This is a genomic window from Agrobacterium sp. MA01, from assembly GCF_009650195.1.
GTDB lineage: Bacteria > Pseudomonadota > Alphaproteobacteria > Rhizobiales > Rhizobiaceae > Allorhizobium.
Genome location: NZ_CP045854.1, coordinates 4,450,887 through 4,561,701, shown reverse-complemented (window position 1 = coordinate 4,561,701; position 110,815 = coordinate 4,450,887). Strand labels below are relative to the sequence as shown.

General features: G+C 62.1%; 121 protein-coding genes, 1 tRNA gene and 4 pseudogenes (2 of these 126 only partly in view). 71 read left to right on the top strand and 55 right to left on the bottom strand.

Annotation, left to right across the window (positions count from 1 at the left end; all coding sequences use genetic code 11):
* From dnaN to GH983_RS24185, 6 genes are all read left to right on the top strand, one after another.
* Positions 1-749: the 3' portion of a DNA polymerase III subunit beta gene (gene dnaN, locus GH983_RS21825; protein WP_054151229.1), read on the top strand. The gene continues 370 nt to the left of window position 1, outside the view; 749 of the gene's 1,119 nt are visible here — the last part of the coding sequence; the start codon falls outside the window, past its left edge; its stop codon occupies positions 747-749.
* Positions 750-873: 124 nt separating this feature from the next.
* On the top strand, positions 874-1,467 hold the full coding sequence (gene pmtA, locus GH983_RS21820; RefSeq protein ID WP_054151230.1) for a phospholipid N-methyltransferase PmtA: 594 nt from the start codon (positions 874-876) through the stop codon (positions 1,465-1,467).
* 116 nt (positions 1,468-1,583) lie between these two features.
* On the top strand, positions 1,584-2,288 hold the full coding sequence (gene pyrF, locus GH983_RS21815; RefSeq protein ID WP_153763495.1) for an orotidine-5'-phosphate decarboxylase: 705 nt from the start codon (positions 1,584-1,586) through the stop codon (positions 2,286-2,288).
* Between the two features lie 26 nt (positions 2,289-2,314).
* Positions 2,315-2,602 (top strand): DUF1330 domain-containing protein, encoded by a 288-nt coding sequence (locus tag GH983_RS21810; protein ID WP_069042489.1) that lies wholly within the window; start codon positions 2,315-2,317, stop codon positions 2,600-2,602.
* A gap of 138 nt (positions 2,603-2,740) precedes the next feature.
* Positions 2,741-3,721, top strand: a complete 981-nt coding sequence (locus GH983_RS21805; RefSeq protein WP_153763494.1) for a complex I NDUFA9 subunit family protein — start codon at positions 2,741-2,743, stop codon at positions 3,719-3,721.
* Between the two features lie 205 nt (positions 3,722-3,926).
* Positions 3,927-4,085 carry a hypothetical protein gene (locus tag GH983_RS24185; RefSeq protein ID WP_171901570.1) on the top strand — a complete coding sequence of 53 codons (159 nt, stop codon included), beginning with the start codon at positions 3,927-3,929 and terminating at the stop codon, positions 4,083-4,085.
* Positions 4,086-4,149: 64 nt separating this feature from the next.
* Here GH983_RS24185 and GH983_RS21800 read toward each other — a convergent pair whose 3' ends face one another.
* Positions 4,150-4,956: an undecaprenyl-diphosphate phosphatase gene (locus GH983_RS21800; protein ID WP_153763493.1), complete on the bottom strand. Its 807-nt coding sequence runs from the start codon at positions 4,954-4,956 to the stop codon at positions 4,150-4,152.
* Positions 4,957-5,097: 141 nt separating this feature from the next.
* On the opposite strand from GH983_RS21800, the gene GH983_RS21795 reads away from it, so the two are divergent.
* The 13 genes from GH983_RS21795 (at position 5,098) to guaA (ending at position 18,417) form a co-directional block, all read left to right on the top strand.
* Positions 5,098-5,790: a glutathione S-transferase family protein gene (locus GH983_RS21795; protein ID WP_054151235.1), complete on the top strand. Its 693-nt coding sequence runs from the start codon at positions 5,098-5,100 to the stop codon at positions 5,788-5,790.
* 11 nt (positions 5,791-5,801) lie between these two features.
* Positions 5,802-6,956: a tRNA epoxyqueuosine(34) reductase QueG gene (queG, locus tag GH983_RS21790; protein ID WP_153763492.1), complete on the top strand. Its 1,155-nt coding sequence runs from the start codon at positions 5,802-5,804 to the stop codon at positions 6,954-6,956.
* A 3-nt stretch (positions 6,957-6,959) separates the two neighbouring features.
* Positions 6,960-7,841: an SDR family oxidoreductase gene (locus GH983_RS21785; RefSeq protein ID WP_153763491.1), complete on the top strand. Its 882-nt coding sequence runs from the start codon at positions 6,960-6,962 to the stop codon at positions 7,839-7,841.
* A gap of 370 nt (positions 7,842-8,211) precedes the next feature.
* Complete coding sequence (locus GH983_RS21780) at positions 8,212-8,574, top strand: septal ring lytic transglycosylase RlpA family protein (RefSeq protein WP_171901571.1); 363 nt, start codon at positions 8,212-8,214, stop codon at positions 8,572-8,574.
* 104 nt (positions 8,575-8,678) lie between these two features.
* Positions 8,679-9,971, top strand: coding sequence for an RsmB/NOP family class I SAM-dependent RNA methyltransferase (locus GH983_RS21775; protein ID WP_153763666.1), 1,293 nt, complete (start codon positions 8,679-8,681; stop codon positions 9,969-9,971).
* A 124-nt stretch (positions 9,972-10,095) separates the two neighbouring features.
* Positions 10,096-11,376: an imelysin family protein gene (locus GH983_RS21770; protein WP_153763490.1), complete on the top strand. Its 1,281-nt coding sequence runs from the start codon at positions 10,096-10,098 to the stop codon at positions 11,374-11,376.
* A 48-nt stretch (positions 11,377-11,424) separates the two neighbouring features.
* Positions 11,425-12,951 (top strand): di-heme oxidoredictase family protein, encoded by a 1,527-nt coding sequence (locus GH983_RS21765; RefSeq protein ID WP_153763489.1) that lies wholly within the window; start codon positions 11,425-11,427, stop codon positions 12,949-12,951.
* The gene (locus tag GH983_RS21760) at positions 12,951-14,057 is read left to right on the top strand and encodes an imelysin family protein (RefSeq protein ID WP_153763488.1); all 1,107 of its coding nucleotides are present in this window, start codon (positions 12,951-12,953) and stop codon (positions 14,055-14,057) included. Before GH983_RS21765 ends, GH983_RS21760 begins: the two co-directional genes overlap by 1 nt.
* A 1-nt stretch (position 14,058) precedes the next feature.
* On the top strand, positions 14,059-15,135 hold the full coding sequence (locus tag GH983_RS21755) for a DUF1513 domain-containing protein (protein ID WP_153763487.1): 1,077 nt from the start codon (positions 14,059-14,061) through the stop codon (positions 15,133-15,135).
* Between the two features lie 39 nt (positions 15,136-15,174).
* Positions 15,175-15,627 (top strand): TspO/MBR family protein, encoded by a 453-nt coding sequence (locus tag GH983_RS21750; RefSeq protein ID WP_371418503.1) that lies wholly within the window; start codon positions 15,175-15,177, stop codon positions 15,625-15,627.
* A 66-nt stretch (positions 15,628-15,693) separates the two neighbouring features.
* Positions 15,694-16,143 (top strand): PaaI family thioesterase, encoded by a 450-nt coding sequence (locus GH983_RS21745; RefSeq protein ID WP_153763485.1) that lies wholly within the window; start codon positions 15,694-15,696, stop codon positions 16,141-16,143.
* Positions 16,140-16,778 (top strand): 5'-methylthioadenosine/S-adenosylhomocysteine nucleosidase, encoded by a 639-nt coding sequence (locus GH983_RS21740; protein ID WP_153763484.1) that lies wholly within the window; start codon positions 16,140-16,142, stop codon positions 16,776-16,778. Before GH983_RS21745 ends, GH983_RS21740 begins: the two co-directional genes overlap by 4 nt.
* A 76-nt stretch (positions 16,779-16,854) precedes the next feature.
* A complete protein-coding gene (gene guaA / locus GH983_RS21735; protein ID WP_153763483.1) occupies positions 16,855-18,417 on the top strand; it encodes a glutamine-hydrolyzing GMP synthase in 1,563 nt (520 codons plus the stop codon).
* 84 nt (positions 18,418-18,501) lie between these two features.
* On the opposite strand, the gene GH983_RS21730 is transcribed toward guaA, so the two are convergent.
* Positions 18,502-18,927, bottom strand: a complete 426-nt coding sequence (locus GH983_RS21730; protein WP_153763482.1) for a hypothetical protein — start codon at positions 18,925-18,927, stop codon at positions 18,502-18,504.
* On the bottom strand, positions 18,920-19,756 hold the full coding sequence (locus tag GH983_RS21725; protein ID WP_153763481.1) for an SDR family NAD(P)-dependent oxidoreductase: 837 nt from the start codon (positions 19,754-19,756) through the stop codon (positions 18,920-18,922). Before GH983_RS21725 ends, GH983_RS21730 begins: the two co-directional genes overlap by 8 nt.
* A gap of 75 nt (positions 19,757-19,831) precedes the next feature.
* On the opposite strand from GH983_RS21725, the gene GH983_RS21720 reads away from it, so the two are divergent.
* From GH983_RS21720 to GH983_RS21705, 4 genes are all read left to right on the top strand, one after another.
* Entirely contained in the window at positions 19,832-20,446 is a 615-nt protein-coding gene (locus tag GH983_RS21720) for a TetR/AcrR family transcriptional regulator (RefSeq protein WP_082347823.1), read from the top strand.
* 133 nt (positions 20,447-20,579) lie between these two features.
* Complete coding sequence (locus GH983_RS21715; protein WP_054151249.1) at positions 20,580-20,927, top strand: ArsC family reductase; 348 nt, start codon at positions 20,580-20,582, stop codon at positions 20,925-20,927.
* A 4-nt stretch (positions 20,928-20,931) separates the two neighbouring features.
* Positions 20,932-21,405 carry a Cys-tRNA(Pro) deacylase gene (gene ybaK / locus GH983_RS21710; RefSeq protein ID WP_054151250.1) on the top strand — a complete coding sequence of 158 codons (474 nt, stop codon included), beginning with the start codon at positions 20,932-20,934 and terminating at the stop codon, positions 21,403-21,405.
* Between the two features lie 72 nt (positions 21,406-21,477).
* Positions 21,478-22,728 (top strand): aminopeptidase, encoded by a 1,251-nt coding sequence (locus GH983_RS21705; RefSeq protein WP_153763480.1) that lies wholly within the window; start codon positions 21,478-21,480, stop codon positions 22,726-22,728.
* Positions 22,729-22,738: 10 nt separating this feature from the next.
* On the opposite strand, the gene GH983_RS21700 is transcribed toward GH983_RS21705, so the two are convergent.
* The 8 genes from GH983_RS21700 to GH983_RS21665 form a co-directional block, all read right to left on the bottom strand.
* Positions 22,739-23,857, bottom strand: a complete 1,119-nt coding sequence (locus tag GH983_RS21700) for an endonuclease/exonuclease/phosphatase family protein (RefSeq protein WP_153763479.1) — start codon at positions 23,855-23,857, stop codon at positions 22,739-22,741.
* Between the two features lie 107 nt (positions 23,858-23,964).
* Positions 23,965-24,318, bottom strand: coding sequence for a hypothetical protein (locus GH983_RS21695; RefSeq protein ID WP_150127464.1), 354 nt, complete (start codon positions 24,316-24,318; stop codon positions 23,965-23,967).
* Between the two features lie 193 nt (positions 24,319-24,511).
* Positions 24,512-24,892 carry a DUF6481 family protein gene (locus GH983_RS21690; RefSeq protein WP_153763478.1) on the bottom strand — a complete coding sequence of 127 codons (381 nt, stop codon included), beginning with the start codon at positions 24,890-24,892 and terminating at the stop codon, positions 24,512-24,514.
* Between the two features lie 27 nt (positions 24,893-24,919).
* The gene (locus GH983_RS21685) at positions 24,920-25,141 is read right to left on the bottom strand and encodes a hypothetical protein (protein WP_054151255.1); all 222 of its coding nucleotides are present in this window, start codon (positions 25,139-25,141) and stop codon (positions 24,920-24,922) included.
* A gap of 134 nt (positions 25,142-25,275) precedes the next feature.
* Positions 25,276-25,485: a cold-shock protein gene (locus GH983_RS21680; RefSeq protein ID WP_006725042.1), complete on the bottom strand. Its 210-nt coding sequence runs from the start codon at positions 25,483-25,485 to the stop codon at positions 25,276-25,278.
* Positions 25,486-25,726: 241 nt separating this feature from the next.
* Positions 25,727-26,326 carry an NAD(P)H-dependent oxidoreductase gene (locus tag GH983_RS21675; protein WP_153763477.1) on the bottom strand — a complete coding sequence of 200 codons (600 nt, stop codon included), beginning with the start codon at positions 26,324-26,326 and terminating at the stop codon, positions 25,727-25,729.
* On the bottom strand, positions 26,326-27,936 hold the full coding sequence (gene xseA, locus GH983_RS21670; protein WP_153763476.1) for an exodeoxyribonuclease VII large subunit: 1,611 nt from the start codon (positions 27,934-27,936) through the stop codon (positions 26,326-26,328). Before xseA ends, GH983_RS21675 begins: the two co-directional genes overlap by 1 nt.
* A gap of 66 nt (positions 27,937-28,002) precedes the next feature.
* Positions 28,003-29,835, bottom strand: a complete 1,833-nt coding sequence (locus GH983_RS21665; RefSeq protein ID WP_153763475.1) for a hypothetical protein — start codon at positions 29,833-29,835, stop codon at positions 28,003-28,005.
* A 171-nt stretch (positions 29,836-30,006) separates the two neighbouring features.
* Here GH983_RS21665 and GH983_RS21660 point away from each other — a divergent pair, with 171 nt between their 5' ends.
* From GH983_RS21660 to GH983_RS21645, 4 genes are read left to right on the top strand one after another with little or no spacing between them, the layout of a single operon-like run.
* Positions 30,007-30,999: a glycosyltransferase gene (locus GH983_RS21660; protein WP_153763474.1), complete on the top strand. Its 993-nt coding sequence runs from the start codon at positions 30,007-30,009 to the stop codon at positions 30,997-30,999.
* Positions 30,996-31,694 carry a class I SAM-dependent methyltransferase gene (locus GH983_RS21655; protein ID WP_153763473.1) on the top strand — a complete coding sequence of 233 codons (699 nt, stop codon included), beginning with the start codon at positions 30,996-30,998 and terminating at the stop codon, positions 31,692-31,694. Before GH983_RS21660 ends, GH983_RS21655 begins: the two co-directional genes overlap by 4 nt.
* Before the next feature lie 5 nt (positions 31,695-31,699).
* A complete protein-coding gene (locus GH983_RS21650; protein WP_153763472.1) occupies positions 31,700-32,065 on the top strand; it encodes a transporter in 366 nt (121 codons plus the stop codon).
* A 25-nt stretch (positions 32,066-32,090) separates the two neighbouring features.
* On the top strand, positions 32,091-32,435 hold the full coding sequence (locus GH983_RS21645; protein WP_153763471.1) for a hypothetical protein: 345 nt from the start codon (positions 32,091-32,093) through the stop codon (positions 32,433-32,435).
* A 38-nt stretch (positions 32,436-32,473) separates the two neighbouring features.
* On the opposite strand, the gene GH983_RS21640 is transcribed toward GH983_RS21645, so the two are convergent.
* Positions 32,474-33,460 (bottom strand): Gfo/Idh/MocA family protein, encoded by a 987-nt coding sequence (locus tag GH983_RS21640; protein ID WP_153763470.1) that lies wholly within the window; start codon positions 33,458-33,460, stop codon positions 32,474-32,476.
* A gap of 192 nt (positions 33,461-33,652) precedes the next feature.
* Between GH983_RS21640 and GH983_RS21635 the strand changes: the two genes are divergently transcribed.
* The 4 genes from GH983_RS21635 (at position 33,653) to GH983_RS21620 (ending at position 37,330) form a co-directional block, all read left to right on the top strand.
* Entirely contained in the window at positions 33,653-34,213 is a 561-nt protein-coding gene (locus tag GH983_RS21635) for a cysteine hydrolase family protein (protein WP_153763469.1), read from the top strand.
* Positions 34,214-34,224: 11 nt separating this feature from the next.
* Positions 34,225-35,193 (top strand): GlxA family transcriptional regulator, encoded by a 969-nt coding sequence (locus GH983_RS21630; protein ID WP_153763468.1) that lies wholly within the window; start codon positions 34,225-34,227, stop codon positions 35,191-35,193.
* A 188-nt stretch (positions 35,194-35,381) separates the two neighbouring features.
* The gene (locus tag GH983_RS21625; RefSeq protein WP_153763467.1) at positions 35,382-36,332 is read left to right on the top strand and encodes an aldo/keto reductase; all 951 of its coding nucleotides are present in this window, start codon (positions 35,382-35,384) and stop codon (positions 36,330-36,332) included.
* Positions 36,333-36,334: 2 nt separating this feature from the next.
* Complete coding sequence (locus tag GH983_RS21620; RefSeq protein WP_153763466.1) at positions 36,335-37,330, top strand: aldo/keto reductase; 996 nt, start codon at positions 36,335-36,337, stop codon at positions 37,328-37,330.
* 9 nt (positions 37,331-37,339) lie between these two features.
* Here GH983_RS21620 and GH983_RS21615 read toward each other — a convergent pair whose 3' ends face one another.
* Positions 37,340-38,200: a DMT family transporter gene (locus tag GH983_RS21615; RefSeq protein ID WP_153763465.1), complete on the bottom strand. Its 861-nt coding sequence runs from the start codon at positions 38,198-38,200 to the stop codon at positions 37,340-37,342.
* Positions 38,201-38,307: 107 nt separating this feature from the next.
* On the opposite strand from GH983_RS21615, the gene GH983_RS21610 reads away from it, so the two are divergent.
* The 3 genes and pseudogenes from GH983_RS21610 to GH983_RS21600 all read left to right on the top strand — a co-directional run.
* Positions 38,308-39,729, top strand: a complete 1,422-nt coding sequence (locus tag GH983_RS21610; protein WP_246727459.1) for a PLP-dependent aminotransferase family protein — start codon at positions 38,308-38,310, stop codon at positions 39,727-39,729.
* Positions 39,720-40,704 (top strand): annotated as a pseudogene (locus tag GH983_RS21605) (FecCD family ABC transporter permease). The gene GH983_RS21610 and the pseudogene GH983_RS21605 overlap by 10 nt, the downstream one beginning before the upstream one ends.
* Positions 40,701-41,234 (top strand): annotated as a pseudogene (locus GH983_RS21600) (ABC transporter ATP-binding protein); the annotation flags it as partial. The pseudogenes GH983_RS21605 and GH983_RS21600, both read left to right, overlap by 4 nt.
* Positions 41,235-41,392: 158 nt before the next feature.
* On the opposite strand, the gene GH983_RS21595 reads toward GH983_RS21600, so the two are convergent.
* Entirely contained in the window at positions 41,393-42,136 is a 744-nt protein-coding gene (locus tag GH983_RS21595; protein WP_153763664.1) for a helix-turn-helix domain-containing protein, read from the bottom strand.
* A 281-nt stretch (positions 42,137-42,417) separates the two neighbouring features.
* Here GH983_RS21595 and GH983_RS21590 point away from each other — a divergent pair, with 281 nt between their 5' ends.
* The 3 genes from GH983_RS21590 (at position 42,418) to GH983_RS24180 (ending at position 44,794) form a co-directional block, all read left to right on the top strand.
* Positions 42,418-43,332, top strand: coding sequence for a DMT family transporter (locus tag GH983_RS21590; protein WP_153763464.1), 915 nt, complete (start codon positions 42,418-42,420; stop codon positions 43,330-43,332).
* A gap of 140 nt (positions 43,333-43,472) precedes the next feature.
* On the top strand, positions 43,473-44,495 hold the full coding sequence (gene rsgA, locus GH983_RS21585) for a ribosome small subunit-dependent GTPase A (RefSeq protein WP_153763463.1): 1,023 nt from the start codon (positions 43,473-43,475) through the stop codon (positions 44,493-44,495).
* 152 nt (positions 44,496-44,647) lie between these two features.
* A complete protein-coding gene (locus tag GH983_RS24180) occupies positions 44,648-44,794 on the top strand; it encodes a hypothetical protein (protein ID WP_166600004.1) in 147 nt (48 codons plus the stop codon).
* A 138-nt stretch (positions 44,795-44,932) separates the two neighbouring features.
* On the opposite strand, the gene pheT is transcribed toward GH983_RS24180, so the two are convergent.
* The 12 genes from pheT to infC form a co-directional block, all read right to left on the bottom strand.
* Entirely contained in the window at positions 44,933-47,356 is a 2,424-nt protein-coding gene (gene pheT / locus GH983_RS21580; RefSeq protein WP_153763462.1) for a phenylalanine--tRNA ligase subunit beta, read from the bottom strand.
* 80 nt (positions 47,357-47,436) lie between these two features.
* A complete protein-coding gene (locus GH983_RS21575) occupies positions 47,437-47,715 on the bottom strand; it encodes a DUF2442 domain-containing protein (protein ID WP_054151418.1) in 279 nt (92 codons plus the stop codon).
* Complete coding sequence (locus GH983_RS21570) at positions 47,699-47,932, bottom strand: DUF4160 domain-containing protein (protein ID WP_054151417.1); 234 nt, start codon at positions 47,930-47,932, stop codon at positions 47,699-47,701. Before GH983_RS21570 ends, GH983_RS21575 begins: the two co-directional genes overlap by 17 nt.
* Before the next feature lie 46 nt (positions 47,933-47,978).
* Positions 47,979-48,269, bottom strand: a complete 291-nt coding sequence (locus tag GH983_RS21565) for a DUF2442 domain-containing protein (protein WP_054151437.1) — start codon at positions 48,267-48,269, stop codon at positions 47,979-47,981.
* Positions 48,270-48,364: 95 nt separating this feature from the next.
* A complete protein-coding gene (gene pheS / locus GH983_RS21560) occupies positions 48,365-49,450 on the bottom strand; it encodes a phenylalanine--tRNA ligase subunit alpha (protein WP_153763461.1) in 1,086 nt (361 codons plus the stop codon).
* A 126-nt stretch (positions 49,451-49,576) separates the two neighbouring features.
* Entirely contained in the window at positions 49,577-49,981 is a 405-nt protein-coding gene (rplT, locus tag GH983_RS21555; protein WP_006725066.1) for a 50S ribosomal protein L20, read from the bottom strand.
* 37 nt (positions 49,982-50,018) lie between these two features.
* Positions 50,019-50,222 (bottom strand): 50S ribosomal protein L35, encoded by a 204-nt coding sequence (rpmI, locus tag GH983_RS21550; RefSeq protein ID WP_054151415.1) that lies wholly within the window; start codon positions 50,220-50,222, stop codon positions 50,019-50,021.
* Positions 50,223-50,376: 154 nt separating this feature from the next.
* Entirely contained in the window at positions 50,377-51,699 is a 1,323-nt protein-coding gene (locus GH983_RS21545) for a HAMP domain-containing sensor histidine kinase (RefSeq protein WP_153763460.1), read from the bottom strand.
* Complete coding sequence (locus tag GH983_RS21540) at positions 51,696-52,361, bottom strand: response regulator transcription factor (RefSeq protein ID WP_054151413.1); 666 nt, start codon at positions 52,359-52,361, stop codon at positions 51,696-51,698. Before GH983_RS21540 ends, GH983_RS21545 begins: the two co-directional genes overlap by 4 nt.
* Before the next feature lie 3 nt (positions 52,362-52,364).
* Positions 52,365-52,850: a PepSY domain-containing protein gene (locus GH983_RS21535; protein ID WP_153763459.1), complete on the bottom strand. Its 486-nt coding sequence runs from the start codon at positions 52,848-52,850 to the stop codon at positions 52,365-52,367.
* Between the two features lie 147 nt (positions 52,851-52,997).
* Positions 52,998-53,585, bottom strand: a complete 588-nt coding sequence (locus GH983_RS21530) for a hypothetical protein (protein ID WP_246727458.1) — start codon at positions 53,583-53,585, stop codon at positions 52,998-53,000.
* Between the two features lie 175 nt (positions 53,586-53,760).
* The gene (infC, locus tag GH983_RS21525) at positions 53,761-54,297 is read right to left on the bottom strand and encodes a translation initiation factor IF-3 (RefSeq protein ID WP_236759370.1); all 537 of its coding nucleotides are present in this window, start codon (positions 54,295-54,297) and stop codon (positions 53,761-53,763) included.
* A 177-nt stretch (positions 54,298-54,474) separates the two neighbouring features.
* On the opposite strand from infC, the gene GH983_RS21520 reads away from it, so the two are divergent.
* Positions 54,475-55,269 carry a carboxylesterase gene (locus GH983_RS21520; protein WP_153763457.1) on the top strand — a complete coding sequence of 265 codons (795 nt, stop codon included), beginning with the start codon at positions 54,475-54,477 and terminating at the stop codon, positions 55,267-55,269.
* Positions 55,270-55,443: 174 nt separating this feature from the next.
* Positions 55,444-56,061 carry a transglutaminase-like cysteine peptidase gene (locus GH983_RS21515; protein WP_054151436.1) on the top strand — a complete coding sequence of 206 codons (618 nt, stop codon included), beginning with the start codon at positions 55,444-55,446 and terminating at the stop codon, positions 56,059-56,061.
* A 6-nt stretch (positions 56,062-56,067) separates the two neighbouring features.
* On the opposite strand, the gene GH983_RS21510 is transcribed toward GH983_RS21515, so the two are convergent.
* Positions 56,068-57,249: an MFS transporter gene (locus GH983_RS21510; protein ID WP_153763456.1), complete on the bottom strand. Its 1,182-nt coding sequence runs from the start codon at positions 57,247-57,249 to the stop codon at positions 56,068-56,070.
* Between the two features lie 138 nt (positions 57,250-57,387).
* Between GH983_RS21510 and GH983_RS21505 the strand changes: the two genes are divergently transcribed.
* Positions 57,388-57,996 (top strand): RNA polymerase sigma factor, encoded by a 609-nt coding sequence (locus GH983_RS21505; protein WP_194842766.1) that lies wholly within the window; start codon positions 57,388-57,390, stop codon positions 57,994-57,996.
* A 31-nt stretch (positions 57,997-58,027) separates the two neighbouring features.
* On the top strand, positions 58,028-58,426 hold the full coding sequence (locus GH983_RS21500) for a VOC family protein (protein ID WP_153763454.1): 399 nt from the start codon (positions 58,028-58,030) through the stop codon (positions 58,424-58,426).
* 28 nt (positions 58,427-58,454) lie between these two features.
* Here the strand turns inward: GH983_RS21500 and mbfA are convergent, their stop codons facing one another.
* The gene (gene mbfA, locus GH983_RS21495) at positions 58,455-59,438 is read right to left on the bottom strand and encodes an iron exporter MbfA (protein ID WP_153763453.1); all 984 of its coding nucleotides are present in this window, start codon (positions 59,436-59,438) and stop codon (positions 58,455-58,457) included.
* 129 nt (positions 59,439-59,567) lie between these two features.
* Between mbfA and GH983_RS21490 the strand changes: the two genes are divergently transcribed.
* The 3 genes from GH983_RS21490 to GH983_RS21480 all read left to right on the top strand — a co-directional run bounded on the left by GH983_RS21490 (position 59,568) and on the right by GH983_RS21480 (position 63,110).
* A complete protein-coding gene (locus tag GH983_RS21490) occupies positions 59,568-60,038 on the top strand; it encodes a group III truncated hemoglobin (protein ID WP_153763663.1) in 471 nt (156 codons plus the stop codon).
* Between the two features lie 157 nt (positions 60,039-60,195).
* Complete coding sequence (locus GH983_RS21485) at positions 60,196-61,293, top strand: TRAP transporter substrate-binding protein (RefSeq protein WP_054151405.1); 1,098 nt, start codon at positions 60,196-60,198, stop codon at positions 61,291-61,293.
* Between the two features lie 191 nt (positions 61,294-61,484).
* Positions 61,485-63,110 carry an alpha/beta-hydrolase family protein gene (locus GH983_RS21480; RefSeq protein ID WP_246727456.1) on the top strand — a complete coding sequence of 542 codons (1,626 nt, stop codon included), beginning with the start codon at positions 61,485-61,487 and terminating at the stop codon, positions 63,108-63,110.
* A 7-nt stretch (positions 63,111-63,117) separates the two neighbouring features.
* Here the strand turns inward: GH983_RS21480 and GH983_RS21475 are convergent, their stop codons facing one another.
* The 4 genes from GH983_RS21475 to GH983_RS21460 all read right to left on the bottom strand — a co-directional run bounded on the left by GH983_RS21475 (position 63,118) and on the right by GH983_RS21460 (position 65,908).
* On the bottom strand, positions 63,118-64,146 hold the full coding sequence (locus GH983_RS21475) for a histone deacetylase family protein (protein ID WP_153763452.1): 1,029 nt from the start codon (positions 64,144-64,146) through the stop codon (positions 63,118-63,120).
* A gap of 138 nt (positions 64,147-64,284) precedes the next feature.
* A complete protein-coding gene (locus GH983_RS21470; protein ID WP_069042528.1) occupies positions 64,285-64,653 on the bottom strand; it encodes a hypothetical protein in 369 nt (122 codons plus the stop codon).
* 120 nt (positions 64,654-64,773) lie between these two features.
* Positions 64,774-65,298 carry a GNAT family N-acetyltransferase gene (locus GH983_RS21465; RefSeq protein ID WP_153763451.1) on the bottom strand — a complete coding sequence of 175 codons (525 nt, stop codon included), beginning with the start codon at positions 65,296-65,298 and terminating at the stop codon, positions 64,774-64,776.
* Between the two features lie 34 nt (positions 65,299-65,332).
* Positions 65,333-65,908: an XRE family transcriptional regulator gene (locus GH983_RS21460; RefSeq protein WP_054151401.1), complete on the bottom strand. Its 576-nt coding sequence runs from the start codon at positions 65,906-65,908 to the stop codon at positions 65,333-65,335.
* Positions 65,909-66,028: 120 nt separating this feature from the next.
* On the opposite strand from GH983_RS21460, the gene GH983_RS21455 reads away from it, so the two are divergent.
* The 4 genes from GH983_RS21455 (at position 66,029) to GH983_RS21440 (ending at position 69,727) form a co-directional block, all read left to right on the top strand.
* Positions 66,029-66,595, top strand: a complete 567-nt coding sequence (locus GH983_RS21455; protein WP_153763450.1) for an XRE family transcriptional regulator — start codon at positions 66,029-66,031, stop codon at positions 66,593-66,595.
* An 82-nt stretch (positions 66,596-66,677) separates the two neighbouring features.
* Complete coding sequence (locus tag GH983_RS21450; RefSeq protein WP_153763449.1) at positions 66,678-67,880, top strand: glycine C-acetyltransferase; 1,203 nt, start codon at positions 66,678-66,680, stop codon at positions 67,878-67,880.
* A gap of 2 nt (positions 67,881-67,882) precedes the next feature.
* Positions 67,883-68,908, top strand: a complete 1,026-nt coding sequence (tdh, locus tag GH983_RS21445) for an L-threonine 3-dehydrogenase (RefSeq protein ID WP_153763448.1) — start codon at positions 67,883-67,885, stop codon at positions 68,906-68,908.
* A gap of 90 nt (positions 68,909-68,998) precedes the next feature.
* Positions 68,999-69,727 carry an MOSC domain-containing protein gene (locus GH983_RS21440; RefSeq protein ID WP_054151398.1) on the top strand — a complete coding sequence of 243 codons (729 nt, stop codon included), beginning with the start codon at positions 68,999-69,001 and terminating at the stop codon, positions 69,725-69,727.
* Here GH983_RS21440 and GH983_RS21435 read toward each other — a convergent pair.
* Positions 69,712-71,403: an FAD/NAD(P)-binding protein gene (locus tag GH983_RS21435; protein WP_153763447.1), complete on the bottom strand. Its 1,692-nt coding sequence runs from the start codon at positions 71,401-71,403 to the stop codon at positions 69,712-69,714. The two genes, GH983_RS21440 and GH983_RS21435, sit on opposite strands and share 16 nt — an antisense overlap.
* 165 nt (positions 71,404-71,568) lie before the next feature.
* On the opposite strand from GH983_RS21435, the gene GH983_RS21430 reads away from it, so the two are divergent.
* Positions 71,569-71,799 carry a DUF2171 domain-containing protein gene (locus GH983_RS21430; RefSeq protein ID WP_069042536.1) on the top strand — a complete coding sequence of 77 codons (231 nt, stop codon included), beginning with the start codon at positions 71,569-71,571 and terminating at the stop codon, positions 71,797-71,799.
* Positions 71,800-71,870: 71 nt separating this feature from the next.
* On the opposite strand, the gene GH983_RS21425 is transcribed toward GH983_RS21430, so the two are convergent.
* Positions 71,871-72,272 carry a ketosteroid isomerase-related protein gene (locus tag GH983_RS21425; protein ID WP_069042537.1) on the bottom strand — a complete coding sequence of 134 codons (402 nt, stop codon included), beginning with the start codon at positions 72,270-72,272 and terminating at the stop codon, positions 71,871-71,873.
* A gap of 81 nt (positions 72,273-72,353) precedes the next feature.
* Here GH983_RS21425 and GH983_RS21420 point away from each other — a divergent pair, with 81 nt between their 5' ends.
* From GH983_RS21420 to lepA, 3 genes are all read left to right on the top strand, one after another.
* The gene (locus tag GH983_RS21420; RefSeq protein WP_153763446.1) at positions 72,354-72,947 is read left to right on the top strand and encodes a GNAT family N-acetyltransferase; all 594 of its coding nucleotides are present in this window, start codon (positions 72,354-72,356) and stop codon (positions 72,945-72,947) included.
* A complete protein-coding gene (locus GH983_RS21415) occupies positions 72,944-73,819 on the top strand; it encodes a carbon-nitrogen hydrolase family protein (protein ID WP_153763445.1) in 876 nt (291 codons plus the stop codon). The genes GH983_RS21420 and GH983_RS21415 overlap by 4 nt, the downstream gene beginning before the upstream one ends.
* Before the next feature lie 75 nt (positions 73,820-73,894).
* Entirely contained in the window at positions 73,895-75,715 is a 1,821-nt protein-coding gene (gene lepA / locus GH983_RS21410) for a translation elongation factor 4 (protein WP_069042540.1), read from the top strand.
* A 49-nt stretch (positions 75,716-75,764) separates the two neighbouring features.
* Here the strand turns inward: lepA and GH983_RS21405 are convergent, their stop codons facing one another.
* Positions 75,765-76,577: an NAD(P)H-binding protein gene (locus GH983_RS21405; RefSeq protein WP_153763444.1), complete on the bottom strand. Its 813-nt coding sequence runs from the start codon at positions 76,575-76,577 to the stop codon at positions 75,765-75,767.
* Between the two features lie 71 nt (positions 76,578-76,648).
* Between GH983_RS21405 and GH983_RS21400 the strand changes: the two genes are divergently transcribed.
* The 4 genes from GH983_RS21400 (at position 76,649) to GH983_RS24580 (ending at position 78,059) form a co-directional block, all read left to right on the top strand.
* Positions 76,649-77,050, top strand: coding sequence for a helix-turn-helix domain-containing protein (locus tag GH983_RS21400; RefSeq protein ID WP_069042542.1), 402 nt, complete (start codon positions 76,649-76,651; stop codon positions 77,048-77,050).
* Between the two features lie 33 nt (positions 77,051-77,083).
* Positions 77,084-77,320: a type II toxin-antitoxin system CcdA family antitoxin gene (locus GH983_RS21395; RefSeq protein WP_069042543.1), complete on the top strand. Its 237-nt coding sequence runs from the start codon at positions 77,084-77,086 to the stop codon at positions 77,318-77,320.
* Entirely contained in the window at positions 77,317-77,616 is a 300-nt protein-coding gene (locus GH983_RS21390) for a CcdB family protein (RefSeq protein ID WP_153763443.1), read from the top strand. The genes GH983_RS21395 and GH983_RS21390 overlap by 4 nt, the downstream gene beginning before the upstream one ends.
* A 77-nt stretch (positions 77,617-77,693) precedes the next feature.
* Positions 77,694-78,059, top strand: a complete 366-nt coding sequence (locus GH983_RS24580; RefSeq protein WP_153763442.1) for a YegP family protein — start codon at positions 77,694-77,696, stop codon at positions 78,057-78,059.
* Positions 78,060-79,467: 1,408 nt separating this feature from the next.
* On the opposite strand, the gene GH983_RS21380 is transcribed toward GH983_RS24580, so the two are convergent.
* The 5 genes and pseudogenes from GH983_RS21380 to GH983_RS21360 all read right to left on the bottom strand — a co-directional run bounded on the left by GH983_RS21380 (position 79,468) and on the right by GH983_RS21360 (position 84,449).
* Entirely contained in the window at positions 79,468-81,105 is a 1,638-nt protein-coding gene (locus tag GH983_RS21380) for a CRTAC1 family protein (RefSeq protein WP_153763441.1), read from the bottom strand.
* Complete coding sequence (locus GH983_RS21375) at positions 81,102-82,316, bottom strand: vanadium-dependent haloperoxidase (RefSeq protein WP_246727455.1); 1,215 nt, start codon at positions 82,314-82,316, stop codon at positions 81,102-81,104. The genes GH983_RS21380 and GH983_RS21375 overlap by 4 nt, the downstream gene beginning before the upstream one ends.
* A 197-nt stretch (positions 82,317-82,513) precedes the next feature.
* The gene (locus GH983_RS21370) at positions 82,514-83,104 is read right to left on the bottom strand and encodes a hypothetical protein (protein WP_246727453.1); all 591 of its coding nucleotides are present in this window, start codon (positions 83,102-83,104) and stop codon (positions 82,514-82,516) included.
* Between the two features lie 105 nt (positions 83,105-83,209).
* A pseudogene (locus tag GH983_RS21365) lies at positions 83,210-83,912 on the bottom strand (type 1 glutamine amidotransferase).
* 96 nt (positions 83,913-84,008) lie between these two features.
* Entirely contained in the window at positions 84,009-84,449 is a 441-nt protein-coding gene (locus GH983_RS21360; protein ID WP_153763440.1) for a DoxX family protein, read from the bottom strand.
* A 124-nt stretch (positions 84,450-84,573) separates the two neighbouring features.
* Here GH983_RS21360 and GH983_RS21355 point away from each other — a divergent pair.
* Positions 84,574-84,875: pseudogene (locus tag GH983_RS21355) on the top strand (SelT/SelW/SelH family protein).
* Positions 84,876-84,922: 47 nt separating this feature from the next.
* Here GH983_RS21355 and GH983_RS21350 read toward each other — a convergent pair.
* Positions 84,923-85,387, bottom strand: a complete 465-nt coding sequence (locus GH983_RS21350; RefSeq protein WP_153763439.1) for a BA14K family protein — start codon at positions 85,385-85,387, stop codon at positions 84,923-84,925.
* Positions 85,388-85,630: 243 nt separating this feature from the next.
* On the opposite strand from GH983_RS21350, the gene GH983_RS21345 reads away from it, so the two are divergent.
* Together GH983_RS21345 and GH983_RS21340 are read left to right on the top strand one after the other, a co-directional pair.
* A tRNA-Leu gene (locus GH983_RS21345) sits at positions 85,631-85,717 on the top strand.
* A gap of 689 nt (positions 85,718-86,406) precedes the next feature.
* Entirely contained in the window at positions 86,407-87,255 is an 849-nt protein-coding gene (locus GH983_RS21340; RefSeq protein WP_153763438.1) for a tyrosine-type recombinase/integrase, read from the top strand.
* A gap of 759 nt (positions 87,256-88,014) precedes the next feature.
* On the opposite strand, the gene GH983_RS21335 is transcribed toward GH983_RS21340, so the two are convergent.
* Entirely contained in the window at positions 88,015-88,401 is a 387-nt protein-coding gene (locus GH983_RS21335; protein WP_153763437.1) for a hypothetical protein, read from the bottom strand.
* Between the two features lie 1,494 nt (positions 88,402-89,895).
* Here GH983_RS21335 and GH983_RS21330 point away from each other — a divergent pair.
* From GH983_RS21330 to GH983_RS21315, 4 genes are all read left to right on the top strand, one after another.
* A complete protein-coding gene (locus tag GH983_RS21330) occupies positions 89,896-90,372 on the top strand; it encodes a hypothetical protein (RefSeq protein WP_194842765.1) in 477 nt (158 codons plus the stop codon).
* Entirely contained in the window at positions 90,369-90,854 is a 486-nt protein-coding gene (locus GH983_RS21325; RefSeq protein ID WP_153763436.1) for a hypothetical protein, read from the top strand. The genes GH983_RS21330 and GH983_RS21325 overlap by 4 nt, the downstream gene beginning before the upstream one ends.
* Complete coding sequence (locus GH983_RS21320; RefSeq protein ID WP_153763435.1) at positions 90,847-91,308, top strand: hypothetical protein; 462 nt, start codon at positions 90,847-90,849, stop codon at positions 91,306-91,308. The genes GH983_RS21325 and GH983_RS21320 overlap by 8 nt, the downstream gene beginning before the upstream one ends.
* A gap of 531 nt (positions 91,309-91,839) precedes the next feature.
* Positions 91,840-92,325, top strand: coding sequence for a hypothetical protein (locus GH983_RS21315; RefSeq protein ID WP_153763434.1), 486 nt, complete (start codon positions 91,840-91,842; stop codon positions 92,323-92,325).
* Positions 92,326-92,355: 30 nt separating this feature from the next.
* On the opposite strand, the gene GH983_RS21310 is transcribed toward GH983_RS21315, so the two are convergent.
* The 3 genes from GH983_RS21310 to GH983_RS21300 all read right to left on the bottom strand — a co-directional run bounded on the left by GH983_RS21310 (position 92,356) and on the right by GH983_RS21300 (position 93,703).
* Entirely contained in the window at positions 92,356-92,976 is a 621-nt protein-coding gene (locus tag GH983_RS21310; RefSeq protein ID WP_153763433.1) for a hypothetical protein, read from the bottom strand.
* Between the two features lie 168 nt (positions 92,977-93,144).
* Complete coding sequence (locus GH983_RS21305; RefSeq protein ID WP_153763432.1) at positions 93,145-93,408, bottom strand: hypothetical protein; 264 nt, start codon at positions 93,406-93,408, stop codon at positions 93,145-93,147.
* Positions 93,395-93,703, bottom strand: a complete 309-nt coding sequence (locus GH983_RS21300; protein WP_153763431.1) for a hypothetical protein — start codon at positions 93,701-93,703, stop codon at positions 93,395-93,397. Before GH983_RS21300 ends, GH983_RS21305 begins: the two co-directional genes overlap by 14 nt.
* Positions 93,704-94,128: 425 nt before the next feature.
* On the opposite strand from GH983_RS21300, the gene GH983_RS21295 reads away from it, so the two are divergent.
* From GH983_RS21295 to GH983_RS21285, 4 genes are all read left to right on the top strand, one after another.
* Positions 94,129-94,482, top strand: coding sequence for a hypothetical protein (locus GH983_RS21295; protein WP_153763430.1), 354 nt, complete (start codon positions 94,129-94,131; stop codon positions 94,480-94,482).
* Between the two features lie 437 nt (positions 94,483-94,919).
* Positions 94,920-95,555, top strand: a complete 636-nt coding sequence (locus tag GH983_RS21290; protein WP_153763429.1) for a recombinase family protein — start codon at positions 94,920-94,922, stop codon at positions 95,553-95,555.
* A gap of 113 nt (positions 95,556-95,668) precedes the next feature.
* Positions 95,669-95,791: a hypothetical protein gene (locus GH983_RS24490; RefSeq protein ID WP_256367275.1), complete on the top strand. Its 123-nt coding sequence runs from the start codon at positions 95,669-95,671 to the stop codon at positions 95,789-95,791.
* Between the two features lie 333 nt (positions 95,792-96,124).
* A complete protein-coding gene (locus GH983_RS21285) occupies positions 96,125-96,346 on the top strand; it encodes a hypothetical protein (RefSeq protein ID WP_069042551.1) in 222 nt (73 codons plus the stop codon).
* Between the two features lie 69 nt (positions 96,347-96,415).
* Here the strand turns inward: GH983_RS21285 and GH983_RS21280 are convergent, their stop codons facing one another.
* The 5 genes from GH983_RS21280 to GH983_RS21260 all read right to left on the bottom strand — a co-directional run bounded on the left by GH983_RS21280 (position 96,416) and on the right by GH983_RS21260 (position 100,989).
* On the bottom strand, positions 96,416-97,642 hold the full coding sequence (locus GH983_RS21280; protein WP_153763428.1) for a TadE/TadG family type IV pilus assembly protein: 1,227 nt from the start codon (positions 97,640-97,642) through the stop codon (positions 96,416-96,418).
* Between the two features lie 193 nt (positions 97,643-97,835).
* Positions 97,836-98,216, bottom strand: a complete 381-nt coding sequence (locus tag GH983_RS21275; RefSeq protein WP_153763427.1) for a hypothetical protein — start codon at positions 98,214-98,216, stop codon at positions 97,836-97,838.
* A gap of 71 nt (positions 98,217-98,287) precedes the next feature.
* Entirely contained in the window at positions 98,288-99,142 is an 855-nt protein-coding gene (locus GH983_RS21270) for an NlpC/P60 family protein (protein WP_153763426.1), read from the bottom strand.
* Between the two features lie 13 nt (positions 99,143-99,155).
* A complete protein-coding gene (locus GH983_RS21265; protein WP_054149477.1) occupies positions 99,156-99,503 on the bottom strand; it encodes a MarR family transcriptional regulator in 348 nt (115 codons plus the stop codon).
* Positions 99,504-99,597: 94 nt separating this feature from the next.
* Entirely contained in the window at positions 99,598-100,989 is a 1,392-nt protein-coding gene (locus tag GH983_RS21260; protein ID WP_153763425.1) for a M17 family metallopeptidase, read from the bottom strand.
* 195 nt (positions 100,990-101,184) lie between these two features.
* Between GH983_RS21260 and GH983_RS21255 the strand changes: the two genes are divergently transcribed.
* Entirely contained in the window at positions 101,185-101,958 is a 774-nt protein-coding gene (locus GH983_RS21255; RefSeq protein ID WP_236759373.1) for a tetratricopeptide repeat protein, read from the top strand.
* Between the two features lie 4 nt (positions 101,959-101,962).
* On the opposite strand, the gene GH983_RS21250 is transcribed toward GH983_RS21255, so the two are convergent.
* Together GH983_RS21250 and GH983_RS21245 are read right to left on the bottom strand one after the other, a co-directional pair.
* On the bottom strand, positions 101,963-102,550 hold the full coding sequence (locus GH983_RS21250; protein WP_054149475.1) for a YigZ family protein: 588 nt from the start codon (positions 102,548-102,550) through the stop codon (positions 101,963-101,965).
* 11 nt (positions 102,551-102,561) lie between these two features.
* Positions 102,562-102,954: a hypothetical protein gene (locus GH983_RS21245; protein ID WP_069042557.1), complete on the bottom strand. Its 393-nt coding sequence runs from the start codon at positions 102,952-102,954 to the stop codon at positions 102,562-102,564.
* A gap of 254 nt (positions 102,955-103,208) precedes the next feature.
* Between GH983_RS21245 and GH983_RS21240 the strand changes: the two genes are divergently transcribed.
* Entirely contained in the window at positions 103,209-106,280 is a 3,072-nt protein-coding gene (locus GH983_RS21240; RefSeq protein ID WP_069042558.1) for a DNA translocase FtsK, read from the top strand.
* A 161-nt stretch (positions 106,281-106,441) separates the two neighbouring features.
* Positions 106,442-106,951 carry a ferritin-like domain-containing protein gene (locus tag GH983_RS21235; protein WP_153763424.1) on the top strand — a complete coding sequence of 170 codons (510 nt, stop codon included), beginning with the start codon at positions 106,442-106,444 and terminating at the stop codon, positions 106,949-106,951.
* 85 nt (positions 106,952-107,036) lie between these two features.
* Here GH983_RS21235 and GH983_RS21230 read toward each other — a convergent pair whose 3' ends face one another.
* The gene (locus GH983_RS21230; protein ID WP_153763423.1) at positions 107,037-107,492 is read right to left on the bottom strand and encodes a hypothetical protein; all 456 of its coding nucleotides are present in this window, start codon (positions 107,490-107,492) and stop codon (positions 107,037-107,039) included.
* A gap of 130 nt (positions 107,493-107,622) precedes the next feature.
* Between GH983_RS21230 and GH983_RS21225 the strand changes: the two genes are divergently transcribed.
* The gene (locus GH983_RS21225; protein ID WP_054149521.1) at positions 107,623-108,615 is read left to right on the top strand and encodes a YihY/virulence factor BrkB family protein; all 993 of its coding nucleotides are present in this window, start codon (positions 107,623-107,625) and stop codon (positions 108,613-108,615) included.
* Between the two features lie 80 nt (positions 108,616-108,695).
* On the opposite strand, the gene ngg is transcribed toward GH983_RS21225, so the two are convergent.
* Both ngg and GH983_RS21215 read right to left on the bottom strand, forming a co-directional pair.
* Entirely contained in the window at positions 108,696-110,501 is a 1,806-nt protein-coding gene (ngg, locus tag GH983_RS21220) for an N-acetylglutaminylglutamine synthetase (RefSeq protein WP_153763422.1), read from the bottom strand.
* 1 nt (position 110,502) lies between these two features.
* Positions 110,503-110,815, bottom strand: the final stretch of a protein-coding gene (locus tag GH983_RS21215; RefSeq protein ID WP_153763421.1) for an N-acetylglutaminylglutamine amidotransferase. The gene runs 1,463 nt beyond the window's last position; the window shows 313 of its 1,776 coding nt (coding positions 1,464-1,776); its start codon lies off the right edge, out of view; it ends in the stop codon at positions 110,503-110,505.

Sequence of the window (110,815 nt, the reverse complement as noted above, 5' to 3'; positions counted from 1 at the left end):
CCTTCACCCATTCCTTCAAGATGAAGGCATCCGATTTCAAGATGTTGATCGATCGCACCCAGTTTGCGATCTCGACGGAAGAGACCCGTTACTACCTGAACGGCATCTTCCTGCACACGATCGAGGCGGGCGGAGCTTTGAAGCTGCGCGCCGTTGCAACCGACGGCCATCGCCTGGCGCGGGCCGATGTCGACGCACCCTCGGGCTCGGAAGGCATGCCCGGCATCATCATTCCGCGCAAGACGGTCGGCGAACTCCAGAAGCTGATCGACAATCCGGAGCTGATCATCGGCATCGAGATCTCCGATTCCAAGATCCGCCTCTCAATCGGCTCGGTCGTTCTGACGTCCAAGCTGATCGACGGCACCTTCCCGGACTATCAGCGCGTTATCCCGCAGGCGAACGACAAGGAAATGCGCGTCGATTGCCAGACCTTCGCGCGTGCCGTCGACCGCGTCTCGACGATCTCGTCCGAGCGTGGCCGCGCCGTGAAGCTGGCGCTGGCCGATGGTCAGCTGATGCTGACGGTCAACAACCCGGATTCGGGAAGTGCGACGGAAGAAGTCGCCGTCGGCTATGAAAGCGACGCGATGGAGATCGGCTTCAACGCCAAATATCTCCTCGACATTACCGCCCAGCTTTCCGGCGACGACGCGATCTTCCTGCTCGCAGATGCCGGCTCTCCGACGCTCATTCGTGATACGGCCGGCGCCGACGCGCTGTACGTCCTGATGCCGATGCGCGTGTAACGCGCCCCGTCTCTGGCTGGCCGATGGCTCGCCAGCGTCATTCTCTCTTGCAATTGCGACAAAACGACCCAAAATTGTCGCAATGCGCTCGAACAATCGAGCAGCAACAATAAGAGGGACGACCATGGCTATCCGATTGAAGGAACGGTTCGAGAAAAAATTCGACGAGGAAATCCGTTTCTTCAAAGGCATGATGCAGGGTCCCAAGACAGTCGGCGCGATCGTGCCGACGTCTTCGGTGACGGCAAAGCGCATGGCGAGCGTCATCGATGTGAAGTCGGGCCTTCCGGTCCTCGAGCTCGGCCCCGGCACGGGCGTGATCACCAAGCAGATCCTGGCGCGTGGAGTGCCGCCCGAGAAGATCGTTTCGGTCGAGTATTCCGAGGATTTCTATCGCCGCCTGGTCGAGGACTATGCCGGCGTCAACTTCATCCACGGCGACGCCTTCAACCTCGAAAACACCCTGGGTCGTTTTTCGGACCAGATCTTCGATTGCGTCATCTGCGCCGTGCCTATGCTGAGCTTCCCGATGGAAGCCCGTATCCAACTGCTCGAAGACCTGCTGTCCCGCATCCCCGAAGGGCGCCCCGTGGTGCAGATCACCTACGGCCCGGTGTCGCCTGTTATCGCCAAGCCCGATCGCTATCACATTCAGCATTTCGACTTCGTCGTGCGCAATATCCCGCCCGCCCAGCTCTGGATCTACCGCAAGGCCTGATCGGCCAGTTTTGCGGAGAACGGGGGATCGTCGATCCCCCTGCCCTTGTCATGCTTGCGATTTGACGCGCGGCATGCGAGTGGACGGGGCATGGAGATCTGGCAGGAGTCTTTGTCTTGAGCGCACGTCATCGTCTCATCGTCGGACTGGATGTTCCGACTGTCCAGGAAGCGGAGCGCGTCGTCTCGACACTCGGCGACAGCATCTCCTTCTACAAGATCGGCTATCAGCTCGCCTTTGCCGGTGGATTGGAATTTGCCCGCGATCTCGCGAAAGAAGGCAAGCAGGTCTTCCTCGACATGAAGCTGCTGGACATCGACAACACGGTGGCGTCTGCGGTCGAGAACATCGCGCGCATGGGCATGACCATGCTGACCCTGCATGCCTATCCGAAGGCCATGGCGGCAGCCGTCAAGGCGGCCGAGGGATCCGGTCTTTGCCTGCTCGGCGTGACGGTGCTGACCTCCATGGACGAACAGGACCTGACGGATGCCGGCTACGAATACGATCCGCATACGCTCGTGCTGAAACGCGCCGAACAGGCCCGCATCGCCGGCATGGGCGGGATCGTCTGCTCGGCAGAAGAGGCGTCGGCCGTGCGTGGAATCGTCGGACCGAAACTGGCGATCGTCACCCCCGGCATTCGCCCGGCAGGCGCCGACAAGGGCGACCAGAAGCGCGTCATGACGCCGTCTGACGCGATTGCAGCTGGATCGAGCCACCTCGTCGTCGCTCGACCGATTGTCAAGGCAGAGGATCCGAAGGCGGCAGCGCTTGCGATCCTCGCCGAGATGGACGAGGCGCTGCTCAAGCAGCATTAAGCACAGCCGATATGGGAGGAGAGACCATGGCCAAGGGATACTGGATCGCACGCGTCGATATCCGCGATGCGGAGCGCTACAAGGATTATGTCGCCGCCGCGAAGCCGGCCTTCGAGACATATGGCGCCAAATTCCTCGCAAGAGGTGGTGCCTATACCCTGGTTGAGGGCGATGGGCGGGCGCGCAACGTGGTGATCGAGTTCCCCACCTATCAGGCCGCCGTCGATTGCTACAACTCGCCGGAGTACCAGATCGCCGCCAAGATCCGCCAGGAAGTGGCGGACGGGGAAATCGTGGTTGTCGAGGGCATCTGAGCCCGCCCTGCCCCTGTGTCTCAATGTCCGGCGGATGCGGCCTTGACGGGCCTTTCCCCCGCCGGGCGATTCGGTTAAGAGAGGCCAGCCAGATCGCGCATATCGTGTGCGCCTATATATAGTTCAGGGGAGCCGTCCATGACCTTGTCCAACCTTCCGCCGCTCGTCACCGTTTTCGGGGGCTCGGGCTTCGTCGGACGGCATGTCGTCAGGGCACTCGCCAAGCGCGGCTACCGTATCCGTGTTGCCGTTCGCCGCCCTGATCTCGCAGGCTTCCTGCAGCCGCTCGGCAATGTCGGCCAGATCTCCTTCGTCCAGGCCAACCTGCGTTACCGCTCATCGGTCGATGCCGCTGTCCAGGGCGCCGACCATGTCATCAACTGCGTCGGCATCCTGTTCGAAAGCGGTCGCAACGGCTTCGACGCCGTGCAGGAATTCGGTGCACGCGCGGTTGCTGAAGCCGCCCGTTCGGTCGGCGCGACGCTGACCCACGTTTCGGCGATCGGTGCCGATGCCAAGTCCGACTCCGTCTATGCCGCGACCAAGGGTCGTGCCGAAGCCGCGGTCCAGTCGATCCTGCCCGACGCCACGATCCTGCGTCCGTCGATCGTCTTCGGCCCGGAAGACGGCTTCTTCAACAAGTTTGCCGCCATGGCTCGCCTGGCGCCGGCGCTGCCGCTCGTCGGCGGTGGAAAGACCAAGTTCCAGCCTGTTTATGTCGGTGACGTCGCCGAGGTCGTGGCGCGCTCCGTCGACGGCTCGATCGCCCGTGGCAAGATCTACGAACTCGGGGGCCGTGATGTCGCGACCTTCAAGCAGTGTCTCGAGATGATGCTGGAAATCGTCGGCCGCAAGCGTGCGCTGGTGACCCTGCCCTTCGGCATCGCTTCGCTGATCGGCAGCATCGCCTCTGCAGTGCCGCTGATCCCGCCGCCGCTCACCAGCGACCAGGTCAAACTTCTGAAGAAGGACAATGTCGTGTCGGCCGCTGCCAAGGCCGAGGGGCGCACGCTGGAAGGCCTTGGCATCGAGCCGGTGACCATGGCCGCAATCCTGCCGACCTATCTCGTGCAGTACCGCGTGCACGGCCAGTACACAGGGACCGGCAAGGCGGCCTGAGGCCGCCTGAAGTCGCATTTTGCAGAGCTGCAACCTTAACCGCCGTTGCACAAAAGACGCAGCCGCATGAAGACCTGCGTTAACTCAGGATAAAGCAAGTTCGCCTATTGATGGCGGTCGTGGCAATGCGTAAAGACTGGCCCCCAACGGCCGGACGGCAACGATTGCCGGCCCTCATTTTCAGTCAGTCTCAAGAGGCATTTCCATGGGCAAGCCTATCGCACTGTTCTTCGCATGTGCGGCACTGGTCATCATCGCCGGCTCCTTCGTCGCCCCGACCACGGTGGCGGCCCGCAAGGACAACTGCTCGCCTGCCTACGGCATCGACCCCTGCTCGACGGCCTCGATACCGTCGACCAACTGATCTCCCAAAATCAAAAAGGCTGCCCCTCGGGACAGCCTTTTTTCTTGTCTCCGCTCTGCCGGCATCAGCCGAACATCAGCAGACCGATGATCCCTGCTGTGCCGACGGCGATCCGCCACCAGGCAAAGGGCGCATAGCCTCGTTTTGAAACAAAATTCAAAAGCCCCCTGACGACGAAGAGAGCCGAGATGAAGGCTGCCACGAAGCCGATCGCGATTATCAAGGTGTCGTCGACGGTCAGCGCGTTGCGGTTCTTGTAGAGATCGAGCGTGAAGGCGCCGAGCATGGTCGGCATGGCGAGGAAGAACGAAAACTCGGCTGCCGAGCGCTTGTCAGCACCGAGCAGCAGCGCGCCGACGATCGTCGCACCGGAACGAGATGTGCCCGGGATCATCGCGACGCACTGGCAAAAGCCGATCTTGAGCGCAAGCGACAGCGGATATTCGGTGACGTCGTGATACCGGGGCTTCAGCGGCAGGCGATCGATCCAGAGCAGGACGAAGCCGCCGAGGATCAGCACGACACAGATCAGCATCGGCGTCTCGAAAAGAACCGTCTTGATAAAGTCATGCGCGAGGAAGCCGATCACGGCAGCAGGCAGGAAGCCGAGGAGAACCGCACCAACGAAGCGACGGCTCTCGGCGCTGGTCGGCAGCGACAGGGCAATCTTGAGCAGCTTGGCGAAGTAGACGCTGAGGATGGCCAGGATTGCGCCAAGCTGGATCAACACCGCAAATGTGTTGCCCGGCGATTCGAAGCCGAGGAAATGGCCGGCCAACAGGACATGGGCAGTGGAGGATACCGGCACGAACTCGGTCAGGCCTTCGATCAGGCCAAGGACGAGCGCGCTGATAATGGATTGGTCTTCCATGAGGTCTCCTTCAAGGGGAAGGCAAAGTGATTTGCTTGTATTGCCGGGGCCGAAACCCTATAGCTTGGAAGCCGCGCTGATGACCAGCCGCTTCGACAGCCTGCGCTGCGGCCACTGAAAAATCCGAGAATCCGAGTTCCGATGCCGACCCTGTATCATCACACGATGTCCACCGCGTCCCGTTTCATACGCCTGGTCCTGTCCGAATACGGCTTCCAGACGGATCTGGTGGAGGAACAGACCTGGGAGAAGCGCAAGGAATTCCTCGCCTTCAATCCCGCCGGCACGCTGCCCGTCTATGTCGACGACAACATGCGGGCACTGTGCGGCCCGACCATCATTTCCGAGTTCATCGACGAGACGCATGGCGTGTTGAAGCGCGACCGGCGCCTCTTTGCGGAAGACCCGTTCCAGCGGGCCGAGATCCGCCGGCTGACGGAATGGTTCCTGCAGAAGATGGAGCAGGATGTCACCAAGCCACTGGTGCGCGAGCGGGTGCACAAGCTGATCATTCCTAATGGCCTCGGTGGCGGCGCTCCCGATTCCAAGGTTCTGCGTACGGCGCGCTCGAACATTCGCCATCACATGAAATACCTGACCTGGCTTTCCGGTTCGCGCCAGTGGCTCGCAGGAGACCGCATCAGTTACGCCGATCTCTCGGCGGCAGCGGCTGTTTCCGTGCTTGATTATCTCGGCGAGATCGACTGGAACGAATTCCCGGTCGCCAAGGAATGGTATCAGCGCATCAAGTCGCGGCCGTCCTTCCGCCCGTTGCTGACAGAGCGCGTGCGCGGCATCACGCCGGTGTCGCACTACGCCGATCTCGACTTCTGACGGTTATCTTCATGGACGAGCCGCAGATCGATCCCAAGATCCGGAAGCGGCAGGCAGACCTCACGCGTTTCCTGCGTCAGGAGGCCCATGCCCAAGGCTTCGATCTCTGTCGCATCACGCTGCCGAACGCCATTCCCGAAGCGCCGGCAAGGCTCGAGACCTTTCTCGAGGCAGGACGGCACGGCACCATGGCGTGGATGGAAGAGACGAAGGAGCGTCGTGCCGATCCACGGGTGCTATGGTCGGATGTGCGCTCCATCGTCATGTTCGGGATGAACTACGGTCCGGACGAGGATCCCCGGCTTCTGCAGTCGCAGACCGACAAGGCGGCAATCTCCGTCTATGCCCGCAATCGCGACTATCACGACGTGATCAAGGGACGCCTCAAGGAAGTGGCGACGCGGTTTGCGGCGCGTGCGGGCGAAGACGTCAAGGTCTTCGTCGATACCGCGCCCGTCATGGAAAAGCCGCTTGCGGCGTCAGCCGGCCTCGGCTGGCAAGGCAAACACACCAATCTCGTCAGCCGCGACTTTGGCTCCTGGCTCTTCCTCGGCAGCCTCTTCACCACGGCTGAGCTCGAAGTCGATGAAGCCGAGCGCGACCATTGCGGGTCGTGCCGGGCCTGTCTCGACGCCTGCCCGACGGACGCCTTTCCTGCGCCCTACCAGATCGATGCGCGGCGCTGCATTTCCTATCTGACGATCGAGCACAAGGGTCTGATCGACCGGGCGCTGCGTCCCGCTTTCGGCAACCGCATCTATGGCTGCGACGACTGTCTCGCCGCCTGTCCCTGGAACAAGTTCGCGGCCACCGCCCGCGAGATGAAGCTTGTCGCGCGCGAGGACCTGAAGGCCCCCGACATCGCCTTCTTCCTGACGCTGGACGATCCGACCTTCCGCACCTATTTCAGCGGCTCGCCGGTCAAGCGGATCGGGCGGGACCGCTTTGTGCGCAATGTGCTGATTGCGGCCGGAAATTCCGGCTCTCGCGATCTGGCGCCGGCCTGTGAGAGGCTGCTGACGGACGGCTCGGCTGATGTGCGTGGCATGGCCGCCTGGGCGCTGTCCAGGCTTCTGCCGGCGGATCGCTTCGCGGCTCTGCAGAGCGCGCATTTGATGACGGAAACGGACGAGCATGTCCGACAGGAATGGATGACGGAGAGCTGACGCATGCGCTTGATGATTTTTGGAGCCGGCTATTCGGGTAAGGCAATCGGCAAGCTTCTCGGCAGCGAGGGCGCCTCGGTCGCCGGGACCACACGGAGTGCAGAGAAGGGCAAGGCGCTTGAGGACATGGGAATCCGGCCCTTCATCTTCGACGGCACGAGCCTGTCGGAGCCCCTTCTTGCCGAACTCGCCGAGACCACGCATCTCGTCCAGTCGATCGCGCCTGGCAGCGAGGGCGACCCGCTGATCCGGCTCTGCGGCCAGACGGGCATCAAGGCCTTGATGCCAAAGCTCGAATGGATCACCTATCTTTCGACCGTCGGCGTTTATGGTGATCATCACGGTGCCTGGGTGAACGAGGAGACGGAGCTGAAGCCGGTCTCTGTGCGCTCAGTGGAGCGCGTGGAGGCCGAGCAGGCGTGGCAGGTGGTCGCGGCACGGGACAACCTGCCTCTCGCGATCCTGCGGCTCTCCGGCATCTATGGTCCTGGCCGCAACACCTTCATGAACCTTGCCAACGGCACGGCGCGCCGCCTCGTGAAGAAAGACCAGGTGTTCAACCGCATCCGGGTCGAGGACATCGCATCCGCCACAGCGTTCCTGGCCGGCCCGAACACAGGCGGGATCTTCAACGTCACGGACGACATGCCCTCCCCGCCGCAGGACGTGGTAACCGAAGCCGCCCGCCTGATGGAGATGGATGCGCCACCCGAGCAGCCTTTCGAGACGGCGGAGCTGACCCCCATGGCGCGTTCCTTCTACGGCGAAAACAAGCGGGTTTCGAACGCCAAGATCAAGTCGCTCGGATTCAACTTCCAGTACCCGAATTACATGATGTCGCTGGCCGATCTACTTGCCTCAGGCACATGGAACCAACGGGCCTGAAGGGGCGTTTTACGGGGTCAAACTTTGCGCTTTAAGCGCCAGAATGCCGATGCAGACGAGCGTCTGGCCCCGTCCGCACCACAATTTGGGCAGCAAATATGACCTGTGAGCAAAATTTTTCTTCACCGATTCCGTGAATGCCGCAAACGGTGGAATCGTGAGTTTTTAATTCCATGAAGAATCATGAAATCAAACGATTTTTCTGTAAAATTCACATTTCATTAAGGTAAAGACCCGTCTTCCGATCATCACGAATGTTACAGGGTGTAATGTTTCGTGATTATCTGCGGGCACGTTTTTGCCATTTTTGACCCTGCCTAGCCGTCGGCACGCAAAAAACCACTCGTGTCAACGACTAGGGACGTAGATCTTGATCATCAACCGCCGCTCTGCTTTCGCCGCTGCAACTATTGCTGCACTCTTTGCTTTCGCACCTTCGAGTGCAAACGCAAAGTCGTCATGCGGTGGCGCATCCTGGTATGCGCTGACATCGAAGACGGCTTCCGGAGAACGCATGAACCCGACGAGACTGACGGCGGCCCACAAGACCCTGCCCTTCGGCACCAAGCTGAAAGTCACCAATGCGCGAAGCGGCAAGAGCGTTGTCGTCCGCATCAACGATCGCGGTCCCTTCATCCGCGGTCGCGTGCTCGACCTCTCCAAGGCCGCGGCCCAGAACATCGGCATGATCCGCTCGGGCCATGCCAAGGTCTGCTACGAGATCATCGGCTGATTGGCTGCAATTCCGGGAGCGGCGATTGGTTCGTCGGGTTTTAGGCGCTTGCTCTTGCCCTTGATCGCCGTTACCACGCTCTCTTCTTTCAGAGGAGAATGACCATGCGCTTGGGCGGCCGTCTTGCCGGTGCGATCGAAGTTTTGAGCGATATCGAGACCCGTCGCCGACCCGTTGCCGATGCCCTCAAGGATTGGGGCCTTTCGCACCGTTTCGCCGGTTCCGGCGATCGTGCTGCCATCGGCAACATCGTCTATGATGCGCTGCGCATGAAGCTTTCTCATGCTTGGCTGATGGATGACGACAGCGCCCACGCTCTCGGCTGGGCCGTTCTCCTGCGGCAATGGGGCATGAGCCTTGAGGCGCTCCAGGCGGAACTCGAAGGCGACAATTTTGCGCCGGCGGCGCTCTCTGAAACCCAGGTGCAGGCCTTTACCTCCCGCGACCTTTCCGACGCCCCGCTGCATGTCCAGGGTGACATTCCCGATTGGGTGCAGCCTTCGTTCGAAGAAGCCTTCGGCGACGAATGGCTGGCCGAAGCCAAGGCACTGGCCACCCGGCCGACGCTCGATCTGCGCGTCAACACGCTGAAAGCCAACCGAGACAAGGTGCTGAAGGCACTCGATCGCTCCGGCGCCAAGGCGTCGCCGATCGCCCGTTTTGGCATGCGCGTGCCGGCCGGCGAAGGCCCGTCACGCCTCCCAAACGTTACGGCAGAACTCAGCTTCCAGAAGGGCTGGTTCGAGGTTCAGGACGAGGGCTCGCAGATCGTCGCCGATCTCGTGACGCCGCGCGAAGGCGATCAGGTTCTCGATTTCTGCGCCGGCGGTGGCGGCAAGACGCTCGCCATGGCGGCTGCCATGAACAACAAGGGCCAGGTGCACGCCTATGACGCCGACCGCAAGCGACTGGCGCCGATCATCGAGCGGCTGAAGCGCGCCGGCACCCACAACGTCCAGGTCCACGACAGCACCAAGGGGCTGGCGAGCCTGAAAGAACGCTGCGACCAGGTACTGGTCGACGCGCCCTGCACCGGCACTGGCACCTGGCGCCGTCGTCCTGACACCAAGTGGCGGCTCACCGACCGTAACCTGCAGGAGCGTATTGCCCAGCAACAGGAAGCGCTCACCGAGGCTTCGACCTTCGTCAAGCCGAATGGCTCCCTGCTCTATGTCACATGTTCGGTACTGCCTGAAGAAAATGACCGGCAGGTCCAGGCCTTTTGCGAGGCCAATCCGACCTTCGAGATCGTCCCCGTTGTCGAAGAATGGACGCATCTTTTCGGCCCCTCGGCGCCCAAGCCACGCTCGTCAGATGGCAAGACGGTGACGCTCAGCCCCGCCAGCATGGACACCGACGGCTTCTTCTTCTGTCGCATGCGCCGTCGTCCGACCTGACTTGATCATCGTCAATTCAAGCGATCAATTCGCATACTCGACTATTTGACACCAGTTTCTTTTTGCGCGAAGACATGGCCGTCCGTTCACATCGAGGTGCCCATTGGCGCCGAAGGGAGACACCATGATCCGGAAATCTGTCATCGGCGCGTCTGTCGCGCTGCTCGTCACATCGGCTGCGATTTTTGCCGGCCCTGCGGTCGCGGCACCCGCGCCCAAGGATGTGCTGACGCACTATGCAGAACTTGCCCATGCGAAGTTCGAAGACTCGTTGTCCACTGCCAAGGCCCTCGATGCCGCTATTGATGCGCTGATCGCAAAGCCCAGCGATGAGACGCTGAAGGCCGCCCGGGAAGCCTGGATTGCCGCACGCGTCCCCTATCAGCAGACCGAGGTCTACCGCTTCGGCAACCCGATCGTCGACGACTGGGAAGGTAAGGTGAATGCCTGGCCGCTTGATGAAGGCCTGATCGACTATGTCGACGCGGGCTACGGCACCGAAAGTGACGGCAATGCGCTTTACGTGGCCAACGTCATCGCCAGCCCTAAGATCAAGATCAACGGCGAAGAGGTCGATGCTTCGAAGATCACGCCGGAGTTTCTCGCCGAGACGCTGCATGAAGCCGGCGAAGTCGAAGCCAATGTCGCAACCGGTTATCACGCCATCGAATTCCTGCTCTGGGGCCAGGATCTGAACGGCACCGGTCCGGGCGCTGGCAACCGTTCCTACACCGATTATGACACGGCCAATTGCACCAATGGCAATTGCGACCGCCGCGCCGCGTATCTCAAGGCCGCGTCCACGCTGCTGCTGCAGGATCTGGAAGAGATGGTCGTCGCCTGGGCACCTGAAGGCGAAGCCACGAAGGCCGTTCTCGCCGACGAGCAGAAGGGCATTTCCGCAATCCTCACCGGCATGGGCTCGCTGTCCTACGGCGAGCTCGCCGGCGAGCGCATGAAGCTCGGCGTGCTGCTGCATGATCCCGAAGAGGAGCATGATTGCTTCTCCGACAACACCCATGCCTCGCACCTCAACGACGCGATCGGCATCGCCTCTGCCTATACCGGCGAATACACCCGCGTCGACGGCACCAAGATGACCGGTCCGTCGCTGTCGGAACTCGTCGCCGCCAAGGACCAGGCGCTCGATGCGGAAATGAAGGGCAAGCTTGAGAAGACGCTGGCTGCCATGAACACGATGGCCGAGCGTGCAGAGACCAAGGAAGCCTATGACCAGATGATTGGCGAAGGCAATGCCGACGGCAATGCCACAGTGCAGGCTGCCATCGACGGCCTTGTTGATCAGACCCAGTCAATCCAGCGCGTCATTGCGTCGCTGGATCTTGGCACGATCGAGCTTGAAGGCTCCGACAGCCTTGATAGTCCTGAGGCCGTCTTCCAGTAAGCAGCAAAGGCGGGCCGCCCCTTCCAGGGAAGCGGCCCGATCCCCATCATGAGAACTCGCAAGGCCACCCTCGCCGGCCTCGGCATGTTTTTGACAACGGGCCTGACCATCTCGCCCGTTGCCGCCGGAGAGGCTGTCGGACGAACCGATCTGACGCCGAAGGACATCTCCCGCGTCATCGCCGTCACGCGTCCGACGGAAGACTTCAGCAAGGCCGAGAGTTTTGAACTGATGCAGGGCGGGGCCGGCACCTCCCCGCGCGGCGTGAGCGCCGACTCCTTTTCCGACTTTTCCGCCAACATCACCTTCGCCGAAGAAGAAGAGTTCAAGCTCGGCAACGCTCTGTTCCGCAAGCTCTGGGTCTCCTCCCCCTCCTCGACCCAGGCCTCGGACGGCCTCGGCCCTCTTTTCAACGCGCGGGCCTGCCAGAGTTGTCACCTGAAGGACGGGCGTGGCCACCCGCCGGAGGGCGACCGCGACCATACCTCGATGTTCTTTCGCCTCGCGCGCCCTGCCGCCACGCCAGAGGAGAAGGCCAAGCTTGAGCAGCTCGACATCGCTTCGCTGCCCGATCCCGTCTATGGTGGCCAGTTGCAGGACCAGGCGGTGCCCGGCATCTCCGCGGAAGGCCGCATGGCCATCACCTACACCGAAGAGGCGGTGAGACTGGCTGGCGGCGAGACGGTCATGCTGCGCCGCCCCAGCTATTCCGTCAGCGATCTCAATTACGGTCCGCTTGATCCGACGACGACCCTTTCCCCGCGCATCGCCAATCCGATGATCGGGCTCGGCCTTATCGAAGCGATCCCGGAAGAGGATATTCGGGCACTCGCCGATCCCGATGACCTCGATGGTGACGGCATTTCCGGACGTGCCGCTCGCGCCCGTGATCACCGGATCGGCGAAATCAAGCTCGGTCGCTTCGGCTGGAAGGCGCAGAACGCCTCGGTGCGCGACCAGAGTTCCAGCGCCTTTGCCGGCGATATCGGCATTTCGACGCCGGATGATCCCAGACATTTCGGCGATTGCACGGAGAAGCAGACCGCCTGCCTCGAAGCGGCCACCGGAGTCCAGCCGCGGCTGGGCGACACCGAAGGCCCTGATCCAGTGCTCGATCTCGTCACCTTCTATGCGAAGAACCTCGCCGTTCCGAAGCGGCGTGACGTAGACGATGCTCAGGTGCTGCGCGGCAAGGAAATTTTCTACGCGAGCGGCTGCATTGCCTGCCATCGGCCGAAATTCGTCACGAGCCGCAGGGCAGAGAACAAGGCACAGGCCTTCCAGCTGATCTGGCCCTATTCCGACTTCCTGCTGCATGACATGGGCGAAGGTCTGGCCGACGGTCAGCCCGTGGGCGATGCCACCGGGCGGGAGTGGCGCACGCCGCCGCTCTGGGGTATCGGTCTCACGCAACAGGTCAGCGGCCACAGCTTCTTCCTGCATGACGGTCGGGCGCGAAACCTGACCGAGGCCATTCTCTGGCATGGCGGAGAGGCGGAACCCGCCCGCAATGCATTCGCCGCTGCCACCCCCGAGGACCGCAAGGCCCTGATCACGTTTCTGGAGTCTCTCTGATGCGGTTTTTCGCGCGCCTTGCCCTCCTCACTGCCGCTCTGATGCCGCTGCCCGTACTGGCGCAGGAATCGAGCTCGACCGTCGGCGTGCTCGACGCAGCCAAGGTCCCGGGCGTCATGACGCGCGCCGTCGACGGTTTCATCCGCCCGGGTTATCGCCGTTTCACCGATCAGGCCACTGTCCTGCAGGGCGCGATGCAGACGCTTTGCAGCGCTCCGTCACCCGAGACGCTCGACGGCGCACACAGGGCATTCGGCGACGTGATCGAAGCCTGGTCGCGCATCGAGATCGTCCGGGTCGGCCCCGTACTCGACGACAACCGCTTCGAACGCATCCTGTTTTTCCCCGATCGCAAGGGCACCGGACTGAAGCAGGTCCAGGCCGCACTCGCGAAGCCCGATCCGAGCGTCACGTCGGTCGAGACGCTGAAGGGCAAGAGCGTTGCCATGCAGGGGCTTGGCGCGCTCGAATTCGTGCTGTTCGGAACCGGCTCCGAAACGCTGACGACCACCGAAGGCAGTTATCGCTGCCAATACGGCACGGCGATCGCGGCGAACCTGCAGCGGCTCGGCCTGGACCTCTCCGCGGCCTGGGATGCTCCCGATGGTGTGGCAGCGGCCTGGAAGACGCCTGGCCCCAATAACCCGATTTACCGTGACGAGGCAGAAGCCGCCAAGGAGCTGCTCGGGCTGCTCGTGCATGCCGCCGAAACGATCCGCGACCAGCGTATCGAGCAATTCTACAAGGGTGACCCCAAGAAAGCCTTGCCGCGTCAGGCGATCTACTGGCGCTCCGGCAATACATTCCGTTCGATCACCGCCAATATCGAAGGCCTGCGCGACCTGCTCGACACGTCGGGCATGGTGCAGCTGCTCGCGGAAGGCAATCGCTCGGTCGTCTCCTCGACGGATTTCGTTGCACGGTCCCTCTCGCGCGTCTCAGCCGACATTAAGCCAGATGTCGCCGCCGTCTTCGAGGATCCGGCCGAGATCGCAAAGCTCGACTTCCTGCTGCTCAACAGCCGCGACCTGATCCTCCGGCTCAATAACGATCTCGGTGGCGGCATCGGGCTTGCCGCCGGCTTCTCCTTCTCCGACGGCGACTGAGATGATATCAACGCCGCTCATGGATCGTCGCGCCTTCCTGCGTTCTGCGGGTCTTGCCTTCGTTGCGGGCCTGGCACCACGCGCAGCATTTGCGCTCGAACGCACGGATGCCGTCTATGCCAGTGGGCTGAAGCGCGCGGATGGCTCCTTTGCCATCGGCCTTGTCAGCGAACAGGGCAGCCTGATCGACGAAATCGCGCTGCCAGGCCGCATTCACGGGCTCTGCAACAGCGCCGAAAACGGCCTTTCCGTCGCCTTTGCCCGGCGTCCCGGGACCTTCGCCGTTATCTTCGACGCCAAAAAGTCAGTCGAGCCACGCATCATCGCGGCGACCGAGGGTCGGCATTACTTTGGCCATGGCGCCTTCTCGCCCGATGGTCGGCTCTTCTACGCCAGCGAAAACGACTTTGACGCCAATGCCGGCGTGATCGGGATCTATGACTGCATCTCCGGCTTCGAGCGCGTGGGCGAGGTTCCGGCCCATGGCATCGGCACGCATGACATCACCGCCACGGCCGATGGTCTCCTGGTCATTGCCAATGGCGGGATCGAGACGCATCCCGATTTCGGTCGCACCAAGCTCAATCTCGACCATATGGAGCCCTCGCTGGTTCTCGCCGATGCCAAGACCGGGGCGCTGATCGAGAAGCACACGCTTCCGCCAGAGCTCAAGCAGCTCTCCACGCGGCATCTCGACGTGGCCGCCGATGGTCGCATCTGGTTTGCCTGCCAGTATGAGGGGCCACGCACTGATCGACCGCCGCTGGTGGGGCATTTTGCCAAGGGCGAGGCAGTCACTTACATCCAGCTGCCCGGCGACACGACGGACCGGCTGGGCAATTATGTCGGCGCTATCGCCGTCAACCGCGCGTCAGGCCTCGTCGGCATCGCCTCGCCGAAAAACGGGCTCTGGGCGGTGCTGGATGGCAAGGACGGGCGCCTCCTGTCCGAAACGGTGCTGCCGGATGCAGCGGGCATTGCCCCCTCGCCCACAAGCTTTGCCGTCTCCTCTTATCGCGGCGATTTCCTCGACCGACAGAGCCCTGTCGCCTGGGACCAGCATGTCATCCGCCTCTGAAGGCTGGCAGAACCCGCCTTGGAGCACTAGATGACCTCCATGTCCAAGATCCTGAGCTACATCCTCTTCATCGGTTTTGTCGTCGGCGCAGGCCTCATCGCAGGCCTCACCAATATGCCCGGCGACTGGTACCAGTCGCTGCAGAAGCCGTTCTTCAACCCGCCCTCCTGGCTGTTCGGCCCGGTCTGGACGACGCTCTACGTGCTGATCGGCGTGGCGGGCGCCCGGATCTGGCAGCGGGCGCCGAAATCGGCAGCCATGCAGCTCTGGTTCGCCCAGATGGCCTTCAACCTGATGTGGTCGCCCGCCTTCTTCGGTCTGCAGAACCCGGAACTGGCTCTCGCGGTCATCTTCGGCATGCTGGTGACGATCATCGCCTTCATGATCAAGGCGAGACCCATCGACCGGATCTCTGCGCTGCTCTTCATACCCTATCTCGCCTGGGTCAGCTTTGCCGGTGTTCTCAATCTCAGCCTCGCCTGGCTGAACTGAATTTCCGTTTCGCCGGCTTGCCTGCCTGGAACGACCGTGCCAATTTCGCCGCAAAGGGGACAGGGCATGGTGGACTACGATCAGGAAATGGTCGAAACGCGCATTCGGCAGAGCTTTGCGCGCCAGGGGGCAATGGAAACACTTGGGGCTTCGCTATCGCGCGTCAGCCCCGGCGTGGTCGAGATCGAGCTTGAATATGACCGCAAGCTCACCCAGCAGCACGGTTTCCTGCATGCCGGCGTGATCTCCGCCGCCCTCGACACCGCCTGCAGCTATGCGGCCTATACGGTGACCACGCCGGAGGTCTCGCTGCTCACCATCGAATTCAAGGTAAACCTGATGTCGCCGGGTCGCGGCGAGCGTTTCCTGTTTCGCGGCGAAATCACCAAGCCCGGCTCCAACATCATCGTCGCCGATGGTCGCGGTTATGCGCTGACAGATGGTCCCGCCAAGCTGATCGCCTCGATGACCAGCACGATGATGGTCATCCGCGGACGAGAGGGGATATCCGGATGACCTATGAGATGAAGTCGATCGCCGGCAAGACCGTGCTCTTCGTCATGGCGGCCGATGCCGAATATGGCGTCTTCCTGCGCACCCGCATCTCGCCGCTGATGACCGGCGTTGGACCAGTGGAAGCCGCCGTGGTGCTGACGAAGGAGCTTTCCCGGCTGTCGAGCCACGACGATCTGCCGGATCTCGTCGTCTCTCTCGGCTCGGCCGGTTCCGCCACGCTCGAACAGGCGGAGATCTACCAGGTCTCGGCCGTCTCCTATCGCGACATGGATGCCTCTGCCTTCGGTTTCGAGAAGGGCAAGACACCGTTTCTCGACCTGCCGGTTTCCGTCGAACTGCCACTCCGGATCCCCGGCATCCCGGCGGCCTCGCTTTCGACCGGTGCGAATGTCGTTTCGGGTGCTGCCTACCAGTCGATCGACGCCCAGATGGTCGACATGGAGACCTTTGCGGTGCTTCGCGCCTGCCAGAGCTTCGGCATTCCGCTGATCGGTCTGCGCGGCATTTCCGATGGCCGCCACGACGTCAATCATATCGACGACTGGACGCAGTATCTGCATGTCATCGACAAGAAGCTGGCGCTGGCGGTCGACAGCCTGCAGACGGCGCTGGAAGACGGCGTCTTCTGGTTCTGAGCGGCTGCACAAAAAATCGAGATTCTCTGGGCATTCTGCCATTGAAACAGGGCGCCTTTTTCTTTAAAGGCTCGCCATGACCCAGACAGCACATCCCGACAGTGTTCTCATCGTCGATTTCGGCAGCCAGGTAACGCAGCTGATCGCCCGCCGCGTTCGTGAATCCGGCGTCTATTGCGAAATCGTCCCCTTCCAGTCCGCCGAAGAAGGCTTCCACCGGTTGAAGCCCAAGGCGATCATCCTGTCGGGAAGCCCCGCTTCCACGCTCGATGAGGGAAGCCCGCGCGCGCCGCAGGTGCTGTTCGACAGCGGTCTTCCGATCTTCGGCATCTGCTATGGCCAACAGACCATGTGCGCCCAGCTCGGCGGCAAGGTCGAAGGTGGCCATCACCGCGAATTCGGCCGCGCCTTCCTCGAGGTCGAACAGGATTGCGACCTGTTCAGCGGCCTCTGGTCGGTCGGTTCCCGCCACCAGGTCTGGATGTCCCATGGCGACCGCGTCACCGCGATCCCGCCAGGCTTCAAGGTGCTCGCCACCTCCGCCAATGCACCGTTTGCCTTCATCGCCGACGAGGCGCGCAAGTATTACGCCGTGCAGTTCCATCCCGAGGTCGTTCACACGCCCGACGGCGCGAAGCTCATCCAGAACTTCGTGCAGAACATCGCCGGCATCAAGGGCGACTGGACCATGTATGCCTACCGCCAGAAGGCGGTCGAGCAGATCCGCGCCCAGGTCGGCGACAAGCGCGTCATCTGCGCGCTCTCGGGCGGTGTGGACTCGTCGGTTGCAGCACTGCTGATCCACGAGGCCGTCGGCGACCAGCTGACCTGCATCCTCGTCGACCACGGTCTGATGCGCAAGAACGAGGCAGCCGATGTCGTTGCCATGTTCAAGGAACACTACAACCTGCACCTCATCCATGTGGATGCCGTCGACAAGTTCGTCGGCGAGCTGGAAGGTGTTTCCGACCCGGAAACCAAGCGCAAGATCATTGGCCGCCTGTTCATCGAAACCTTCGAGGAAGAAGCCAAGAAGCTCGGCGGCGCGGATTTCCTCGGCCAGGGCACGCTCTATCCCGACGTCATCGAAAGCGTCTCCTTCACCGGCGGCCCTTCCGTGACGATCAAGTCGCACCACAATGTCGGCGGTCTGCCCGAGCGCATGAAGATGCAGCTCGTGGAACCCTTGCGCGAACTCTTCAAGGACGAAGTGCGCGTGCTCGGCAAGGAGCTCGGCCTGCCCGATAGCTTCATCGGTCGCCACCCCTTCCCGGGTCCGGGCCTTGCCATCCGCTGCCCGGGCGGTGTCACCCGCGAAAAGCTCGACATCCTGCGCGAAGCCGACGCCATCTATCTCGACGAGATCCGCAAGGCAGGGCTCTATGACGCGATCTGGCAGGCCTTTGCCGTGCTGCTGCCGGTCCAGACCGTCGGCGTCATGGGCGATGGACGTACTTACGAATTCGTCTGCGCCCTGCGTGCGGTCACCTCGGTCGACGGCATGACCGCCGACTTCTACCACTATGACATGGAGTTCCTGGGACGTGCGGCCACCCGCATCATCAACGAAGTCCGCGGCATCAACCGGGTGGTCTATGACGTGACGTCGAAGCCGCCAGGGACCATCGAGTGGGAGTGAGGGCCTGACCTGCCCCAACGACTGATATGCCAGACAATCAAACGGCGGAACACTGTTCCGCCGTTTTCGCTTTCAAGAGCCGGATCAGAGCATGCTGCCCGTCGATGATCGACCTCGGCGCCAGAGAGTGACGCCCGCCCAGATGAACAGCAGTTGCACAACCACACGGATGGTGGCTGCGACCGGTGGTGCAAAAACGGGATCGGTGCGGATATAATCCCAGAGATGCAGTGGCAGATAGGCGAGGCAAAGCGCGGCGAAGGCGAGGCCAGCCAAGGCTCTCGTCCTTGGCCAAAGCGCGGCTGCACCAATCAGGATCTGCACCACAGCCGCCGCGACCAGAACCGGATATGCCGGCAGCCAGGGTGGAACCAGTGGGGCAAAGGCCTCAGGCTTTGCCAGATGGGCGACCCCTCCAAGGATCATGACGAGTGCCACCAGAGCCGTCAGCGCCCAGCCGGCAATCCGGGATGGTGTCTTGATCGATGCGTCAACCTGCCGCTCAGTCATGGGACACCTTCGTCGCGGCAACCGAGACGTCCTTCCATTCTTCCCAGGTCCCAAGGCGCGCCTTGTAGGCGTCCGGCACCATCATCGTCGGCAGCACGCCGAGGAAGAGGCGCAGCGGCGGGTTGTCAGCATCGACAAGTGCGAGCATGGCAGGACCTGCCGCTTCCGGTTCGCCGTAGACGGCGGGCGGCATCTGCGCCTGGCGCGCCTGCATGGCGTTGCGCAGCCCGTCATAGGCGGCGATCGGCTGTGCATGGCTTGCCGAGTTACCAGCCCAATCGGTCATGTAGGGGCCGGGCTCGACCAGGGATACCTTGATGCCGAAGCCAGCGACTTCCTGGGCCAGCGCATCGGTCAGTCCCTCGACCGCCCATTTCGAGGCGTGATAGGCGCCAAGCCCGGGGAAAGTCATGACCCCGCCGACGGTCGAGATCTGGACGATATGCCCGAAGCCCTGATCACGCAGTAGCGGCAGGACCGCCTGCGTCATGTTGAACAGGCCAAAGTAATTGACCTCCATCTGATCGCGCATCTGCTTTTCAGACACTTCCTCGACCATACCGAACAGGCCATAGCCGGCATTGTTGACGACAACATCAAGCCGACCGAGCCGCTCTGCGGCGGTGGCCACGACCGAGACGCAGGCGGATCGATCCGTGACGTCGAGCTGCAGCGGCACGATGCGATCGCCGTAGTCGGCAACGAGATCATCGAGGCCCGCAAGGCTGCGGCTGGTTGCGGCAACCTTGTCTCCACGCTTCAGGGCGGCGGTGGCGAAAACGCGACCCAGGCCGCGATTGGCGCCGGTGATAAGCCAAGTCTTTGACATGGAGAGTCTCCTGTTGATGGGTCATTTGATCACTGATAAAATGAAGGTGTAACTGGAAATCTGAACAGTGTATAGATGGCAGAGTCCCCAAACAGCGCCAAGTCAGGCTACCATCACGGCAATTTGAAATCGGCGATGATCGACGCCGCCGATACGATCATTCGCGAGCATGGCATCGAGGGGTTTTCGCTGCGCGAAGCCGCGCGCCGTGCCGGCGTCTCGATCGGCGCGCCGGCGCATCACTTCGGCAGCGCCAAGGGCCTGCTTACCGAAGTGGCCCTGCTCGGCTATGGCAGTCTCGGCGAGTATCTGAACGCGGTCGTGGCCAGTGATGATGCCAGGCGTGATCTCCGAGACCTGGCGCAGGCCTATGTGCGTTTTGCCATCACCCATACCGGGCGCTTCCGCCTAATGTTCCGCCCCGACCTCGTCGATCGCGACGACCCGCGCTACAGCGAGGCCAGCCGGCAGGCGCTGACCGGGCTTGCGACTGCCATCGCCCGGGGCGCGCCCGCAGGCGCGGATGCCATGGGTGAGCTGTTCGTCGTCTGGTCCTCCATGCATGGCATGGCGAACCTCGCTGTCGACGGCAAGGCCAAATACCTGTTTGGCGGAGCAGATGCCGACAGGTTTGCCAGCGAGATCCTGCCGGGCCTCTTGGAAACGGCCTGGCCTTTTGGCAGGCCGTAATCCCTGCGCCAAAGCCTGGCAACACTCGTGCTTGGCCACCTTTCAAAAGGTGTCGGGCAATCGCTCCTGTTCTTGCATCCGCTCGTGAGTTTGCTATCCCTGCCGAACAGACCGCGAGCAGGGAGCCCCCTTCATGACTACCATCTACGGCATCAAGAATTGCGACACGATGAAGAAGGCGCGCACCTGGCTCGAGACCCAAGGCGTGGCGCATGACTTCCACGACTACAAGGCCAAGGGCGTGGATGCGTCGACCCTCGACAGCTGGATCGGCAGGGTCGGCTGGGAGGTGCTGCTCAACAAGGCCGGTACGACCTTCAAGAAGCTCGACGACGACAAGAAGGAAGGGCTCAATGCCGCAAAGGCCAAGGCGTTGATGCTGGAGCAGCCGTCGATGATCAAGCGGCCGGTGCTCGACGTGGATGGCGCGCTTGTCGTCGGCTTCAAGCCCGAAATCTATCAGCAGACCTTCAAAGCCTGATCCCATGGCGAAAACCACCCGCGCCACGCAGTTTCTCGACAAGGCCGGGGTGGCCTATACCACGGCGACCTACGACTACGACCCGAATGCCGAGCGCATCGGGCTGCAGGCGGCGGAAGCGATCGGCGAGCATCCGTCGCGCGTGTTGAAAACGCTGATGGCGGAACTCGACGGCAAGCCGGTCTGTGTGGTCGTGCCCTCAGACAGGGAAGTGTCGATGAAGAAGCTGGCGAGTGCCTTCGGCGGCAAGTCGGCAGCGATGATGAAGCCGGCCAATGCCGAGAAGCTCACCGGCTTCGTCGTTGGCGGCATCAGCCCCTTCGGTCAGAAGAAACCGGTGCCGACCGCCATCGAGATATCAGTCATGGACGAAGCGCTCGTCTACATGAATGGCGGCCAGCGCGGGTTGCAGGTGCGGCTCTCGCCGCAGGATGCGTTTGCCGCACTGGGCGCAATTGCGGCGCCGCTGGTGGCTTGACACTTGCCCATGGTCTGGACTTCGCCATCTTTCCCCTTAAGTCTGGCGTTACAGCCACAACAGGAATACCCCATGACCCTCCCCGATCTCTCCGCCTCCATCGATCCAGTCAAGCTCGACAAACTCGCCGAGGTGGCGATCAAGGTCGGGTTGCAGCTGCAAAAGGGGCAGGACCTGGTGCTGACGGCCCCGCTCGTCGCCGTGCCGCTTGTCCGCCTGATCACGGCGCATGCTTACCAAGCAGGCGCTTCGACGGTCACCACCTTCTATTCGGATGAGGAGACGACGCTTGCGCGTTATCGCCATGGTCACGACGCGAGTTTCGACCGTGCGCCGAACTGGCTCTATGACGGCATGGCGAAGGCCTATGAAAACGGGGCTGCCCGCCTCGCCATTGCCGGCGACAATCCGCTGCTGCTGTCGCAGGAAGACCCTGCCAAGGTCGGCCGCGCCAACAAGGCGACCTCCATCGCCTACAAGCCGGCGCTGGAGCATATCTCCAATTTCGACATCAACTGGAACATCTGCTCTTATCCGAACCCCTCCTGGGCGAAGCTCGTTTTCCCTGACATGCCGATCGAGGAGGCCGTGCGCAAGCTTGCCGATGCGATCTTTGCCGCTTCCCGCGTCGATCGTGACGATCCCATCGCGGCCTGGGCCGGGCACAATGCGGAACTCAAGAAGCGGTCGACCTGGTTGAACGGCGAGCGCTTCTCAGCGCTCCATTTTACCGGCCCCGGTACAGACCTTACGGTTGGCCTTGCAGACGGCCATGAATGGCATGGCGGCGCCTCGACGGCGAAGAACGGCGTGACCTGCAATCCCAACATTCCAACCGAGGAGGTCTTTACCACCCCGCATGCGCTGAAGGTGGAGGGACACGTCTCCTCGACCAAGCCGCTCAGCCATCAGGGCACGCTGATCGACAATATCCAGGTGCGCTTCGAAGGTGGTCGGATCGTCGAGGCCAAGGCCTCGAAGGGCGAGGCCGTGCTCAACAAGGTCCTCGACACCGACGATGGCGCGCGGCGCCTCGGCGAAGTGGCACTGGTGCCGCATTCCTCGCCGATCTCGGCGTCCGGCGTCTTGTTCTACAATACGCTGTTCGACGAAAACGCCTCCTGCCATATCGCGCTCGGCCAGTGCTATTCGAAGTGCTTCCTCAATGGCGCCTCACTCAGCCAGGACCAGATCAAGGCGCAGGGCGGCAACTCCTCGCTGATCCACATCGACTGGATGATCGGCTCTGACAAGGTGGATATCGATGGCATCCGCGCCGACGGCTCGAAAGTGCCTGTGATGCGTCAAGGCGAATGGGCTTAAGACCTCCGCCTCAGAGGTCGAGCTCGACCCAGAGAGCAGCGTGATCGGAGGCCGCATCCTGCGGCCTCTTTAGTTCCTCATAGGTCTCCCAGCGCTTCGGCCGTGACCCCGGCCACATGCCGGTGCGGATCACACCGCCCTTTTCCACCTTGTCGAAGAGCTTGGGAGAGAGCAGCAGGTAATCGATCTTGTTGCCGGGATTGGACAGGCCGTAAGTGCCCTCATAGCCGCCATTGTCGAAGCTCGGATGATCGAAGGCATCGGTCAGGTCGGCAGTCTTCAGCAGGGGGCTCAAGGGATCGCTGTCGGGCGTATCGTTAAGGTCGCCGATGACAGCGATATGCTCCCAACCCTCGGCAAGCCGCTCCTCGACGATCTCGGCAACACGGCTCGCCTGGGCCTTGCGGCGGCGGTCGGACTCAACCTTGCCGCCGAAACCCTTGCTCTTGAAGTGGTTGACCATCACCAGCAGCCTATTGCCGCTTGCGGTCGTCACCTCGAATTCAGGGCAGTCGCGGGAGAAGATGATGCGGTCGCTGCCATCAGGCAACCGGTCGTCCACATGGCTGCGCATCCGGCCGATCGGGAATAGCGGACCGGACATCAGGCCGACATCGATCCCGCGCTCGTCATTGCCATCGATCAGCATCACATGGCGAAACGGGTTGCCCCCGACCGAGGCGAGGATCTCGTCGCTGAAGGCCTTGAGCACGGGCCGGCTTTCCGCTTCGACCACGCCCAGCGCGTCCGCCTTCAGGTCGCGGACTACGCGTGCCGTGTTGCGCATGGCGTGCTCGTTGATGGGTTCATCGCGCAGTTCAAGAGAGCCGACCCAATCTGCACGGCCAGATGCGGTGATCTCGATGCCGCCTGTTTTGGGGCGCTTCAGCAGGCCGCCGCGATTGCGGCGCAGGATGACGAAGGGACCGGTGTCGCTCTTTTCCATTCCGAGATCGACGATCAGATCCGCCATCTTGCTGCGGTCAGTCGGCGTATAGGTGACCTCGCCGAGCAGGGCGTTCAATGCGGCGAATTTCTCAAGAACGGGGCGCCCGTCCTCCCAGGTCTCCAGGTTCATCGCCTTGGCGCGATCGAACAGGTTCTCGACGTTGTAGACGGCAAGGCGCATCACTCCCTCCCAGGCTCACTGGGAAGGAGTCATATCAGAGATTTGTGATGCGCGCATGTCGCGAGACGTCAGAGACTTCCCGCGACTGACACGCAGCCGTATCTTACTCAGCGATAATAGACGATCTTGCCACCGTTAAAGGCGGTCTCGACCCACAAGACGTTCTGCGCGGCAATGCCACGGACCTGGAGCGCTGCAGACAGACTCGGATCTTCCGTCACGGCCGCCTGGGCAAGCCGCATGCTGTTGCCGGTGGGGTAGATGACCTGCATCGGATAGGTATGACGATCGAAGCCGCCGCGATCGACGCGGATCGCGGTGACATTGCCATTATACTGCTTGCCAAAGAGGATTTCGCGGGGCGTCCAACCGCCGGCCTCGACATAGGTTGCGGCACCGGCCGGAAGGGCGGCGAAAGTAGCCGCAGCAAGGGCTGCGGCGACGACGAGTTTCTTCATCATGATCATGCTCCTTTTCGCCGGACGCTTGGGAGCACATCCGGCTTCATCCGGACATGTGGAGATCGGAAGAATGGTTTTCCAGTATAATCACATCAGCTTGATCGGTTGCGCACAACCGATCGCGGTGACGGAGTGTTCACGTCCGCCGATGCGGGCCGCAGTCTCGCAGCCCGACGAGGGATTATGACTGCAATCAGCCCTGGCGGGCCTTGCGGGCGGCGTAGCGACGGTCGCGCTCGGCCTTGCGGGCGGCTTCGTCTTCGACAACGCGGCTGATGCGCGATGCTTCCGCGTGTTCGCGGGCGTCCTTCTCGGCATTTGCCGCAGCGATCGCGGCTTCTTCGCGTTCGCGGGCTTCCTGTTCGGCGCGGATCTTTTCCTCGGCCTTCAGGCGATCGCGTTCGGCATGGCGCTTGACGCGCTCTTCGGCACGGGCCGCGCGTTCTGCCATGCGTGCTTCACGCTCAGGATCGGCAGCGGCATGGGCGGCCTTGTAAGCCTGGAGCAGCGCCGCCTTGGCGTCGGTTGCGGTGGTACGGCGCTCGGCGAGGCCATGGTCTCTCGTAAATTTCATTGGGGCTCCGATCTCTTGGAACTGGGGTCAGGTACGGGCGCGCTTGGCGACGAGGGCCGCCGTTGCGCTTTCGCGCGCTTCGCGTTCGCGTGTCAGACGGGCTTCGCGCAGGCGCAGCGTCTTCTCGTCACGGGCAGAGGTAATCGCATCCTGCTCGTCGATCGCGCGACCGCGGGCCAGAAACTGCGACTGCGTCTTCGCAAAGGCGAGTTCGGCGGTCTGGCGCGACTTGGTGAGTTGCTCGGTCATGTCATCTCCTTTCAGGAGGCTTGCCCATGTCGGGCAATAAAAAAAGGCCAGGCTATCTGCCTGACCTTCCGTGGGATCTTGCCTTCGACAGTGCCAGTACATCCGTGGTCAAAGGAAAGCGGATCCCGGATCTATCAGGCTGCCTGCAGGTTGCAGGCCGACATCTTGCCCGACTTGTTGTCGCGCTCCATGTCGTAAGCCAGCTTCTGGCCTTCAACGATTTCGCGCATGCCGGAGCGTTCAACTGCCGAGATGTGAACGAATGCGTCCGGGCCGCCGTTGTCAGGCTGAATGAAGCCGAAGCCCTTGGTGGAATTGAACCATTTTACTGTGCCAGTGGTCATGATGAACCCTTTCATAGCGTAGAGAGTGCCCCAGCGCGGATGCGCTGTGGAGGTAACGATTTTTGAAAGGAAGGTTCGACAGGGCGCAAATGATGCGCGGTAACCAAAGCTCAGCAAGCAAATATCGATGACCAGTAGATAGACGCGTTTCTAATGAATGTCAACCATCGGTTTCCATTCCGCCTCAAATCTCAATCAAAAGTGTAATTTGCGCGAATGCAACCGCATCCCGTTTTCTGCATCAAATGCTCGCGAAAGCGGCCCTGAGTTTCGCCAGGAAACGCTTGCGCTTTTCATCCGTCGCGCGGTCCATGTCGTGCAGCGCCAGCATGCGAAAATCGACGGACTTGGCGCAGAAGGCGGCCACACCACGCTTCATGATCCGCCTGACCGGGTTGCCCATGTAGAGATGCACGACCCACCACGGAGAACCGGTCGAGGTCACGACCCAGAAGCTACGGATATGAGTCATCAGCGGCACGATGCGTCCCCCGGCCTTGTCATGTTCGAAGGCAACGCCCGGCACGAAGATGCGGTCGATGAAGCCCTTCATGATGGCCGGCAGATTGAACCACCATTGCGGAAAGACGAGCACGAGACCATCTGCTACCTTCAGTCGCTCGACAATGCCTGAGACGTCTTCCGGCGGTTGAAAGCCCGGCTCCATGTAGGCGGCACGCTCGGCAGCCGAGAGGCGCGGGTCGAAATCCTCGGCGTAGAGGTCGAGCAGATCGACCTGATGGCCCTTCGCTTCCAGCGTCTCCACCACGGCCCGTGCGGCAGAAGCGGCAAAGCTCTGCGGCAGCGGATGGGCGAGCACGACCAGAAAGCGGCGTGACATCAGAACAGGCTCCCCTGCCCGGCCGGAGGCTCGCTCTTGCGCGCCGGCCTGGACACGGCGGCTGCGCGGGCCGGCTGCGGGGCCGACGGTTCCGGCGGGGATACACCCTCGCCAGCAACGGCATCCACTCGCCCATCGGCGAATTCGATCGCGATCGCCTGGCCATGCGACAGCCCGTCGGCGCGCGAAACCGGGCGATCATTCTCGTCGCGGATCACGGCATAACCGCGCGCCAGTACGTTCTTGTAGGAGAGTGACTGCAGCACGCGGTCCTGCGACAAGAGTGACTGTCGGGCACGGCGCAGGTCGTTCATCACGGCGCTGTCGGCACGGCGACCCAGACTTTCCAGCCTGTCCTTCGAGCGCTCCGTCATCGCCTTCAGCCGCGCCGGGACTGCCGTCAACGTTGCATCGAAGCGCCCAAGGCGGGCCTTGTTGCGCTCGATCAGCCGCTCGATGACCCGTTCGGCGCGCACGGCATTTTCCGTGAGTTTCTGCTTACGCTCCACCAGTCGGCGCGCCAGCATGTCGGGCGACAGTTTCGCCGCCGCGCGCTCGAAGCTGCGGCGCTTGTTCATGGTGTTGAGTTCGAGGCTGCGCCCGAGACCTGCGGCCGCCTCGTCAAAGCGACGACGCGGCAAGGCCAGTAACTGGTCGAGAGAAGGCAGCGCCCGCACGAGGCTGCGCAGGTTCTGGCGACGATTGTCCATCTGCCTGTTCATGGCACCGGAGAGCCGGGCAGACAGTGTGGCCACCTGCGCCTCAAGATCGGCCTTCACGGGCACTGCCATTTCCGCCGCCCCCGTCGGGGTCGGTGCGCGGACGTCTGCCGCATAGTCGATCAGCGTCCAGTCGGTTTCGTGGCCGACGGCGGAGATCAGTGGAATGCTGCTCGCAGCCGCTGCACGGACCACGGCCTCATCATTGAAACTCCAGAGGTCCTCGAGGCTGCCGCCGCCGCGCGCCACGATCAGCACGTCCGGTCGCGGCATCGGACCGCCGCGCTCCAGCGCATTGAAGCCGTGGATGGCGTTCGCCACCTCGTCGCCTGAGCCTTCGCCCTGAACCTTGACCGGCCAGACCAGCACATGCACCGGGAAGCGGTCGGAGATGCGGTGCAGGATATCGCGGATGACAGCACCGGTCGGCGAGGTGACGACGCCGATCACCTTCGGTAGGAAGGGCAGGAGCTGCTTGCGCGCGGGGTCAAACAGGCCCTCGGCCGTAAAGCGACGCTTACGCTCCTCGATCAGGGCCATCAGCGCGCCTGCACCGGCCGGCTCCATCTGCTCGATGACGATCTGGTATTTCGACGAGCCCGGGAAGGTCGTGACCTTACCGGTGGCGATCACCTCCATGCCCTCTTCCGGGCGATATTTCAGCTTGGAAAAGGAGCCCTTCCAGATCACCGCATCAATGCGCGCCTTGTCGTCCTTCAGGCTGAAATAGGCATGACCCGAGGAATGCGGTCCGCGATAACCGGAGATTTCGCCGCGCACCCGCACATGGTCGAAGGATGTTTCGATGGTGCGCTTGATCGAGCCCGAAAGCTCCGAAACGGAAAATTCGGTGAGGTTCGTCGGCGAATCGTTGTCGAAGAAATTGCTCATGCCCCTTCCCTAGCGGAAAACGGGGCCAAGATCAGCCCAAAGCACCCGTCATCAAGCGCTTTCCGCTCACGGCAGCTCCACCCGGTAAATCTGCATTCCGGAGGCGCCTTCGATGGGCACGGGCCTGAGATAAGCAGGCACCTCCCCCTTCATCATGCCGGCATAGAGCCCGTCGACTTTCGTCGACGCGATGTTTTGTGTAGGCGTGAGATCCGGGCAGAAGACGAGGATCGTCGCCCCGGCGCCGCGCAGGAAGGCGGCGGCCTCTTCCGGTTCGGCCAGCCCCACATGCAGTTCCGTCAGCATGCCACCCTGATTGCGGTGGTAGGGGCCGGACAGGACGCGGTGGCGGGTGAAACGCAGAATTTCCGGGCCCAGATCCACAGCCGCGACTACCACGCCGTCCGGCAGGCTGTTCAGGGTCGCAAATCCTGCCGGCGCGTCACAGGCCGGCTTGGCCCCAGCCATGGTGGCCGGTGTCTGGGCAAGCCCCTTCATCCGGTTGGTTACACCTGCCGTTCCCTCGACGAAGAGCACGCCGAACAGCGCCCAGGCGCTCGGCACGGACAAGAAGGCAGCGAGCGCAAAAAGCAGGCCCGTGCCAAGCTGCTGCGGCTCCTCGCGCGCCTTGCGCCTCAGTTCGCCGATCAAAAGCGCCAGCGGCGGGATGGCGAGCAAATTGGCGAAAATCGCCCCGCGCACCTGAACCAGCGCAATAACGAAAGAAACCGCGATCAGACCGAGCATGATTGCGTGGCTGCGGATCCGGTCACCATTGACGATGCGCAACAGGCAGACGCCAATGGCGAAGAAACCGACGGCGTAGAAGCCTCCGAAGGCTGCGGGGTCCTTCGCGAGTTGATCGACGAAGGACTGGGCCTCGATGACGCCGGAAAGCCAAAGCGTGTGCAGCAATGGATCGAGTTCGTTCAGCGGGTTCTGCAGGCATTGCGGCGCGATCGTCACGGTGCCGGCCAGCACCAGGGCGCCGGTCACGCCGATCGCCGCAATCCGCAACCGACGATCGCCCATGCCCGGAAGCTGCGTGGCAACGAAGAGGGACGCAGCTCCGATGCCGACCACGGCATAGAAGCCGACCGAAAGGCTGTCGCAGGTCACCACCGCATACTGGACCGATGGCACGGTGGCGAAGAACATGGCAGACAGGCTGACCAGAAGCGTCAGGGAGAAGGCGCGCGCGGCCCTCGCATAAACCTCACCCTCGAGCGCCCATAGGATGCCGACGATGGCACAGACGGTCGCCACCAGGGGCGTGGTCTCGGCGCCGATGGCGATCGCGAGTGCAGCAGCGAGGCCCGCAAGCGCATGGCCAACAAGCCCACGCGCGGGATCGACCAGCCCCGCAGCCATGGTCGCGACCAGAACCAGCTGGACATTGTGATGGTCGATCGAGCCCAGCAGAAAGCGGTTGCCGGTGACGACGAAGACTGCCGTCAGCATCAGTGCCAGATGCATGGTGACATCATCGCCCATGCGGCGGGCGGCGACGGCGACCGCTGCCATCAGCGGCAAGATCAGAAGGAAAGGCCAGACGATCAGCGCCAGCGCCTCGGCCTGTTGCATCGGCACCAACTGCGCGAATAGGCGGATCAGCAGCGCGATCGGCAGATCGATCAGGCGGGACCAATGCATCAGCGTGCCGCCATCTAGCCCCAGCCGATACTGTGTGACGTCGAACCAGGACTGACCGGCAAGCAGATCACGCACCTGCACGAGCCGCAGGACATCGTCGTTGTCGGCTCCGACATAGTCGCTCGCGGCCGGCAGGTTGAGCGCAGCCAGCACCGCCATGGTCACGATACCGTAAACCAGCGTCCAGAGAAGGAGCGGGCGCGGCGCCCGGGCTCTCGACGCGCCAGGCAGGGTGATGTCGGCCATGCTTCGTCAAACCTCCAAGTCCGCCTCGATCGTTTCCTTGCAAAGAAACGACCGGCAGACCGTATTTCAAAGACTGCTCTTCTCCGAAACCTAGCCTTAACCTTCTCAAGAAATAGTAAAACCAATGGTGGCCGAAGGCTGCCCGAACCCCAGCGCTTTGAGCAGGTCCCGATGAGCCACCCGGCCAACCCCTCCCTCGACATCGCCGTTCTCCTGCCCTGCTACAATGAGGCGGCAACGATCGGCCAGGTTGTGAGCGATTTCCGTGCGGCCCTGCCCGAGGCGAAGATCTACGTCTATGACAACAACTCGACCGACGGCACGGCGCTGAAGGCGATGCTCGCCGGGGCCACCGTCGTGCGCGAACGTCGCCAGGGCAAGGGCCATGTGGTGCGCCGCATGTTCTGCGACATCGATGCCGATATCTACATCATGGCCGATGGCGACGGGACCTATGGTCCTGCCGACTCCGAGGAACTGATCCGCACGCTGATCACCGAGCGAGCCGACATGGTGGTCGGCACCCGACGCGGGGTCCATGACGATGCCGGACGCCAGGGCCATGCCTTCGGCAACCGGCTGTTCAACCTGCTTTACCGCGTGCTGTTCGGCAACGACTTCACGGACATCTTGTCCGGCTACCGCGCCTTTTCGCGCCGCTATGTAAAGAGCTTCCCAGCGATTTCCGGTGGGTTTGAGATCGAGACGGAAATGTCCGTGCATGCCTCGCGGCTGAGGCTGCCGGTCGTCGAGCTGGAGCTCGACTATGGGCGTCGCCCAACGGGATCACAATCGAAGCTCTCGACATTTCGAGACGGCTTCAAGATCCTCAAGATGTTCGCTCTCCTGATGAAGGAGACCCGCCCTTTCACATTCTTCGCCCTCATCGCCTGCGCGTTCCTGGGAAGCGGCATACTCTTTGCCGCTCCGGTCATCGTGGAGTATCTCCAGACGGGCCTTGTCCCGCGAATGCCGACCTGGGTCCTGTCCCTCTGCCTCGTCGGCCTCAGCTTCGTTTCGTTTGCCGGTGGGGTCATCCTTGATTCGGTTGCGCAGGGACGCAACGAACTGCTTCGGCTTCATTATCTTGCCTTGCCCTCGATCCATTCGCGGAGCCGGTCCGAAGCGACCGAAGGGAATGCACAGGAAAGAAATGCCGCATGAGGCGCGAGACCACCAACAGGATCCGCTTCGTCATCGAAGACCTCCTCCCGCCGATCCTGCGCGATTCCAGGCTGTTCCTTTGGCTGGCCGAGCGGGTCTGGGGCAATCACATCCGCGATCTGGCCGAGTTTCGGGCGCGCGCGCCGTTTCTGACGGAAGAGGCCTATGCCGCGCTCTACCGCAAACACCCGCGCGTGCATGCAGGCACGGACAATTCGGAGGCCTGCATTGAGCAGGTCGTTCAGGGGGTCGAGGGTGAAAGCGTCTGCGACATCGGCTGCGGGACGGGCGCGCTGCTCACGCGCATCCGTGCGCGTCACCCGCATCTTGCCCGGGTCACCGGCGTGGATTTTGTCATCGATGACGCGGCGGCCCTGCCGGGTGTCGAATATGTTGCAGCGAAGATCGAAAACCTGCCCTTTGCGGACAAAGAGTTCGATACGGTCATCTGCACCCATGTCATCGAACATGTTCTCGAATACCAGCGCGCCATCGCGGAGTTGCGGCGCATTGCCCGAAAGCGCCTGATCATCGTCGTTCCGCGGGAACGTGAGGCGCGCTACAGTTTCAATCCGCACTTCAATTTCTTTCCCTATACGCACTCGTTCCTGCGCGCCATGCATCCGATCCCACCACAATATACCTGCGCGGATATCGGACGGGACATCTTCTACATGGAAACGCTGGAGGGCTGAGGGCGATGGAGTTTTCCAGCCTGACACTTGCGACCTGGATAGGATTGCTCGCCACGCCGCTGTTGATTGCGATGGGGCAGATTCTGTTCAAGCTGACGAGCCAGATCACAGGGACATTTTCTCTGGCGAGCCTGATGATGCTCGCGGTCAATCCGGTGTTCATTGCGGCGCTGGCGCTTTACGGTTTTGGAACCGTCGTCTGGATCTATGTGCTGCGCTCCGTGCCTCTGACGCTCGCCTATTCCTTCATGGGGCTGACCTTCTGCTTCGTCCCCCTGCTGGCGCAACTCTTCTTCGGCGAACCCTTGCACATGCGCTATCTGATCGGGACGCTGCTCATCCTGGCCGGGCTTGTGACCATACATGTCTGATCGCAGCAATCGGTTTGATTCGTCTGTGACGCTCGGCGTCACGCTGGCCGCCGACCTCCTGCTGTTTCCGATAATTTTTGCCGTCCTCGACGCACCGCTCATGTCACGTGCGGTATCCCTGGTCGTTGCCTATGCTCTCTCGCAGATCCTGCGGCTCGGCATCGGGCGCGGCATATCCCCCCGGGTCCTTCTTCAGGTGCCGGGCTTGTGGCCGCTTCTTGCGGTCACGGTCCTGATCAATTTCGGCCTTTTCGTTATCCTCAACGCCCGTGCGCCGGACATCCGACCCATCCTGCATCTGTTGCTGGCCTGGGCCGGATCTCTGCTGTTCCTCAGTTTCGGATCTTCACGGATAAAACGCCTGCGCTGATCTTCGGCCACCGCTGCGGACAGTCGAGGTCGGTTCGCTTACACCGCTTCCCAGCCATCCTTGTCTGCGGCCCGGTAGATCGCATCGATCAGCTTCTGGTTTGCCTTGGAGCTTTCCAGGGTGACGACCTCCCCCTTGGTGCCGGCAACAGCGCGGGCAAAGGCTTCCGCCTCCAGCTTGTATTGGCGGCTGTCGGGGAAGCGGAAGATCTGCGAGACGTTGTGGCTGCGATTGGTGAGTTCGACTTCCTCGGCACCCCAGCGATCGGCGTTGAAGGGTGACTTCACCTCGATGAACCCGTCAGTGCCATGGAAGACCATCAGCTGGCGGTTGGCCATCTGGGTCGAGACATAGAAGTTCAGTTCGAAATCGGCAAAGTCAGCCTTCACGCTCGCATAGATATCCGTGCCGAAATCCGGATCGCGCTCGATGGTCGACTGGACGCGGACCGGCTCCTTATCCGTGACGAAGCGGGTGGTGATCGTCGGGTAGACGCCGATATCGGGCAATGCACCGCCGCCGAGCTCCGGGATGTTGCGCATGTTGCTGGGGTCGCGGTTGAAATAGGTGAAGGAGCCCTGGACCATCTTCAACGTGCCGATCGCGCCTTCGGCCAGCAGTTCACGCACCTTCAGCCAGACCGGTGCGTAAGTCACCATATAGGCTTCCGTGATCAGTACCTTGTTGCGTTCGTGGGCCGCGATGATCTCGTCGATTTCCGACGCTTTGAGCGCGATCGGCTTTTCACAAAGCACATGCTTGCCGGCGTCGGCGGCCTTGATCGCCCATTCGACATGCTGCGAGGTCGGCAAAGGAATATAGACCGCGTCGATGACGTCGGAGGCCAGCATCTCCTCGTAGGAGCCGAAGGCATGCGGCACCGAGAAGCGATCGGCCATCTCGCGGGCTCTCGCCAGATCGCGGCTGGCGATCGCTGTCACCACGGCATTTTCGGCATCCTGGATCGCCGGCACGACAAGCTCGCGACCGATCTTGGCCGTCGACAGAATTCCAAAACGCAGCATCTTTATTCCTCCTCAAAATGTCGGGGCGGACATTAGGCGAAGCTCCGGCAGGGCGCAACGGGTTGTCAGACAATCAGCTTGCTCGGACAAGGAGCAACTTGGCCGAAAATGTCCGATCTTCGTCCTGGCCGCGCATAGTACCCATGACGCCTGGACTTATGTTAGCTGTCATTACAACGACAGGAGACGAATATGTCCGCTCAAGACACTGCCCTCATCGTGGTCGACGTCCAGGAGAGCTTTTGCCATGCGCCCTATTGGGACGCATCGGAACTCCCCGCTTACCTTTCGAGGCAGCAGGCGCTGATCGACGGCGCGAAGGCTACCGGTATGCCGATCGTGCAGATCTTCCACGTCGACACCGACGAAGCCTTCCGGCTGGAAAGCGGACTTGTCCGCACGCTCGACGAGATCATGATTACGCCGGACGTGACCTTCCACAAGGGCGTGCATTCGGCGCTGGTCGACACCGGTCTCGAAGCCTGGCTGCGCGAAAAGGGCATCTCCCGCGTCATCGTCTCGGGCATCCGCACCGAGCAGTGCTGCGAGACCACCACGCGCCATGCATCCGATCTCGGATTCGCGGTCGACTTCGTCACCGAGGCGACGCTCACCTTCCCGATGACGCATGCCTCGGGCCGGGTCTTTACCGCAGACGACATCTGCATGCGAACGGAGCTGGTGCTTGCCGACCGCTTTGCCCGGATCGTGACCGTCGAGCAGGCTCTGATGCCGCCCTCCGCCGCCGCCTGAGATTGCCCATCATGGACGTGATCCCGGTCTTCATCCTCGTTCCGCCTGACACGCTGCTGATCGACATTGCCGGTCCGCTGGAGGTGCTGCGGTATGCGAACCAGGAGCATGACCGGGTCCGTTTCGACTATCGCTACATCTCGGCCCAATCGCGGCAGCAGACCTCGATCGGGCTCATGCTCGACGGTCTCGAACCCCTGCCCGAGACGCTGCCTGACAATGCGATCCTGATGATTTCCGGCAGCCTCACCGTCGGTACCGAAGAGATCGCCCGCGAGGCAGAACTGAAGACGCTGACGCGTTGGCTCGCCCGCACGGTCAGGCCGGACACGCGGCTCGTCACCATCTGCTCCGGCGCGCTGCTTGCTGCGGCAGCCGGGCTGATGGAGGGCTATCAGTGCACCACGCACGCAGAATGCCTAGACGAACTCCGGGCACTTGCACCGACGGCGAGTGTTCTGGAGAACCGGCTCTATGTGGAAGATGGCAACCGCTTTTCGAGTGCCGGTATCTCGACCGGCATTGACCTCATGCTGCATCTCGTCAGCCGCTTCGCCTCGCCGCAGTCAGCACTCGCCGCTGCCCGCAAGATGGTCATCTATCTCCGTCGCAGCGGCCAGGACCCTCAGCTTTCGCCCTGGCTTTCCGGCCGCAACCATATCCATCCGGCCATCCACCGCGCCCAGGATGCGATCATGGCGGATCCGGCGCGCGACTGGTCGCTTCCCGGGCTCGCCGAGATCGCGCATTTGAGCGAACGGCATCTGTCCCGTCTTTTCCGGGAATATGTCGGTCAGTCGGTCGTCGATTACGTCAACCTGATGCGGGTGACGCTCGCCCAGGAGCTGCTCAAGCAATCGAGGCTCGACATGGAGAACCTCGCTTTGCGCGCCGGATTTGCCTCCTCACGCCACATGCGACGGATCTTCGTCCAGCATCACGGCGTGCCGCCCAGTCACTTTCGCCGGGCGGCCGAATGAGGAGCCCTGGACCGCAAAAGAGAGACTGCGGGACTGGACGGCCGCCGGTTTCGATCCATATCGATTGCGGTTTCCGGCGTCGGGACAGCGGCTCTGCAGGTTCGATCAACGCTTCTGAATGGCCTCTTCGACCGACGCTTGCTAACCTGCCCTTTCCGTCGCTCCCTTGACCCCTCCCGAGGCTTTCCATGCAGAAACGTGCTCTCGGCCGCACCGGCCTTTCGATCGCTCCCGTCGTGCTCGGCGGCAATGTCTTCGGCTGGACGGCCGACGAGAAGACGTCGTTTGCCATTCTCGACCGCTTCTTCGATGCCGGCTTCAACACGATCGATACCGCCGACATGTATTCGCTCTGGGCCGACGGCAATGTCGGTGGCGAGAGTGAGACGATCATCGGCAACTGGCTGAAGCGCGGTGGTGTGAAGCGCGAAGATGCCGTTATCGTCACCAAGGTCGGGGCCGATCTCGGGGGCAAGAAGCGAGGCCTCAGCGCGCGCCGCATTGCAGAGGCGGTTGAAGACTCGCTCCGCCGTCTGCAGACCGACTATATCGATCTCTATCTCGCCCATTGGCCGGATGCCGAAACGGACGATGAGGAAAGCCTGACCGCCTTCGCCAAGCTGAAGGACGAGGGCAAGGTTCGCGCGATCGGCTGCTCCAACCTCGATGCCGAACAGCTTCAGGCGACCTTCGACGCAGCAAGCAAGGCGGGCGTCGGACGTTACGATGTCATCCAGCCGGAATACAACCTCTATACCCGCGCGAAGTTCGAAAACGATCTTGCTGACCTCTGCCAGCGCGAAGAGATCGGGGTCATCACGTACTACGCGCTGGCCTCCGGCTTCCTTACCGGCAAGTATCGCAGCGCTGCCGATACCGAAGGCAAGGCACGCGGCGAGGATATGGAGCCCTATCTTAACGCGCGTGGATTCGATATATTGGGCGCTCTCGATCAGGTCGCGGCCGAAACCGGCACCAGCCCCGCAACCGTTGCGATCGCCTGGATCGCCGCACAGCCCGGCGTCACCGCGCCGATTGCGTCTGCCACCAGCCTGCGCCAGCTTGAAAGCCTGATCGCGGCCGGAAAACTGGAGCTGACGACCGCGCAGATGAAACAACTCAACCAAGCCGGAGCATGATCATGAAGACCCGCAGACTCGGCACCCTCACCACATCGACCATCGGCCTCGGCTGCATGGGCATGAGCCATGGCTATGGCACCAACATCGACGAGGCGGCGGCGCAAACGCTGTTCGATCACGCCATCGAACGTGGCGTGAACTTCTTCGATACGGCGGAGGTCTATGGACCCTTCACCAATGAGGAACTGGTCGGCAAGGGACTGAAGCGGCATCGCGACCACGTGGTGATCGCCACCAAGTTCGGCTTCACCATCGGCGACGAGGCCAAGGCCGCTCGACCTTCCGGCCTCGACAGCCGGCCGGAGCATTTGCGGGCCGTCGCCGAGGCGTCGCTGAAGCGGCTCGGCGTCGAGGTCATCGACCTCTTCTACCAGCACCGCGTCGACCCCGATGTCGCGATCGAGGAGACCGTCGGCGCCATGGCCGAGCTGGTGAAGGAAGGCAAGGTCAAGGCGTTGGGCTTGTCCGAAGCAAGTGCGGCAACGCTGCGCCGGGCGCACGCCGTGCACCCGATCTCAGCCATTCAGAGCGAATATTCGCTCTGGACCCGCGACCCCGAGACCAACGGTGTGCTCGACACCTGCCGCGAGCTCGGCATCGGCTTCGTGCCCTTCTCCCCGCTTGGTCGCGGCATGCTGACGGGTGCCTTGAAGGATTTGTCCAAGCTCGGCGAGAACGACTTCCGCCGCGGGTTGCCGCGCTTCGACCAGGAGAATTTCGACGCCAACCTTGCGCTGGTTACCGCGCTCGAAACCATGGCGGCGGACAAGGGCGTGAAACCCGGCCAGCTGGCGCTTGCCTGGGTTCTCGCCCAGGGCGATTTCATCGTGCCGATCCCCGGTACGACCAAGATCGCCAATCTCGACAGCAACATCGATGCGACCGGGATCACGCTCTCGGCCGAAGAGCTCGCCACGCTGTCTTCCGTCGTCTCGCCTGACAAGGTGGCTGGCGCGCGGTATGGCGAAGCCATGGCCAAGATGGCGGGGCGCTAAAAGTCTCCCTCAAGCAAAGCGCCGGCTACCCGCCACGCAGAGCACCACGAGCAGGGCTGTCGCCAGCATGGGAAGGCTCACCTTCTCATGCAACAGCCCTGCGGCAAGCACAAAACCGAGAAAGGGTTGCAGCAGCTGCAGCTGCCCGACCGAGGCAATGCCGCCCAGCGCCAGACCGCGATACCAGAAGATGAAGCCGATCATCATGCTGAACAGCGAGACGTAAGCCAGAGCCAGCCAGCCGGATGCCGAGATACGGCCAAGATCCTCTGGCAGGGCCCAGAACGCCAGCGGCAGCATCACCGGCAGCGACAGCACCAGCGCCCAGCTGATCACCTGCCAGCCGCCGAGCCGACGGGACAGCCGCGCGCCTTCGGCATAACCCAGGCCGCAGGCGATGACCGCCGCGATCATCAGCACTGCGCCTTGCACCGCCATGTCCGCCGTCGCCGAGAGCGCAAAGCCGGCCACGAGCGCCGCTCCCGTGACGGAGAACATCCAGAAAACAGCAGAGGGGCGTTCCCCCGCCCGCAAGACGCCGAACAGCGCGGTAGAAAGCGGTAGCAATCCGATGAAGACGATCGACTGGGCGGAATTGATGCTCTGCAGCGCCAGCGCCGTCAGCAGCGGGAAGCCGACAACGACGCCAAGCGAGACGATGGCCAGCGGCAACAGATCACCGCGCAGGGGGCGCTTCTCCCTGAGCGTGATGAGAAGCACAGCGCCCAGCCCCGCAGCGATCACGGCCCGCGCCGAAGTCAGGAACAGCGGGGCAAAATCGGCAAGCCCCACCCGCGTTGCAGGCAGTGAGCCGCTGAAGATCAGCACGCCGATGAAACCACTCGCCCAGGCCTTCCACGAAGTCGTCATTTTCGTCTCCATTCGTCTGGCCTCCCCTATCGCGCGGAGGGGCTGGCGCAGACAGAGACGGATCGATACAATTTAGTCAAACTGTATTGATGACAAAGGCCATACAGATGAACGAACGCGTTCAGCCACCGGAGCTGCCGGCCTCAAGGACGGCCCATGTCATGGCCGATATTCGCGGCCGCATCGGTTCGGGCCAGCTCGTGCCCAACGACCGGCTGCCCTCGATCCGGCGCCTCGCCGCGGAGCTTTCGGTGTCGCCCTCGACTGTGGTCGAAGCCTATGACCGGCTCTCCGCCGAGGGCTTGATCCGGGCCCGCCCCGGCTCCGGCTTCTTCGTCACCGAGGCCGGTCGCACGCCAGCACCCCTCGTCCGGCTTGAGCCGCCAAGGCCCCCTGAAGTCGATCCCTTCTGGGTAGCGCGTCAGGCGCTGGACGCCGATCCAGGCACATCCAAGCCCGGCTGCGGCTGGCTGCCGCCGGACTGGATGCCGACCGCCCTCCTGCATGCCGGCATGCGAAACGTGCTCCGCCAGGCGACCAGCCTCATGACGGATTACGGACCCTCGCGCGGCAGTGCTGGCCTTCGGCGCTTCGTCGAGATGCGACTGCGTCAGCAGTCGATTACGCTGTCCGAAGATCAGGTGCTGCTTGCAGGCTCTGCCACCCAGGCGCTCGATCTGGTCTGCCGGCTGCTTTTGCGCCCCGGCGACCGCGTGATCGTCGACGATCCCTGCTACTTCAATTTCCAGACGCTGCTCCGCGCCCACCAGGCCATCGCCATCCCCGTGCCCTATACGGAAAACGGCCCCGACATCGCCGCCTTCCAGGCCGCCGTCGCCCGCGAGGGGCCGCGGCTTTATCTCACCAATTCCGGTCTGCACAATCCGACCGGTGCTACGCTCTCGCCGCAGATCGCCTTCCAGCTGCTCGGCATCATCACGCGTTCGGACATGCTGGTCGTCGAGGACGACATCTTTTCCGATTTCGAGCCGGAGCCTGCGATGACACTTGCGACGCTCGACGGGCTTTCCCGGGTCATCCGCATCGGCAGCTTCTCCAAGACCATCTCTGCTTCGCTGCGCACAGGATTCATCGCCGCCGACCCCGAGCGGATCCGGCTCCTCACTGACCTCCAGGTTGCAATCCAGTTCGGCGGCCCAAGCCAGGTTGCGACCGAAGCGATCCATGGCGTGCTCGCAAGCGGCGGCTATCGCAAACATCTCGAGCAATTGCATCGGCGGCTCGACACAGAGCGGCGCGCGGTGGGGACCCGGCTCGGGGATCTTGGCATCCATCCCGTGCTCGCGCCGCGCGGCGGGCCCTATCTCTGGTGCCGGATGCCGGAAGGTGTCAGTTCCACCGCGCTTGCGCAGGCCGCCCTGCCGCAGGGGGTGGTGCTGGCGCCCGGCAACGTCTTCAGCCCATCGCTGTCATCAGACGGTTTCATGCGCTTCAACGTCGCGCACATGGGCGATGCGCGCCCGTTTCGGGTTCTGGAACGGGCGTTGAAGACGTCGCGCTGGCACTGACTGCCGTCGTCTTCGTGGTGGCTTTGAGTGTCGGGATCGGTGATCTGCCGATCTCGATCAGCACCACTTTCCTTGCGATCTCCAACAAGCTCGGCTGGACGACAGCCGAGCTCAATCGCATCCATGAAGCCGTGATCTGGGACTACAGGCTGAGCCGGGCGCTTGTCGCGGCCTTCTGCGGTGCGGGGCTCGCGATCTCGGGCGCCATCATGCAGTCGCTGCTGCGCAACCCGCTGGCTGAACCCTATGTGCTCGGCATTTCGGCCGGCGCCTCCACAGGGGCCGTGGGGTATTGTCATCCTCGGCTTCGGCTCCGCAGCCATCTCGCTCTCGGCCGGCGCTTTCGCCGGGGCCTTCGCCGCCTTCCTCTTCGTCGTCCTGTTGTCCAACGGCACGCGCGGCGGGGCCGACCGCACCATTCTGGCTGGCGTTGCTGCATCCCAGCTCTTCAACGCCGCAACCTCTTATATCGTGACGACTGCCGGCAATGCCCAGCAGGCGCGGGATGTGATGTTCTGGCTGCTCGGCAGCTTCGGCGGCGTGCGCTGGCCGGAGTTCATGCTGGTCTCCGTGGTCGTCGGGTTTGGCCTGATCGCCTGCCTCGCCTATTCCCGCATCCTCGACGCCTTCGCCTTTGGCGACAAGGCTGCCGCAGCACTTGGCGTCAATGTCGGTCGCGCCCGGCTCGCGCTCTTCTGTCTCACCGCCATGTTGATGGCGACGATCGTCAGCATGGTCGGCTCGATCGGCTTTGTAGGCCTCGTCATCCCGCATGCCGCATGCTTCCTCGTCGGACCGCTTCATATCCGCCTGCTTCCGGCCTGCGCGATCGGCGGGGCGATCTTCACGGTGCTTGCCGATATAGCCTCGCGGATCCTGGTTCCGCAGCAGGTGCTGCCGATAGGCGTCGTGACGGCGCTCGTCGGCGTGCCGGTCTTCTCGATCATCCTCTATCGTTTCCAGCGCCCGACATGAGCATCACGGCCGACACCATCACCTGGAAGATCGGGTCGAAGACCATTCTCGACAAGGTGAGCTTTGCCGCACGCCCCGGCGAAACGCTCGGCCTGTTCGGCCCCGATGGCTCCGGCAAGACATCCCTGCTACGGCTGCTCGCAGGCTTGAAGCGTCCCCATTCGGGCAGCATCCGCCTTGAAGGACACGATATCCAGTCGATTCCCCGCAAGACGATGGCGCAGCGGATGGCCTTAGTCGAACAGCATGCCACGACCAATGCCAATCTGAAGGTTGTCGACGTCGTCAAGCTCGGCCGTTTCCCGCATCGCTCAATGTTCTCCGCCTGGACTGCGGAAGACCAGGCCGCCGTCGAGCAGGCGCTGGAGCGGGCGGGAATGGTGGCAAAGCGCGACCATACCTGGCAGAGCCTGTCCGGCGGCGAACGGCAGCGGGCGCATATCGCCCGGGCGCTGGCTCAAGCCCCCAAGGAAATCATCCTCGACGAGCCGACCAACCATCTCGACCTGCAACACCAGATCGCGCTTCTGTCGCGAGGTATTCTCGATCGATGCCCATGTTGAGCCCTCGGCGCATCATGGCCGGCCGCTGATCCAATTCTCGCGGACGGTCCGCTAGGTCGACATGATTGCCTGGCAGTCCTGACCCGGACGAGCCGCCGATGCGGCTGAGAAATCGACCATCTCGCTCAGCCGCCGACCGCCCGGCGATAGGCCGATGGCGTCGTGCCGGTGACGGCCCTGAACATTCGCGTCAGATGGCTCTGGCTGCTGAAACCGCAGGCCGATGCGATCTGGGCGATCGGTTCGTTGCCGGCCAGCATACGCCTTGCGCGATCGATACGGCGGTTGAGGATGAAGTCATGCGGTGAGACGCCGCAACTTGCGCGAAACATCCGCTGCAGATGGAATTCGCTCAAATCCGCGAGCCGCGCCAGATCCTTCAGGGTGATTGTCTGGTCGAGGCTTGCCTCGATGTGCTCCACAAGCCGCCGGCGCAGCACGGGAGCCAGACCGCCACGCAGCACCGGACGCCGCTCACCGCCATAACGAGGGTCGGCAAAGAGCTGCCCGACGGCCGCGACGATCGCCTGTTCGGCCAGCAGCCGGTTGCCGCCCTGCGTGGCAGCGGCCAGATGCACCAGCGCCTCCGCGAGTTTCGGCGCCTCGTCGAAGGTCGCCTCTGGCAGAAGCATCAGCCGGGCATCGCGGTCGAAGGTCTCCGAGAACAGGCGGCGCAGTTCATCGTCAGCGACATAGAGATGCACGAATTCGAAGTTGTCGGTGATCTCCCATTCGGACGAGGCACCCTGCGGCATGATGCAGAGCGCACCCGGCCAGCCGGCGATGCTGCCGGCATCGAGCCGTCGCGTGCCGTCGCCGCCGCGCAGGTAACAGCTGAAGGTATGCCCGTCGGTCCGCTCGTAGCGCATGCGGTCATGGCTGTTGCGCCAGATGGCGCTTGCCCTGCCCTCGCCCAGGTCAAGCGTTTCCCCACGCTCGGCACGGGACGAGGCGGACAGAGAGCCGAAGACGGTGGCGGTGTGCAGCATGGATAACCTTCACGAGATCGCCTCGCATTCTAGCGCGCTTCGTGCGCCGCGCCATCACCAATCGGATAGGCGTGGCCGCCTCAGTGCTGTTCACCGCAAGATCATGCAAGAACGGATGGCGCCAGCTGCGTTACCTGCGTCTCGAAAGCGAGGCGCATGACATGACCAATCTCCTTCTCTTCTCGTCGACCGTGCTGATCTGGGGCACGACCTGGATCGCGATCGCGCTGCAGATCGGGCCGGTGCCCGTGCTGGTCTCGGTCTTTTATCGCTTCGCCCTTGCCGCCCTCCTGCTCGTCGGCGTGCTGGCCCTCACAGGTCGCCTGAAGGTGCCGACGCTCAAGCAGCAGCCCTTCATCCTCGTCCAGGCGCTGTCGCTCTTCTGCTGCAACTTCCTCTGCTTCTATCACGCGGCGAGCTATGTGCCGTCTGGGCTCATCTCCGTCGTCTTCTCGCTCGCCACTGTTTACAACGCCGTCAATGCCCGGATCTTCTTCGGCGATCAGATCAAGCCGCGCACGCTGGTCGCCGCAGGCTTTGGCGCCACCGGACTTGCGCTGCTTTTCGGGCCCGAGATCTTCATCGCCGTCAATCCGGACAGCTGGAAGGGCATCGGCCTTTCGGCGCTCGGCACGCTGTTCTTTTCCTTCGGCAACATGGCCTCCCGCCGCAACAGCGCTGAAGGCATCGCGCCTGTCACCGCCAATGCCTGGGGCATGAGCTATGGCTCGGCAGCACTTCTCGCCCTGATCGGCATCACCGGCACGCCCATCGTGCTGCCGCCGGACCAGACCTATCTCGCCGCCCTCGTCTATCTCTCGGTCATCGGCTCCGTCATCGGCTTTACCACCTATCTGATGCTGGTCTCGCGCATCGGCTCGCAGAAGGCGGCCTACGCCACCGTGCTCTTTCCGGTGGTCGCATTGACGCTTTCGAGCCTCTACGAGGACTATCACTTCACCCCGCTCGCGATGGTGGGTCTCGCACTCACGCTCGCCGGCAATGCAGTGATGTTTGCGCGCCTGCCGAGCCGACAGCCCCTTAACGCTGTCGAGCCGGCGGAACTGAAGGGCTGACTACAGATCCTTCCGCCGTGACGGATGGCGCGGTCGATTTCCCGCGTCAGCGACGACATTCTGCGCTATGAGAAGCGTCACCGTCTGATCCCAACGCTGAAAGTGCCCATGGCCCCACGTTCCAACTCCGTGATCCGCCCTTGACCGGCCTTAACGATACTGCCGCGCTCACGCGGCTCGGTTTCAGCGCCTTCTTCACCGAGCAAGTGACGGCTGACGAGGCCGAGCTCCTTGTGCGCCGCATCTCCTCGGTGCATCGCGACCGCCTGGAGGCGATCGATGCGACGGGGCCGGTGGAGATCGAGCTTCCGCCCAACAGCAACACGGCCGATTTTGCCGTGGGCGACTGGGTTCTTGCCGCGCCCTATACCGGACTGCTCGCGCGCCGCCTGGATCGCCAGACCGTGCTGCAACGGCGGACCGAAGGCGCCTTCGGCCAGCAGCTTGCCGCCGCCAATGTCGATACGCTGTTCATCGTCACCTCCTGCAATGCGGATTTCAACGCCGCGCGGCTGGAACGCTATCTGGTCATGGCCAATGAAGCGGGCACGCGGCCTGTCATCGTGCTCACCAAGGCCGATACGGTCGATGATGCCTCTGTCTACGCGGATGAGGCCCAAGGCCTGCAGCGCGATCTGCCCGTCGTCATCGTCAACGCCCGCTCGCCTGAAGCCATCACCCCCCTGATGCCCTGGTGCGGGCCAGGTCAAACGGTGGCGCTGGTCGGATCATCCGGTGTTGGCAAGTCGACGCTCGTCAATACACTCGCCGGGCACGGCGCGGAGACGGCGCAGAAGACCGGCGCGATCCGCGAGCATGATGCCAAGGGACGACACACGACGACTGCGCGCTCCCTGCACGCGATTGCAAGCGGCGGCTGGGTGATCGATACGCCCGGCATCCGCACGCTCTATGTCAGCGACATCACCGACGGCATCGACACGCTGTTTGCCGAAATCACCGAGCTTGTGCCGCATTGCAAGTTTCGCGATTGCAGCCATTCGCACGAGAAAGGCTGCGCCGTGCAGGCGGCGATCCAGGAAGGCAGTCTCGATCCTGCCCGTCTCGACCGCTGGCGGCAGTTGCAGGCGGAGAACCGCGACCGGACGCCCGTCTATTCCGGGCCGAAGGGCAACAAGACGCTGCGCAAGAAGAAGTATTGAGCTTTCGGTCGCCAATCCCTACATAGGGTTCATAGGCGACGCCCTTCGCACGCGTCGCATCCGCTCGCCATCGACGAGCTTTTCTTCCCCGTTTAGCGCGACATTCCAGGCTCCGGCATTCTGCCGGCGCATTTCCAGAATTGGAGACCAGCATGGCAGACGACAACACCAAGGGCTATGAGCCCATTCCCTTTGCCAAGAAGCATCGCATCTCGGTCGAAGACGCCAAGGCGATCCTTGCCAAGCACGGCGACGACCGCAAGTCCGCCGACAAGGAAGGCCGTCGCGTCAGCCTGTGAGGTGTGATGGCGAAGCCCGACCTTACCGACGGTCATGACCTTCGGGTACACATCAAAAAGCCCTTTCCCTGACATGCAGGGAAAGGGCTTTTTCTTTGTCTCATCGCCAGCGGCCCAGGTCCGCCCGCCATCACAGGATCAGGCGCGCAGCGTGCCGCCCGTGGACTTCTCGACATTGCCGACGATCTTCTTCGTCAGCGCATCGAAATCCTCGTCGGTCAGCGTCTTGTCGGTCGGCTGGATCAGAACCTCGATCGCCACCGACTTCTTGCCCTCGCCGACGGATGCACCCTCAAAGATATCGAAGACATTGACGCCGGAGATCAGCTTGCGATCGGCGCTTGTCGCAGCCTTGATGATCGCGCCGGCCTCGACCGCCTTTTCGACGACGAAGGCAAAGTCGCGCTTCACCATCTGGAAGGCCGAAAGCTCGAGCGCCGGCTTGGTGCGGGTCGCCTTCTTCTTCGGCTCAGGCAGGGCATCGACATAGATCTCGAAGCCGCAGAGCGTGCCGGAAACGTCGAGCGCTTCCAAGGTCTTCGGGTGGAATTCACCGAAGGTGCCGAGGATGACCTTGGGACCTGCCTTGATCGTGCCGGAACGCCCCGGATGGTACCATTCGGGGCCACCCTGCTCGATCTGCACATTGCCCGTGGGTATGCCGCAGGCTTCGAGCACGGCGAGCGCATCGGCCTTGGCGTCGAACACATCGACCGGCTTGCCGCCACCCTTGGCCTGGTTCGACCACATGCGGCCGGAACCAGCAATCGAGGCCGTACCACGGCGTACACCACCGGCGACGCGACGCTGGGTGTCAGGTGTGTCGCCCTCATAGGTGCCGGAGACTTCGAAGATCGCCACATCGCCAAAGCCACGGTCGGCATTGCGCTGAGCGGCCGTCAAGAGGCCCGGCAGCAGCGAAGGCCGCATGTCGGACATGTCAGCTGCGATCGGGTTGACGAGCTTCAGCTTGTCGCTGCCGCCGCCGAAGAGCTTGGCATGTTCGGCCGAGATGAAGGACCAGGTCACAGCTTCCAGCATGCCGCGCGAGGCGAGCGCCCGGCGGGCCGAGCGCGTGCGGATCTGCAGCGTCGTCAGGATCTTGGCATTGACCGAACCGGTCGGCGGCAGTGGCTCCGGCTTGATGTTGTCGACGCCAAACATGCGCATGACCTCTTCGACGAGATCGGCCTTGCCATCGACATCAGGACGCCAGGAGGGCACGGAAACCTTGGCTGAGGTCTCGTCGCCCGACATGATCTCGAAGCCGAGGGCTGTCAGGATCTGGCGCGACTCGTCGTTGGAAACGGTCAGACCCGTCAGGCGCTTGACTTCCGCATAGGGGAAATCAACCACCTTCTTCTGGTGACCCTTGTAGCCCTCGACCTTCTTTTCGGCCGCGACACCGCCGCACATTTCGAGCACCAGCTCGGTGGTGCGCTCCAGACCCGGGACCATATATTCCGGATCAACGCCACGCTCGAAGCGGTAGCGCGCATCGGTGATGATGCCATGGGCGCGGCCGGTCTTGGCGATGTTGATCGGGTCCCAGAGGGCCGATTCGATCAGCACGTTGACGGTGTTCTCGTCGCAGCCGGAATGCTCGCCGCCCATGATGCCGCCGATGGATTCCGGTCCGTTGTCGTCAGCGATGACGACGTTGTTCGGGTTGAGCTTGTAGGTGCGGGTGTCGAGCGCGAGGATCTCCTCGCCCTCCTTGGCCCGGCGCACGACAAGCGCTCCCTTGACCTTGTCGGCGTCGAAGACGTGCATCGGACGACCCTGGTCGAAGGTCATGTAGTTGGTGACGTCAACCAGCGCCGAGATCGGTCGCAGGCCGATCGACAGAAGCCGCTGCTGCATCCACTTCGGGCTCGGTCCGTTCTTCACGCCGCGCACCAGGCGATAGGCGAAACCGGGGCAGAGATGGTCTTCGAGCTCAAGCTTGACCTGATGCGGCGTCTCGCCCTCGACCTTGAAGGTGGGCGCCTTCGGAGCCTTCAGCGTGCCGAGGCCGGAGGCGGCGAGATCGCGGGCGATGCCGAAGACGCTCGTGCAGTCCGGACGGTTCGGCGTCAGGTTGATCTCGATGACCGGATCGTCGAGGCCGGCATAAGAGGCGAAGGACGTACCAACGGGCGCATCCCCGGGCAGGTCGATGATGCCGTTGTGGTCGTCGGAGATGTTGAGCTCCTTTTCAGAGCACATCATGCCATGGCTTTCGACACCGCGGATCTTGCCGACGGACAGTGTCACATCGATGCCCGGCACATAGGTGCCCGGACGCGCGAGAGCGCCGATCATGCCCGCGCGGGCATTCGGCGCGCCGCAGACGATCTGCAGCGGCTTGCCGTCGCCGGCATCAACCGTCAGCACCTTCAGACGATCAGCCTCGGGATGCTTCTCGGCCGTCAGGATCTTGGCGATGACGAAGGGCTTGTAGGCGGCCTTGTCGTCGACATCCTCGACCTCGAGGCCGATAGCCGTCAGCCGCTCGCAGATTTCTTCAAGCGAGGCCTCGGTTTCCAGGTGATCCTTCAGCCAGGAGAGTGTGAATTTCATCGAACTTTCTCGTCTTCCTCAGCGCGCACTGCGCAAATTCAATATTCCGTCGCGGTCTCATCGATAGGTCGGCGCTTAAATCAGGCCGCCTTGTCAGGCGCTTTGGCGCCCGGTGCCTTCCAGCCTGCCAGCATGCCCCGAATCGACAAATCCTCATCGACATCAGGCCAATGAACCCCGGCGAGCATAAGATGCACGTTGTTGCGCTGCGCAGGCGTAGCGTTCAGCAGGCGTGGATACCACCACAGCGGTGTCGACACCTGCCGCCCGTCCGCAAGCCGCACATGAACCGTATGCGGATCGCACCAGGCCTCGGTCGGGCGCTCCGCCTCTGGATAGGAATCATGCGAAATAGTCATTCCATGCCTCCAGCATCTGCTGCCTGTGTTCCGCGACCACTTCCAGTATACGTGCAAGGTCTCTCTGGCTAAAGCCCCCGGCTTCCGCGACCTTGAGATCCGCAAGCCAGACCTTCGCTTCACCTCCATTGCCATCGACGTGAATATGAGGCGGCTCATATCGGTCGGCGGAGTAGAAATGAAAGCGGAACCCATACTTGCGAAGGACCGTCGGCATCAGCTCACCCCTTGCACAATCTCCTTCAACCTGAAGGTTCCTGTTCCTACTGTCTCGTTCCCATCTGTATCTTGCCCGAGACGTCCAGCGGTCGCGCGCCTGATGCCTGTCTTCCGAGGAGCATGCTGACCACCGTCACATCGAGATCGATGTCGGGCCAGTGGATGCTCGACGGCATGAATTCCACGTTGTTCCGCTCCACCGGCATCGCCTCCTGAAGGGGCGGGTACCACCAGACCGGGACGCTGACGATACGACCGTCCGTCAGTTCCACATGCAGCAGGTCGTCATCGCAAAGCAGATCGACCGGCCGCATGTTGTCGAGATGTTCAATCACGTCGCATTTGCCTTCATTCACTCGGAGAAGCGGGCTTCATCCACCCCTCCGTCTGGCCGCCCCTCATTCATCGGGGCAGCCACGCATTGTGCCAATCAGCTGCTCAGACCGCCGAACAGCGTCGGCACATCGAGCGGGCGGAAGCCGTAGTGGCTCATCCAGCGGACATCGGCGTTGAAGAAGTCGCGCAGGTCCGGCATGCCGTATTTCAGCATGGCGATGCGGTCGAGGCCCATGCCCCAGGCGAAGCCCTGGTATTCGTCGGGATCAAGACCACCAGCGCGCAGCACGTTCGGGTGGACCATGCCGCAGCCGAGGATTTCCATCCAGTCCTTGCCCTCGCCGAACTTGACGATCGGACCCGACGAGCGGTCGCACTGGATGTCGACCTCGAAGCTCGGTTCGGTGAAGGGGAAGAAGGACGGGCGGAAGCGCATGGTGACGCTGTCGACCTCGAAGAAGGCCTTGCAGAATTCCTCGAGAATCCAACGCATGTTCGCGACATTGGCCGTCTTGTCGATGACGAGGCCTTCGACCTGGTGGAACATCGGCGAATGGGTAGCGTCCGAGTCCTGGCGATAGGTCTTGCCCGGAATGACGATGCGGATCGGCGGCTTCTGGGCCTCCATGGTGCGAATCTGAACAGGCGAGGTGTGGGTGCGCAGCACCTTGCGCTCACCGTTTTCATCCGGCTGCAGGAAGAACGTGTCGTGCATCTCGCGGGCGGGGTGACCTTCGGGGAAGTTCAGCGCCGTGAAGTTATAATAGTCGGTCTCGATATCGGGACCTTCGGCGATCGAGAAGCCCATGTCGGCGAAGATCGCTGTGATCTCGTCGACGATCTGGCTGATCGGGTGGATGCGGCCACGTTCGGCCGGCGAGGAACGCACGGGCAGCGAGACATCCAGCGTCTCTGCCTTCAGGCGGGCGTTGATCGCCGCGTCCTTCAGCGCCGTCTTGCGGGTTCCGATTTCCTCGGTGATCTCGTTCTTCAGCGCGTTAATCGCGGCACCGCGCGTCTGGCGCTCTTCCGGCGTCATCGTGCCGAGCGTCTTCAAGAGTTCCGAGACGGACCCCTTCTTGCCGAGGGCCGCCACGCGCACAGCCTCGATCTGAGCCTCGTCCGCAGCAGCGGCGATGTCAGCGAGAAGCGTCGTCTTCAAACTGTCGAGATCGGACATGTTTCCGTTTCCTGCCCCATTGTCTCGCCACCATTTCCCGGCGGCATGAAGATCACATGAAAAAACCCGCGCCAGCCCTGCCAGCGCGGGTTTCCCAATACTTGAATTCAGTCTGGGAAGCGCTGGTTACTTGACCGCGCTTTCAAACTCGTTGGCCGTGCCTGCGTCCTTGAGGTAGGCGAGTGCCTTCTTGGAAGCTTCTACGAGCTTCGCGAATGCTGCCGGCTCATGGATGGCGAGGTCGGAAAGGACCTTGCGGTCGACTTCGATGCCAGCCTTGTTGAGGCCATCGATGAAGCGGCCGTAGGTCAGGCCGAATTCGCGGACTGCAGCGTTGATACGCTGGATCCACAGAGCGCGGAAGTTGCGCTTGTTGTTCTTGCGGTCGCGGTAAGCAAACTGCTTGGAACGATCAACGGCAGCCTTTGCTGCGCGGATCGTGTTCTTGCGGCGGCCGTAGAAGCCCTTGGCCTGCTTGAATACCTTGTTGTGCTTGGCGCGGGAAGTTACGCCACGTTTTACGCGTGCCATGTCATGATCTCCTTAATTGTCCAACAGCGAGCGGGTCTCAGAGACCGTTTGGCAGGTAGTTCTTGATGACCTTCTTGCCGTCAGGTTCAGCCAGAACCATCGTGCCGCGGGCATCGCGAATGAACTTGTTGGAACGCTTGATCATGCCGTGGCGCTTGCCAGCAGCGGCGGCGAGAACCTTGCCGGTCGCCGTGATCTTGAACCGCTTTTTGGCGGCAGATTTCGTCTTCATCTTGGGCATTTTGCTACTCCATTGTTCTTGTATCGAAACAGGCTGACGAATGCCCGTTTTCAAGCATAAAGAACGGCCACGGCATGCCCTGCCGGACCGTTCGGACGCGCGCTTATAACCGTAGACCTGAAAAAGCGCAACGGGTGGCGATCGGAATCTTCGTTTACAGGCCAGCCGGCAAAAGCAAGCTCACTCTGAGGCCACCGGTTGCCCCCCGCGAAAAGGCGATGGCACCGCCATAGGCGTTCAGAATATCGGAGGTGATCGCCAACCCCAGCCCCGTACCCTCGTCCTCCACCAGATGGACACCGCGAGCAGCAATTTCCGGGATCGCTGCCTCGGCAACACCTGGACCATCATCCTCGACATCGAGCCGAATATGTTTCCCGTCGCGCTCCGCCACGACAGCGATCTGAGTTTTGGCGAAGTGCGTGGCATTGTCGAGCACATTGCCGAGCGCCTCTGCGAGGTCGGCTGGATCCATGTCGACTGTCAGCTGATCATCGACATCGACCTTCCAGGCGACATCACGCACGGCCGTGACCGGCGTCAGAACCGATATCAGCTTGCCGGTGAGCGAGGCCAGGCCCGTCTGCGCCATCTGCTCGACGCCGAGCCTTGCCGACTGCAGCTGCCGGTCGGAACGTTGGCGGATCAGATCAACCTGCTGACGGATCATGCCGCGCTCCCGATCGGGCAGATTGTCTGCGAGCTGCAGCAGAACGGTGAGCGGCGTCTTCAGGCCATGGGCAAGATCGCTTGCTCTGGCACGGGCGCGCTCGACGGCCGTTTCCCTCTCCTTCAGGAGGCCGTTGAGCTCCGTGACGAGAGGACGGAGCTCGGTAGGGCCGGCATCGGGCAATTGGTCGGTCCGTCCGGAACGGACGAGAGAAAGCGCCTGCTGCAATCTCGACAGCGGCGCAAGGCCGATGCCGATCTGCAGGAAAGCCGCCGCCAGCAGGACGGCAGCCGTGAGGACGAGCATGATCGTCATCGCGCCATGGAACTTAGAGATGGCATCATCGATCATCTTTTGATCGAAACCGGCAAGCAGCGTCAGAGGCCGATTGCCTTCCGGCGTTTCGAGTTGAACCTCGCGCAGTTGAAGCAACAGAGGTTCACCATCCGGCCCTTCGCCCTGTCGAAATCCGTAGGCGCCGTGGTTCAGGGTCTCGGGCAGCAGCTCGACATCCCAGAGTGAACGGGAGCGGAAGACCTGGTCGGTTCCGGCGATCACCTCCCAGTAAAGGCCACTGCCCGGCAGTTCGAAGCGCGGATCACCTGGCTCGTCCGTCATGCGCGCAACGCCGGCGGGGAATTCGACGCCGGCGGCCAACTGATCGATGATCGCCGACATGTCGGCATGATAGCGGTCTGCGACATAATTGGAGAAGATCCGGCTCAAGCCGGAGGCGACGAGGAGCAGAACAAAAGCAATCGCCAGAACGGCGCCAATAAACAGGCGCAGACGTAGCGACTGGGTCATGCCTCCTCGCCTGAGAGCGTGTAGCCGAAACCCCGGCGGGTCGCGATGGCAGACGGATGAGTCTTGCGGCGGATGCGCGCGATCATTGCCTCAACCGCATTCTTGGCCTGCTCGTCGTCCCGTCCCTGAACCTGGCGAGCAATCTCGATCGGATCGAAGACCTTGTGCGGCTCGGCGATCAGCATGGAAAGCAGCCTATACTCGAGCGGCGTAAGCTCGATCGGCCGGCTCTCGAAGGTCACGCGACGGGAGGTATCGTCGAGCACGAAACCTCCGGCTGATGCAGTCGCCTTTGCGCGGCCATGAACCCTTCTCAACAGAGCCTTCAGACGGGCGATGAGTTCCTCGCTGCGGAATGGCTTTGGGAGATAGTCGTCAGCGCCGGCATCGAAGCCGTCGACCCGTTCCATCCAGGATCCTCGTGCGGTCAGGACCAAGATCGGAACCTCGACACCGGCTCCGCGCCAGCGTTTGAGGATGGACAGGCCATCCATGCCAGGCAGGCCCAGATCGAGGATGATCGCCTGATAGTCGCCCGTTTCGCCCTCGGCCCAGACATCGGGCCCATTGTTGAAATGTTCGATGATGAAGCCCTCCGCCTCCAGCTTCGAACGTGTGTGGTCCGCAATGGTCTGGTCGTCCTCCGCGAGCAGAATGCGCATGTGTCACCATCCAAAGATATTGAGTTTGCGGCCGGTCGCCGCCTCGAACTTGAGTGTTCTGACACTCGAACCGCTCTGCACCTTCAGCGTATAGAAGGGCTTGCGCGCCTGCATGTTGAGATCGACGGCGATCACACGTCCGCCGCCCTGCTCGTCGACCCGTTTTAGAATTTCCCGCAGTGGCAGGATCTCTCCGCGCCTGACGGCTTCGCGCGCCTCCTTCTGGTCGCGCTCACGCCTGGAGCTGCCGGATCGGTCGTCGTCGTCGTCCCTGTTGTCATCATCAGAGCCACGTCCCGAGCCGCTGCGGTCCTCCTTGTCGTCCTTGTCGTCATCTTTGCCACTGTCATCATCATCATCATCGTCGTCAGATCCGCTGCCGCCGCTGTCGCCATCATCCCCTCCGTCCTTTGCCCATGCCGATGACGTCGGTATGGCGGAGGCCAGACCGAGGCTCAGAAGGGCAAGAATGAAAAGACGACGGTCCATACAGGCTCTGTTCGGGTTTGTCGGAGAGTAGCGCGGGCCGAGACTTGCGCCAACAGGAGAAAAGCTATCCCCGCCCGGTGGGGGCCGGGCGGGGCGAAACGGTGAGAGGGTGCCCGCGGCGGCTCGGGCTTCACCGCTTCGAACTGGTCAGATGGCGGGGACCACGGTCACGCTGGACAGCGTGCCGCGTGGGGCCCGAAGCTTGATTTCCGTGTTGCCATGCTCCTGCTCAACCTCGAAGCGCAAACGCTTGCCATTCTGGTCGACGGGGATCATGGAGCCGCTGAGCAAGCCCTGCAGCTGGGTGTTATTGACGATAAGGCGGATCTCGTCGCGATCGCGGTTGCCGCTCCGGCGGCTGCCGTCCTCGGCGCTGTCATCATAACGATCGTCGCTGTCGTCATAGCCATCATCGTCATCATCATCGCCGCTACGGTTGCGATCGCGGTCGCGGTCCCGGTCCCGACCCGAGCTGTCGTCATCGTCATCGTCGGAGCTGTCGCGGCCACTATCGTCCCTGCCGCTGTCGTCGCTACCACTGTCATCGCTACCGCCGCCGCCACTGTCACCGCTGTCGTCGCTGCCACCATCATCATCACCGCCACGCGCTTCGGCCTGGCTGACGACGAAGGATGCAAGGGTAGAGGGCGCGAGCGAGGCGATCGCGGGGATCAGGGTGAGTGCGGCCAATGCCGTGGTCGAGACCAGCAAGGTCCGGCGCAGAAATCGGGTCATCTTGAATTCCTCCAGGTTCGCAATCGCTTTCGATGGAGGGATCATGCATCAACGCCGCTGACAGAGCGGCCGCTGTGACGATCAGCGTTCTGTCAGACAAGGAACCGGCAAAAACCACGCATGAAAAAAGCCGCCCCGTAAGGCGGCTTCATCCGGTCCTGCCATGCGGCAGCAATCAACGCGGCGCGAGCACCATCATCATCTGGCGACCTTCGAGCTTCGGCTCGGCTTCCACCTTGGCGATCGTCGCGGTGTCTTCCTTGACCTGAAGCAGGAGCTTCATGCCGAGTTCCTGGTGGGCCATTTCGCGGCCACGGAACTTGAGCGTCACCTTGACCTTGTCGCCCTCTTCGAAGAAGCGATTCATAGCCTTCATCTTCACCTCATAGTCATGGGTGTCGATGTTCGGGCGCATCTTGATTTCTTTGACCTCGACGATCTTCTGCTTCTTGCGCGCTTCGGCCGCCTTCTTCTGGTTGGCGTATTTCAGCTTGCCCAGGTCAAGGATCTTGCAGACCGGAGGCTCGGCATTCGGCGAAATCTCGACCAGATCCAGTCCGGCCTCTTCGGCCATGCGCAACGCCTGATCCGTCGCCACGACACCGAGGTTCTCGCCCTCTTCGTTGATCAGCTGGACTTTCGGAATGCGGATTTCACGGTTGGAGCGCGGCCCGTCCTTTACGGGGGCATCGGTCTTGAACGGTCTGCGAATGGTCGTATTCTCCTCAAAACATTTCGGAATGTCGCAGCGTAAACCCGCGCGCATCCGCGTCAAAGGGCTATGTGATATCTGCGACGGCAGTGTCAATAGCATGCTTGCGAAAGAAAATCACCTGTTGTCGCGCACTTCCTGGATGTGTTTTACAGCATTCGACAAAAGGAGCACGCGATGACCGACACAGCCAACATCCTCAGAGAGACGACACTGACCGTCGGTTCCGGCGATGCAGCCCGCGACATCGCGGTCATCACCCGCATGGGAACCGAGACGGACCGGCCGGCCCTTGTCTGGCTCGGGGGCTACCGCTCCGATATGGCCGGTACCAAGGCCATCGAGATGGACGCGTTGGCCGGTGACGAGGGGCTCACGGCCATTCGCTTCGACTATTCCGGCCACGGGGTGTCCGGCGGCGATTTCAGAAAGGGGACCATCTCGCGCTGGACCGAGGAAGCACTTGCCGTGCTTGCCTCGTCGGGCGTCAAGAAGGTCGTGCTGATCGGCTCGTCCATGGGTGGATGGATTGCGCTTCGCGTGATCCAGGAGGCACGGCGCCTCGGCCTGCCCTTCTCGGTCGATGGCCTGGTGCTGATCGCGCCGGCACCCGACTTCACATCGGAGCTCATCGAGCCCAGCCTGACTGCGGCAGAGCGGCAATCCCTGGCCGAGCGCGGCTATTTCGAAGAGCCGTCCGAATACAGCCCGGAGCCCAACATCTTCACCCGCGACCTGATGGAAGACGGGGCCGAGAACCGGGTGCTGACCGGGCTCATCGAGACCGGTTGCCCGGTCCATATCCTGCAGGGCATGAAGGACCCGGACGTGCCCTATCAGCACGCCCTGAAGCTGATGGAATTCCTGCCGCTCGACGACGTGGTGCTGACGCTGATTCGCGATGGCGACCACCGGCTTTCCCGTCCAGAAGACATCGCCAAGATGAAATCGGCGATACTTTCAATGATCTGAGTATTTCGGTCTCTCTATATCTCCTCGATCTTGGGAACCGATTCTCATTTCGGCTGTTCGAACTGTCGCATTTTAACCATACCGGATGAATTGCGCGGGAGAGAGCCTCCCGCGCCGTTGACTCATGTCCTGTCGCAATCTTAACCTTTTGTTAAGGATACAGGGGACGTGTTCATGACGAACGGCTCGCGCGCCATCAAGGCGCTGATCATTGCAGTTGCGGTGCTCGCACCTGCCCATGCGGGTCTTTCGGCACCGCAGACATTGCGATCGATGATCACCGGCGCCGTGACATCCCAGCCCATCGGCCATTACGAATTCTGCAAGGCCCTCGCCGATGAATGCAGCATCCGGACCCGTCCTTCGGTGCCACCGAAGGTCACCGATCACGGCTGGAGCGTCATCCGCGACATCAATGCCAGCGTCAATCACGCCATCGTCCCCATGACGGATGCGGAGATCTACGGCCGCGAGGAAGTCTGGGCCTATCCGGTCGATCTCGGCGATTGCGAAGATTTCGTGCTGTTGAAGCGCAAGAAGCTGATGGAAGCCGGATTCAATGCGGCCGATCTCCTGATCACCGTCGTGCGCAAGCCGGATGGCGAAGGCCATGCGGTGCTGACGGTCCGCACCCAGTCCGGCGACTTCGTGCTCGACAACCTCAACGACGACGTCAAGCTCTGGACCGAGACGCGCTATGCCTTCCTCAAGCGCCAGTCCTCGACCGACACCGGCCGCTGGGTCACCATCGAGAACGGCACCTCCGACGTTCTCGTCGGCGCGCTGCAGTAAAATCGGTCAGCTTCGTCTCTCGCGCGTCAGCGCGAGGGTCGCGATCACGGCAAGGCCGGCCATGCCTGCCAATGCAGCCAGAGCTGCATTGGTCCCGACCGTCTCGTTCAGCCAGATCACGGACACAGGCGCAATCGCCGAGGCGATGATGCGGGCGGACGCGAGCGTGCCCATGGTCCGCCCATAGCCCGCAGCGCCGAAGTAGTGCAGCGGCAAGACGCCCCGCACGATCGAGGTCAGCCCCTGCCCTGCCCCGTAGAAGATTGCAAAGGCGATGGCGAAAGCCGCCATCGGCTGGACCAGTGAGCCGGCAAGAATGGCGAGGCTCAGCGCCATGGCCGATGCGGCGATGATTGCGGTCAGCGGCGGCGAGAAAAGGTTGCGTCTGACATATTCGATCAGCCTGGCAGCTACCTGGCTTGGACCGATGAGGCTGCCGGCAAGCGTTGCCATTGCCGTGGCATAGCCGAGGTCGCGCATCAGGACGAGAAGTGTCGACCCCACCGCCGACATGACGAAACCTCCGGCGGCAAAGGCCGTTGCCATGAGGATCATCCGGCGTTTGCGCTCGCCGTCGAGAACAGGCTCACCGGTCGATTGCTCTTCACGGACGGTCTCCTCCGGCGCGATCATCCGTGTCCTTGGCAGGGCAAGATGGATCGGCAGCGCGATCAGGAGGTGCATCGCGGCCATCACCAGGTAAATGTCGCGCCAGGTCATGACGGTGAGCAGCCATTGCAGGAGCGGCCAGAAGACGGTGGAGGCAAAGCCTGCGATCAGCGTCACCAGCGTGATATGGGCGCGCGCCTCGCGGCCATGGCTCTGGGCGAGTGCTGCAAAGCCCGCATCGTATTGTACCGCAAGCGCAATGAATTCGGCGACGAGCGTGATCGCCGCGAATTGCCAGGCGTTCTCCATCACCGAAAACAGCGCGAGCGAAAGTGCTGCTGCGACGGAACCGAGACAAAGGATGAGGCGTGCACCGTATCGATCGACCAAGCGCCCGAGCACGGGGGCTGCCACCGCGCCCGCCAGCAGCCCGAAAGAAAAGACGCCGAAGACGAAGCTCTGGCCCCAGCCGAATTCGCGAGCGATCTCGGGAGCCAGCACGGAGAAGGAATAGTAGAGCGTGCCGTAACCAATGGTCATGGTGACGCCCAGACCGATGGTCGCGGGAGATGCTTTCATGAAGGCGCCATATCCACGGATTATTGCAGGCATGTGACCATTCATCCTGACGCAATCGGTCACCTCAGCCAAACTCAATCTCTGTTGCTTGTCGGGTCAGCCGGGGTCTGCCACCATGACGGGTGAGTGGGGTACATCGTGCAGGCCAGACAGTTCAGACAGCTTCTCAACGAGGCGCGACGCCTCAGCCGGCGGGCGGACGAGGCGGAAGACCTTCTTCAGGACGCGCTCCTCGCCGCGATCACCGCAGGTCGGGAGGATTTTTCCAAGCCGGAGAACCTGCGTTGGCTGCGCGGCGTGTTGCGCCATCGCAGCACCTTCGTGGCGAGATCGGCAGTCAGGCGACGGCAGCGGGAGAGCGTCTTCGTATTTCGGCAACCGCAGACCAGTGAACCGGCCGAGCCGAATGACCTCGCCCACCATCTGCAACGCCTTCCGCCCGGCCTCAGAACCACCTTTCTGCTCGCTCTCAATGGCCAGACGCATGCGGAGATCCGCCATCTGCTGAAGCTCAACGAGGCGGCGCTGCGCCAGAGGATCTGCGACATCCGCAAACGCCTGCGTCCCTTTGAATTTACTGGCGCAGTACCAGAACGGCTGTGCGGAAATCTCGCCTTCGGCTCGATCCGCCAGACGCTGCGTCCGCTGATCGGCCATGTCGACGCGATGCTTGCGACCCATGATCCGGACGGTCATCTGATTTCTTTTGGACGCAACCTCACGAAAATACGGCCAGCGGCAACATGATCATGTTCGCATTCCAACACGGGAGTTCTCCATGCTGAAATCCAAAAAACTCACCAATATCTGCTACTACGTCGCCGATATCGATCGGACGGCCCGTTTCTACGGCGAGACGCTGGGGCTCGACCTTCAGCGCATGCCGAACGAGCCGGGCGAACCGGACTGGCTCATTGCCTCGACGGCCAACGGCATCGATCTCCTGTTCTTTCAAATGGAGACCAGGCCCGGCAATTCACCGATCATCGTCTTTGACCTCGAAGACGGCGGCATCGACGACATGGTTGCGGGACTGGCCGAGCTGGGTGTCACAATCGTGACACCCGTCAGCCATGCGCCCGGCGGCTGGTCATCTGAATTTGCCGATCCAGACGGACATACGCTGTCCATGTACCAGACCGAGGAGATGCCGCGACAGAAGAAGGCCGCAGTCTAAGGCGAAGGCAGCCGCTCCTCGCATTGCGTCATCCCTGCCCGATCAGAACCCCGGCGGCCAGCACCAGCGAGCCGCCGAGCACCACCTGCATGGCCGCGCGCCAGAAGGGCGTCTCCATGTAGCGGTTCTGAATGAAGGCGATCGCCCAGAGTTCGAAGAAGACGATGACGATGGCGGTGATCGTCGCGGTCCAGAAATGCGGGATGAGATAGGGTAGTGCGTGGCCGAGACCGCCGACCGTGGTCATGATGCCGGAGGCAAGGCCGCGCTTCAGCGGCGAGCCGCGGCCAGAAAGCTTGCCGTCGTCATGGGCTGCCTCGGTGAAGCCCATCGAAATGCCCGCACCGACCGAGGCCGAGAGGCCGATCAGAAAGGTCGACCAGGTATCGCCTGTCGCGAAGGCGGCCGCAAAGATCGGCGCCAGCGTCGAAACAGAACCGTCCATCAGGCCTGCGAGGCCGGGCTGCACATAAGTCAGAATGAACTGACGCTTCTTCGTTTCGTCTTCCGTCTCGCGTGCATCCTCCGGCAGATGCCGGTCGCCGAGCATGGTCGCGATCTCTTCATGGCCCTGTTCGGCCATGGCGAGATCGCCGAGCAGCTTGCGGATGCCAGCGTCGGAGGTGTGCTGGGCGGCCTCGTGATAGAAGCGATAGGCCCCCTCTTCCATCTGCAAGGCCTCTTCGCGGATCTGGTCCAGCGTCAGGTTCTTCCTGAGCCAGTCCGGCTTGCGATCATAGAAGCCGCGCACATGTTCGCGCCGGATCAGCGGGATACGCTCGCCGAAACGGTCCCGATGCATCTGGATCAGCATGTTGCGATGGGTATGCTCGACCTCGGCCATGTCCTCGAAAACCTTGGCAGATTGCGGATAGGCCGCCCGCAACTGGTCGGCATAGGCGAGGTAGATGCGGGCATCGTCCTCCTCGGAGGAAATGGCAAGCGCCAGGATCTCCTGTTCGGAGAGTTTGTCGAAGGGGCGCTTGCCGCCCCTCTGGAAAAGACTGAACATGACGATTACCACCTATCTTAGAATTATTCTAAACTTAGGTCATGGGAGGCCTTGTATCAAGATGCCGCATAGACCATTTGCACGGCAGGGTGCATCAGGTGTCCGAAAGCCATGAACGAGACGAAACCGATGACGATGGAACTGACGGGCCGCGCCGCCCACCGCGCTGAAATCACGGCTCGTGCCCAGGCCGACATGGCAGCCATGGGTGTCGATGGGGCATTTATCGACCGCTTGGTGGAGACGTTCTACGGGCATATCCGCCAGCATCCCGAGCTCGGCCCGGTGTTCGACGGGCGGCTCGCCGGACGCTGGCCAGACCATATGGTCAAGATGAAGGCCTTCTGGAGTTCCGTCGCCTTCAAGACAGGCGCCTATGGCGGCAAGCCAGTGATGGCTCACCAGAATGTCGACGGCATGGCGGAACACCTTTTCCTGCAATGGCTGCAGCTCTTCTCCGACACCCTCGTCGAAATCGGCGCCTCGGAAGAAGCCCGTGGCTGGTTCATGGCCAGCGCCGAGCGGATCGCCAAGAGCCTGGTGCTGTCCCTCTTCTACAATCCAGCCTTCGATGACCCGCGCATGCGTAGCCCGTCCTGACAGTTCCTTGCGCGGAACACCGCTTGCGCGAAAGAATAGGCAAATTTGGTAAGGTTGCCGGACAATTTCCTGAGCTTTTGAACTTGCACTCCCGGTCATGCCCGACTAGACCCACCGCGGGAGCTGGAGGAGTGCGTATTATCAGAGGCAAGAGATCATGAACCGCCGTCAATTTTTCAAGCAGGCCAGTGTCGCCGGCATCGGTGCCGCCGCGCTTGCCGCCCCCGCGATTGCCCAGGAAAATCCGAAGATCACCTGGCGCCTCGCCTCGTCCTTCCCGAAGAGCCTCGACATCATCTATGGCGCTGCCACCGACATTGCCGAAAGCGTCTCGAAGGCGACCGACGGGCAGTTCCAGATCCAGGTCTATGCAGCTGGCGAAATCCTGCCGCCGCTTGAGGTCGCCGATGGCGTCGCCGACAATACCGTCGAGATGGCCCATACCTGCTGCTATTATTACATCGGTAAGGATCCGGCCTTCGCGCTCGGCACCGCCATCCCCTTCGGCCTCAATGCCCGCATGACCAATGCCTGGTTCACCGCTGGCGGCGGCAATGAGCTGCTCAACGAGTTTCTCGCCCCTTACAAGCTCTATGCGCTTCCCGCCGGCAATACCGGCGCGCAGATGGGCGGCTGGTATCGCAAGGAGATCAAGACGATCGATGACCTCAAGGGTCTGAAGATGCGGATTGCCGGTCTTGCCGGGGAAATCATGACCAAGGTTGGCGTCACGCCGCAGCAGATCGCCGGCTCCGACGTCTATCCGGCGCTCGAAAAGGGCGCCATCGACGCCACCGAATTCGTCGGCCCCTATGACGATCTGCAGCTCGGCTTCTACAAGGTCGCGCCCTACTACTATTACCCGGCCTGGTGGGAAGGCGGCCCGACGGTTCACGCCTTCTTCAACCTCGAAAAGTTCAACGCGCTGCCCGAAAGCTACAAGCGTATCCTGACGGATGCCTGCGCTGCCGCCAACGCCCGCATGCTCGCTCGCTATGATGCGTCCAACCCCGGGGCGCTTCGCGAACTCGTCGCCGGCGGCGCACAGCTGCGCGCCTTTTCGTCGGATATCCTCGACACCTGCCACAAGGCGGCGAAGGAAACCTATGCGGATCTCTCGGCCAAGAACGAGTGGTTCAAGAAGCTCTTCGACAGCCAGCAGGCGTTCAAGCAGGACGCCTATCTCTGGGCTCAGATCGCCGAATACAGCTTCGATACCTATCAGATGATCCAGCAGCGCCAGGGCACGCTCTGATCAAGGCGTCATCGTCCGACAACGACAAACCCGGCTTCCAGGCCGGGTTTGTTTGCTTTTGCCGCAGGGTCGCTTCATGCCCTTCAAAAGGCAGGACAAAACGACTAAGCTCGCTGCAGAACGGAACAGGAGCCGCAACGCTCCAACTGCATGAAGCGGGAGACAGTGCACTGTCGGTCATCGTCAGGGTCTTGATCGGCAAGCTTTCCCTGTCGGGCGTCGTTCTCGCGATCGCCTTCTTCTGCGCATCGCTCACTCCCAGTCTCATGCCACGCGAAGCCTTGGTGCAGGGCTCACTGTCCGGCATCGCGTCAGCTGTCGGCTATTTCTTCGGCGTTCTCCTGAGCTCTCTCTGGCGGCTTTTCGAGTTGCCCGAACCCCGGCTGCGTCGGGACAAGGCGCTTTTCTGGATAGCGGCGTTTGGGGTGTCCGCAATGGCCGTGGCGCTCTGGCGCTCCGCGGTCTGGCAGGAATCGGCGCGCGAGCTATGGCAGATGGCCCCTCTCGACGTGTCATATCTCGAGGCGGTGCTGGTGGCGGCAGCCCTGTTCCTTAGCCTGCTATGGATCGCCCGTCTGTTCATGATGCTGTTCAGGAGGCTGGCGGCACGCATGGCCACCATCTTCCCGGCACGCTTCGCCACCGCGATCGGTTTCGTCATCGCCGCCTTCATCTTCTGGTCGATCGGCGAAAACGTGGTTTTGCGCGGCGCAATCCGGCTCGCAGATTCCTCCTTCCAGCAATTGGACGACCTGATGGAGGACGAATTCGCCGCGCCGACGTCCTCGACAAAAACCGGAGGACCGGATTCGCGTCTCGAGTGGCATGGTCTGGGCCGTCAGGGTCGTCATTACATCGCGTCCGGCCCGACGCGCGAAGATATCGAGCGCTTCTGGGGAGAGCCGGCGCTGGCGCCGATCCGCGTCTATGCGGGCCTCAACAATGGAGAAAACATCGAGACGCGCGTCGCACTCGCGCTCGAGGAACTTATCCGACAGGGCGGTTTCGAACGCTCGACGCTGGTGATAAAGGCTCCGACCGGAACCGGCTGGATCGACCCTGCGGCGGCAGACACGCTCGACCTTCTGCTGCGCGGCGATGTCGCAAGCGTCGCCCTGCAATACTCCTATCTGACCAGTTGGCTTTCGCTGCTGGTCGAGCCGGAATATGGCTCGGAGTCGGCAAAGGCGTTGTTTCGCGCCGTCTATCGTCACTGGAAGCAGTTGCCGCCCAATGAACGCCCCCGGCTGGTGCTCTATGGCCTGAGCCTTGGAGCGCTCAACTCGCAGAGCTCAGTCGACCTTCTCGAAATCGTCGCCGATCCCTTCTATGGCGCATTGTGGGTCGGACCGCCGTTCCAGAGCCGGATGTGGAGCGAACTCACCGCCGGTCGGGAGGCGGGCTCGCCTGCCTGGCTGCCCCGCTACGGCGACGGCTCGATCGTGCGCTTCACCAATCAGCGGGCCGACCTCAATTCACCCTATGCCGAATGGGGGGCACTGCGGATCGTCTACCTGCAATATGCCAGCGACGCCGTGGTATTTTTCGACCCCCGTTCGGCCTATCGGTCTCCCGCCTGGCTCTCGGGCACGCGGGGTCCGGATGTCTCTCCCGAACTCACCTGGTATCCCGTGCTCACGATGTTGCAACTCCTGTTCGACATGATGATCGCGACGACCAGCCCGGTCGGTTACGGGCATGTCTATGCTCCGCAGCATCATATCGATCCCTGGATCGCCGTGACCGGGATTGAAATCGACCCGGCCGACGTGGCGCGGCTGAAGCGCCACTTCACCGCAGTCGCCGAGACCTATTGAGGCGCCTTCAACCTTCCAGCCCTTTGAGCACATTGGCGACGTTGAGCCCGATTTCGGGCACGCCGTAGCCGCCTTCCATGAGCGTCAGCACCGGCACGCCACTGGCCGCGATCATTTCGCCCATTCGGATATAGTCAGGGCTCTTCAGCTTGAAGAAGCTGATCGGGTCCTTCTCGAACGTATCTACGCCGAGCGAGACCACGATGGCTTCCGCGCCATAGGCCTTGATCTTCTTCAGGCTGTCTTCCAGCGCTGCCGACCAGATGTCGAAAGGCGTGCCCGAGGGCATCGGGTAGTTGGCGTTCAGGCCTTCGCCATCGCCCTCACCGGTTTCGTCGGCATAACCGAGGAAGAAGGGGAAGGCGTCTTCCGGCTCGCCATGCAGCGAGGCAAAGAAGATGTCGCCGCGGCGATAGGTGATGTCCTGCGTACCATTGCCATGGTGGAAGTCGACGTCGAGGATCGCGACTTTCTTGGCGCCGTGGTCGATCAATCGCTGGGCGGCAACGGCGGCGTTGTTGATGAAGCAATAGCCGCCGAAGAGATCGATGCCGGCATGGTGGCCGGGCGGGCGGCAGAGCGAGAAGGCGAAGCGGTTGCCTTCGTTCAGCCAGTCGGCACCGGACAGGGCCACATCCATCGAGGCAATCGCCGCCTCATAGGTGCCCTTGGAAATCGAAGTCTCTGCCGAATTGGTGTAGTAGCCGACGGCGCCGTCGATGTTCTTCGGCACGCGGCCCGTCTGGCTGCGGCGGCAGGGGAAGGAGGTGGCGATCGCCTCGCCTTCGAAGCCATGCGCTTGCCAGCGGTCCCAGCAGGTGCGCAGGAATTCGAGATAGCCTGCGTCATGCACCTTGAGCGCGGTTTCAAGCCCGTGTTCGGCCGGCGCGCGGACATCGGTGAAGCCCGCATCCCGGACGCCCGAGAGCACCCATTCGGCGCGGAACGGCCCCTCGAAAGGCTTGACCAGCAGGCCGCCATGCAGCTCGGTCTTGGCGTCTCGCAGCTTGTGCTTTTCGGAATAGAATACGCGCATGTCGGTTGTTTTCCCTCTGGTGTTTTGGAGAGAAAACTAGCCTCGTCACGGCCTCAGCCACAAGTGCAAAGGGGGCGATTTTCCTGGTCAATCGACCAAAAAAATCGCCCCCGCCCCTCGGCCCCCGCCGATCCGATGTTACTCGGTCAGGTTAATCTGCTCGGTCTCGCCACCGGTGCAGGTATAGCAGCAGTTCTCGCAATTCTCGGCATTGTCAGGACCGACGCCCCAGTAGCTCTGCTTGTCGCCGGAAATCCAGGCGCCGTAGCAGATCGTCTCGCCTTCTTCGCAAGACAGGGGGATCTCCTTGGTCTCGCCGTCATCGAGATAAAAGACCTGGTTGTCACCCGGCCAGACATGGTCGCGATCCTGGCTGTAGAGCTCGACCTCGACGGCATTCGGATGATCGTTGCGCATGAAGAAGGTCACGTCTGCGGCCAATGCGGGTGCCGCAACGGCAACAGCCAGCGCCAAACCCAACCATCTCAAAGTTGCTGTTGCAACCATCTGAAGTCCACCCCCGGAAATTTGAAAACGGAGGGACGATAATCAGATGCGTCGACCGCTGAAAAGGGCGAAGCTCAGACGTTTTTTGGGCTCAATCTCAAGAACTTGGCAGAGATGCCGTCAGGCCACAGTTTTCCAGAAGATCACCGTGTCGCAGTAGCGACCATCCGGAAACAGCGCGTAGTTCGGGATGATGCCTGAACGCTGCCAGCCAAGCTTTTCATAGAGCGCCTCGGCAAGCTCGCCTGCTGCCGTGTCGAGCACCAGCAACGTGCGTCCGGCCTGCGCTGCCCCCTGTTCGGCGACCGCCATCAGCGCCTTCGACAAGCCGAGACCACGGGCGTCGCGATGCACCAAAAGCTTCATCAGATCGCCGCGATGCGGCTGGTTCGGCTTCGAGGCAAAGCCGACCTGAACCGTGCCGATAAGTCGATCGCCAAGAAAGGCCCCGTAGAGCAGGACCTCACCACGCCCGACGGCGTCCGCCACACCCCGCCAGAAGGTTTCGCCATCAGCGGGCGCAAACGGCGACATGAAGCCGAGCGAGGCGCCGCCTTCGACGCAATCGGAAAGCGTCTCGCAGAGGTCGGGCAAGGCGCCAAGCGTCTCGTCTTTGGAAAGCGGGCGGATATCGGGCGAGGGCATGGGGTCAGGTCCTGTCGTCGGAAGTGGGAGATGGTCACGGGCCGAGGGAAATCACCACGGCATAGCGGGCGGGTCGATCGGTCGGGTTTCGGTAGCCATGCACGTCACCGACATTCATGAACAGGCAGTCGCCGGCTTCGAGCCGGTGTAACGTTTCGCCAACCAAGAGTTCGATCACGCCGTCGAAGACCCAGACATGCTGCGTCTGGCTGCGCCCGCTCGGGCGGCCGGGAAAGCGGACCTCGGCACCGGCCGGAAACTCGACCTCGACGATATCGGTGCCGCTGCCTGTGCCCGGGGGCGAAATCGCACGGCGCAGATATCCGCTTTCCGGATCGCGCCAGACCGGTTGGTCGGCTCGTCGTGACAGTGGCGAGGGTTCGCTCTCCGTGCTGGCAAAGAAGACGGACAGGGAAACCCCGAGCGCCGAGCAGAGCCGCGCCAGAAGCGCTGCCGTCGGACTTGCCTCGGATCGCTCGATGCGCGAGATCATCGCCCGGCTGACGCCTGAAAGGTCCGCCAGCTGATCAAGCGTCAGCCCCCGTTCGACGCGCAGGCGCTTCAGCCTTTCGGCGACATGTTTCTCGAATTGATCCTCTGATTCCATTATTTGAGAATTCCACGCGCATATATTGGAGTCAAGCTTTCATGCCCGCCCTCTTCCGTTGCGCCTGCCGGTCGGCGTAAAAGAGGCGGTCGGCACCCGCCGACGTGACCGCAGGACATTCTGATGCAGCAGCACACTCCCGAGATCGGCCCGGCCATCAAGCGCGAGCGCAAGGCGCGCAAGCTGACGCTCGAACAGCTCGGCACGCTCTCGGGCGTCTCCAAGTCGATGCTGAGCCAGATCGAGCGCGGCGAGGCCAATCCGACCTTTGCCGTGCTCTGGAGCCTCACCCAGGCGATGGAGATCGAGCTCTCGGACCTCATCGGCAACGGCACCTCGGTTGCCGGACGCGAGGAGATCGAGGTGACCTCGGTCATGCACACGCCCGTCATCCGTAGCGCCGATGGCTCCTGCCGGCTAAAAATCCTGAGCTCGCCCCGGCTTGCCGGCCAGACGGAATGGTATGAGCTTGAAATGGATCCTGGCGGCGCGCTTGTGAGCCAGCCGCATTCGATCGGCGCCTTCGAGCATTTCACCGCCTTTACCGACGGTTTCGAGATTTCCAGCGGCGGCAGCAAGACCCAGATTCGGGCGGGCGAAACCGCCCGTTATCGCTCCGATGTCCCGCATGCGATCCGCAATGGCGGAACGGATATCGGCAAGGGGCTGCTGGTCGTGCTACATAGATAGGCGAAAGGGCAATTCCAAAATATCGATTGCCGCAGGGCAAAATTCCGATATGCTGGAATTATTCAGCATCGAGGGATTTCCCATGCAGACCGGCTTTCTCGACCACATCACCGAAACCCTCCAGGGCATCGAAGCCGACGGGCTTCTGAAGCGCGAGCGCGAAATCGTCAGCCCGCAATCCGGCCGCATCCAGGTTCGCGATGCCAGGGGCACGCGCGAGATGATCAATCTCTGCGCCAACAATTATCTCGGCCTTGCCAACCATCCCGAGATCGAACAGGCCGCCAAGGCCGCGATCGACAGCCACGGCTTCGGCATGGCCTCGGTGCGCTTCATCTGCGGCGCGCAGGACATTCACCGTCAACTCGAACAGGCGATCGCACGCTATCTCGACAAGGACGATGCGATCCTGTTTGCCGCCTGCTTCGATGCCAATGGCGGGATCTTCGAGACCCTGCTCGGCCCCGAAGACGCAATCATATCCGACAGCCTCAACCACGCCTCGATCATCGACGGCGTGCGGCTCTCCAAGGCGAAGCGCTACCGCTACGCCAATTCGAACATGGACGGACTGGAAGACGAGCTGAAAAAGGCGATTGCCGAGGGCACGCGCTTCCGGCTGATCGTCACCGACGGCGTCTTCTCGATGGACGGCTATCTCGCGAAGCTTCCGGAGATCTGCGCGCTCGCGGAAAAATACGGCGCAATGGTGATGATCGACGAATGCCATGCCACCGGCCATTTGGGTGCCAAGGGCAAGGGCACGCCGACGTTGACCGGCGTCGGCGCCCGCGTCGACATCATCACCGGCACATTCGGCAAGACGCTGGGTGGCGCCATGGGCGGCTTCATCGCCGGCCCGAAAGCTGCCATCGATCTCTTACGCCAGCGGGCTCGGCCCTATCTCTTCTCCAACAGCCTCGCACCCGCTGTCGCTGCCGGCTCGCTGAAGGCGATCGAAATCGCCGAAAGCGCCGACGACCTGCGCGCCAAGCTTGCCGGCCATACCACGCGTTTCCGGCAGGGCCTGACCGAGGCCGGTTTCGAGCTGCTTCCCGGCGAAACGCCGATCATCCCGGTCATGACCCACGACGCCGTACTTGCCCAGAAGCTCGCTGCCGAACTCGACGCCCGCGGCGTCTATGTCGCCGGCTTCTTCTTCCCCGTCGTGCCCAAGGGCCAGGCCCGCATCCGCACCCAGATGTCGGCAGCGCTCTCCGAGGCCGATATCGACACCGCCATCGCCGCATTCATCGATGCCGGCAAGACCATCGGGATGATCTGATCATGAAGGCGCTTTCCAAGCAGAAATCCGAGGTCGGCATCTGGATGATCGACGCGCCCGTTCCCGAAATCGGGCCGGATGACGTGCTGGTCAAGATCAACAAAACAGGCATCTGCGGCACCGACGTCCACATCTACAAATGGGACGAGTGGGCGCAGAAGACGATCCCCGTGCCGATGATCACTGGCCATGAATATGCCGGCGAAATCGTCGCCGTCGGGGCCAATGTGCGAAACCTCCAGGTCGGCCAGCGCGTCTCCGGCGAGGGCCATCTCGTCGGCATGAACAGCCGCGCCTCGCGCGCCGGCAAGTATCATCTCGACCCGGAAACCCGGGGCATCGGCGTCAACGTCCAGGGCACGTTTGCAGAGTTCGCCAAGATCCCGGCCTTCAACATCATCCCGCTGCCAGACACGATCGACGACGAGATCGGCGCGATCCTCGATCCGCTCGGCAATGCCGTGCATACGGCGCTCGCCTTCGACCTCGTCGGCGAGGATGTCATCATCACCGGCGCCGGCCCGATCGGCATCATGGGGGCCGCGATCGCCCGCCATGTCGGCGCGCGTCACGTGGTCATCACCGACGTCAACCCGGAGCGCCTGGCGCTTGCGGCCGAAGTTGCCGACGTGCATCCGGTCAACGTCGCGAAGGAAGACCTGCGCGATGTCATGGCAAAGCTGAAGATGAAGGAAGGCTTCGATGTCGGCCTTGAGATGAGCGGCTCGCCGGCAGCGCTTGACCAGATGATCGACCATCTCGTCATGGGTGGACGCATCGCACTTCTCGGCGTGCCGGCGCGTCCCTTCCATTTCGATCTCTCCAAGGTCGTCTTCCGGATGGTGACGCTGAAGGGCATCTATGGCCGCGAAATGTTCGACACCTGGCACAAGATGCTCGCCATGCTCGAAAGCGGCCTCGACATCCGCAAGGTAATCACCCACCGGATGAAGGTGGACGATTACGCCGAAGCCTTCGAACTCGCGAGCGCCGGCAAGGCGAGCAAGATCGTGCTCGACTGGACCTGATGCAACTCTGCAGAATTCGGCGCTCCGCAGAAATGCGGGAACATAGAGCGGCTTTTCGACGTATGGTGATGGTCTGAAACAGGAGTCATCATGCGCAAAATCGGTCGAGTGCGGGAAGTCTGGCGCTATCCGGTGAGTTCTCTCGGCGGAGAAGCGCTCGCCTCGATCACCGTCTCGCCTGAAGGCATCGAGGGTGACCGTCGCTTCGCGCTGTTCGATCCGGACACAGGCCTTGCCGCCGCCCCCGAGAAGGAAACGCGCTGGCGCCCTGCCCTCTTCATCACCGCCTCGCAACCGGCAACCGGACTGCCGGTTCTGCGCTTCGCCGACGGCGCCGAACATGCACTCGATGACAGCGCATTGCCGGACCGTCTGGCAGAGCATTTCGGCTTCCCTACCGCCATCGGGCTCGTCGGGTCAGGCGATTACCGCTTCCCCGTCGTCTCCAACCGCTACGCACCGGCGCCGCTTCACCTCGTGACCACGGCCTCGGTCAGCGCGCTTGCGGCAGTCACGGGCCTCCCGCCGCTGGATGCGAGACGCTTCCGCCCCTCGGTGTTGATAGAGACGGAAGACGATGAAGGCTTCATCGAAAACGACTGGGTGGGCCACATCGTCAGGATCGGCGAAGCGGATATCCGCGTCACCGAAGCCTCGCGCCGCTGCGGCATGACGCTGGTCGCTCAACCGGGCATGGCAGAAGAGCCCGACGTGCTGCGCGGCATCATGCGCCACAACAAGCGCAATCTCGGCGTCTACGCCAAGCCGGCCGCACCCGTCACGCTGTCCGTCGGCGACCCCGTCTACGCTGAGATCTGAAACACCGGCGTATCAACGTCCACTACGTCCCTCAGGATCGCCCGGCCGACCGTCTCGCCGATATCCCGCGCGCTGGTGATGCCCTGCACGAAGGGCTCCTTGTGCAGCAGGAAGGCCACCGCTGCGCAATAGAGCCTGCCTTCCGACATCAGACCGAGACGCGGGCGATAGAATTCATCGACGTCGATTCCACCGGTGCGAACCATATCGGGATCCCGGTCGAGCGATCGGATCGCCGTCGCCTTCGGCGTCGCGGCTTCGCGCACACCACCCTGATCGACAAGCGTCGGAAAGGGCAGATCGGTCGCCGACAGCGTCTCCTGACCGGTCGCATCGACAAAGGCCCCGAAGGTATGCGTGGTTCCGCCAACCACGATCTCGGCGCCCCGCTCCAGGCCATCCTCGGCCGTCCAGATCTCGTAATCCTCGCCGAGTTTCAGGATCGACAGCTTGCCCGTACGGGCAAGCGCCAAAAGCCGGCGAATCGACATCAGCGGTACCGTTGCATAGTCGTCGATGAAGATGCCCTTGAAGTGGCGATGGAAGCGCTTCAGATCGTTCTCATCGAGATGCGGAATGACCTTTGCCACGATCTCGTGGGTGATCAGGATCGCATAGCGCCACGGCACGGTGTAACGCTTCTGCCGGTTCTCTTCGGCCTCGGCCAGATTTTTCGCCGCCCAGACAAAGGGATCGCTTTCGCTGCGATCGGCATAATAAGCGGCCGCAAAGGTCTCGACCGTCAGCTGCGACAGCCCGATCCGGGCGGCATAATCAGGGTCACGCGCAACGATTTCGCCGCGAAAGAGCTCGAAGACCTCGTCGAGCAGATCGTGCCGGCCCGTGGCAATCAGCGCATCGATCGCTTCTTCGGTGCAGACGAGGGGCGTGACATACGGAAGCGGGCAGTAGAAATCTGCCTCCGGCAGGATGCCCTTGCGTGACATCAACGTGGCGGAGAACCCTTCGGTATCGGCAGCCGGCTGATATTGCAGATCGCCGGCGGCATCGGCGTAGAACATGCCGTGTGCCGTCGCGACCGTCATCAGCGCATCGATGCCGCTCAGCGACGTGCCGAGAATGCCGACCGCCTCATTGCGGATCGATGTGAGAACGGTCGCCGGCCAGGGCGAGACGAAGTAGCCGGGCCGGATCTCCGTGCTGTCGGGCCAGTTGTGGCCGGTCGCCATCACGACATGGTCGTAGGCCGCGTCGTTCTCCCCGTCGACATGGCTGACGCGAAGGCGGATCGCATCGGCCTGGATCTCGATATCAATCACCTTGTGGCGGGCAAGCACGATGATCTCGTGACCACGCTCGGCCGCGATTGCCCGCATCCGCTCGAACTGCGCCTGCATATAGTCGCCAAGCACGAGACGCGGATAAAACTCCCGCTCATCGATCGCCTCGCGCCTGATCCCGTGGCGCATCAGCGTATCGTCATCCTGTCGTCGCAACCACTCGACCAGGGTCTCCGTAAACGCCGGAAACTCGATGCTCGGGATGTTGGAGAGCATGGCGGGATCGTTCATGTCGGGATGGTAGGGCGTGCCCTTTCCCGGCTCGCCCTCTGCCTCGTAAAGCGTGATGGACAAGGGAACGGTGGAACCGATCAGTTGTTTGAAGGTGTAGAGGCCGGTGGGACCGGTGCCGATGATCGAAATTCTCGGAAACATGTATGGACTCGCTGTCGGCGAGGGATCTCGCGCGGGTGCCTATCAATGCATCTGAAGCATGGATGTTCCCTTGCCTGTCTCATGCCTTCTGCGGCGAAGCGCCCCGGAACAAATGCCGCCCGTCGCGCCTTTCTCCGACACCCCAACCCAAGAGGAGCATGACCAATGATTTCTGCAGATCAGATCCGCGAACACATGGAAGTTCTTGCCCAGGACGGCGCCCATGTCGGCACCGTTGACCATATGGATGGCGCAAGCCGCATCAAGCTGACCAAGAACGATTCCGCTGATGGCCAGCACCATTACATCCCGCTCGACTGGGTCGATCATGTCGATCAGCACGTCCATCTGTCGAAGGACGGCGATACCGTGAAGCGCGACTGGTCGGTCAACTGATCGATCAGTGCCTGGCACAATGCCGGCAGAAGAGCCGCCACGCCTATGCGTGGTGGCTCTTTCTCGTTTTGTCAGCCGCCGACCTGGGCGATCCAGTCGGGAAGGCTGTAATAGTTGGAGATGCGGGCGACCTTGCCGTCGCGGATTTCGAAGAAGGCGCCCGCCGGCAGGCGGTAGGTCTGGCCATTGGCTTCCGGCAGGCCCTCGTCGGTTGAAAGATAAGTGCCGTTGACGATGAATTCGGCCGCACCCCGCGTGCCGTCCTCGTTGACCATCACCACCATGTCGGTGAGCTCTTCCCGGTAGCAGCGGTTCATGTGGTCCATGAACTTCGAGAACGCTTCCTTCCCCGTCTGGCGGGCACCCTGGTTGATGTCGTGCGCGACGTCATCGGTCAGCAGCGCGAGGAAACGGTCCATGTCGCCGGCATTGAAGGCATCGTAATAGGCGCGGATGGTGGCTGCGGCGGTCATCGGTCACTCCTCGTCGTGGAATTGCTTTCTTGGGTGGTCGCAGATGGGTATAACCACTCCGCAACGGACTGAAAACACTCTATGGCGCTTACGATCCAATCCTTTTCCGGCAGCGACGCGACGCCCTTCTTCGGCGACCTCGCGCGGCTCAGATCCACCGTCTTCCGGGCCTTTCCCTATCTCTACGAGGGAAATCCGGATTACGAGCAGACCTATCTGTCGACCTATGCCAAGTCCGAAGGCTCGGTCTTTGTGCTGGCGATCGATGGTGACGAGGTGGTCGGGGTTGCCACAGGAACGCCGATGGCCGGTGAGACGGAAGAGGTGAAGCGCCCCTTTCTCGAGGTCGGGCTCGATCCGCAAGAGTTCTTCTATTTCGGCGAAAGCGTGCTTTTGTCCGAGTATCGCGGTCAGGGCATCGGCGTGAAGTTCTTCGAGGGTCGCGAGGCGCAGGCGAAGAAACTCGGTCTGCGCTACACCACCTTCTGCGCCGTCGAGCGCCCCCTCGACCATCCGCGCCGCCCGGCCGACTACCAGCCGCTCAATGCCTTCTGGCAAAAACGCGGTTATACCCATCACCCCGAGCTTCGAACCACCTTCACCTGGCGCGACCTCGACGCATCAGTCGAAAGCCCGAAGCCGCTTTCCTTCTGGATTCGAGATCTTTCACCATGACCGCTCTGACCCTCGCCGCCTGCCAGTACAAGATCGATCTGATTGAGAGCTGGGAAGACTACGTCCTCCACCTGACGCGCCTGGTGCATGAAGCGGTCGAGCGCGGCGCAAAGCTCGTGCTCCTGCCGGAATATGCCGGCCTCGTGCTCGCCGGCCAGCTCGATCCGGAAACCCGCTCCGACCTCACCGGCTCGATCGCCGGCATCCAGCCGCTGATCCCGGCCTGGGTCGAACTCTGCGAGGAGCTTGCCCGCACCCACGAAATCGTCTTGCAGCCCGGCTCCGCCCCCGTGCTCGACCCGGACGGTCAATACCGCAATCGCGCCTTCCTCTTTGGCCCGGACGGCCTGATCGGTCATCAGGACAAGATCATCATGACCCGCTTCGAACGCGAGCAATGGGGAATCGCCGCCGGACGCGACGGGCTCACCGCCTTCGACACCCCACTCGGCAAGCTCGGCATCCTCATCTGCTACGACAACGAGTTCCCGATGCTGGCCCACACCCTCGCAAACCAGGGCGTAGACCTCATCCTCGCGCCCTCCTGCACGGATACACTCGCCGGCGCCTATCGCGTCCGCATCGGCGCCCAGGCCCGGGCGCTGGAAAACCAGATCGCCGTCCTTTCGTCACCCACCGCGGGCACCGCCCCGTGGTCGCCGGCGCTCGACGAAAACCGCGGCCGCGCCGCCCTTTACGTGCCCTCCGACTACGGCATGCCACCATCGGGCATCTATGCCGAAAGCGAGAGCGACGAGGTCGAAGAGAGCCACTGGCTGATCACCGAGATCGACCTCGATACCGTCCGGCGCCTGCGCACGGAGGGCCAGGTCGCCACCCGCCGCGACTGGCCGGAACAGTTCGGGGTGTGACAACCCCGGTTTTCCAGCCGATCGCGACAATTTCCCGCTAGGCGTTGACCGAGCTCGCTGCTATATGCGCGAGCCATGAGCACCGATCGCACGCCCCTGAGCCATATCCGCAACTTCTCCATCGTCGCCCATATCGACCATGGCAAATCGACGCTGGCCGACCGCCTGATCCAGTCGACCGGCGGCCTCGCCGATCGCGAGATGTCGGAGCAGGTCCTCGACAACATGGAGATCGAGAAGGAACGCGGCATCACCATCAAGGCCCAGACGGTGCGGTTGCACTACAAGGCCAACAATGGCGAAACCTATGTGCTGAACCTGATCGACACGCCCGGTCACGTCGACTTCGCCTATGAAGTCTCGCGCTCCCTGTCGGCTTGCGAAGGCTCGCTGCTGGTCGTCGACGCGTCCCAGGGCGTCGAAGCCCAGACGCTGGCGAACGTCTACCAGGCGATCGACAACAATCACGAGCTGGTGACGGTCCTCAACAAGGTCGACCTCCCGGCCGCCGAGCCCGAGCGCATCAAGGAACAGATCGAAGAAGTCATCGGCATCGATGCCTCCGAAGCCGTGCTGATTTCGGCGAAGACCGGTCTTGGCATCCCCGACGTTCTCGAAGCCATCGTGCACAAGCTGCCGGCGCCGAAGAGCGAAGGTGGCGAAAAGGCCCCCTTGAAGGCCCTGCTCGTCGACAGCTGGTACGACACCTATCTCGGCGTCATGGTTCTCGTCCGCGTGCTAGACGGCGTGCTGACCAAGGGCCAGACCATCCGCATGATGGGCACGGACGCAAAGTATGCTGTCGAACGCGTCGGCGTGCTGACCCCGAAGATGGTTGCCGTGGATTCACTCGGCCCGGGCGAAATCGGCTTCTTCACCGGTTCGATCAAGGAAGTGGCCGACACGCGCGTCGGCGATACCATCACCGAAGACAAGCGCCCGACCGCCAAGATGCTGCCGGGCTTCAAGCCGGCCCAGCCGGTCGTGTTCTGCGGCCTCTTCCCTGTTGATGCCGCTGACTTCGAAGACCTGCGCGCTGCCATGGGCAAGCTGCGCCTCAACGACGCCTCCTTCTCCTTCGAAATGGAATCCTCTGCAGCACTCGGCTTCGGCTTCCGCTGCGGCTTCCTCGGCCTGCTGCATCTCGAAATCATCCAGGAGCGCCTCGAGCGCGAATTCGATCTCGACCTGATCGCGACCGCCCCGTCCGTCGTCTACAAGCTGTTCATGACCGACGGCACAGAACGCGAGCTGCACAACCCAGCCGACATGCCCGACGTGGTGAAGATCTCGGAAATCCACGAGCCGTGGATCAAGGCGACGATCCTGACACCCGACGACTATCTCGGCGGCATCCTGAAGCTCTGTCAGGACCGTCGCGGCGTGCAGACCGAACTCACTTACGTCGGCAAGCGCGCGATGATCACCTATGAGCTGCCGCTCAACGAAGTGGTCTTCGATTTCTACGACCGCCTGAAGTCGATCTCCAAGGGCTACGCCTCCTTCGACTACCATCTCGACGGCCATCGCGAGGGCAACCTCGTCAAGATGTCGATCCTCGTCAACGGCGAGCCGGTCGATGCACTCTCGATGATGGTCCACCGCATGGCAGCCGAAAAGCGCGGCCGCGACATGTGCGAAAAGCTCAAGGACCTGATCCCGAAGCACATGTTCAAGATCCCGATCCAGGCCGCGATCGGCGGCAACGTGATCGCCCGTGAAACCATCTCGGCGCTGCGCAAGGACGTGACCGCCAAGTGCTACGGCGGCGACGCGAGCCGCAAGCGCAAGCTCCTCGACAAGCAGAAGGCCGGCAAGAAGCGCATGCGCCAGTTCGGCAAGGTCGAGATCCCGCAGGAAGCGTTTATCGCGGCGCTGAAGATGAGCGACGAGTGAGGGTTGGAGGGAGCCTTTTCCAAGGCTCCCACTCGCCGTTTCCTCTTCATCACCCTGCCGCCCGCGCAGCCTCTGCCGCGATCGCCAAGGTGGGCCGCGGCGCTCCGGCGATCAGGGCCGGAAGGTCCGTGTTCTCTGCTTTTAGAAATCCTGCGGCCGCACTGGAATAGATCGACATCAGCATCGGCGGCTGGAAGGGCTTGAGTGGCGCAGCGGCCAGCGACGCCCGCAGCTTCTCGAGGCTCCATGGCTGAAATGCGGCGCCCAGGACGGCTGCCAGATCGGCAACACTCCAGGCTTCTGCTCCCGACAGTTCGTAGATCATGCCCGCATGGGCGCGCGGGTCCTTGAGAACCGCCAATGCGGCATCGGCCAGATCGCGCCTCGCCACGGGCGATAGCGGCGCGGTGCCGAAGGGTGCCCGGATCACGCCATCGAGCGGTGCGGCAAGTGCCCCGATCAGCTCGGCATAGAGACCATTGCGCAGGATCGTCCAGGCAAGGCCGCTATCCTTCAGTCGCTTCTCGGTCCATCGATGGGCAAGCGAGAAAGCAAGATGATCACCCGTTCCGCTCAGGCTCGTATAGACGACATGTCGGACGCCCGAGCGGATAGCAGCCGCGATCACCGCATCATGGCGGCGGATGACAACATCGTCCTCCGCGTAACCGGCAGAGATCATCATCAGCGTTTCGACATCGCTGAAGTCGAGCGTTTCTGGATCGTCGAAATCGATCCGGCGTCGACCTGTATCCGTCTCCTCTGCCAGACGGCTGCCAATGCAGATGTCGAGACCGGCGTCTTTGGTGCCTTGCGCGATGAGCGAGGAGAGTTGGCCGGAGCCTCCAGTGAGCAGTATCATGGGTTGCGTCCTTTTCGTTGCGGGCGCATCTATTTATTGCGACCACCGGAACGACGTAAGGAGGCACATTGATGTTCGCCGCGACCCAGCCCGAGATCGAGACGCTCGAACCTTGCGGAACGCCGGATCATGGAGATTGCGGCCTTCGTCTGACGCTTGATCGCCTCGGTGAAAAATGGACAGTCATGGCCATTGCCGAGCTCTCGGCCGGCCCTCGCCGCTACCGGGAGATTGAGCGCGCGCTGTCAGGCGTCACCCAGCGCATGCTGACGCTGACACTGCGCCGTCTCGAGCGGGACGGATTGGTCGACCGTCATGTCGAACCCACCAACCCTCCTTCGGTCACTTATTCTCTGACGCCCCGGGGCTTGGGATTTTCGGCCATCACGGCCGGGCTGGTCGAATGGTCGCGGGAACACAAGGAGGCGATCCTTTCATCGCGGGAAGCCTATGACGGGCGAGGCAAGGGCTGATCGGCCCATTCTCAGCAAGCCGGAGACCATCCCATGTCGATCGAAGCCCGCAAAGTCCATGACCTGACGGTCAGTGAAGCCCTTGTAGCCGAGGCTGAAACGCTCGGCCTCGACATCACCGGTGCGGCTGAACAGGGCATCGCCCGCGCCATCAAGGCCGAGAAGGAACGGCGTTGGAAGATCGAGAACGCCGAGGCGATCCAGGCATCCAACGACTATGTCGCCAAGCATGGCCTTCCACTCGCAAAGTACCGAATGTTCTTACCATGACCCGCTTCCACGTTCACCGCATCGGGAACGATGGAAGCCTCGCCCTCGACGTGCAATCCAATCTGCTGGATGCCCTGACGACCCGCGTGGTGGTGCCGTTCGCACCGGTCGGTGACGTTGCGACCCTCATTCCCCGCCTCAATCCGCGCCTTGCCATCGATGGCGAAACCTTTGCGATGCTCACCCAGTTCATCACGACGGTCACCGTTTCTGCTGTCGGCCCCTCGGTCACCGATCTCTCCGCCCGCGCCGACGAGATCACCGCTGCCACGGATTTCCTCTTCCAGGGCTTTTGAGCCCTCCTTGCCCGCCTGCCACAGGCGCGCTAGCATTCGAATGCAATCATAAGCCAATGGGTAGAGGGGAGATGGGCATGCACAAGTTCAAGATTCTGAAGACCGAAAAGGGCGAGTTCCGCGTCCAGTTCGTCTACAATGCCGAGATCATGGTCTGGTCAGAAAACTACGCCTCGAAGGCAAGCGCGAAGAACTGCGTCGAGTCATTGAAAAAGAACGCGCCGGCCGCGCCCGTCGTTGATCTCACCAAGCAGGAAACCGGCAGCGGCTATCGTTTCGAGATCGACGAAGCCAAGAACGGCGAAACCTTCGTCCGCTTCCGCGCCGCCAATGGCGAAATCATGGTGCGCTCGGAAACGTATAAGTCGAAGTCCAGCGCCAAGAATTGCATCGAGTCGATCCAGAAACGCGTGGCGGAGGCTGCGGTAGAGGAGGCAGAGTGAGGCCTCGACATTATCAGTCAAACTGAAGGCTTAGCGGGTTCCTCCTCTCCCCCTTGTGGGGGAGGTTACAAAATCGAAGGCTTAGCCCGATCAGGGCTAAACTTCAGACTTTGTTGGTGAGGGGATCGGCGATGGTGGCACCAGATAACCGCCCCCCTCTCTGGCGATTTCGGATGTTTAGGCGGCTTGCGCTCGCCTAGTTCATCGAAATCGCTTTCTCCCCCACCAAAGGGGGAGATGGGCGTTGCGCATGCCGCCCGCTCCCGCTTCTCCCCGCTGGGGAGAAGATGGTCCGCAGGACCAGATGAGGGGGGCGCGAAGCGCAAGGCGATGCTGCAGAGCATTGGCGGGTTTATGGTGATCCTGTGCGCGGCGAAATCCGGCTCCGCCGCCCCCTCATCCGGCGCTACGCGCCACCTTCTCCCCGCTGGGGAGAAGAGGGAGGCCGCCGCCCCCCCTCAATTCCCCTAGTCGGCGGGGGATGACTTTGAGAGTTTCCTCAACAAAATCAAACCCCGACATGTTTTTTCATCCCCGCCCATTTCCACGCGCTTACCCTGATGCCCGTCCCGCCCTCGGATACACCTGACGATGCGATGTCAGGCGAGGCGGGGCCGGCGCCGGGGTGGAGCACTGTCGCAGGTGTGAGTTCCCGGCCCGCTGCAACGGTCTCCCTCCGGACGAGGGGCTGGTAACGAAGGTGACGAGGTCGGATGCTCTCGTCACCGGATACCCCGATCGGAAGGACGTGCCTTAGAGGCACACAGACAAGGCGCCCACGCCGTCGCGAACATCCAGACAGCGGGGCGAATAAAACGGCGGGGATGAGCGCCGGGCCGCGAATGGCCGGACGATCATCCCCCGGGCGAGGGTCCCGGTCGGAATGGTGCACCATCCGGCGGGAACCTCCCGGGCCACCGGCCAGGCTCTGGCAGACATTCCCTTGGGAGGGCTCTGTCAAAGCCGGACCCTACGCCCGGTCATCCTCGGGCCTGACCCGAGGACCGTCGCCGGCCTTGCCAGAGAGACGCATGCAGCGGGAATAGACGCCGAACGGGGCGCCGGAAGGAGCCACATAAAACTACTTAGACAGGTTGCTTCTGGCGCCTCGTCCGAGACAGATTTCAGGCGACCCGGAGGGAGCAATCCCGACCGGTGGCGAAGCTTGGGGTTTTTGACATTGATAGATCACCCTCACCCTGAGGTGCCAGGCTTGCCCGGCCTCGAAGGGCGAGGCCACCCCGCCACCCCTCATGCTGAGGTGGCACCGAAGCGACCCTCGAAGCACGAGGCCACCAGAGCGGGATGCTTCGAGGCCCTTGCCTTGCGAGGGCACCTCAGCATGAGGGCCTAGCGGAATGCGCGGAGCCTATCTCCCCCGCAAGGGGGGAGATGGGGTCGTGCCCCTTCACATCCCCTCGCCCGGATTCCACAGCCTTGGCCCCGTGCCACGCCCAACGAGGTAAAGCCCATCAGCCGCCACCGTCTGCCACTCCCCAACCTCGCCATCCGGCCAAAGCACGCGGATCTCGGTTTCTGCCTGTTCCCCCAGACCAAAATGATGCCAGCCGGTCTTGCCGCTGACATGGCCGCCGCCGATGGTGAGTTCGCGGCGCTGCACGACATCGCCGGTTTTCACCTCGATCCAGGCGCCGACCGCATCGCGGTTCGGACCGTCCTGGCGCAGCGCCAGTTGCAGGAAGTGGCCAGCGCCTTCGGTGGTGTTGCGCCAGATCTCGACGGGCGAGCCCTGGTTGACGACCAGGAGATCGACCAATCCATCGAGATTGAAGTCTGCCAGCGCCCCACCTCGGCCCTTGGCCATCGAGGCGATGCCGGCCTTGTCGCCCATTTCGACGAACTTGCCGTCCTCGCCCTGGACGAGCAGGTTGTTCGGGTCCTTCTCGGCAAAATCGGGCATCTCCGCGACATTGCCCTTGGCGATGAAGAGATCAGCGCGGCCGTCGTTGTTGACGTCCTCGAATTCCGTATGCCAGGCGGTCGAAGGGCGGATCTCGCCGCCGGTATAGGGCCGGTGCGCCGTGGCGCCCTTGGCGAAGGCGATATCGGCGTAGGAAGGCTTCGGCTTGCCGTCGGCGGGGATTTCGGCGAGCCTCTGCAGCTTGTTGTCGGCCATGCTCGTGAGGAAATATTCCGGATAGCCGTCGAAATCGAGGTCGTGGGAAGCGATGCCCATGCCCCAGATGCGCAGGTATTTCCAGCCTTCCTCCTGGGTGTAGAGCCGCGGGGCCTTGCCCGGCTCAACATGCCACATCTGCTCCTGGCCGCCCTTGTAATATTCGCGGTCGTTGGAGACGCGCAGCGAGGGCGTGCCGGAGCGGTTCCAGTCGGTGAAGAGGATCGACAGCGGGCAATAGGAGGGGTTGAGCGCGAGCGGCGGGGCGAAGCGACGCTCGGCAGCGGACAACGGGCGATGCAGCCAGTTGTCGGTGCAGGAGCCCCAGGGCTCGAAGTCCTCGAAGCGGTCGATGTAATTGCCGACGGCAAGCGTCGGCCAGGAGTTGCCGCGCTCCCAGGTGGCGGAAAAGGCCGTCGACCAGGCGTCGCCGCCGTCGAAGCCCCAAGCCTCGTTGGCGCGTTCGAAGCGGCATTCGCCCAAGCCGCGCATCACGACATTCTCGCCGGAGCGCAAGAGCACGACATCCTGCAGCCCGTCGCCATCGACATCCAGCGGATAGGCGCCGATCACCTTGTCGAGTTCGAGGCCGGACACCTGTTCGTCGAACTTGAGAGCGCCGCCATCCTCGCTGCGGTTGAGGTAGAATTTCGCCTTGTCCTCGCCGCCCGCAAGGACGAGATCGGGGAAGCCATCGGTATTGCAGTCGAAACTACCGGCACCGCCGCCGACCATATATTCCCAATCGCCGCGATAGGTGCTGACGATACCGCTGGAGGCGGTTTCGTCGGTGAAGCGGGGCACGAGGGGGCCGCCATTGGCAAGCGCTGTGCCGGCCTGGAGCGCGGCGAACAGAGCGGCCGCAAGGGCGGTTCGGCGATGGTGCGAGGCGATGGCTTCGGCCGTCATCCGCGGGTCCTCAAGGCGACCGCCTTTTCGCCGATGCAACGCCCCTGGTCGAGGCCACGATCGATCGCGGCGCGGAAATGAATGCCGCCATAGAGACGCGAGATGCCGGCTTCTTCAGCCGCATCCCAGAAGCTCTTGAAGCTGCGGTTCGGCAGCTTGTCCTTTTCATGGGTGTTGTCGGTGAAGGCGAAGTTTTCGCCGAAAAAGGCCGTCAGCACCGTGGCTGCCGCACCCGACTGGGTGGAATGGCCGGAGGGATATTCCGGGAAGGGCGGCGTGATCAGGATCGGCTCCCATTTGGGGTCGATCACCCGCTTGATATAGGTGACCGGGCGGAGCAGGTCATATTCGAATTTCGAATGCCAGCAGCCGATGAAGGCATCGGCGAGCGAAATCCCGAGCCGGGCGAGCAGATCGGCATGTTCGGCAGCACCGGCCTCCTGCTCGTCGAGGACCTTCAGGGCAATCACGATCCAGTGGCCGGGCGGGGTCGGCGAGAGCATAGGATCATCCGACCAGAAGCGGGCGATGGCGCGCTGCTCATCGGTCACGCTGTTCACCGCCTCGTAGACCTCCATCGCTTCCTTGTAGAAGTCGGAATCCTTTTCCTCGCTGTAGACGGGCGGCGCCGGCAGCGGGCAGCCATTGCCGGTCTGCAGGGCGAAGGGACGGTTCTCGCCCCACTGGGGAAGAAGGGGCATTTGCTGCTGATTGATCAGACTGGTCGGCACCCAGCTGTCCTTGTTGCTCCCCAGCGCGAATTCCAGGGGGAAGCCCATGTTTTCGACCTTGGCGCCGCCGTCGTCCAGCGACCAGGCAAGGATATGCGCCGTTATGCTCTCGCCATAGGCCTGGCTGCGGGCGACGAGATCGGGGGCAAGTCCGACGGCCACTTCGGACGAGAGCTTTTCGGTCATGCGCTTCAGGGCGCGCTGACCGGTCGGGCCGGTATTGCCGAAGAATTCGCGCGCGGCTGATGACAGGGCTGCCTGCATGACGACGGCCTCGTCATAGGCGAGGCCCGCTTCACGCCGAGGTACTGGGGTGAGGCCGTTCAACTGACCGGCAAGCGAGGTCATGGTCGTGTCGCCGGCCGCCAGCGCCTCATAGGCGGTGACCCCGAGATAGGCGAAGGCGCGGCTTGCCACGGGGGGCGAATAGGTCGGCGTATGACGGACAAGTTCGAGAATGAGGCGATACCAGTCGCGCATGACCGTGTCGGGCGCCCACAGGGGATGCCTGGGCCGGCTGGAAGGCCAGCCCGATGATGATGAAGCAGAGCGCAACCAAGCGCTTACCCACTGCCTTCATGTCCCCCTCCCACAGGTTTCTGAAGCGATCTCAATCGATTGAAGTTCGATTAAGCACGGGGACGGATGGCTCGCAAGAGGGAGGTCGGGGACCCAGATCAAATCCAGCCGATGGCGCGGCCGGCAAGACTCAAGGCAAAGACCGCGAGGCAGCTTGCGGCGACCCGCCCGAACAGCAAGGGGTTGGTGGTTGCCAGCCGCCGGAGGATGGCGGCACCGGCGCTCAGCCAGCAGGTGGCGACGATGACGACAAGCAGCGAAACACGGCGAGATAGGGGAGCGGCCGGAGCAGTGCTTCCAGCGAGGCCGTTCCGGCGGCGGGAATGAGGGCAAGCCCGATGATCAGGGCCTTGGGGTTGAGCACCGTGGTGGCGTAGACGGCAACCACCGTCGTTCCGGCCTGCGCATTGGCCGAAGGGCCGGATCCAGAGCCGGGCAGCGAGCAGCAAGACCCAGAGGGTCGAGGCGAGCTTGATGCCAAGCGCTGCAGCCGGCTGGTCGATGAGCAGTGGTGCTGCAAAAAAGACAAGCGGGACGATGGCCGTGAGATAGCCGGCGCATTCGGCCCCGATCAGCGGCAGCGAGGCCTTGAGGCCGCGGGTGGCGCCTGAAACGGCAAGCAGGGTATTCGTCGGCCCCGGCGTCAGCAGGAGGAGCAGGACGGCAAAGGCAAAGGCGGACAGGGACAAGGCAGAACTCCGATCAGTGAGGTCGGAGATAACAGGTCGGGTGCTGCGGCGGCTTGATGTCGGTCAAACCCTGAGAAGGGATCCGGGTGACGCGGAGAGATGCGCTCAAGACGGGCGGATCTGCCGGACCCAGGCACGAGCCAGCCAGCCCGGCTTCATCGGAAAGCTGCCCGTCGGTCGGTTCGATCTCAGGATGGCGGTTGAGCCAGCCGGGTTCCTTGCGCTCGATGACCTCTGGGAAATGCGTCATCCAGTTGCGCACAACCTCGCGGTTGGCCTCGAAATGGAACTGGAAGCCATAGGCGGCGCGGCCGATGCGGAAGGCCTGGTGGCGAGCCGCTTCGTTTTCCGCGAGGTGAGCAGAACCTTGCGGCAGCGTGAAGGTGTCGTCGTGCCACTGGAAGGAGAGGAATCGGTCGGGCATGGCCGAGAGCACCGGATCCCGTCTGCCGGCTTCGGTGCGGCCAATGCTGCGCCAGCCGAATTCGGGGGCGGCACCGATCAGATTGTCGCCGCCATAGGCGCGGGCAAGAAGCTGGCTACCGAGACAGATGCCGAGCACGGCTTTCGCGCTGTCCCCGAAGCGACGCATCAGGCTTGCGAGTTCCGGGAGATAGGGATGCTTCTCGTCGTCGCGGGCGTTCTGCTCACCACCGAACACCACCAGAGCGTCGAAGGCATCGAGGTCCGGCAGTGGTTCGCCAGCATAGGCTCGGATGGTGGCGGTTTTCGCGCCCGCCTCGGCCAGAGCAATGCCAACCTGACCGACTTCGGTGACGCGGGTGTTTTCGACGATGGCAACACGCATGGGGAATCGGATCTCGTGGATGTTGCCCCCAGAGAAAGCATGCGGATGCGAATGTCGCAAGACGGAGGGCGCCGCAAGCAGCGCCCTTCCGGGACCTCAGAAGGTTTTCTTCAGACGGGCGTCGACAGAGTGGCGGTTGCCGCCACGGATGACGAAATAGAACGTCATTGCCGCCCACAGCAGCGATTTTTCCGCGCCGGAGAAGCCCTGCTCCAGCTGGATCCAGTGGAAATAGACCGTGACCAGCAGGACGATCGTGGCTGCAAAGGCCGCCGGCCGAGTGAGGAGACCGATCGCGAGCAAGATGCCACCGAAGAATTCGGTGATCGCCAGAAGCGGCGACCAGAAGACGCCGGGATAGAAGCCGAGGCCTTCGACCATCTGGACGGCGCCGAAGGGATCAACGATCTTGCTGGCGCCATGGATGACGAGGAAGCCACCGGCCACCAGACGCAGCAGGGTTTCGACCCCGTCGTGACCGGAGCGATAGACGGGGGCAAGAGCAGGAACAAAAAGACGGTTCGGTTCAATGGACATGAACAAACTCCAAAAAAGACAATAACCTGCGCGTCATGGCCGAAGCTTAGCTGCGTGGCAATTGGACGCACGCAGAAAAGTTGATTAGTTGGGTTAACTTATCCGTGAAGTGAGGAATACGCCGATGGAAAAACCCCGGATTTCGATCACCTACTGCACCCAATGCAACTGGCTTCTGCGGTCAGGCTGGATGGCGCAGGAACTGCTGCACACCTTTGCTGACGATCTGGGCGAAGTGGCACTTATCCCTGGCACGGCGGGATTTTCGAGATCAAGCTGAACGACGACCTGATCTGGGAACGCAAGCGTGATGGCGGCTTTCCAGGCCCGAAGGAGCTGAAGCAGAAGGTGCGTGATGCCATCGATCCCGAGCGCGATCTCGGCCATGTGGACAGGGTGAGCCGCAATGAAGGGCTCGACAGCTGACACAGGGGCGAAGGCGGCCGCAGAACCGCCTTCGAAGATCGCTCGTCTCAATAGAAGGGCGATTGGCAGACCTTGTAGTAGCCGCTCGACGAGAGGAACTGGTTGGTGCGGGGATTGTAGGACCGGTAGCGGTTCAGGCACCAGTCGACATGCCGCTCCCAGGACCGACGCGGCGGACGATAACCCGGATCCTCGTAAACCGGCGGGCGCGGGCGCGGACGGTAGCCGGGTTCGACATAGACAGGCGGACGCGGCCGTGGGCGATAGACCGGCGGCTCGTCATAGACGGACGGCGGATAATACTCCGGTGGCAGGGGGCGTGGACGGCGCGGCGGCGGGCGGTCCCAGGTCTCGTAGCAACCGGAGAAGTCGCAGACGATATCGATCTCTTCGACATCGGAGCCCGGCTGCGAAATCAATGGCATCGGCTTCGTCATCGCAGCATCCGCCACGGAGGTGAAAAGCTGGGCGCCGGCGAGCGCCACGGCCACAAAAGCGGATCGAATCGTCATATAGTTATCCCGTCGTTCATCCCGGCGGCGGGCAAACCGCCTCGCCGACGGCAAGATAGAGCGTTTCGATCACGGCTTTTTCACGGCCGCGTTATCCGTGGCAGACTGTGCAAAAGGCCTGTGTCCCAACGCATCTGCGAATCCGCTTCCGGCATTCAGGCAGACGCCTTCATCGCGCCGACATGAAAAACTTCAAAAAGCCGGTTGACAGGTCGGAGCAGTCCCTTTACACGGCTCCTCGTCGCCCAGATGGCGGAATTGGTAGACGCGCCAGCTTCAGGTGCTGGTACTCGAAAGGGTGTGGAGGTTCGAGTCCTCTTCTGGGCACCATTCCATTTTAGGTTTCCCCTTGGAAACCAATCTATTCAATGTCTTGACGGTAAGCCGGGTACACTTTGAGGTACACCCGGGGGTCATTTTGAGGCTGACATGAACCTTCCCTACGTCCAAAAACACAAGAGCGGTTTCAGGTATCGCCGCAAGTACCCCGAGGACATCTCAGCGGTACTCGGGAAGAAGCAGCACTTGGCCCCACTGGGGAAAACCGAGGCCCAAGCGGCTGAGAATTGGAAGCGAGTCGATGCGGCTTTCGAGAAGACCGTAAGAGGCCGTCCGAGACCGCCACCGTGAGAAATCCCCTTTCGAGACCTATACCGAGAGCGTGAGCCTGATCCGTCAACTCGGATTTGATCCAAGTAGCCCCTATGATCGTGCCACCCTGCCGAACGATGCGGACGGGGAGGATGCGGCTAGGGAGCAAGCAGCGGCAGAGATCATTGAAAGGTACACTGTCGATCCCGACACGGGACACCCCGTGGGGATGTCTGCGGCTCAAGAGTTGGTCGTCAGGTCCCTGCTGAACGGCGCCCCCCCCCCGGCCCTCCCCCCGCCTCAGCGATGCTGTCACACTCTACAAGGCGGAGAAGTGCGCAGGTGACACGCTTCTGGAGAAGAAGAACGTCCAGCGAGTTGACCGGCTCGCCAAGGCGTTCACTCGCACCATCGGCGCGGATGCGGAGGTGTTGTCTATCACCCGTGAGGACGCCCGACGCTTCCGGGATGCCCTGCTAGAAACCGGGATCAAGCCGGAGTCAGTGCGGCGGGAACTGAATGTGATCAAGGCTGTCATAAACCACGTGATCACAGAGCATGGCCTTGCCAACAGCTACGCCAATCCGTTCAACAAACTGCCCATTGCCAACCTCGACAACGAGACAGACCTTGAGAAGCGCGACCCTCTCCCGGAGAGCGTCTTAAAGGCAGTGCGCAGCAGGATCATGTCCAACAGCAAGACCGAGCTACAGCTTGTGTGGCGGCTGCTGGAGGAGACAGGCTGCCGACTAGGGGAGATTACAGGTCTCCGAGTGTCTGACGTGGAAGTCACCGGTTCTACTCCTCACGTCTCAGTGGAGTGGCACGAGGACAGGCGGTTGAAGACCAAGGCCTCCCGCCGTGACGTGCCGCTTGTCGGGGATGCTCTTGAGGCAGCTAAGGAGGCCCTGAGACTCGCCAAGGGACGCGCCATGCTCTTTGAAGCGTACGGCACTGAGAACGGCCCCACGAATGCCTCAGCTGCTCTCATGAAGCACGTTCGGGCCGTCACCGACAATCCGCTGCACGTGGTCCACTCACTCCGCCACAACATGTCCGATTGGCTGAGGGCGGGAGGGGCAGGAGAGCGGGAGGTGAACGTGATCCTAGGACATTCCCTCAAGGGTGTCGGCTCACGGACATACGGAAGCAAAGCGGAGCGCCTGAGGATCACGACAGAGGTGATGAAGAAGGCGCACGAGGTGAAGAACCGGCAAGCGGGTCCTATACCGCAGGAGACCCCAGCGGAACCCATGCGCCCTCCGGTCTCAGGCTGAGGCCGCGCCTACTCAGGCCCACCTTTAGAATATCATTACAAAGGCACAGCGCGGCTTGTCCGCCACATAGAATATCAACAATAGTCTATCTTTGCCGTTTCGGAGTTAACCAGCATCAAATCGAACCCGAATAAATTATTGATACTGGAGGCGAGCGCATTTCTGACTTATACTTCTCCCGCAGAGAACGAGGACATACAATGCGCAAACCAGAAGAACATCACGAAATACATCTGTCGATCAGCGGAAGTTTTGTCTCAGCCACCACATGCCCGGAGTGCCTCAACCGAGCAACAACCGCACCGGGATGGGTGGCGCAGCATGTTTGCAAGCTCTCAGACCTTGCCGGGGAATTCAGGGAGCACCTTGAGAAGCTCGGTTATGCGTACATGCCAGCAAGACATGCGTTCCGTGGCAACCCCCATCTAGGTGACCTTCTGGACCCTTGCGGCCATTACTGGCTTTACCACAGGTCACCAAACAGGTGTCCAATGACCCAGCTGGCCTACGGATTGTCTCACTGACTTCAAGGATCACCGCGTTCGCGTGGTGGACATCGACGGTAAGCCGTGGTTCGTCGCGGCTGATCTCACCGATTGTCTCCCGCCGTGAGCGTCAAGACGAAGACGCGCTGGTTTTCGAGTTCAACTCCTCGTGCCACAAGCGCTCCAAGGTATCGGCGGCGCTGGTGTCCCTCCACCAGCAAGTAGTTGCTTTCGCAGAACCGCCCGTGCGCGTCATAAAAGCCGTCTGACGTCCTCAAGACAATTGGAGCGAAGTCCAGGCCCCCTGATCCAGAGCAAGAGCCGTAGGATTATTGGGATGCTGATGGAAACAGTCGTAGTCCCAAGCTGGATCGATCGGCTCCTGGCCATACGACAGACCGACGCTTGAAAGAAATTCTTGCGGAGACCATCGCTCTTCACTCCATTCGAGACGATCAAGCGGAAGGAACCTGAGCGGCGAATGCTCCCAGTGACGGTATATCCATTGCTCGCAGATCTCCGGATGAAGGTTGGATAGTTCGGCCTTGTGTCGCCTCCACCAATCAGCGAACGGCTCGACGTCTATGGTGCCGAACCCCAACGGCATCATCTCGCGGGGCCAACTGGCACCGTACTTTTTCCTAACGTCTATCTTGCTCAACATCTTCTCCCGACGAACCACCCCCGGACAGTCCATCAAACACCCTCGGGCACTCCCCGCGAAAACCATCCGTTCCCCTCCGGTTCACCTGCCGTTCTCGTACCATTAGCTCCGCTTCATTCACCAGCCCAAGAATGGAACAAACCTCATGTGACGGGCCGTACAATTACCCGCCCATATAGTACGCACCAAGCGCCCCTCCCGTGTTACCGGCCATCTCTCCGCAGCAACCCGCATGATTGCTCACGTCCGCACGGGAAAGAACGTAGCTCCAGGGCGGGTTGACGGTTAACATCAGCGGTCACTTGGCAATTACCCCCTCATGTTACAATACGAAGCGTTTGCCGGAACGGAATTACCCCGACTTGAAGTTGGGGTAAATCATACCTCTAGCGCTCTCCGGGATCACCGGCCATCCCGCAGCGGGAACCCGCATAATCGGCCGCGACGGCACGGGAAAGAATGCAGCTTTCAAAGCGGGAGCAGGTCACCGGCAGCGGCCTCGCGGTAATTACTACCGCATACAGAGAACTACAAAGCCTTTGGGAATTTGGGGGCAACTCCCCCGAACTCGGCACGACCCTTAGTAGTCTCGGCAGCGGCCCCTTGCGACCCCCGCCGACACCCGAGGGCGGCAATTAGACCTGCATATAGAGAGACCAAGAAAATCGTAGCGATCTGAGCGGTTATAGCGGCATCCTGTTTTTTCCGGGAGGTACGGAATATTGCCGACGAGGTATCGGACAGGGAACACCGGCAGCGGCCCCGGCAAGGCATATTCGCAATTACTTCAAAACACTGAAACTAATAGATAAATAATTACCACTCCATTCAGAGGAGACGAAGAATTTCCACGGCTCAGGAATTACCCCCTTCATCCAGAGAGGACGAAGCTCCACGACAGACCGAATTGGACGGCCGGAATGGAAGGAGCAGAAGCGAAAACGAGCAAGAAAATAAAATACAACCAAGGGCATTGACAATGACGGAATGAGACAGTATTCGCGTACGCGCGTCTTAAAGATATAACTCTAAGTTATATATAAGATACCCTTAGGTTACCTCTGCAATGTTTATTGAAAGACATAGTAGTAGTAGTACCTAGAGATAACCTCAGGGTTACCTCAGGGTATCCCATGGCTCCTCTGGGATGCCCTTCCAAGAACTCCCACTCCCTTGCCTCCACCCTGACCTATACCATCAGGTCCCGCAGCGACTCGCTGAGAGCCTTCACGTCCTCTCCGCTAACTCGACACCGCCGGGACCCCTGAACGCTCTCCACGGACTCCTGTGAGTCAAACAGGGCCACCCTCCGCCCCGCCCTGCCTCCTCCCCCGCAAACCATCACGAAATCCGCCCTCTGGGACACCCAGCGGGACGCCTCAGCGTGTCCATCGCAGCCCATGCGCTGTCTTGGCCGCTCTCAGCGTCACACGACGCAATCCCACCGGGACACTCCCGGTTCTCCGCATACTGGAAAAGGTATCCAGCATCATGACCACCACCACCACCCGCCCCACAAGTCCAATCGCCACCATCGAAATCATCGGCTCTTACGCCGCGCGACATATCGAGAGCGGCACTACCGTTGACACGTCTCCGCCAAAGGCAACCCGCCGTGTGCCGAAGCGGACCACGACCCGAAGCCCTATCCCGGTTCTTTGCCGGAAACTGATTGCCCAAGGGATCGACCCTGAGACCCGCGCCCATGTTGTCCGCAAGGCCTTGGAACGTGATGGCTTCACTCCGATCTTCAATCGGGACCGCCCTCTAGCCGTTTGGGCTGGACTGGACGCAATCGAAACCGAGACCGAGTCCGTCCGTATCGTCAAGCACCGGCCATTCCCCAGTGCCCTCGTGACCAAGGAAGCGAAGGCGGGAGCAGCGACACCCAGCGACACCCGAGAAACACAACGGCCCTCCGAGGTCACGACGGCACAGCCGGAAATCGCTATGGGAGAAGCCGCATGAAGCGCCCATCGTTCCTAATCCGCAGCTTGAAGCCGGGAGACCTTGAATACCTGGCCGACCATCTCCGCAATGCCGACAAGCAGGAGTTGGCAGCAGCAAGCGGACACAGCAACTTCCTCTCCCGCTTGTCCGTCTCTGCCGAGCTTTCGGATAGCCTCAAGGTGGTGGAGGCCGAAGGCGTCCCCCTGTTGATCTTCGGGACCGCAGCGATCACCCGTGACACCAAGGCTGTTTGGCTTGTCGGAACCAAACGCATCAACGCTTTCAGCCGTGCAATGGTGGAGGAAGCGCGACAGGTGCTCCGCAATTGGTTCGAAGATGACACGGGTCTCCTCCGCCTCATGAACTTCACATACGCCAAGAACAAGCTGCATCACAGATGGCTTGAAGCCCTTGGCGCGGAGATCATGCCAGCGGAACCCTTGGGAACCCGAGGGGCACTCTTCCACCCGTTTGAAATCCGGAGGAAAGCCTATGTGTGATCCGGGGATGATGCTTGGAATTGCAGAGGGTGCCGCTCAGGCGGCGGGACAAGCTCAGGCGGCTGATCACAACATCGAAATGATCAATCAGCAGACCAAGCTTGAGTATGCCGCTCAGCAGCGGGAGCAGATTGTGCAGGACAACGCCGCGAACAAGGCGGGTTATCAGGCCCAACTTGAAACCGACCGCACGTCCTCAGCGGTCAAGACGGCGGGAGCGGGGATGGGCGGCGCGACCGCTGGACAGCGTATTGCCGAGCAGCAGAGGCAGGGCGCGTTGTCTATCGAGAGTGCGAAGGATCGCAAGGACGCCGCACGGGCCAACTATGCGTTGGGCTCCAAGTCCTCGCAGGTCACCGCGCAAAACGGCATATCGCAACAGCAGGTCAGTCCAATGACCACGTTCGCAAACATCGCCTCTTCGGGCATGGCGAACTACGGCGCGTTTGGCTGAGTTGGTGCCGGACACCGAAGGGAGGGGGAGACAGGTTAGGCCCTGTCGCTCCCGCCGGTCCTTGCGCTGATCTCGCAGAGAACCCCAAGGGCAAGCCCGAGAAGAAGCCCGACGAATGCTTGGTTGATCGCCTCGCCACTTGTGGCAGTCGCGAGATACCGCGCCGATGCAGCCCGGTTGCTTTCGGAGTCAACGAAGTTGAACGCGACGAAGAAGGCCAGAGCGAGCCTCACTGTGCTGCCCCAAAAAATGACGTGCGCAATCACCTTGCCAATGCGAGTGAATAACATGAACCTATACCCTCCAAAGTGGTCCCCGGCAGCGGCCTTAGCAGAGACCGACAGGGGGGAGCAAGGCAGGGTGTGGAGACAGGTGGAGCGCTGATCTCAGCGTTCCCCGAGAGGATCGCCGGGGGATCATCGGCCCCCGGCAGGTCCCTTTGGGTGTCCTGAATGTGGCATTGCGCAACATGTCCCTTGCACTAACGGGTGCCCTCCGATTAGATAAACCTAGGGTTTTGTGGGGGATTACATGTCGAAGACTGTCTTGGTTGCACTTTTGGTTTCAGCGGCTGTTTCGGGCTGCACCAGCTCCAGCGCCGTGCGCACTTCGCAAAACACAGCGATTATCAAGACCAGCGCGGCTCCTATTTGCGGCGGCACCGGGGCTGCGCGAGTGGCTCAGAAGCAAGCGGCAATTGAGACAATCAAAGCGGGTTTTGACCGCTATGTTATCACCAACGCAGCAAGCCAAAACAACGTCGGCGTGACGCAGCTACCCGGCCAGTACAACACCTACGGCACGGCGAGCGTCTACGGGAATTACGGCACTTACAATGCTACAACGACCTACCAGCCGGGACCTACCATTGTGCACGGCACTCACGACCAAGCGTTCGCTATAAGAATGTTCAGGGAAGGCGAACCCGGCGCGAGCCAAGCCCTGTCCGCGAAGGAAACGTTGGGGCCGGAATGGGCTTCCATCGTCAAGAATGGTGTGAATGTTTGCTCTTCGTAAAGGGCTTGGAAGTCGATCTTCGGGCCGACCTCATTGCAACGCGCCGGATGTCGCGAGCGTCGAGATGCACTGAGCATAGTCCTCTATGGTCTTTCTGCTTCTGACCTGCTCGAAAGCGTCATTTGTGCTTTCGACCGCCAAATCCACATTTAGCTGAATGTCGCTGCTTCCGTTGAGTTGATTAAACGCGAACGTCAATTCTCCCTGTTCAATCGCCTCCGCCACAATCTCCATTGCAGGACTTGCCTGATATATCGCGAACCATCCCCCTGGCTGATCGGAAGGAGCGGCGTCAACTAGACTATCAAAGTTGTTCCTCAGGTCTTTGCCGACCAAGTAAGCGCGAGATGGGGGAGAAGGCTTGAGTGTAACGCCGTCACCATCGAATGCCGAGACTACAACTTTGACCGTCACCCCCATACCGTTTGACGTGGCCATCATTCCGCTCGAACCCGATACCTTTATCAAGGCTCCTTGGCGGTACGTGTGGTCCAACGCGATAGCATCGAATGACAACTGGCAGCCGATCAGCTTTCCATTGCTCATGACAGGTACGCTTGCCGCGCTCAGCGTTCCGCCTTCCCTCTGGAAGATCTCTGAGCTACCCAAAGTCGGCCCCGCGAAAACCAGCACTGCCAGTGCGGAGGACATACACCTGTTTAGCGCTGTCCGCATTTGTGTCGCTCCTCCTGTTTGATCCAACTTTATCCGCGCTTTCGGTAGATACAAGCCCCGCGCACCTGCGCCCAAACCTCGCTCATAAGTAGGCCCCGCCCCCGAGTTAACGTGGAGGGCGGAGCAGGATCGTAAGACCGACAGTTACGGCGAGAACACCGAGGGAACCCCGTGTTGCTTCAAGAGGGTCCGCAGCGACACTGTGATGTCATGTGTCATCTGCCGAACCTCTAACACCTCGTCAAACGCCTCGTACCTGACAGCCCCAAGCGGCATGTGCTGCCTGGCATGAAGACCCACGTCTTCCGGCCCGTAGGCCCTGCGGGTTTCCGAGAACACCACCTCCCCGCCCTCGTCGTAGAAGACAACCGTGTAGAGGGTTTTCTTGTCGTACTTACGCCGTGGCATGGTCTAGACCCTCCTCCACCTTGTCCCGGCCGAGCAAGTCGAGCAGGAGCGAGTAGATCGAAGGCCCGAATAGCTGGCGGTTCCCGGCGGGTGCCAAGGGTCCCACGATATCGAGACCTTCGACCAACTGGAATTCGCCGCCGTCAGCCTCTTCTAGGGCTTTGTCCGCAGCGTCGGAGTAGTCGGTTGCGTCAAGGAAGTCCGTGCAGAGGACCGTGCCGTCCTCTTCGAAGTAGATGACACCCCAGAGGTTATCCAGTGTGGTCACAGTGGCGGCATGGGTGAGCGTGTGCATGTCCCTAGTTCTCCTCTTGGAACGCCGCAGGATCGCGGCAGGGACCTCCTACAATTCACACGAAACGACACTCCGCAACAGAATTATACCTACGATATTGCAGGGATTTCAATAGCTTAGCTATCGCAGGGACAGCCGACAGTCTCTCACCTTGTGGGTCCCATGGGAAACATCGGCCCACTTCCGGCTGTCTCTGCGATAACGAAGCATCGCTCTTTTTTGGGCTGGCTTGTCCCCTGCCTCTTCTTCCGCCTCTCCCGACTCCGCAGAGCCTCATAGAGAGCGTTCTGTTGCGGGAGGTGTCGCAGGTCATTCGAGTTGCTGGATGCGCATGAATGCCCTCGACGGCAACAGGAAGAGCCGCCCTCGCGTAGACCTCTCCGCCGCTGCGTGTAATATCATTCGACTACAACGAAAGGACGCCCATGCTCGCCCCCGATGCCACCCTTCTGACAATCCGCGATGCCGTGACAGTCGAGTACGTCCGGCAGGTTTTAGAGAACGTACGGGTCTGTGAGCGAGAGATGGGGGATGCTCGCGTCTGTATCGCGGTGAACGATCTCAAGCCCCACCCGTCTTACCTGATCCGTGCAGTTATGGATCTGGAAACCGAAGAGGGAATGCTATTGATGGAGCTCGACGGTATGCGACACCGGCCACTGACCGAGAAGCAATTACGAGCTCTTATATGGTCTACCTCCGAGATAACCTACGAGGATGTTCGGAGGCTCATAGGCAGTATGCGCAACTTCAAGGTTCAGCCCCGGAAGGCCACGTGAGGGACCCCGCGACCTTTTTTACAAAAGTTGTGTGAGCGTATTACGTATACCCCTCTTCCCTCAAAACCCCCCGGTGGTGGGGGGTGGGGGTCCCGCCCTGTCCTATCCCGGCCCATCGATCTAAGACCCGGCACCTCTTGGTGCTCCCGGCTTGTCCTTCCGGGTTAGTCCTGTTGATCGCCGCTGATGCCTCCGCACTGTCCCGGAGTGTCGGCAGGGGGCAAGGGAGGGGCAGGAGCGGCAGACCTTCGTAACCCGGCAGGGGATCGCAGCGGGAAACCCGGAGGGACCGCAGCCCCCAATCTGCCCGGTCTCAATTGGATATATCCCAGCCGAACCGACGAATATCTCCTCCTCTTCCGGTCTTATAATTCCTCTTGACCATTTAAAACGAACCGGAATATATGGAACCACCCATATCGAACCGGAGACGTTTCATGTCCTTCATCCGCGCTTACCTCAGGGCTTCCACCAAGGACCAAGACGCAAGCCGTGCACAGTCCGACCTCCAGCGCTTTGCAGAGGAGCGAGGATTGAGGATCGCAGCGACCTACATGGAGAATGAGAGTGGCGCATCGCTCCAGCGCCCGGAGTTGTTCCGGCTCCTGTCGGATTGCCAGCCGGGGGACGTGCTGCTTGTGGAGCAAGTGGATCGCCTCAGCCGCCTCAATGCCGAAGACTGGGAGCGCCTTAAGTCCGAGATCAAGTCGAGACGTGTGAAGGTGGTAGCACTGGACCTACCGACCTCCTGGGGGATGGCGACAGCCTCAGCAGATGACATCCAAAGCCGGATGCTGGACGCAATCAACGGCATGATGCTGGACATGCTCGCAGCAATCGCCCGGAAGGACTACGAAGACAGGCGGCGGAGACAGTCGCAGGGTATTGCCAAGGCCAAGGACGCCGGAGCGTACCGAGGGAGGCCCGAGGACACCGACAGGAACGCAGCGATCCTCAGGATGCTCCAGTCCGGTCAATCGTGGAGCACCATCATTGCCGCAACGGGATGCTCCCGCTCCACGCTGTCACGCCTTGCCAAGCGGCTAGTGACAAAGGAGGAGGTGGCCCCCTGAGGGACCCGTGGGCAATCTTGCTCGCATCTGTCCTTCCACATTTTTCCACCTCTCCGCCTAAACCCTCTCCTATCCCGCTGCGAACCCCGCAGATCACCCGCAAGGAACCCGCCATGACCACCGGAGAAACCGCCTTCCTCACATTCGTGACCATCGTGGGCTACGGGACCCTTTTCGGCCCTCCGATTGTCGTCCTCCTGAGCAAGCTTCGGGAACGCAAGCAGAGTGGGAAGTGAGGCAGAATAAATCGATGGGCAGGGGGTACACTTTTGGTACAAACCGGGGTACACACTGGGAAAGCCCCGGACGTCGATGGTCTCATAAGCCTTTGATATTGATGGTGGATTTGATGCGTCTGATTTGGAGTATGGTGCTCACCTCTCCTCTTCTGGGCACCAAATTCCGATTTGAGATCAGCAGTTTATGCGATCCTCAAACACTTTAGAAAGCCCGGCTTGCCGGGCTTTTTTCTTGTCTGAAAATTGAGTTTCCGGTGCTGTCGCACTGTCGTTTTCAGTGCGATTTTTCACGCATTCCCGAGCACCCCAAGACCGCCACAAGGACAGACCATGGACGAGACCGTCGCCATCGAAAGCCGCAGCGAATTTGCCCTCTGGGCGATCGAACGTGCCAAGGAAATCGTTGCCCAAGAGGGCACGGCGCTGGCGCTTGCGGCGCGCGATATGGACGAGGAAGGTTTGCGCGAGGCAGGCCATAAGCTCGGCGGCGCAATCAGCGAAGCGCTGATCGAAGTGTTCGACGGTTTGCTCGGCCAGGACGATCCGGCTTGAGAAAAAGGGCGCCCAACGGACGCCCTTCCTCGATCTGAATTCCTTCGACCAGCATCAGCGCAGCCAGCATCAGCGCAGAATGCGAGGATTGGCGAGACCGCTCGTCGGCGTCGAACCGCCACCCGACAGGGGCTCGATCTTCCAGTTGGCCGAATTCATGATGATGGTATTCACCACCAGCGTGATGTTGTTCGTCTGGTTCGTGGTCGAATTGTAGGTCACGTCGCGATTGGGCAGGTGGATGATCCCCTTGAGGATCTCGCCCTTGCTGCCGTTGAAGACATATTGCTGCGGGTTGCGGTTGTTGCTGGCGTCGCTGGTTTTCTCGAACATCAGGATGTCCTTGTAGGTCCCTGATGTCGGCGCCGTCGCCGTGAAGGTCAGGCCGCCATTGGCGCGGATCTCGCTGTTGACGTCGGGGAAGTAGAAGGTGACACCTTCCGCCTTCACCGTTGCGCCGGAATTGATGATCATCCGGCCAGAAATGATGTGCAGACCCGGTTTGAACGTGACGGTCGGCGAGCCGTTGAACGTGGTTCCGCAGTGCTTGCCCGGCTGCAGCGTGATGGACTGACCGTCCATCGTGCCCGATGTGGTGCAGTTTGCAGGGACCTTAGGCTCCGGCATCTTGCCGGCGAAGGGATCCGCTTCCGCCGCGCATTTCGTCTGAAGATTGCTGAGCGTGCCGCCGTTCTTGATATAGTTCGCGCCCTTGACGCAGAATTTCGCCGTATCGATCGTTGCCCCGGCATTCATGATGAAGGCGGGATTGCTGGTCGAATGGACGTGGACCTCGCATTTCGTCGATTTGACATTGGCACCGGAGTTGATGAGCACGGCCTGGCTCTTGTTGCCGAGGGCATAGATGCAGCCATTGCCGCCAGCCGCCTCTTCCGCCCCGGCAGCGACGGTGGTGCTGACGCCAAGGGTGAAGCTGCTCAGGCCGACAATACCGAGAAACCTGTTGTCGACATCCTGCTCGTAGCCGCCGGTGAGCGACCCGTCGGCATTGACCGTCAGCGTGAAGCCGGCGCTTTCATTCAATTCGTCCTGCTCGGCGTCGAGACCTAGAAAATTACGGGCTTCAAGCTCCTGGGCGCTTTTGCCACTCTTGCGGGCAGCGGCGAGCATGGCGGCGTCGAGCTCAGCCTGCATCTCGATGCGCGTATTGTAGGCCGAAGCGACGTCCAGGGCACCACCTGCGGACACGAGAACGATCGGTGCGAGCAATGCGGAAATGATCCCGAAGTTGCCCGACCGATCCTGCCAACAGTGACTGATCTTCTCCAGAAGCATGATGTGTCCTCATTGTTTGAAACGACAATGGATCCGGACCACGCTGGGTGGACGGATGCCGTCTATTGAGGACAACCTAAGAACGAAATACTACTTTCGCGTTTTCATCTTACGTAAAATCTTGCAAAGCCCGACAAAGGCCAGTTGATCGCGTAACTTCCTGCCTCGAACGACTGAACCGAGACCGACGAGATCAGTCGATAACCCTCGGGTTGACGCCGGGATACCACATGCGGCCGGACCGCGGCGGCTCGGTGCCTTCATAGACGATGCCGTTCTTTTCGCAGCGATAGACCGTGTAGGGCAGGCTGTCGCGCAGATCACGGCGACCGAAGTGATGGCGGTTGGGGACAACCGTCCGCGTTTCACAGTTGACGTTTTCACCGAACTGGTTGACAGGATCCTGCGGCTTGACGCCAGGCAGGTCCTTGAAACTCTCCTGTCCGGCTGTGCCCCAGGCGATGCCTTCTGAGGCTGAGGCGGGGGCGACAGCTGGGAAGACGGCCAGCGACGCCAGCACCAGAGCAGTGCTGATCTTCGTGGACGTGTTGTTCTTTCGGCAGGCCGGCAGCATGGGCAATCTTCTCGTCAGCGCTAATGGTGCCGATATAGGCACTCGACGCCGCGGCACCAAGACCGGAATCATCACGTTTCGGCGACGGGGCGGCGGTAGCCGGTCGGGGTGCCGTAGAGCCAGCCGATGCGTTCGATGGCGGCCTCAAGCGTCTCGCGGGCCACGGACATGGTGTTGCCGTTGGCGTGGATCATGGTCGTTTCGTCTTCCATGATCGCCACATGGCCCTTCCAGAAGACGAGATCGCCGCGCCTGAGTTCGGCACGCTCCACGGGCACGCCGAGGCCCGATGCCTGCATGTCGCTGTCGCGCGGGGCCTTCTGCCCTGCCATGCGCATGGCCAGCTGGACAAGGCCCGAGCAATCAATGCCGAAGCCGGACTTGCCGCCCCAAAGATAGGGCGTTTCGAGGAACAGCGCTGCAACGGCGACGTAATCCGGTGCAGGAGGTTCGGCGATCGGGCGAATGTGGCGGGAAACAAGGGCTCCGCCGTCCAGCATCAGCAGATAGCGGGTGCCGCGGGTTTCCGCCTCCCCCTCGATCGTTAGCCGGCTTCCCATCGACAAGGCCATCCGCGTCGGGAAGCGCAGATCGGGGCCAGAATAGACGAAGCTGCGCGGCACAGTGACGAGATGGGTTGCTATGGCAACAGCGCCGAGCGTTTCTTCCAGCAGGTAGCCGACATAACCGTCGTCCACCGCCTGCACCCACGCCCAGCCATTCTTGCGCTCGAAAACACGGACTTCTTCACCCATCAGGAGTTCGGTATCGATTCCCATGGAAAGATCGGGTTTCGGGCGAAGCGGCACGACCGGCTGGGTGATCATCGCCGGTTGCGGGGTGACAAACCTGTCCGCTTCGACTTGCCCCTTCAGGGCGATATCGGCGAGATCGGGCCGGAAGGCGTTGAGGCGCCGGTCGAGCATAATCAAGTCTCCGTCAGCCGAGCGAGCGGCCCCGGGCGATGATGTTATCGCCGAATTTTTCGAGAAAGAGCGCACCGCCGACGGTGCGCTTGACGATGACGCTGCGGCGGTCGAGCTCGTCCCTGATACGGTCAACGAGGCCCAGCTCCCCGAGCGTATCGAGTGCGCGGGTGATGACAGGCTTTGTGACATTGAGGGTTGCGGCAAGGCCACGCACCGTATGGGGCGGCGGCACAAGATAAATCTCGAGCAGTACGGCGAGCTGACGCATTGTGAGGTCGTGGCCGTCTTTCTGGACCTGATCCAGGGTCACCCTGTGCCACAGGCAAAGCGCCTGGGTCGCCGTCATTTCGAGGCCCATGGCCCCTCCCCCTCGTTCTGATCCGGGCCAGCAGCCCCTCGCGAGTATCATTCCGGTAAAGGAACGATCTGGCAAGGGGCTGGTGGATTCAGGCTCAGTCGGCGCCGGACTGCAGGTAGCGGTAAAGCGCGCGGATTGCCTGAGCCTCGCCGCCGACAGGCGAATGGGCCCGCTCCGTCGGCGACCAGCCGAAAATGTCGAAATGCGCCCAGCGGCGGCCCGGCGAGACGAAGCGCTTGAGGAAGAGGGCGGCCGTGATGGCGCCCGCCATACCGCCCGAGGGGGCATTCGTCACGTCGGCGATCTGGGCCTTCAGCATGCGCTCATACCCCTTGTAGAGCGGCATGCGCCAGAGCGGATCGTCGACCGCGAGGCTCGCATCGGCGATGCCATGGGCAAGGTCTTCGTCATCGGTGAAGAAGGGCGGCAGATCCGGGCCGAGCGCGACACGGGCGGCCCCCGTCAGGGTGGCCATGTCGATCAGCAGATCCGGTTCCTCGGCGTCGGCATAGGCCAGCGCATCGGCAAGGATCAGGCGTCCTTCGGCATCGGTGTTGTCGATCTGGACGGTCAGACCCTTGCGGCTCTTGTAGACGTCACCGGGGCGGAAGGAATTGCCAGCGATGGCGTTTTCGACCGCGGGAATGACGACGTGGAGATCAACCTTGAGCTTGGCATCCATGATCATCAGCGCAAGGCCGAGAACATTGGCGGCGCCACCCATGTCCTTCTTCATCAGGAGCATCGAGGAGGCCGGCTTGATGTCGAGGCCGCCGGTGTCGAAGCTCACGCCCTTGCCGACAAGGGTGACCTTGCGATGGCCCTTCTTGCCCCAGCGCATCTCGATCAAGCGAGGGGCAACCGTGGAGGCGCGGCCGACGGCGTGGACGAGGGGAAAGTTCTTCTCGATGAGTTCGTCGCCGGTGATGACGGAGACCTCGGCCTTGTAGTGTTCGGCGAGGCGACGGACGGCGGCTTCGATATCGGCCGGGCTCATGTCGTTGGCTGGGGTGTTGATCAGGTCACGGGCGAGATAGACGCCCGCCAACTGGCGCTTGATGTCGGCGGCATCGGCATCCTGCGGGATCAGGAGGCGCGGTTCCGTGACCCGCTCGGAGCGATAACGGTCGAAGCTGTAGGCGCCGAGGCCATAGCCGAGCAGCAGGCGGTTGGCGGTGAGCGGGGCGGTTTCGATGTGCCATTCGCCGGCCGGCAGCGCACGGGCGAGCTTGCCGGTGAGATAGGGATTTTCGGAAGGGTTGGCGCCGAGCCCGAACAGCGCGCCACCCACATGGCCGTCGGCGGTGGGGATCAGCAGCACCGAGCCGGCCTCGGCCTTGAAGCCGGCCTTCTTGGCCCAGTCGAGGGCGAGTGGTTCCAGCGTGCCGGTCTCGACATGGGCCGGGGTGACGGCGAAGACCGGGAGCGTCTTGCCGCCCTTGGTGCTGAAGGGGGACGGTCTTTCGATATACTGGAACGGGGCCATGGCGAGACGCTTTCTGGAGATTCGGCTGAAGAATCGTTGGGGGCTCGATTAACACTCCGTTAGGGTTAACAGATTATTGCTTGAGTGGAGGTTGCGCCGCCCGGACGAGGCGCGGCGGCGGGGACTAGCTAACTCGGGACGATCACCATGCGCATGCGAATTCCAGGCTCGGCAAACCATCTGCGGATCGTGGCCATGACAGGTCTGGTGATGGCGGCGATGACGCTCACCGGCTGCGGCTCGGCGAAGAAGGAGCTGACGACGGGCTCGATCCCCAAGGCAAGCCAACAACTCGATTCGCTCAGCGGTCCGCAACTGAGCCGCGCCGTGGAAGGCATCGGCCAGGCCTATGACCGCAACCCGAAGGACCGGAATATCGGCCTCTCCTATGCCAATGGACTGATGATGACAGGCCGCAACACGCAGGCGCTTGCTGTCATGCAGCAGGTGGCGATTGCCCATCCGAACGATCGCGAGGTGCTCTCCTCACTCGGCAAGGCGCAGGCTGCGGCGGGCCAGCTGGAAAAGGCACTCGGCACCATTCAGCGGGCGCAGACACCGGACCGACCCGACTGGCGGCTTTATTCGGCGGAAGGGGCCGTGCTCGACCAGCTCGGCCGTTCCAGCGAGGCGCGCTCGCGTTACCGCATGGCGCTGCAGATGCAGCCGAACGATCCAAGCGTATTGTCGAACATGGGCATGTCCTTCGTGCTTTCGGGCGACCTGAAGACGGCCGAGGACTATCTGCGCCAGGCGTCGCAGCAACCCCGTGCCGACAGCCGGGTCCGTCAGAACCTCGCGCTGGTGGTCGGCCTGCAGGGCCGGTTCCAGGAGGCAGAACAGCTGGCGGCCCAGGAGCTCGATCCGCAGCAGGCGGCGGCCAATCTGCAATATCTGCGCGGCATGCTTGCCCAGCAGAATTCCTGGAAGCAGCTTTCCAGCCAGGACATGCCGAAAAAGAAGAGCTGAGCGCTCAGTCCGGAAAGACGAGGCTTGACCGGCCGCTGGTGAGATCGCGCACCAGCCGGATCGCCTGATCCTCATCGCCCTGCCTCAGCGTGACCGCGAGATCGACACCCTCTGCCGTGAAGCTTTCGACGAAGGTGAGATGCGGGATTGCGGCGAGCCGCGACTTCACGAGGGCGAGGTCCGAGAAGCTGACCGATGATTCGCCCGTCACCATCGGGATGATCTCCCGCTTGTCGGCCGATCGGAGCATCTGGGCAGCCGTTCCGCCATAGGCACGCATCAAACCGCCACTGCCGAGCAGGATGCCGCCAAAGAAGCGGGTCACGACCACAACGATACCGTCGAGTTCCTGGCCATCGATCGCCTGCAGGATCGGCTTGCCAGCCGTGCCCGAGGGCTCGCCGTCGTCGGAGAAACGGTAGGCCTGACCGATGCGCCAGGCCCAGCAATTGTGATTGGCGGCGGGATCGGAGACCGAGGCGAGGAAGGCCTTGGCTTCCTCTTCGCTGGCAATCGGTGCCGCTTGCGCGATGAAGCGGCTTTTCTTGATGTCCTGAACGAACTCAACCGGCGCGACGAGGGTGAACGGCATAGTGTGCTGCCTCAGCCGTCTGCTTCGTGTGCGAGAAGCCACTCGGCAAGTGCCGCGATCACGGAGAGGCGCAAGGCCGCTTTCATGGCGAGCGCGCGGGTGAGCGAGGCGTCGCGGCTGGAGAAGCCGAGTTCGGCCATGACACCGGAGGGCGAGAGTTTTCGAGCGCGCATGACCGCTTCGACCCGCTCGATCGTCGATGGCAGCAGATACCGGCCATTGGCGATGAGGGCCGCGGCGTCGTCTGGAATCGGTTCGGCACCGGACGGATCGGGGGCGGCCGATGCGCGGGCCCGCACTTCTGCCGAGACCAGATCCAGAAAGGCCTGGCGATCCTCGGGCCCCGCTGATGTCCAGGCCTTCAGGAGCTTCTTCAGGGGACTGGGCTTCTCTTTCTTCGACATGACCGGCTTTCTGTTCGTCCCCGTCCATAGCCCGAGCGGAGACACGGTGCGAGAAAAAAACTTGGGGGGCAGCATCTTCCGGCGAGGGGCGAAATTCGGCTTTGGCAACAGCGGCGTCGGGGACGAAAGGGCCCGATTCAGACCCTTCGTGCATTAGAAATTTCTGCCGGACAGAAAGCGGTCGTTAACCTTTATTTTCTACTCAGATAGCTCAGTTTTCGCGTTCTTGTATCCCGCCAGCGTTCAGGTTTCCGATGCACCCTCCCCGTTCAAATTCCGCGTATCAGGTCAATCATTTAGGGGACAACAAGGGTGAAGGCGCCGATCAGTCGGCAGCCGACCAGATCGAGGGGCGTGAGGAAACGCCCGTCTGGCAGAAGGCCTTCGTGTTAGGTCCCAATGTGCGTTTCACCCGCACGCCCGACCGCGTGCCGGGCAAGGCCGAGCCAACGCCTGCGCCTGTCGCCCAGCCGAGCGCACCGCCTGCACGGACGGCCGCACAACAGCCGGCGATGCCTCAGGCGCCCACACGACAAGCCTATCAGCCGACAGCTCAGCCGGTGGCCCCTGCCCCGGCAAGGCCTGCCTCTTCTGCGGCGAGCAGCGTACCCTATGCCGGATTGCCGCGCACAGGCGCACCCGCGCCGGCACCGAAGGCCGAAGTGCCGCGCATGCCTGCTTCCGTGACCTTGCCGCAGCCGCCGGATGCCGTGGGCGCGCGCGCGCTCACCTACAAGCTTCGCCGGGAACTCGCCCGCCAGCAGGCCGAACAGGCCGCCTGGGAAGCATCGATGGCAGATGGCGCATCGCCGCAGGAGATCGGCCCTGCCCCACAGCCCGTTCAACCGGCACCCCTGGTTCAGGGCATGCGCAGCGTGCTTGCCAGCACCCAGGCCGCGACCGTCGGGGCAAATGTTCGACCGACGACCGAGCCGCATGTGCCGCCGCACCTGCAGCGGTCGCTCGCCCAGCAGGCCGAAGCCTTGCGGCTTGCTGCCCAGCAGGCGGCCCCCGCAGCGCGTCCGCCGATGGTGCGCAATGCGTTTCTGCGGACACCGCCTGCAGCGGCTGCACCTGAGCCGGTTGCGGCTCCTGTGTTTGCTCCGCCATCCGTCCAGCCTATTGTCACGGCTCCGGCCGTCACGGCATCTGTTGCATCAGGCTTTGCCGCGTGGACGCAGATGACCAATCCATCACCGACGCAGCCCGAGGCCGTGACTGCGGTCGCGCACGAAGCGCAGGTTGAGCGTCTGCCGATCGCAGCGCTGCTGTCGGACCACATCTTCTTCGAGGCGATGATCGCGCCGGTGGATGCTCCATTGGAGATCGAAATGGCGCGGACCCCGATTGCGCAACCTGTTTCACAGGCTTGCCAGCCGGCGGCTCCGCAAAGGGCTCAGCACACCGCACCGCAGCCGGTTCGCAGCATTCCAGCGCCAGCACCTCAGGCTGTTTCAACGGTGCGCGCCGAAGTCGTGCGCTATCGCCCAGAAGGGGTTTCGGCCACCACACATCCGGTGACCGTTGCGGCGCGCAAGCCCGTGTTCGACGCAACCCCGGGCTCGGTCGTCGCGCTGTATCGGGAAGTCGCATATCGGGAGGTGTCAGCGGCGTCCTACGCGTTGCAGCAGGCGCAGGCAGCGGCGACCGAGACGGTTGCCCCCCTTGAGGCCGTTGTTGCGGCGCCGCTCCAGGCGAACCATTCGTCGATTGCTCCGATGTCTGCCGCACTGCCACGCCAGCCGCTGTTCAAAGCGCAGGAAGCGCTGGGCGAAGGCGAATACGAGCTTCCCTACCTCGATTTCCTGCAGATGCCGCCGGTTCAGACCGGCGTGACGATGACGGCAGAGGCGCTCGAGCAGAGCGCCGGGCTTCTGGAAAGCGTGCTCGAAGATTTCGGCATCAAGGGCGAAGTGATCGACGTGCGCCCGGGCCCCGTCGTGACGCTCTACGAATTCGAGCCGGCACCGGGGGTCAAGTCCTCGCGCGTCATCGGTCTCTCGGACGATATCGCCCGTTCAATGTCGGCGCTATCTGCCCGCGTCGCTGTTGTCCCCGGTCGCAATGTGATCGGCATCGAGCTGCCGAACCCGGTGCGCGAGACGGTCTATCTGCGCGAGCTGATCGAGACGCCCGATTATGCCGAGACGCGCTACAAGCTTCCGGTCTGCCTCGGCAAGACCATCGGTGGCGAGCCCGTGATCGCGGAACTCGCAAAGATGCCGCATCTGCTCGTTGCCGGTACCACCGGTTCGGGCAAGTCGGTCGCGATCAACACGATGATCCTGTCGCTGCTCTACCGGTTCCGGCCGGACGAGTGCCGGTTGATCATGGTCGATCCGAAAATGCTGGAGCTTTCCGTCTATGACGGCATCCCGCATCTGCTCACCCCCGTCGTGACCGATCCGAAGAAGGCCGTGATGGCGCTGAAATGGGCGGTGCGCGAGATGGAAGACCGCTATCGCAAGATGAGCCGCCTCGGCGTGCGCAATATCGACGGCTACAATGCCCGCGCGGCCCAGGCGCGCGAGAAGGGCGAGACGATCACCGTGAGCGTGCAGACCGGCTTCGACCGGCAGAGCGGCGAGATTGTCTACGAGGAGCAGGAGCTCGATCTCTCGCCGATGCCTTACATCGTCGTCGTGGTCGACGAGATGGCCGACCTGATGATGGTTGCCGGCAAGGAAATCGAAGGTGCGATCCAGCGACTGGCGCAGATGGCGCGTGCGGCCGGCATCCACCTGATCATGGCGACGCAGCGGCCCTCGGTCGACGTCATCACCGGCACGATCAAGGCGAATTTCCCGACGCGCGTTTCCTTCCAGGTGACCTCGAAGATCGACAGCCGCACCATTCTGGGTGAGCCGGGTGCCGAACATCTGCTCGGCCAGGGCGACATGCTGCATATGGTCGGCGGCGGGCGCATTGCCCGCGTACATGGTCCCTTCGTCTCCGACGAGGAAGTCGAGAAGGTCGTCGCGCATCTGAAGATGCAGGGCCGTCCGGACTATCTGGGCACCGTGACTGAGGATGCGGACGAAGCCGAAGAAGAGCCGGAAGAGGACGTGGCCGTTTTCGACAAGAGCGCGATGGCGGAAGAGGACGGCAACGACCTCTACGACAAGGCGGTCAAGGTTGTGCTGCGCGACAAGAAGTGCTCGACCTCCTACATCCAGCGCCGGCTATCCATCGGCTACAACAAGGCGGCTTCGCTTGTGGAGCGGATGGAGCAGGAAGGCATCGTCGGTGCTGCCAACCATGTCGGCAAACGAGCGATCATCGTCGGCGGGCGCGAGGTGAATGCCGAGGGCGACTTCGAAGGCTGATCCGGATCGCCGAAAGGTCCAGCGCGGGCAACAGACCAGTCTTCAATATGGCACGCCAGGCTGCGGCGTGCCTTTTCCATGATCCACCCAGCCTCTTGGCCACGGGGAACCCTTCAGGGGACTCGCGGTTCGGAGACGGTCAGATCAAGGAGACAGAGACAATGGCAGAAGACAGACGTTCGCTTTTCGTTATCGGCCTGCGCAATGCGCATGCGATGGAAAACCAGGCAATCTCGATCATCAAGCCACAGCTTTCCCGAATCGAAAACTATCCTCAGGTGGCACGGCGACTGGAACAGCATCTGCAGGAGACCGAAGTGCAGTTGAAGCGGCTTGAGGACATCCTCGCGAGCCTCGACGAGGATCACTCGACCATCAAGGACTGGATGCTCTCGGCAGGCGGCAGCATGGCTGCAATCAGCCACGCCATGGCGGGTGACGAGATCCTGAAGAACTCATTCGCCAACCAGGCTTTCGAGAATTACGAGATCGCCGCCTATAACTCGCTGATGGTCATGGCGGAAATGGGTGGGTTCCAGGGCGCGACCAGCGGCCTGCAGCAGAACCTGGCGGAAGAAGAGAACATGGCCCAATGGCTGAAGGACAATCTACGTGAGGTGACGATGGAATTCGTCTCACGGCAAGAGGCTGGGGAAAGCGCCAAGGTCTGAGACCCGAGCTACTTCGAAAACGGCAAAAGCGGAAGCGGGTGTGGCCCGCTTCCCTCAGGCCGGCATCATGACAGCCACGCTTCGATCAGATCTGGACGGGTCTGATCGTGTCTACGCCGATCTCGCCCTCGATGAGGCCGCGGGTGAGACCCTGCCTGTCACGCGCGATCTCGATGACCGTGTAGAGTTTCTCCGAGCGGAAGGCACTTGCCATTCCGGTCGTCACGTCCTCGGCAGGTTTGGCGTCGATTTCCATATAGTCCAGCTCCTGCGAGGCCGCGACGAGGCGGGCATCGCCCGTAGAGCGGGCGGCTACCGTCACCACACCATGGCCAGGGGCATTGTCCCAACGCGGATCGTCCGGCGCGGCTATGGGCTCCAGCCGGTAGATGCTGAGCAGTTCATCGCCCCTCGACATGCCATGTTCCACGGCGGCTGCATCCGACCGGCGCGCGGCGGCTTCTAAGGGCGGCGCCAGATGCGGATCGACCTCCTCGCGCTGATGGCCGGTCGATAGTTCGTGCTTGGTATTGTCGGACATGGTCTTCTCCCTGTGAAGTATTTGGGAGCCCAACCGACCTCGGCCGGCTACGGTTCCGCCCGGCTTCTCTCGTCTCGGCAGGGAACATGGCGGCATGTGGACCAGTTTCCCTGACAACAAGGAGCCCGACATGCCGCCAGTGACACCTTCATCCACGCCCCTCACTGCCTCCCAAGTCCGCGATGAACGAGGGCGAGACGCGTGCAGCCCCAGCGACATTCCGGTCCGTGGCCTGTGGGACGTTTCGCTCAGGGTCCTGTCGAGGCTGACATCGGACCGGGTCACGCTCGCTGCAGCAGGCGTGTCCTTCTACGTGATGCTGTCGCTGTTTCCCGGTCTTGCAGCGCTAGTGTCGCTTTATGGCCTGATTGCCGATCCGACCACGATCGCCGGACGGCTGGATTTCCTCTCCGAACTACTGCCTGCCGATGGGGTCACGATGATCCTGGGGCAACTGCAGGCGCTGGCCGACGAAAACAACAGTACCTTGAGCACGGGTTTTCTCGTCGGTCTTGGCGTGTCGCTGTTCAGTGCCCGCAACGGGATGCTGGCGCTCTTCGAGGCCATGAACATTGCCTATGAGGAACAGGAGAAACGCGGCTTCGTCCATACTACGCTTCTGGCCGTCGCATTTACACTTGGCGCCATGGCCGTTCTCGCCGTCGTCGTCACGGCACTCGCAATTCTGCCGCTGATCATGTCGGTCGTCTTCATTTCCGCGCGGGCCGAGATGATCGTCGGGTTTATCCGCTGGCCGATCCTGATCGGCGTGATCTGGCTGGGGTCCGCGATGATCTATCGTTATGGGCCGAGCCGCGAGAACGCCCAACTGCGATGGCTGACCTGGGGCACTTTGCTGAGTTCGCTCGTCTGGATGATCATGTCGCTCGGTTTCTCCTTCTATCTGGAGAATTTCGCCGACTACAACGCGACCTATGGCGCGCTCGGCACATTTATCGCCTTCATGTTCTGGACCTGGCTGTCGGTGGTGATCCTGATTGTCGGGGCCATGCTGAATGCGGAGCTCGAACATCAGACGGCAGTGGACACGACGACTGGACCGGCAGAGCCGATGGGACGTCGGGGCGCGCATATGGCGGACACGATCGGCGAGTCGCAGTAGCCGTGATGAGAGCCGCAAACAAGAAGGGCGGCACCGGAATGCCGCCCTTCTTCTTCGGGTCTTATCGATCACGCCTGTCGTCAGGCGTTGCGGCGCTCGCGGGCGCGGCTGCCTGGAAACAGCAGCTGGATGAAACATTCGGCGGTTGGCTGCGGCTCGTGATTGGCAAGCCCGGGCCGCTCATTGGCTTCAATGAACACGTAGTCCGGTTTCGCAGGATCATGGACCATGAAATCGATGCCGACGACCGGAATCTTGATGGCCTTGGCGATCCGGCAGGCGGCATCGACAAGGTCGGGATGGACAATAGCAGTGACATCATGGATCGTGCCGCCGGTGTGGAGATTGGCGGCCTTGCGGACGGTGATTTCGCGGCCCTCTTCGAGCACGTTCTCGAGATCGAGGTCCTGCTCGGCGAGGCATCGCTTCGTCTCGGCATCAACAGGAATCCGGCTTTCGCCACCGGTTGCGGCAGCGCGACGACGGGACTGCTGTTCGATCAGCCTGCGGATCGGCGAGCGGCCATCACCAATCACGCGGGGCGGGCGACGCACGGCGGCGGCGACGAGCTTGTAGTCGATGACGACGAGACGCAGGTCCTCACCTTCGAAGCAGGCTTCCAGAAGCACGCGGTCGCAGACCTGGCGGGCCTGGCGGATGGCGGCCTGCAGGGCGTCCATCGAGGAAATGCCGACCGAAATGCCCCGGCCCTGTTCGCCGCGGGCGGGCTTCACCACCAGCTTGCCGTGTTTTTCGAGGAAGGCGAGCTTTTCGTCCTCGGGGGCGTCTGCGGAGAGCTGTTCGGGGACTCTGAGACCCGCCGTCTGGGCGAAGCGGCGGGTGACGGCCTTGTCGTCGCAGATCGACATCGCGACCGATGAGGTGAGGTCCGAGAGGCTTTCGCGGCAATGGATGCTGCGCCCGCCATGGCTCAGACGGAAGAAGCCGCCTTCGGGATCGGTCACCTCGACATGGATGCCGCGGCGGAGCGCCTCGTCAACGATCAGACGGGCATAGGGGTTGAGCGCCTCGTAGCCCTCGACCGGCTGGGCGAAGAACTTCTCGTTGATGGCATTCTTGCGCTTGACGGCAAAGAGCGGCACCCGGCGGAAGCCGAGCTTCTCGTAGAGGCCGATCGCTTTGTCGTTGTCATGCAGGACGGAGAGATCGAGATAGGCGAGGCCCCGCGCCTGGAAATGTTCGGCGAGGATACGCACCAGGCCCTCGCCGATGCCCGGCTGGCGGGCTTGCGGGTGGACGGCGAGGCACCAGAGCGAGGCGCCGCGCTCCGGGTCGTCGAACATGCGGTGATGGTCGATGCCGGTGACGGTTCCGACGATCTCGCCGGTCAGATCGTCCTGCGCGACGAAATAGGTGACCGGCCTGTTGTCACGCTCGCCGGTGAAGAAGTCCTCGCGCACCTGGACCATGCCGCAGCTGGCATAGACCGCATTGATACCCGCCGCATCGCTTTCCGAGGAGAAACGCCTGATGGTGACGCCCTTGGGGCGGCGGCCTCCGGCGCGATAGGTGGAGAGATCGAGCCTAAAGGTGTGGGACGGATCGAGGAAGATCTCCTGCGGTGCCTGGGCGAGCAGGACATGGGGATCGCCGACGTGAAAGGCGATGTCGCGCGTGTCGGGGGCTTCTTCGCGGAGCGCTTCGAGGAGGTCGGTATAGGCCTCGAAGGTCGGTGTGAAAAGAAGCCGACCCCAGCCGCAATCGAGGGCGACGTTGCGGTTGCGTGCGTCCGGTTCACAAGTGCGGCTGGTTGCCCCCTGGCCACTGCCGCCAGGGGTTCTGAGGCGCGTCAGCCGATGCGATAGCGCGTTGCCGCGACGCGCCTTTCGCGGCTGGGTGGCGGGCTTCTTCTCTGCCTTGCTCACGTCAGTTCTCCTGAGCCTGCAACCACATTTCGAGAAGGCCGATCTGCCAGAGTTCGGAGCCCTGCAGCGGCGTGATATGCGCGGCGGGATCGGCAACCAGACGATCGATGTAATCCTGGCGGAAGAGGCCCCGTTCGCGGGCAGCCTGTGACGACAGGGCGTCGCGGAGCATGTCGAGATAGGGACCAGCGATGTATTTCAGCTGGGGTACCGGGAAGTAGCCCTTCTTGCGGTCGATGACCTCGGAGGGGATGACCTTGCGGGCGACATCCTTGAGGATGCCTTTGCCGCCGTCGCGGAGCTTTTCCTCCGGG

Coding starts and splice junctions, on each gene's coding strand:
- GH983_RS21270 (WP_153763426.1), bottom strand. CDS start 99,142: ATGCTCGACCGGCGCCTCAACGCCTTCCGGCCCGATCTCGCCGATATC.
- pheT (WP_153763462.1), bottom strand. CDS start 47,356: ATGAAATTCACACTCTCCTGGCTGAAGGATCACCTGGAAACCGAGGCC.
- GH983_RS21330 (WP_194842765.1), top strand. CDS start 89,896: ATGACCACCACCACCACCCGCCCCACAAGTCCAATCGCCACCATCGAA.
- GH983_RS21315 (WP_153763434.1), top strand. CDS start 91,840: ATGTCGAAGACTGTCTTGGTTGCACTTTTGGTTTCAGCGGCTGTTTCG.
- GH983_RS21490 (WP_153763663.1), top strand. CDS start 59,568: ATGACGATGGAACTGACGGGCCGCGCCGCCCACCGCGCTGAAATCACG.
- GH983_RS21475 (WP_153763452.1), bottom strand. CDS start 64,146: ATGCGCGTATTCTATTCCGAAAAGCACAAGCTGCGAGACGCCAAGACC.
- GH983_RS21380 (WP_153763441.1), bottom strand. CDS start 81,105: ATGACGGCCGAAGCCATCGCCTCGCACCATCGCCGAACCGCCCTTGCG.
- GH983_RS21325 (WP_153763436.1), top strand. CDS start 90,369: ATGAAGCGCCCATCGTTCCTAATCCGCAGCTTGAAGCCGGGAGACCTT.
- GH983_RS21485 (WP_054151405.1), top strand. CDS start 60,196: ATGAACCGCCGTCAATTTTTCAAGCAGGCCAGTGTCGCCGGCATCGGT.
- GH983_RS21435 (WP_153763447.1), bottom strand. CDS start 71,403: ATGTTTCCGAGAATTTCGATCATCGGCACCGGTCCCACCGGCCTCTAC.
- GH983_RS21750 (WP_371418503.1), top strand. CDS start 15,175: ATGTCCAAGATCCTGAGCTACATCCTCTTCATCGGTTTTGTCGTCGGC.
- GH983_RS21655 (WP_153763473.1), top strand. CDS start 30,996: ATGAGGCGCGAGACCACCAACAGGATCCGCTTCGTCATCGAAGACCTC.
- GH983_RS21640 (WP_153763470.1), bottom strand. CDS start 33,460: ATGCTGCGTTTTGGAATTCTGTCGACGGCCAAGATCGGTCGCGAGCTT.
- GH983_RS21250 (WP_054149475.1), bottom strand. CDS start 102,550: ATGCCGTTCACCCTCGTCGCGCCGGTTGAGTTCGTTCAGGACATCAAG.
- GH983_RS21700 (WP_153763479.1), bottom strand. CDS start 23,857: ATGCGCCTTGCCGTCTACAACGTCGAGAACCTGTTCGATCGCGCCAAG.
- GH983_RS21545 (WP_153763460.1), bottom strand. CDS start 51,699: ATGACCCAGTCGCTACGTCTGCGCCTGTTTATTGGCGCCGTTCTGGCG.
- GH983_RS21725 (WP_153763481.1), bottom strand. CDS start 19,756: ATGTCAAAGACTTGGCTTATCACCGGCGCCAATCGCGGCCTGGGTCGC.
- GH983_RS21260 (WP_153763425.1), bottom strand. CDS start 100,989: ATGGCCCCGTTCCAGTATATCGAAAGACCGTCCCCCTTCAGCACCAAG.
- GH983_RS21610 (WP_246727459.1), top strand. CDS start 38,308: ATGAACGAACGCGTTCAGCCACCGGAGCTGCCGGCCTCAAGGACGGCC.
- GH983_RS21540 (WP_054151413.1), bottom strand. CDS start 52,361: ATGCGCATTCTGCTCGCGGAGGACGACCAGACCATTGCGGACCACACA.
- GH983_RS21280 (WP_153763428.1), bottom strand. CDS start 97,642: ATGCTTCTGGAGAAGATCAGTCACTGTTGGCAGGATCGGTCGGGCAAC.
- GH983_RS21620 (WP_153763466.1), top strand. CDS start 36,335: ATGAAGACCCGCAGACTCGGCACCCTCACCACATCGACCATCGGCCTC.
- lepA (WP_069042540.1), top strand. CDS start 73,895: ATGAGCACCGATCGCACGCCCCTGAGCCATATCCGCAACTTCTCCATC.
- GH983_RS21715 (WP_054151249.1), top strand. CDS start 20,580: ATGACTACCATCTACGGCATCAAGAATTGCGACACGATGAAGAAGGCG.
- GH983_RS21745 (WP_153763485.1), top strand. CDS start 15,694: ATGGTGGACTACGATCAGGAAATGGTCGAAACGCGCATTCGGCAGAGC.
- tdh (WP_153763448.1), top strand. CDS start 67,883: ATGAAGGCGCTTTCCAAGCAGAAATCCGAGGTCGGCATCTGGATGATC.
- GH983_RS21305 (WP_153763432.1), bottom strand. CDS start 93,408: ATGCCACGGCGTAAGTACGACAAGAAAACCCTCTACACGGTTGTCTTC.
- xseA (WP_153763476.1), bottom strand. CDS start 27,936: ATGAGCAATTTCTTCGACAACGATTCGCCGACGAACCTCACCGAATTT.
- GH983_RS21740 (WP_153763484.1), top strand. CDS start 16,140: ATGACCTATGAGATGAAGTCGATCGCCGGCAAGACCGTGCTCTTCGTC.
- GH983_RS21450 (WP_153763449.1), top strand. CDS start 66,678: ATGCAGACCGGCTTTCTCGACCACATCACCGAAACCCTCCAGGGCATC.
- GH983_RS21430 (WP_069042536.1), top strand. CDS start 71,569: ATGATTTCTGCAGATCAGATCCGCGAACACATGGAAGTTCTTGCCCAG.
- GH983_RS21690 (WP_153763478.1), bottom strand. CDS start 24,892: ATGAAATTTACGAGAGACCATGGCCTCGCCGAGCGCCGTACCACCGCA.
- GH983_RS21470 (WP_069042528.1), bottom strand. CDS start 64,653: ATGGTTGCAACAGCAACTTTGAGATGGTTGGGTTTGGCGCTGGCTGTT.
- GH983_RS21500 (WP_153763454.1), top strand. CDS start 58,028: ATGCTGAAATCCAAAAAACTCACCAATATCTGCTACTACGTCGCCGAT.
- GH983_RS21265 (WP_054149477.1), bottom strand. CDS start 99,503: ATGGGCCTCGAAATGACGGCGACCCAGGCGCTTTGCCTGTGGCACAGG.
- GH983_RS21685 (WP_054151255.1), bottom strand. CDS start 25,141: ATGACCGAGCAACTCACCAAGTCGCGCCAGACCGCCGAACTCGCCTTT.
- GH983_RS21695 (WP_150127464.1), bottom strand. CDS start 24,318: ATGATGAAGAAACTCGTCGTCGCCGCAGCCCTTGCTGCGGCTACTTTC.
- GH983_RS21570 (WP_054151417.1), bottom strand. CDS start 47,932: ATGCCGACGGTCCTTCGCAAGTATGGGTTCCGCTTTCATTTCTACTCC.
- GH983_RS21225 (WP_054149521.1), top strand. CDS start 107,623: ATGCCGCCAGTGACACCTTCATCCACGCCCCTCACTGCCTCCCAAGTC.
- GH983_RS21400 (WP_069042542.1), top strand. CDS start 76,649: ATGTTCGCCGCGACCCAGCCCGAGATCGAGACGCTCGAACCTTGCGGA.
- GH983_RS21440 (WP_054151398.1), top strand. CDS start 68,999: ATGCGCAAAATCGGTCGAGTGCGGGAAGTCTGGCGCTATCCGGTGAGT.
- GH983_RS21395 (WP_069042543.1), top strand. CDS start 77,084: ATGTCGATCGAAGCCCGCAAAGTCCATGACCTGACGGTCAGTGAAGCC.
- GH983_RS21630 (WP_153763468.1), top strand. CDS start 34,225: ATGGACGTGATCCCGGTCTTCATCCTCGTTCCGCCTGACACGCTGCTG.
- GH983_RS21575 (WP_054151418.1), bottom strand. CDS start 47,715: ATGACTATTTCGCATGATTCCTATCCAGAGGCGGAGCGCCCGACCGAG.
- GH983_RS21705 (WP_153763480.1), top strand. CDS start 21,478: ATGACCCTCCCCGATCTCTCCGCCTCCATCGATCCAGTCAAGCTCGAC.
- GH983_RS21785 (WP_153763491.1), top strand. CDS start 6,960: ATGCGCTTGATGATTTTTGGAGCCGGCTATTCGGGTAAGGCAATCGGC.
- GH983_RS21455 (WP_153763450.1), top strand. CDS start 66,029: ATGCAGCAGCACACTCCCGAGATCGGCCCGGCCATCAAGCGCGAGCGC.
- GH983_RS21665 (WP_153763475.1), bottom strand. CDS start 29,835: ATGGCCGACATCACCCTGCCTGGCGCGTCGAGAGCCCGGGCGCCGCGC.
- GH983_RS21465 (WP_153763451.1), bottom strand. CDS start 65,298: ATGCCCTCGCCCGATATCCGCCCGCTTTCCAAAGACGAGACGCTTGGC.
- GH983_RS21405 (WP_153763444.1), bottom strand. CDS start 76,577: ATGATACTGCTCACTGGAGGCTCCGGCCAACTCTCCTCGCTCATCGCG.
- guaA (WP_153763483.1), top strand. CDS start 16,855: ATGACCCAGACAGCACATCCCGACAGTGTTCTCATCGTCGATTTCGGC.
- GH983_RS21245 (WP_069042557.1), bottom strand. CDS start 102,954: ATGTCGAAGAAAGAGAAGCCCAGTCCCCTGAAGAAGCTCCTGAAGGCC.
- GH983_RS21375 (WP_246727455.1), bottom strand. CDS start 82,316: ATGCGCGACTGGTATCGCCTCATTCTCGAACTTGTCCGTCATACGCCG.
- GH983_RS21290 (WP_153763429.1), top strand. CDS start 94,920: ATGTCCTTCATCCGCGCTTACCTCAGGGCTTCCACCAAGGACCAAGAC.
- GH983_RS21425 (WP_069042537.1), bottom strand. CDS start 72,272: ATGACCGCCGCAGCCACCATCCGCGCCTATTACGATGCCTTCAATGCC.
- pheS (WP_153763461.1), bottom strand. CDS start 49,450: ATGTCCGATCTCGACAGTTTGAAGACGACGCTTCTCGCTGACATCGCC.
- GH983_RS21420 (WP_153763446.1), top strand. CDS start 72,354: ATGGCGCTTACGATCCAATCCTTTTCCGGCAGCGACGCGACGCCCTTC.
- GH983_RS21520 (WP_153763457.1), top strand. CDS start 54,475: ATGACCGACACAGCCAACATCCTCAGAGAGACGACACTGACCGTCGGT.
- rplT (WP_006725066.1), bottom strand. CDS start 49,981: ATGGCACGCGTAAAACGTGGCGTAACTTCCCGCGCCAAGCACAACAAG.
- GH983_RS21760 (WP_153763488.1), top strand. CDS start 12,951: ATGCGGTTTTTCGCGCGCCTTGCCCTCCTCACTGCCGCTCTGATGCCG.
- GH983_RS21590 (WP_153763464.1), top strand. CDS start 42,418: ATGACCAATCTCCTTCTCTTCTCGTCGACCGTGCTGATCTGGGGCACG.
- GH983_RS21770 (WP_153763490.1), top strand. CDS start 10,096: ATGATCCGGAAATCTGTCATCGGCGCGTCTGTCGCGCTGCTCGTCACA.
- mbfA (WP_153763453.1), bottom strand. CDS start 59,438: ATGTTCAGTCTTTTCCAGAGGGGCGGCAAGCGCCCCTTCGACAAACTC.
- GH983_RS21510 (WP_153763456.1), bottom strand. CDS start 57,249: ATGAAAGCATCTCCCGCGACCATCGGTCTGGGCGTCACCATGACCATT.
- GH983_RS21775 (WP_153763666.1), top strand. CDS start 8,679: ATGCGCTTGGGCGGCCGTCTTGCCGGTGCGATCGAAGTTTTGAGCGAT.
- GH983_RS24185 (WP_171901570.1), top strand. CDS start 3,927: ATGGGCAAGCCTATCGCACTGTTCTTCGCATGTGCGGCACTGGTCATC.
- GH983_RS21675 (WP_153763477.1), bottom strand. CDS start 26,326: ATGTCACGCCGCTTTCTGGTCGTGCTCGCCCATCCGCTGCCGCAGAGC.
- GH983_RS21615 (WP_153763465.1), bottom strand. CDS start 38,200: ATGACGACTTCGTGGAAGGCCTGGGCGAGTGGTTTCATCGGCGTGCTG.
- GH983_RS21275 (WP_153763427.1), bottom strand. CDS start 98,216: ATGCTGCCGGCCTGCCGAAAGAACAACACGTCCACGAAGATCAGCACT.
- GH983_RS21320 (WP_153763435.1), top strand. CDS start 90,847: ATGTGTGATCCGGGGATGATGCTTGGAATTGCAGAGGGTGCCGCTCAG.
- GH983_RS21635 (WP_153763469.1), top strand. CDS start 33,653: ATGTCCGCTCAAGACACTGCCCTCATCGTGGTCGACGTCCAGGAGAGC.
- GH983_RS21650 (WP_153763472.1), top strand. CDS start 31,700: ATGGAGTTTTCCAGCCTGACACTTGCGACCTGGATAGGATTGCTCGCC.
- GH983_RS21530 (WP_246727458.1), bottom strand. CDS start 53,585: ATGACCCGATTTCTGCGCCGGACCTTGCTGGTCTCGACCACGGCATTG.
- GH983_RS24490 (WP_256367275.1), top strand. CDS start 95,669: ATGACCACCGGAGAAACCGCCTTCCTCACATTCGTGACCATCGTGGGC.
- GH983_RS21415 (WP_153763445.1), top strand. CDS start 72,944: ATGACCGCTCTGACCCTCGCCGCCTGCCAGTACAAGATCGATCTGATT.
- GH983_RS21625 (WP_153763467.1), top strand. CDS start 35,382: ATGCAGAAACGTGCTCTCGGCCGCACCGGCCTTTCGATCGCTCCCGTC.
- GH983_RS21730 (WP_153763482.1), bottom strand. CDS start 18,927: ATGACTGAGCGGCAGGTTGACGCATCGATCAAGACACCATCCCGGATT.
- GH983_RS21240 (WP_069042558.1), top strand. CDS start 103,209: ATGCACCCTCCCCGTTCAAATTCCGCGTATCAGGTCAATCATTTAGGG.
- GH983_RS21235 (WP_153763424.1), top strand. CDS start 106,442: ATGGCAGAAGACAGACGTTCGCTTTTCGTTATCGGCCTGCGCAATGCG.
- GH983_RS21360 (WP_153763440.1), bottom strand. CDS start 84,449: ATGTCCATTGAACCGAACCGTCTTTTTGTTCCTGCTCTTGCCCCCGTC.
- GH983_RS21300 (WP_153763431.1), bottom strand. CDS start 93,703: ATGCACACGCTCACCCATGCCGCCACTGTGACCACACTGGATAACCTC.
- GH983_RS21810 (WP_069042489.1), top strand. CDS start 2,315: ATGGCCAAGGGATACTGGATCGCACGCGTCGATATCCGCGATGCGGAG.
- GH983_RS21795 (WP_054151235.1), top strand. CDS start 5,098: ATGCCGACCCTGTATCATCACACGATGTCCACCGCGTCCCGTTTCATA.
- GH983_RS21660 (WP_153763474.1), top strand. CDS start 30,007: ATGAGCCACCCGGCCAACCCCTCCCTCGACATCGCCGTTCTCCTGCCC.
- GH983_RS21720 (WP_082347823.1), top strand. CDS start 19,832: ATGGCAGAGTCCCCAAACAGCGCCAAGTCAGGCTACCATCACGGCAAT.
- GH983_RS21595 (WP_153763664.1), bottom strand. CDS start 42,136: ATGCGCTACGAGCGGACCGACGGGCATACCTTCAGCTGTTACCTGCGC.
- GH983_RS21515 (WP_054151436.1), top strand. CDS start 55,444: ATGACGAACGGCTCGCGCGCCATCAAGGCGCTGATCATTGCAGTTGCG.
- GH983_RS21390 (WP_153763443.1), top strand. CDS start 77,317: ATGACCCGCTTCCACGTTCACCGCATCGGGAACGATGGAAGCCTCGCC.
- GH983_RS21310 (WP_153763433.1), bottom strand. CDS start 92,976: ATGTCCTCCGCACTGGCAGTGCTGGTTTTCGCGGGGCCGACTTTGGGT.
- GH983_RS21255 (WP_236759373.1), top strand. CDS start 101,185: ATGACAGGTCTGGTGATGGCGGCGATGACGCTCACCGGCTGCGGCTCG.
- GH983_RS21295 (WP_153763430.1), top strand. CDS start 94,129: ATGCTCGCCCCCGATGCCACCCTTCTGACAATCCGCGATGCCGTGACA.
- pmtA (WP_054151230.1), top strand. CDS start 874: ATGGCTATCCGATTGAAGGAACGGTTCGAGAAAAAATTCGACGAGGAA.
- GH983_RS24180 (WP_166600004.1), top strand. CDS start 44,648: ATGGCAGACGACAACACCAAGGGCTATGAGCCCATTCCCTTTGCCAAG.
- ybaK (WP_054151250.1), top strand. CDS start 20,932: ATGGCGAAAACCACCCGCGCCACGCAGTTTCTCGACAAGGCCGGGGTG.
- queG (WP_153763492.1), top strand. CDS start 5,802: ATGGACGAGCCGCAGATCGATCCCAAGATCCGGAAGCGGCAGGCAGAC.
- GH983_RS21350 (WP_153763439.1), bottom strand. CDS start 85,387: ATGACGATTCGATCCGCTTTTGTGGCCGTGGCGCTCGCCGGCGCCCAG.
- GH983_RS21285 (WP_069042551.1), top strand. CDS start 96,125: ATGGACGAGACCGTCGCCATCGAAAGCCGCAGCGAATTTGCCCTCTGG.
- GH983_RS21535 (WP_153763459.1), bottom strand. CDS start 52,850: ATGGACCGTCGTCTTTTCATTCTTGCCCTTCTGAGCCTCGGTCTGGCC.
- GH983_RS21680 (WP_006725042.1), bottom strand. CDS start 25,485: ATGACCACTGGCACAGTAAAATGGTTCAATTCCACCAAGGGCTTCGGC.
- GH983_RS21805 (WP_153763494.1), top strand. CDS start 2,741: ATGACCTTGTCCAACCTTCCGCCGCTCGTCACCGTTTTCGGGGGCTCG.
- GH983_RS21755 (WP_153763487.1), top strand. CDS start 14,059: ATGATATCAACGCCGCTCATGGATCGTCGCGCCTTCCTGCGTTCTGCG.
- GH983_RS21800 (WP_153763493.1), bottom strand. CDS start 4,956: ATGGAAGACCAATCCATTATCAGCGCGCTCGTCCTTGGCCTGATCGAA.
- GH983_RS21230 (WP_153763423.1), bottom strand. CDS start 107,492: ATGTCCGACAATACCAAGCACGAACTATCGACCGGCCATCAGCGCGAG.
- GH983_RS21765 (WP_153763489.1), top strand. CDS start 11,425: ATGAGAACTCGCAAGGCCACCCTCGCCGGCCTCGGCATGTTTTTGACA.
- GH983_RS24580 (WP_153763442.1), top strand. CDS start 77,694: ATGCACAAGTTCAAGATTCTGAAGACCGAAAAGGGCGAGTTCCGCGTC.
- rpmI (WP_054151415.1), bottom strand. CDS start 50,222: ATGCCCAAGATGAAGACGAAATCTGCCGCCAAAAAGCGGTTCAAGATC.